The 115,343-nt window shown below is 43.8% G+C and carries 95 protein-coding genes, 1 pseudogene and 1 riboswitch (1 of these 97 only partly in view); of the genes and pseudogenes, 30 read left to right on the plus strand and 66 right to left on the minus strand.

The genetic code is table 11. From position 1 onward, the window contains the following. The 3 genes from atpD to U5K72_07925 form a co-directional block, all read left to right on the plus strand. On the plus strand, nucleotides 1–278 hold the 3' portion of the coding sequence (gene atpD / locus U5K72_07915) for a F0F1 ATP synthase subunit beta (protein MDZ7718724.1). The gene continues 1,210 nt to the left of window position 1, outside the view; 278 of the gene's 1,488 nt are visible here — the last part of the coding sequence; its start codon lies beyond the left edge, outside the window; the stop codon is at nucleotides 276–278. Between the two features lie 14 nt (nucleotides 279–292). Further along, on the plus strand, nucleotides 293–691 hold the full coding sequence (gene atpC, locus U5K72_07920; protein ID MDZ7718725.1) for an ATP synthase F1 subunit epsilon: 399 nt from the start codon (nucleotides 293–295) through the stop codon (nucleotides 689–691). Nucleotides 692–1,016: 325 nt separating this feature from the next. Then, a complete protein-coding gene (locus U5K72_07925; protein ID MDZ7718726.1) occupies nucleotides 1,017–3,593 on the plus strand; it encodes a zinc-dependent metalloprotease in 2,577 nt (858 codons plus the stop codon). A gap of 913 nt (nucleotides 3,594–4,506) precedes the next feature. On the opposite strand, the gene ade is transcribed toward U5K72_07925, so the two are convergent. The 4 genes from ade to U5K72_07945 form a co-directional block, all read right to left on the minus strand. After that, the gene (gene ade / locus U5K72_07930) at nucleotides 4,507–6,123 is read right to left on the minus strand and encodes an adenine deaminase (protein MDZ7718727.1); all 1,617 of its coding nucleotides are present in this window, start codon (nucleotides 6,121–6,123) and stop codon (nucleotides 4,507–4,509) included. Nucleotides 6,124–6,320: 197 nt separating this feature from the next. Then, the gene (locus U5K72_07935; GenBank protein ID MDZ7718728.1) at nucleotides 6,321–6,719 is read right to left on the minus strand and encodes an OsmC family protein; all 399 of its coding nucleotides are present in this window, start codon (nucleotides 6,717–6,719) and stop codon (nucleotides 6,321–6,323) included. Continuing rightward, nucleotides 6,677–6,826, minus strand: coding sequence for a hypothetical protein (locus U5K72_07940; protein MDZ7718729.1), 150 nt, complete (start codon nucleotides 6,824–6,826; stop codon nucleotides 6,677–6,679). Before U5K72_07940 ends, U5K72_07935 begins: the two co-directional genes overlap by 43 nt. Nucleotides 6,827–7,306: 480 nt before the next feature. Further along, nucleotides 7,307–7,945: a class I SAM-dependent methyltransferase gene (locus U5K72_07945; protein ID MDZ7718730.1), complete on the minus strand. Its 639-nt coding sequence runs from the start codon at nucleotides 7,943–7,945 to the stop codon at nucleotides 7,307–7,309. A gap of 433 nt (nucleotides 7,946–8,378) precedes the next feature. On the opposite strand from U5K72_07945, the gene U5K72_07950 reads away from it, so the two are divergent. From U5K72_07950 to U5K72_07960, 3 genes are read left to right on the plus strand one after another with little or no spacing between them, the layout of a single operon-like run. After that, nucleotides 8,379–9,668: a hypothetical protein gene (locus U5K72_07950; GenBank protein ID MDZ7718731.1), complete on the plus strand. Its 1,290-nt coding sequence runs from the start codon at nucleotides 8,379–8,381 to the stop codon at nucleotides 9,666–9,668. A gap of 10 nt (nucleotides 9,669–9,678) precedes the next feature. Then, complete coding sequence (locus U5K72_07955) at nucleotides 9,679–10,098, plus strand: hypothetical protein (protein MDZ7718732.1); 420 nt, start codon at nucleotides 9,679–9,681, stop codon at nucleotides 10,096–10,098. A gap of 18 nt (nucleotides 10,099–10,116) precedes the next feature. Beyond that, nucleotides 10,117–10,827 carry a hypothetical protein gene (locus tag U5K72_07960; GenBank protein ID MDZ7718733.1) on the plus strand — a complete coding sequence of 237 codons (711 nt, stop codon included), beginning with the start codon at nucleotides 10,117–10,119 and terminating at the stop codon, nucleotides 10,825–10,827. Between the two features lie 1,080 nt (nucleotides 10,828–11,907). Here the strand turns inward: U5K72_07960 and U5K72_07965 are convergent. From U5K72_07965 to U5K72_08020, 12 genes are all read right to left on the minus strand, one after another. Then, nucleotides 11,908–13,161 carry a type II and III secretion system protein gene (locus U5K72_07965; GenBank protein MDZ7718734.1) on the minus strand — a complete coding sequence of 418 codons (1,254 nt, stop codon included), beginning with the start codon at nucleotides 13,159–13,161 and terminating at the stop codon, nucleotides 11,908–11,910. Between the two features lie 11 nt (nucleotides 13,162–13,172). Next, nucleotides 13,173–13,826 carry a hypothetical protein gene (locus U5K72_07970; GenBank protein ID MDZ7718735.1) on the minus strand — a complete coding sequence of 218 codons (654 nt, stop codon included), beginning with the start codon at nucleotides 13,824–13,826 and terminating at the stop codon, nucleotides 13,173–13,175. Beyond that, nucleotides 13,823–14,041, minus strand: coding sequence for a hypothetical protein (locus U5K72_07975; GenBank protein ID MDZ7718736.1), 219 nt, complete (start codon nucleotides 14,039–14,041; stop codon nucleotides 13,823–13,825). The genes U5K72_07970 and U5K72_07975 overlap by 4 nt, the downstream gene beginning before the upstream one ends. Before the next feature lie 3 nt (nucleotides 14,042–14,044). Beyond that, nucleotides 14,045–15,379 (minus strand): SPOR domain-containing protein, encoded by a 1,335-nt coding sequence (locus tag U5K72_07980; protein MDZ7718737.1) that lies wholly within the window; start codon nucleotides 15,377–15,379, stop codon nucleotides 14,045–14,047. Further along, nucleotides 15,363–16,304, minus strand: a complete 942-nt coding sequence (locus tag U5K72_07985; GenBank protein MDZ7718738.1) for a hypothetical protein — start codon at nucleotides 16,302–16,304, stop codon at nucleotides 15,363–15,365. The genes U5K72_07980 and U5K72_07985 overlap by 17 nt, the downstream gene beginning before the upstream one ends. Nucleotides 16,305–16,450: 146 nt before the next feature. Further along, entirely contained in the window at nucleotides 16,451–17,539 is a 1,089-nt protein-coding gene (locus U5K72_07990; protein ID MDZ7718739.1) for an ATPase, T2SS/T4P/T4SS family, read from the minus strand. Between the two features lie 5 nt (nucleotides 17,540–17,544). Beyond that, the gene (locus U5K72_07995) at nucleotides 17,545–18,051 is read right to left on the minus strand and encodes a cyclic nucleotide-binding domain-containing protein (GenBank protein ID MDZ7718740.1); all 507 of its coding nucleotides are present in this window, start codon (nucleotides 18,049–18,051) and stop codon (nucleotides 17,545–17,547) included. Nucleotides 18,052–18,838: 787 nt separating this feature from the next. Further along, nucleotides 18,839–19,276, minus strand: a complete 438-nt coding sequence (locus tag U5K72_08000) for a transposase (GenBank protein MDZ7718741.1) — start codon at nucleotides 19,274–19,276, stop codon at nucleotides 18,839–18,841. Nucleotides 19,277–20,323: 1,047 nt separating this feature from the next. Next, on the minus strand, nucleotides 20,324–21,754 hold the full coding sequence (locus U5K72_08005) for a GspE/PulE family protein (protein ID MDZ7718742.1): 1,431 nt from the start codon (nucleotides 21,752–21,754) through the stop codon (nucleotides 20,324–20,326). Further along, entirely contained in the window at nucleotides 21,723–22,109 is a 387-nt protein-coding gene (locus tag U5K72_08010; GenBank protein MDZ7718743.1) for a hypothetical protein, read from the minus strand. Before U5K72_08010 ends, U5K72_08005 begins: the two co-directional genes overlap by 32 nt. A gap of 1,923 nt (nucleotides 22,110–24,032) precedes the next feature. Then, complete coding sequence (locus U5K72_08015; protein ID MDZ7718744.1) at nucleotides 24,033–25,394, minus strand: type II secretion system F family protein; 1,362 nt, start codon at nucleotides 25,392–25,394, stop codon at nucleotides 24,033–24,035. Nucleotides 25,395–26,364: 970 nt separating this feature from the next. Further along, nucleotides 26,365–26,592 carry a hypothetical protein gene (locus U5K72_08020; protein MDZ7718745.1) on the minus strand — a complete coding sequence of 76 codons (228 nt, stop codon included), beginning with the start codon at nucleotides 26,590–26,592 and terminating at the stop codon, nucleotides 26,365–26,367. Between the two features lie 1,001 nt (nucleotides 26,593–27,593). Between U5K72_08020 and U5K72_08025 the strand changes: the two genes are divergently transcribed. The 6 genes from U5K72_08025 (at nucleotide 27,594) to U5K72_08050 (ending at nucleotide 35,149) form a co-directional block, all read left to right on the plus strand. Next, entirely contained in the window at nucleotides 27,594–27,764 is a 171-nt protein-coding gene (locus U5K72_08025) for a hypothetical protein (protein MDZ7718746.1), read from the plus strand. A 917-nt stretch (nucleotides 27,765–28,681) separates the two neighbouring features. Next, nucleotides 28,682–28,912: a DUF433 domain-containing protein gene (locus tag U5K72_08030; protein ID MDZ7718747.1), complete on the plus strand. Its 231-nt coding sequence runs from the start codon at nucleotides 28,682–28,684 to the stop codon at nucleotides 28,910–28,912. After that, on the plus strand, nucleotides 28,909–29,199 hold the full coding sequence (locus U5K72_08035) for a DUF5615 family PIN-like protein (protein MDZ7718748.1): 291 nt from the start codon (nucleotides 28,909–28,911) through the stop codon (nucleotides 29,197–29,199). Before U5K72_08030 ends, U5K72_08035 begins: the two co-directional genes overlap by 4 nt. A gap of 1,098 nt (nucleotides 29,200–30,297) precedes the next feature. Then, complete coding sequence (locus tag U5K72_08040) at nucleotides 30,298–31,557, plus strand: pitrilysin family protein (protein MDZ7718749.1); 1,260 nt, start codon at nucleotides 30,298–30,300, stop codon at nucleotides 31,555–31,557. A gap of 1,362 nt (nucleotides 31,558–32,919) precedes the next feature. Then, nucleotides 32,920–34,422, plus strand: coding sequence for an asparagine--tRNA ligase (locus U5K72_08045; protein MDZ7718750.1), 1,503 nt, complete (start codon nucleotides 32,920–32,922; stop codon nucleotides 34,420–34,422). A 190-nt stretch (nucleotides 34,423–34,612) separates the two neighbouring features. Next, nucleotides 34,613–35,149 carry a transposase gene (locus U5K72_08050; GenBank protein ID MDZ7718751.1) on the plus strand — a complete coding sequence of 179 codons (537 nt, stop codon included), beginning with the start codon at nucleotides 34,613–34,615 and terminating at the stop codon, nucleotides 35,147–35,149. Between the two features lie 124 nt (nucleotides 35,150–35,273). Here U5K72_08050 and U5K72_08055 read toward each other — a convergent pair whose 3' ends face one another. From U5K72_08055 to mraZ, 23 genes are all read right to left on the minus strand, one after another. After that, nucleotides 35,274–36,227 carry a nitrilase family protein gene (locus tag U5K72_08055; protein ID MDZ7718752.1) on the minus strand — a complete coding sequence of 318 codons (954 nt, stop codon included), beginning with the start codon at nucleotides 36,225–36,227 and terminating at the stop codon, nucleotides 35,274–35,276. Nucleotides 36,228–36,642: 415 nt separating this feature from the next. Further along, nucleotides 36,643–37,047 (minus strand): dienelactone hydrolase family protein, encoded by a 405-nt coding sequence (locus U5K72_08060; GenBank protein ID MDZ7718753.1) that lies wholly within the window; start codon nucleotides 37,045–37,047, stop codon nucleotides 36,643–36,645. Then, the gene (locus U5K72_08065; GenBank protein ID MDZ7718754.1) at nucleotides 37,002–37,394 is read right to left on the minus strand and encodes a dienelactone hydrolase family protein; all 393 of its coding nucleotides are present in this window, start codon (nucleotides 37,392–37,394) and stop codon (nucleotides 37,002–37,004) included. Before U5K72_08065 ends, U5K72_08060 begins: the two co-directional genes overlap by 46 nt. Nucleotides 37,395–37,659: 265 nt before the next feature. Beyond that, nucleotides 37,660–37,800, minus strand: coding sequence for a hypothetical protein (locus U5K72_08070; protein ID MDZ7718755.1), 141 nt, complete (start codon nucleotides 37,798–37,800; stop codon nucleotides 37,660–37,662). A gap of 7 nt (nucleotides 37,801–37,807) precedes the next feature. Then, nucleotides 37,808–38,122: a hypothetical protein gene (locus U5K72_08075; protein ID MDZ7718756.1), complete on the minus strand. Its 315-nt coding sequence runs from the start codon at nucleotides 38,120–38,122 to the stop codon at nucleotides 37,808–37,810. A gap of 206 nt (nucleotides 38,123–38,328) precedes the next feature. Beyond that, nucleotides 38,329–38,895 (minus strand): hypothetical protein, encoded by a 567-nt coding sequence (locus U5K72_08080; GenBank protein ID MDZ7718757.1) that lies wholly within the window; start codon nucleotides 38,893–38,895, stop codon nucleotides 38,329–38,331. Nucleotides 38,896–38,963: 68 nt separating this feature from the next. After that, nucleotides 38,964–39,974, minus strand: coding sequence for a hypothetical protein (locus U5K72_08085; GenBank protein ID MDZ7718758.1), 1,011 nt, complete (start codon nucleotides 39,972–39,974; stop codon nucleotides 38,964–38,966). Between the two features lie 14 nt (nucleotides 39,975–39,988). Then, nucleotides 39,989–41,008 (minus strand): PorV/PorQ family protein, encoded by a 1,020-nt coding sequence (locus U5K72_08090; GenBank protein MDZ7718759.1) that lies wholly within the window; start codon nucleotides 41,006–41,008, stop codon nucleotides 39,989–39,991. Nucleotides 41,009–41,281: 273 nt separating this feature from the next. Then, nucleotides 41,282–42,319 (minus strand): hypothetical protein, encoded by a 1,038-nt coding sequence (locus U5K72_08095; protein MDZ7718760.1) that lies wholly within the window; start codon nucleotides 42,317–42,319, stop codon nucleotides 41,282–41,284. Next, nucleotides 42,319–43,941: a FlgD immunoglobulin-like domain containing protein gene (locus tag U5K72_08100; protein MDZ7718761.1), complete on the minus strand. Its 1,623-nt coding sequence runs from the start codon at nucleotides 43,939–43,941 to the stop codon at nucleotides 42,319–42,321. Before U5K72_08100 ends, U5K72_08095 begins: the two co-directional genes overlap by 1 nt. A 469-nt stretch (nucleotides 43,942–44,410) precedes the next feature. After that, complete coding sequence (ftsZ, locus tag U5K72_08105) at nucleotides 44,411–45,751, minus strand: cell division protein FtsZ (GenBank protein MDZ7718762.1); 1,341 nt, start codon at nucleotides 45,749–45,751, stop codon at nucleotides 44,411–44,413. 273 nt (nucleotides 45,752–46,024) lie between these two features. After that, nucleotides 46,025–47,284, minus strand: a complete 1,260-nt coding sequence (gene ftsA / locus U5K72_08110; protein MDZ7718763.1) for a cell division protein FtsA — start codon at nucleotides 47,282–47,284, stop codon at nucleotides 46,025–46,027. A gap of 363 nt (nucleotides 47,285–47,647) precedes the next feature. Continuing rightward, nucleotides 47,648–48,379, minus strand: coding sequence for an FtsQ-type POTRA domain-containing protein (locus tag U5K72_08115; protein ID MDZ7718764.1), 732 nt, complete (start codon nucleotides 48,377–48,379; stop codon nucleotides 47,648–47,650). Between the two features lies 1 nt (nucleotide 48,380). Next, nucleotides 48,381–49,796, minus strand: a complete 1,416-nt coding sequence (gene murC / locus U5K72_08120) for a UDP-N-acetylmuramate--L-alanine ligase (protein MDZ7718765.1) — start codon at nucleotides 49,794–49,796, stop codon at nucleotides 48,381–48,383. Continuing rightward, nucleotides 49,796–50,956, minus strand: coding sequence for an undecaprenyldiphospho-muramoylpentapeptide beta-N-acetylglucosaminyltransferase (gene murG, locus U5K72_08125; protein ID MDZ7718766.1), 1,161 nt, complete (start codon nucleotides 50,954–50,956; stop codon nucleotides 49,796–49,798). The genes murC and murG overlap by 1 nt, the downstream gene beginning before the upstream one ends. After that, entirely contained in the window at nucleotides 50,953–52,146 is a 1,194-nt protein-coding gene (locus tag U5K72_08130; GenBank protein MDZ7718767.1) for a putative peptidoglycan glycosyltransferase FtsW, read from the minus strand. The genes murG and U5K72_08130 overlap by 4 nt, the downstream gene beginning before the upstream one ends. A gap of 114 nt (nucleotides 52,147–52,260) precedes the next feature. Beyond that, the gene (murD, locus tag U5K72_08135; protein ID MDZ7718768.1) at nucleotides 52,261–53,619 is read right to left on the minus strand and encodes a UDP-N-acetylmuramoyl-L-alanine--D-glutamate ligase; all 1,359 of its coding nucleotides are present in this window, start codon (nucleotides 53,617–53,619) and stop codon (nucleotides 52,261–52,263) included. Next, a complete protein-coding gene (gene mraY / locus U5K72_08140; GenBank protein ID MDZ7718769.1) occupies nucleotides 53,619–54,755 on the minus strand; it encodes a phospho-N-acetylmuramoyl-pentapeptide-transferase in 1,137 nt (378 codons plus the stop codon). The genes murD and mraY overlap by 1 nt, the downstream gene beginning before the upstream one ends. Next, nucleotides 54,755–56,242, minus strand: a complete 1,488-nt coding sequence (locus tag U5K72_08145; protein MDZ7718770.1) for a UDP-N-acetylmuramoyl-L-alanyl-D-glutamate--2,6-diaminopimelate ligase — start codon at nucleotides 56,240–56,242, stop codon at nucleotides 54,755–54,757. Before U5K72_08145 ends, mraY begins: the two co-directional genes overlap by 1 nt. A 3-nt stretch (nucleotides 56,243–56,245) precedes the next feature. Beyond that, nucleotides 56,246–58,390, minus strand: coding sequence for a penicillin-binding transpeptidase domain-containing protein (locus U5K72_08150; protein MDZ7718771.1), 2,145 nt, complete (start codon nucleotides 58,388–58,390; stop codon nucleotides 56,246–56,248). After that, nucleotides 58,387–58,833, minus strand: coding sequence for a hypothetical protein (locus U5K72_08155; GenBank protein MDZ7718772.1), 447 nt, complete (start codon nucleotides 58,831–58,833; stop codon nucleotides 58,387–58,389). Before U5K72_08155 ends, U5K72_08150 begins: the two co-directional genes overlap by 4 nt. Then, nucleotides 58,833–59,753 (minus strand): 16S rRNA (cytosine(1402)-N(4))-methyltransferase RsmH, encoded by a 921-nt coding sequence (gene rsmH / locus U5K72_08160; GenBank protein ID MDZ7718773.1) that lies wholly within the window; start codon nucleotides 59,751–59,753, stop codon nucleotides 58,833–58,835. Before rsmH ends, U5K72_08155 begins: the two co-directional genes overlap by 1 nt. Nucleotide 59,754: 1 nt before the next feature. Further along, nucleotides 59,755–60,219, minus strand: coding sequence for a division/cell wall cluster transcriptional repressor MraZ (mraZ, locus tag U5K72_08165; GenBank protein MDZ7718774.1), 465 nt, complete (start codon nucleotides 60,217–60,219; stop codon nucleotides 59,755–59,757). A gap of 528 nt (nucleotides 60,220–60,747) precedes the next feature. Between mraZ and U5K72_08170 the strand changes: the two genes are divergently transcribed. The 3 genes from U5K72_08170 to U5K72_08180 all read left to right on the plus strand — a co-directional run bounded on the left by U5K72_08170 (nucleotide 60,748) and on the right by U5K72_08180 (nucleotide 62,207). Further along, the gene (locus U5K72_08170) at nucleotides 60,748–61,044 is read left to right on the plus strand and encodes a hypothetical protein (protein ID MDZ7718775.1); all 297 of its coding nucleotides are present in this window, start codon (nucleotides 60,748–60,750) and stop codon (nucleotides 61,042–61,044) included. After that, nucleotides 61,028–61,336, plus strand: coding sequence for a hypothetical protein (locus tag U5K72_08175; GenBank protein MDZ7718776.1), 309 nt, complete (start codon nucleotides 61,028–61,030; stop codon nucleotides 61,334–61,336). Before U5K72_08170 ends, U5K72_08175 begins: the two co-directional genes overlap by 17 nt. A gap of 445 nt (nucleotides 61,337–61,781) precedes the next feature. After that, nucleotides 61,782–62,207 (plus strand): hypothetical protein, encoded by a 426-nt coding sequence (locus tag U5K72_08180; GenBank protein MDZ7718777.1) that lies wholly within the window; start codon nucleotides 61,782–61,784, stop codon nucleotides 62,205–62,207. A 979-nt stretch (nucleotides 62,208–63,186) separates the two neighbouring features. Here the strand turns inward: U5K72_08180 and U5K72_08185 are convergent. Continuing rightward, entirely contained in the window at nucleotides 63,187–63,438 is a 252-nt protein-coding gene (locus U5K72_08185; protein MDZ7718778.1) for a hypothetical protein, read from the minus strand. 340 nt (nucleotides 63,439–63,778) lie between these two features. Between U5K72_08185 and U5K72_08190 the strand changes: the two genes are divergently transcribed. Next, the gene (locus tag U5K72_08190; protein MDZ7718779.1) at nucleotides 63,779–64,360 is read left to right on the plus strand and encodes a porin family protein; all 582 of its coding nucleotides are present in this window, start codon (nucleotides 63,779–63,781) and stop codon (nucleotides 64,358–64,360) included. 63 nt (nucleotides 64,361–64,423) lie between these two features. Here the strand turns inward: U5K72_08190 and U5K72_08195 are convergent. The 6 genes and pseudogenes from U5K72_08195 to U5K72_08220 form a co-directional block, all read right to left on the minus strand. Further along, nucleotides 64,424–65,503 (minus strand): annotated as a pseudogene (locus tag U5K72_08195) (hypothetical protein). Between the two features lie 5 nt (nucleotides 65,504–65,508). Next, nucleotides 65,509–65,853, minus strand: a complete 345-nt coding sequence (locus U5K72_08200; GenBank protein MDZ7718780.1) for a hypothetical protein — start codon at nucleotides 65,851–65,853, stop codon at nucleotides 65,509–65,511. After that, complete coding sequence (locus U5K72_08205) at nucleotides 65,804–66,478, minus strand: alpha/beta fold hydrolase (GenBank protein MDZ7718781.1); 675 nt, start codon at nucleotides 66,476–66,478, stop codon at nucleotides 65,804–65,806. The genes U5K72_08200 and U5K72_08205 overlap by 50 nt, the downstream gene beginning before the upstream one ends. 133 nt (nucleotides 66,479–66,611) lie before the next feature. Next, nucleotides 66,612–67,154, minus strand: a complete 543-nt coding sequence (locus U5K72_08210; GenBank protein MDZ7718782.1) for an OsmC family protein — start codon at nucleotides 67,152–67,154, stop codon at nucleotides 66,612–66,614. A gap of 120 nt (nucleotides 67,155–67,274) precedes the next feature. Next, entirely contained in the window at nucleotides 67,275–67,835 is a 561-nt protein-coding gene (locus U5K72_08215; protein ID MDZ7718783.1) for a PLP-dependent transferase, read from the minus strand. Then, on the minus strand, nucleotides 67,810–68,592 hold the full coding sequence (locus U5K72_08220; GenBank protein ID MDZ7718784.1) for an aminotransferase class I/II-fold pyridoxal phosphate-dependent enzyme: 783 nt from the start codon (nucleotides 68,590–68,592) through the stop codon (nucleotides 67,810–67,812). Before U5K72_08220 ends, U5K72_08215 begins: the two co-directional genes overlap by 26 nt. Nucleotides 68,593–68,858: 266 nt before the next feature. Next, a riboswitch (SAM riboswitch) is annotated at nucleotides 68,859–68,986 on the minus strand. Nucleotides 68,987–69,496: 510 nt separating this feature from the next. On the opposite strand from U5K72_08220, the gene U5K72_08225 reads away from it, so the two are divergent. Both U5K72_08225 and U5K72_08230 read left to right on the plus strand, forming a co-directional pair. Further along, entirely contained in the window at nucleotides 69,497–69,628 is a 132-nt protein-coding gene (locus U5K72_08225) for a hypothetical protein (GenBank protein ID MDZ7718785.1), read from the plus strand. A 103-nt stretch (nucleotides 69,629–69,731) separates the two neighbouring features. After that, nucleotides 69,732–70,796 (plus strand): methyltransferase domain-containing protein, encoded by a 1,065-nt coding sequence (locus tag U5K72_08230; protein ID MDZ7718786.1) that lies wholly within the window; start codon nucleotides 69,732–69,734, stop codon nucleotides 70,794–70,796. Nucleotides 70,797–71,122: 326 nt separating this feature from the next. On the opposite strand, the gene era is transcribed toward U5K72_08230, so the two are convergent. Beyond that, entirely contained in the window at nucleotides 71,123–72,004 is an 882-nt protein-coding gene (gene era, locus U5K72_08235; GenBank protein ID MDZ7718787.1) for a GTPase Era, read from the minus strand. A gap of 246 nt (nucleotides 72,005–72,250) precedes the next feature. Next, on the minus strand, nucleotides 72,251–72,970 hold the full coding sequence (locus tag U5K72_08240) for a pyridoxine 5'-phosphate synthase (protein ID MDZ7718788.1): 720 nt from the start codon (nucleotides 72,968–72,970) through the stop codon (nucleotides 72,251–72,253). A 121-nt stretch (nucleotides 72,971–73,091) separates the two neighbouring features. On the opposite strand from U5K72_08240, the gene U5K72_08245 reads away from it, so the two are divergent. The 3 genes from U5K72_08245 (at nucleotide 73,092) to xylA (ending at nucleotide 76,936) form a co-directional block, all read left to right on the plus strand. Then, nucleotides 73,092–73,634, plus strand: a complete 543-nt coding sequence (locus tag U5K72_08245; protein MDZ7718789.1) for an NlpC/P60 family protein — start codon at nucleotides 73,092–73,094, stop codon at nucleotides 73,632–73,634. A gap of 484 nt (nucleotides 73,635–74,118) precedes the next feature. Then, the gene (locus U5K72_08250) at nucleotides 74,119–75,612 is read left to right on the plus strand and encodes an FGGY family carbohydrate kinase (protein MDZ7718790.1); all 1,494 of its coding nucleotides are present in this window, start codon (nucleotides 74,119–74,121) and stop codon (nucleotides 75,610–75,612) included. Nucleotides 75,613–75,622: 10 nt separating this feature from the next. Continuing rightward, on the plus strand, nucleotides 75,623–76,936 hold the full coding sequence (xylA, locus tag U5K72_08255) for a xylose isomerase (GenBank protein ID MDZ7718791.1): 1,314 nt from the start codon (nucleotides 75,623–75,625) through the stop codon (nucleotides 76,934–76,936). A 225-nt stretch (nucleotides 76,937–77,161) separates the two neighbouring features. Here xylA and icd read toward each other — a convergent pair whose 3' ends face one another. Next, on the minus strand, nucleotides 77,162–78,409 hold the full coding sequence (gene icd, locus U5K72_08260) for an NADP-dependent isocitrate dehydrogenase (GenBank protein ID MDZ7718792.1): 1,248 nt from the start codon (nucleotides 78,407–78,409) through the stop codon (nucleotides 77,162–77,164). Nucleotides 78,410–79,041: 632 nt separating this feature from the next. Then, nucleotides 79,042–79,845 carry a transposase gene (locus U5K72_08265; protein MDZ7718793.1) on the minus strand — a complete coding sequence of 268 codons (804 nt, stop codon included), beginning with the start codon at nucleotides 79,843–79,845 and terminating at the stop codon, nucleotides 79,042–79,044. Nucleotides 79,846–79,911: 66 nt separating this feature from the next. Here U5K72_08265 and U5K72_08270 point away from each other — a divergent pair, with 66 nt between their 5' ends. From U5K72_08270 to U5K72_08285, 4 genes are all read left to right on the plus strand, one after another. Next, on the plus strand, nucleotides 79,912–80,172 hold the full coding sequence (locus U5K72_08270) for a hypothetical protein (protein MDZ7718794.1): 261 nt from the start codon (nucleotides 79,912–79,914) through the stop codon (nucleotides 80,170–80,172). A 208-nt stretch (nucleotides 80,173–80,380) separates the two neighbouring features. Next, nucleotides 80,381–80,536: a hypothetical protein gene (locus U5K72_08275; GenBank protein ID MDZ7718795.1), complete on the plus strand. Its 156-nt coding sequence runs from the start codon at nucleotides 80,381–80,383 to the stop codon at nucleotides 80,534–80,536. 30 nt (nucleotides 80,537–80,566) lie between these two features. Continuing rightward, nucleotides 80,567–82,399, plus strand: coding sequence for a DNA mismatch repair endonuclease MutL (gene mutL, locus U5K72_08280; GenBank protein ID MDZ7718796.1), 1,833 nt, complete (start codon nucleotides 80,567–80,569; stop codon nucleotides 82,397–82,399). A 657-nt stretch (nucleotides 82,400–83,056) separates the two neighbouring features. Beyond that, nucleotides 83,057–84,187 carry a DUF3524 domain-containing protein gene (locus U5K72_08285; GenBank protein ID MDZ7718797.1) on the plus strand — a complete coding sequence of 377 codons (1,131 nt, stop codon included), beginning with the start codon at nucleotides 83,057–83,059 and terminating at the stop codon, nucleotides 84,185–84,187. 22 nt (nucleotides 84,188–84,209) lie between these two features. On the opposite strand, the gene U5K72_08290 is transcribed toward U5K72_08285, so the two are convergent. After that, on the minus strand, nucleotides 84,210–84,677 hold the full coding sequence (locus tag U5K72_08290) for a cytochrome B (GenBank protein ID MDZ7718798.1): 468 nt from the start codon (nucleotides 84,675–84,677) through the stop codon (nucleotides 84,210–84,212). A 1,169-nt stretch (nucleotides 84,678–85,846) separates the two neighbouring features. Here U5K72_08290 and U5K72_08295 point away from each other — a divergent pair. Together U5K72_08295 and U5K72_08300 are read left to right on the plus strand one after the other, a co-directional pair. Then, entirely contained in the window at nucleotides 85,847–86,842 is a 996-nt protein-coding gene (locus U5K72_08295) for an aldo/keto reductase (GenBank protein MDZ7718799.1), read from the plus strand. An 864-nt stretch (nucleotides 86,843–87,706) separates the two neighbouring features. Beyond that, nucleotides 87,707–91,687 (plus strand): PAS domain S-box protein, encoded by a 3,981-nt coding sequence (locus U5K72_08300; protein MDZ7718800.1) that lies wholly within the window; start codon nucleotides 87,707–87,709, stop codon nucleotides 91,685–91,687. A gap of 1,470 nt (nucleotides 91,688–93,157) precedes the next feature. Here the strand turns inward: U5K72_08300 and dnaB are convergent. The 5 genes from dnaB to U5K72_08325 form a co-directional block, all read right to left on the minus strand. After that, nucleotides 93,158–94,684 carry a replicative DNA helicase gene (gene dnaB / locus U5K72_08305; protein ID MDZ7718801.1) on the minus strand — a complete coding sequence of 509 codons (1,527 nt, stop codon included), beginning with the start codon at nucleotides 94,682–94,684 and terminating at the stop codon, nucleotides 93,158–93,160. A gap of 203 nt (nucleotides 94,685–94,887) precedes the next feature. Beyond that, nucleotides 94,888–95,874: an aldo/keto reductase gene (locus tag U5K72_08310; protein ID MDZ7718802.1), complete on the minus strand. Its 987-nt coding sequence runs from the start codon at nucleotides 95,872–95,874 to the stop codon at nucleotides 94,888–94,890. A gap of 71 nt (nucleotides 95,875–95,945) precedes the next feature. Next, complete coding sequence (locus U5K72_08315) at nucleotides 95,946–96,470, minus strand: ferritin (GenBank protein ID MDZ7718803.1); 525 nt, start codon at nucleotides 96,468–96,470, stop codon at nucleotides 95,946–95,948. Between the two features lie 98 nt (nucleotides 96,471–96,568). Further along, nucleotides 96,569–97,603 carry an aldo/keto reductase gene (locus U5K72_08320; protein MDZ7718804.1) on the minus strand — a complete coding sequence of 345 codons (1,035 nt, stop codon included), beginning with the start codon at nucleotides 97,601–97,603 and terminating at the stop codon, nucleotides 96,569–96,571. Between the two features lie 315 nt (nucleotides 97,604–97,918). Next, nucleotides 97,919–99,679: a glycoside hydrolase family 9 protein gene (locus U5K72_08325; GenBank protein ID MDZ7718805.1), complete on the minus strand. Its 1,761-nt coding sequence runs from the start codon at nucleotides 99,677–99,679 to the stop codon at nucleotides 97,919–97,921. A 144-nt stretch (nucleotides 99,680–99,823) separates the two neighbouring features. On the opposite strand from U5K72_08325, the gene U5K72_08330 reads away from it, so the two are divergent. After that, complete coding sequence (locus tag U5K72_08330) at nucleotides 99,824–100,978, plus strand: RtcB family protein (GenBank protein MDZ7718806.1); 1,155 nt, start codon at nucleotides 99,824–99,826, stop codon at nucleotides 100,976–100,978. Between the two features lie 431 nt (nucleotides 100,979–101,409). On the opposite strand, the gene U5K72_08335 is transcribed toward U5K72_08330, so the two are convergent. Both U5K72_08335 and U5K72_08340 read right to left on the minus strand, forming a co-directional pair. Further along, on the minus strand, nucleotides 101,410–101,787 hold the full coding sequence (locus tag U5K72_08335) for an endonuclease domain-containing protein (GenBank protein MDZ7718807.1): 378 nt from the start codon (nucleotides 101,785–101,787) through the stop codon (nucleotides 101,410–101,412). A 155-nt stretch (nucleotides 101,788–101,942) separates the two neighbouring features. Further along, the gene (locus U5K72_08340; protein ID MDZ7718808.1) at nucleotides 101,943–102,842 is read right to left on the minus strand and encodes a TIM barrel protein; all 900 of its coding nucleotides are present in this window, start codon (nucleotides 102,840–102,842) and stop codon (nucleotides 101,943–101,945) included. A gap of 448 nt (nucleotides 102,843–103,290) precedes the next feature. Here U5K72_08340 and U5K72_08345 point away from each other — a divergent pair, with 448 nt between their 5' ends. Then, complete coding sequence (locus tag U5K72_08345; protein ID MDZ7718809.1) at nucleotides 103,291–104,394, plus strand: hypothetical protein; 1,104 nt, start codon at nucleotides 103,291–103,293, stop codon at nucleotides 104,392–104,394. A gap of 282 nt (nucleotides 104,395–104,676) precedes the next feature. Here U5K72_08345 and U5K72_08350 read toward each other — a convergent pair whose 3' ends face one another. The 3 genes from U5K72_08350 to U5K72_08360 are packed head-to-tail and all read right to left on the minus strand — an operon-like array spanning nucleotide 104,677 to nucleotide 107,032. Beyond that, on the minus strand, nucleotides 104,677–106,455 hold the full coding sequence (locus U5K72_08350) for a GMC family oxidoreductase (GenBank protein MDZ7718810.1): 1,779 nt from the start codon (nucleotides 106,453–106,455) through the stop codon (nucleotides 104,677–104,679). Nucleotides 106,456–106,509: 54 nt separating this feature from the next. Then, nucleotides 106,510–106,749, minus strand: a complete 240-nt coding sequence (locus U5K72_08355) for a gluconate 2-dehydrogenase subunit 3 family protein (GenBank protein ID MDZ7718811.1) — start codon at nucleotides 106,747–106,749, stop codon at nucleotides 106,510–106,512. Continuing rightward, a complete protein-coding gene (locus U5K72_08360; GenBank protein ID MDZ7718812.1) occupies nucleotides 106,730–107,032 on the minus strand; it encodes a hypothetical protein in 303 nt (100 codons plus the stop codon). Before U5K72_08360 ends, U5K72_08355 begins: the two co-directional genes overlap by 20 nt. Nucleotides 107,033–107,254: 222 nt before the next feature. Here U5K72_08360 and U5K72_08365 point away from each other — a divergent pair, with 222 nt between their 5' ends. Then, the gene (locus U5K72_08365) at nucleotides 107,255–108,271 is read left to right on the plus strand and encodes an LLM class flavin-dependent oxidoreductase (GenBank protein ID MDZ7718813.1); all 1,017 of its coding nucleotides are present in this window, start codon (nucleotides 107,255–107,257) and stop codon (nucleotides 108,269–108,271) included. Between the two features lie 235 nt (nucleotides 108,272–108,506). Here U5K72_08365 and U5K72_08370 read toward each other — a convergent pair whose 3' ends face one another. From U5K72_08370 to U5K72_08390, 5 genes are all read right to left on the minus strand, one after another. Continuing rightward, a complete protein-coding gene (locus tag U5K72_08370) occupies nucleotides 108,507–111,176 on the minus strand; it encodes an efflux RND transporter permease subunit (protein MDZ7718814.1) in 2,670 nt (889 codons plus the stop codon). Nucleotide 111,177: 1 nt separating this feature from the next. Further along, on the minus strand, nucleotides 111,178–111,849 hold the full coding sequence (locus U5K72_08375; GenBank protein ID MDZ7718815.1) for an efflux RND transporter permease subunit: 672 nt from the start codon (nucleotides 111,847–111,849) through the stop codon (nucleotides 111,178–111,180). A gap of 2 nt (nucleotides 111,850–111,851) precedes the next feature. Further along, complete coding sequence (locus U5K72_08380; protein ID MDZ7718816.1) at nucleotides 111,852–112,940, minus strand: efflux RND transporter periplasmic adaptor subunit; 1,089 nt, start codon at nucleotides 112,938–112,940, stop codon at nucleotides 111,852–111,854. Between the two features lies 1 nt (nucleotide 112,941). Then, on the minus strand, nucleotides 112,942–114,453 hold the full coding sequence (locus tag U5K72_08385) for a TolC family protein (protein MDZ7718817.1): 1,512 nt from the start codon (nucleotides 114,451–114,453) through the stop codon (nucleotides 112,942–112,944). A 61-nt stretch (nucleotides 114,454–114,514) separates the two neighbouring features. Then, nucleotides 114,515–115,165 carry a TetR/AcrR family transcriptional regulator gene (locus U5K72_08390; protein ID MDZ7718818.1) on the minus strand — a complete coding sequence of 217 codons (651 nt, stop codon included), beginning with the start codon at nucleotides 115,163–115,165 and terminating at the stop codon, nucleotides 114,515–114,517. Between the last annotated feature and the right edge of the window lie 178 nt (nucleotides 115,166–115,343).

Below are 115,343 nucleotides of genomic sequence, written 5' to 3' on the forward strand. Positions count from 1 at the left end.
TTGCCATTCTTGGTATGGATGAGCTCTCAGATGAAGATAAACTGGTTGTGTCGCGTGCACGTCGGATTCAGCGATTCCTGAGCCAGCCATTCTTTGTAGCTGAACAGTTTACCGGTCAAACTGGTGAGTATGTAAAAATTGAGGAAACCATTAAAGGATTTAACATGATTCTGGACGGTGAAATGGACGATCTCCCTGAAAATGCATTCCACCTTGTGGGTACGATTGAGCAGGCTCAGGAGAAAGGAAAACGAATTCTTGCTGAAGCAGAAGCCTAAAACGGAGAAGCACATTGGCAACAACTTATCAAGCACAACTTTTAACACCAGAAGGTTCTCGATTCGAGGGTCAGGTTGAAGGTGTACGCGTACCGGGCAGCAGTGGTGATTTCCAGATGCTGCATAACCACGCTCCTATTGTTTCTTCTCTTGGCATTGGAAAAATTGTCATCAAACAAAAGGGAGAAAAAGAATTAAATTTTGCTGTAAGTGGCGGTTTTGTTGAGATGAGCAATAATCAATTAACAATTCTTGCTGAAAAGGCCGAAAAATCAACCGAGATAGACAGGGACGAAGCCTTGAAGCACCGGGATGATATCAGAGAAAAGCTAAATTCGCTCAAATACAGAAGCGATGATATTGAAACCAAGCTTGCAATTGCTGAGAATCGGCTGAAAATAGCCGAATCTTAATTTTTTTAAAGCCTGTATCTTTTTCGGTCCGGGCTTTTTTTATTTATGTAGCCTGCTTTTTGAAGGGAGAGGGACGTATGCTGATTTTTCTTTTTATTAGCAACAATTGAGATTCTATTTCTCGCTCCGCACGAACTTTTGCTATCTAGTGTTTGTAAGAAAACTCATAGTGTCCTAAGAAAACGTCAAGGTCGCGTTCGAAGTCCCAAAAAGCGGCGCAGTGTACTACGTGTACATGAGCATTTTTGGGGCGAGTGGAACGCAGAGATTGACGTTTTCTTAGAGACACTATCTATTAAACACCAACCAAAACTATAGAACCGTTATGTTTTTATTTTCCCGGAACGGTATTTGGGGAATCATCGGATTATTGTTTCTCATGTCGATATCCGCCTGTTCAAATACAAAGAACATCAGTAAGATCGCCACTTCAGAAAGCTCAAAAGAGGAAAAATCAGATTTTGAGTCAGCCATTGAAAAATCAACGGTGTATGAAGGCCTTTTTACTGTTTACCAGGATACCACGGATGGCTCAACTAAATTGGAAATTCAAAAAGATCAGCTCGACAAAGAATTTATCTATTTTGGTATGTCAAGTGATGGAGTTCCGGAGGTGGGTCACTTCAGAGGAGCGTTCCGCGATAACAAGATTATAAAAGTTCGAAAATATTTCGACAAGATTGAGTTCGTCCATGTAAACAACAGTTTCTATTTCGATGATGAGAGCCCATTAAGCCGGGCGGCGGCAGCGAATATTTCTGACGCTGTACTTTTTTCTTCAAAAATTGAAGTGAATGATGAAGAGAATGGAAGAATACTGATTAGTGCAGATCCGCTTTTCCTCTCAGAAAGTTTGCATCAGGTTAAGCCGAGTCCGAATCCGCGATCTCGTCCCGGAGAGTATTCCCTTGGCCAGCTGAGCAGTGATAAAAGTAAATATGCTGAGATTCGCAGCTATCCCGAAAATACAGACGTTGTTGTAGAATATGTTTATGAATCTCCCTATGTACGTGGTTCTACAAGTGATGCAATTACAGATGGCCGGTCCGTTACGGTACAATTTCAGCATACGTTTATTGAAATGCCGGAAAACGATTATAAACTACGGTTCGATGATCCTCGCGTTGGTTATTTTATCACACAAAAAGATGATCAGATTTCAACAAGTGCCACTCCGTTCTATGATTTGATTCATCGATGGAAATTAGAAAAGAAAAATCCGGACGCAGAACTCTCAGAACCTGTGGAACCGATTGTATGGTGGATTGAAAACACTACACCAACCGGATTCAGGGAAACGATAAAAAACGCAACGCTTGCATGGAATGAAGCGTTTGAGGAGGCCGGATTCAAAAATGCGATCCGGGTGAAAGTACAACCGGATTCTGCTGATTGGGATGCGGGCGATATACGGTATAATGTTCTGCGCTGGACCTCCTCACCCGAACCTCCTTTTGGCGGGTACGGGCCAAGTTTTGTGAACCCAAGAACCGGCCAAATTTTGGGCGCGGATATTATGCTGGAATGGGCTGCTTTTCGGGCATATACCAGGTCGGAGGACCTTTTTACGGGTACATTTAACTCATCGGCTGATTTGAACGAAGCGATGGATCCGAGATACTGTAATATTGATCAGTTTCTGAGTGAAGACAGACAATTTGCCGCAAGTGCAATTTTACTGATGGATGATGCCGGTGAACAAGATCTGGACGGCCTCCAAAAAGAGGCGATGACCCGGCTTATTCTCCATGAAGTGGGGCATACATTAGGCTTAAATCACAATATGCAGGCAAGTTCAATTTTTTCACCTGAAGAAATTTATAACCCGGAACGTGATGATGAAAGCAGCTTGAGCGGGTCGGTTATGGATTATCACTCCATTAATGTAAACCCGAACCGGGATGAGCAGGGACGTTACTACGATCTTAAACCCGGACCTTACGACGTTTGGGCTATTGAATATGGATATTCTCCTGCATTGAACGATCCTGAAGCTGAGCAAGAGCGTCTTGAAGAAATTCTATCACGTTCAACAGATCCGGAACTGGCTTTTGGAAATGATGCAGATGATATGCGATCATCGGGCAACGGAATTGATCCAAGAGTGATGATCCGTGATATGTCAAGTGATCCGGTAGGATACTCTGTGGAACGGATTGAGCTGAGTAAACATCTCCTGGATGGATTAGTGGAAAAATATGGAACCCGTGAAGGCCAGTCGTACCAGGAACTGCGCAATGCATTTGTGTCAGTTATGGGGCACAGGGGAACTCAGACTACTGTAATTTCACGACAAATTGGTGGAGTTTACAGAGACCGGGCATTTATCGGGCAGGAGGGAGGAACTCAACCTTACACACCCGTTCCTGCAGAGAAACAAAGGCAGGCGATGAGTTACCTGTCTGAATATCTGTTCGCCCCGGATGCTTTTGAGCAATCGCACGAGGTCTATAAATATCTACAGGCACAACGGCGTGGATTTAATTTTTATGGTGATACGGAAGATCCTAAAGTTCATGATTTAGTTCTGGGTATGCAGATTAGCGTAATCACTCACATCCTCCATCCAAATACGATGAAGAGACTCACGGATTCCAGAACATACGGAAATACGTACGCTGCGGCGGATGTAGTACGCGATCTAACCGGTGCCATCTTTGATGCTGATGCACAAGGCAATGTGAATACATTCAGGCAAAATGCCCAGGTTGAGTATGTGAAAGTGCTTACGGCAGTTCTTGAAAGCGATCAGCATGATAATCTTGCAAAATCAGCGGCCCTCCATAATCTGCAATATATTCGTGGTTTGATGGAGGAGAAGGACAGCGTAAATAACGAAACAATGGCTCACGCGGCTCATGTTAGCTTCTTGGTTGACGAAGCGTTGGAATCTGAGTCGTAAATTAAGTTAGATTACATTTTCTTGTTCTGAAGGAAGACCTTCGGAACACTGAATGTAGAAGCTCCGCTTCTGGAAAACTGTCCGGAGAGTTGTATTGCTATTCTGTTGTATGAAGAGTGAATGGAAGCGGTCAACTGCGCCGAGGCTTCAATGATCAGAAAGCTACGGGTTGGCGTACCGAAGGAGACCTTCGGCACGAGTAAATATCTGGCTAAAGCCCTGGGTAATTTCTTCAGAGGCTCGTTTAGTGTTTTAGGAAATCTATTACCGTCTGCTTTAGCTGACGGATTTAGAAAAGCTTTCCCATTTTGGCTTTAGCCACATTCATAAATTTACGTTTAAGCAAATTAACAGGTATTACATTTTCTGAAGCAGTTCTTAGCAAGAAAAAAGTCCTTTGCTCAAGTGTATCTTTTGGTACTTAAAAGTCAAAAAAATACAAAGGAAGTGAGATGCAGAAACTGAAATTGTAAGGATTTTGGTATTTCCGGTTCATACAAATAGAAAAATAACAAACAGTAAAAATGTGGCTAAAGCCACTCTATTTTACAGGGATTGTCAACCGTTGGTTAAAACCAACGGAAATAAATACTTCGATTCAGACCGAATAGTACTAATTCTAAAATAATAGATACAGGATTGTGATTGGACATTTCTCCAACACTCATTTTCAAGAGCAGATTTGATTGAAAAGAATAATACAGCGTAGCTAAATATCCAATTGATGCGACGATTTTTAGAGTGGTTGGCTTTAGTCGAGTGTAATAAATATTGAATAGAGATATAGACTTCGAGGTTTCTATCAATTACCGTCTGTTTTAGCTGAACGGGTAAGAAGTGCCTTGAGTAAGACACATCTTGGTATAGCCTTAATAAGCTTAGTACTCAATCCTTGATACTCAAATACTACCCTTCACTGCTCCACAAATTCAAAGGTATCCCCGTCAAATAAACCTTTATCGCTGAGTTTTAAACTTGGGATTACAAGTAGCGCCATAAATGAGATCGTCATGAAAGGGGAGTGCAGCTTGCTTCCTAAATCCCGGGCCATTTTAGTTAGACGTTCGTAGCTGGCTGCAACCTCTTCTCCGGGTTGATCACTCATAAGTCCGGCAATGGGTAACGGCAGAATTTTCTCCTGATGTTTGGAAACAGCAGAGATGCCACCTCGATTCTTCATGATTAGATTGACGGCTCTGCTTATATAATGTTCGGAAGAACCCACGGCAATGATATTGTGTGAGTCATGAGCAACCGATGAGGCAATCGCGCCATTTTTAATCCCAAAATTTTTAATAAAAGCCAGTGCCGGTGGTTGCTTTTCGTATCGGTTGACGACGGCAATTTTCAAAATATCGCGGTCAGGATCTGCCTGAACGGCCCCATTTTTGATCTCAAGCTTTACAGTTTCTTTCTCCGTTACCAACTGTCCATCCCTGGTAACAATGACCGGCTGTTCACTCTTGTTTGATTTCAGTATGAAATCATTCGGCTCAACAGGGTATGGTTTGAAATTGTTGATCTGACTCGCGTCGATTTCAGGAAACAGAATTTCACTGTCCTTAAAAACAGGATTACCATCAATCCAGGTCTGTTGAATATTCATTGACTCCGGGCGATCAACAATAATGAAATCCGCCGGATCTCCTTTTTGCAGCAACCCAACATTTAACTTGTAATGACGAACAGGCAGTACACACGCGGCATGCAGAACATCAAACAGATCATATCCAAGGGAGAGGGTTCGAGTTACCAATTTATTGATGTGACCGCGAATCAGATCGTCCGGATGCTTGTCATCAGAACAAAACATGAGTTTCTCCGCAAAATCATCAAAAAGGCCAACCAACGCATCGAAATTCTTAGCAGCGCTCCCCTCACGGATAGCAATGAACATTCCGGCGTTGAGCTTGTCCACTGCTTCCTCTTTGGTAAAGCACTCATGATCTGTAGAAATATTAGCAGAGGCATATTTCCGGGCTTTATTGCCTTTAAGTCCGGGCGCATGGCCGTCAACGGGTTTGCCGAGATCGAGTGCAGATTTGATCTTTGCCAAAACATCCGGTTCATCATTTAAAACTCCCGGCCAGTTCATCATCTCAGAGAGATAGTGTATTTCATCACGTTTTAGCAGTTCAGCTACATCATCCTTATCCAGTTCCGCTCCGGAAGTTTCAAATGGAGTTGCAGGAACACAAGAGGGTACGCCAAAGTAAAATTTCAGCGGAACTTTCTTCCCATTTCTGATCATATATTCCACACCTTCTATTCCGCAAACATTGGCAATTTCATGCGGATCAGAAACAGTAGCTACAGTACCATGCCGAACGGCAAGTCGTGCAAATTCTGATGGCACCAGCATGGAACTCTCAATATGAATGTGCGAGTCGACCAACCCGGGCATGATATATCGGTCGGGTACCGATTCAACTTTCCGAATCTCAACAATTTTTTGATTCTGAATTTTGAGCGCACCGTTGAAGATTTGCCGGGAAACCGGATCAACAATTTTTCCTTTTATAGATTTCATAAGATTATTACTTTAATGTGAGTTCACATAATAATTCTTCTTTAAAGGGGGCAATGGGGGATGAAAAGAAATGTAATTAATCTCTAAATTTGAATATTTAGCACTAACTTGTATTTATACGGTCATCCTCCTGCTTACTTCGTTCGCCTCCACCTTCGAAGTGGGATTTTAAAAGCTTTTTCTATATCGAATTCATATTATTTATTATGGGTGATTGTAATATCCGGTTTAGATACCAGCGTTTGATAGACTACACAATATCGCTCGGTGAGCTTTAAAAGAGATGCTACTTGATCATCGGACGCATCGGTTTGCAGGTCGAAATGAAGCCGAATCTCTTTAAATCCAACCGGTGCTTCTTTTGAAACACCCAGGGTTCCCCTGAAGTCAAGATCTCCCTCGGCTGTGATGGTTGCATTCTCCAGGGGACAATCGATAGCCGTTGAAACTGCGTTCAGGGTTACGCCGGCGCAGGCTGCCAACGCTTCCAGAAGCATATCGCCGGAACATACAGATAAGCCGTTACCTCCCGTTGCCGGATGCAGGCCGGCTTTTACCATCGCCTGGCCTGTATTCGATTTTGCAAGAAATTCCATTCGTCCAGTTTACCTGATGCTTTTAATGTTACCAGGGCCGCTTCGGGATTCTCCTTGTAGGTTTTTTTGAGAGGTGCCTGCAGTTCTCTAATATCTTTCGAATCCATAATTTTAAGATTGATTTTCTTTCTCAAAATGTATGATGAAAAACAGTCAACCTCATATAAAAATCTTTCTGCATACTAACTGGTTCAAGTTTGCCCCGTAGGGATCTCTTCGAGGTAACTTGGACCACCGTCTGCACAAGTTCTACTTGTTCCGAAGGTTCGTACCTGTTTAGCGATTTGGTAAATAAAAAAACATGAATCACTGGCAAAACCGGTGTGTCGCCCTCACCCCTTCGCCCCTCTCCCGCGGGGAGAGGGGTTGGGGGAGAGGGCGACACGATGTGAATGGTCTGGAGCTGCGTGTCTTTTTGCGCTAAACAGATATGAAGGTTCTCCTTCGGAACGAGTTAAAAGGGTTAACGGGGGTAACAATTTGCTGCCTACCCATCTGACGGCAAAACCAGCCGTCTGATGGGTGTTGCTAAGTATCATTGACTGGCGCAAGTCTCCCGACTTGTGTCCTTCGAGCCAACTTGCAAATCACAAGCTTTTTTGAAGAATGATCACGCGGTTCCCCTCAAAAGAAAGTTCTGCATTCAGTTGATCGGCCAGCCACCGGAATGTTTTCCTGGAATAAAAGGATACGTGAGTTTCATCGTAGGTGTAGTGCCACTCAGAAAACGGTTCATCTTCCGGCCTTAGAAGTGTCATGATACCAAAATAACCTCCGGGTTTTAGCATCGGCCATAACTTTTCAAACTCTTCTGCCGGATTGTAGAAATGTTCTACGGTTTCTGTTGAGGTGATAAAGTCGTACTTGTTTTGCAGGACAGATTCGTTTTTTGCATAATAGGGGTCATAAATTTCCATGGAGTGTCCTACTTCTTCCAGCATAATGCTGAGAGTGGGCCCGGGGCCGGATCCATAATCCAGCCCGTAACTATTGGGTTCTAATTTTTCTTTGAGCGGATCAAAAAGTTGGCTTAAAAAATTCCTGTAGCGTTCATCCTCCGGGTTATTTTCATGCTGGTCGTATCGCTTTTTTTCCTCTTCCGGTGCAGGACGTTCTCCCGGTTTTACAAATACAAGATCGCAATGTCGGCAAATAAGATAATTGTAAAGATTATTAGTGTGTAGGTGATCTGTGTCGGGGCTTTTACAAAGTGTGCAATTTATCATGCCTGGAATATAAGTTTATCCATTTGAAACGTTATTACGTATATGAGGGCTTTGCATTACTGCCCGTCTGCACGCTGTATGTGCGGGCTGACGGGTTGGGGACACCCATCAGCCGGTAAAAACAACCGACAGATGGGTATTTCAAAGCCTCCTATGTATTGAAAATAGCTTAACTGGTAAATTGGAATGAAATATATCATAATTTCATTTTGGATTAGTTAAAAACAAATAATGAATAGATATCTGAAATTAGTCGTATATTTATAGTGGATTAGTATTTTATATTAATTTTATTTAATATTAAAGACTAATTTGGGGTAAAGTCAGTTAGTGTTAATCGGTACAATTTTTAAAAAAGTTTACACTACGACTCGAAAATTAAACAATCAAATAGAGGTTGAGTACTACTTTTCTCTAACAGATAGAGGTTTTTATGGGTAAATATGCCATCTTTATTGTTTCTGCTCTTATCTTCTCGATGTTGACTTATTCGAGTGCATTACGCAATGCTTTATTTCAATCTGAATTTAGAAACATTGAAAGTTTTAGTCAGTTGCAAGCTTCGAATATTGCAAACAGTGCTGCATTAGTGGCAATTAATGATATCAGAAATGATTCAGACAGCGATTTTGCACCTGAAGAGGGTGAATCCTATGCATACCCGTCATCAACCGGATTTGCAGACTGGGAAGATTTAGCAGGATCTTACAATCTCCAGGTAACCAATCAGGCAGATACACTCCTGGTCATTAATTCTACGGGCCGCTTTGACGAAACAGATTACAGGGTTAGTGTGGGTTTAACCAAAGGAGGGACTTCTGAGTGGACTGGAGCATCTGTTGACAAAGCTATTCATTCTGAAAGTAGTATGGATTTGGGAAATGGTTACGTTGAAGGTGATGTGAGTGTGAATAAGACATTCAGCAACTTTAGTGGCAGAGGTAATGCTGATGTGGACGGAGATCTATATTTTGTTGATGCTGATATGTTGCAATCGGAGTATGAAGATTTGTCAAGCGGCACTGTAGATAATATACATATGCTTCGAGAACCCATTACACATACGAATCCTGTCTTTCCTCAATTTCCAGTAAACAGTAGTACGAGCACTTATAACAGCAATAATGAAACATTAGATTTTACAGGACAGGGCGCGATGTACAATTCGTTTACTTCCAGGAATACAACTATTAATACAGGAAGCGAAGACACTGAGAGTAAACTTTACGTCAAAGATTTAGATTTAAGCAAAGATCTACAATTAAATGGTGATGGTCACTTGTCCATTTATGTTGAGAATACTTTGGAACTTGGCAATGGTAATATAAATTCATCCGGTGAATCAAAGAATTTTACAATCTACTATAAAGGAACTGACGACATCGATTACACGGGGAATGGCACATTCAGAGGACTTTTATTCGCTGGTTCAAGTGATGTGTCAATTAAAATAGCGGGGAATCCTACATTTGATGGTAATCTAATCACGTATGGTGATGAAGTGAATTTAATGGGTACGCCTGAAAATTCAGCATTGGTTTATGCACCATATGCAAGTGTAACCATAGGTGGTTCTGCAGGTTCATTTCGTGGAGCTATTGTTTCAGATACGTTTCAAATGAATGGTCGTCCATCTGTAATTTATGACGAGGAATTTGCCAATTCTCTTCCTCAATTAGAACAGGAAGACAACAACGAATATGTTTTAATGTACTGGAATTAACTTTTAAGATATGTCAACAGGACAAACATTATTAGCACTGGCCGCAATCGTTCTGCTTTCAATTATTTCATTGAATATAGGATCGATGCATGTGGAAGCGGTTGAGACAACTGTAGAGACTCAGGAAAGGAACGATGCCATAAATATTGGTGAAGATCTGATCGAGGAACTGCAGTCGTACTCTTATGATTATGGACAACTTGACAATCGCTTCGGAGATCTGGACGATGTGACGGATGAGGATAAAAGACGACAGTACACCTCACAAATTGGAAAAGTTTACTATGCAACCGTGGAACTTAGCAGTGAAGAAACAATCCTTCACGGGCAAACCGGGAGAAGGGCTACAGTTCAAATATATGAAGAGACCGAATCAGGAGATGATTATGATATGTTGGCAGAGTTTAGAACGGCTATACTGCCATTGTAAAAAAATAAAGAGAACACCATGGGTATTCGATTAGATCTTGTTTTTTCTTTTATTATTGTCGGCATGTTGACGCTGATGATCTTTGGAGTGAACTCATTTATCCTTCAAAATTCAGTGGACAATCGTCTCTACAATGATATGCAAATGTTTGCCGATGTATCTACGGATGTATTCCAGGAAGAGTTAAAGAGGGCTGTAGACGTAATACAACCAGCCAATGCATCTATGCCAAGCAATATACTTAGATTTGTTGACCTAAACGGAGATACAGTTACAGTACAAAGAGACGGCAGAGTTGTGGAATTGGTTCGCAGCAGTGCTTCATTAGATACTGTAAGATATGATTTATACCTCTCTGGGCTTGAGTTTGATCTTGAACCGGATACGGTTGCAGTGCCACATTATTTAAGAGTTACCTTTCGTACCGAAAGTGATCCAAGCCAACATGTTTCCTTTCAGAATAATACAGAAACCGCAAACGCATTCTCGCAAAGAAGATATTATCTCAGGAATGTTCATTTAATTGCTGAGGGCGGGGGACCTGGTGGCGGTGGAACTGGCAGTGGAGGGGGAAATAATGATGATGGTTCTACCGGTGGCGAAAATGATGGTGGCGGTGGTGGAGATGACGGTGGAGGAAATAACAATGATGATGGCGGTGGCGGACCTCCTGGTGGCGGACCTCCTCCATGCTCAGGCCCGCCTTCTCAGAGACCTCCTGGATGTTGATATTTTTGCTTTTTCCAAAGTAGGGACTTTATTATTGAGAACCCTCACGTCGATAACACTCCTCCCCACCTGTCATTCAGAACGACTAATTTCTACTTGTTTACTTATTCCGAAGGTCTCCTTCGGAATACCCGAGTGGAAGCTCTGCTTCTGGTAAAATGTCTGTAGTGTTTGAGTTTCTTATGACTGGTGTTTATGAGTCTGACTGGTAAAGCGTGTAGCTTCGATTAGTAGTTCCAAAGGAGGACCTTTGGAACGAGTTATAATAACGGGATGGCGCAAGCGTCCCCGCTTGTGACCCTTTCCCTGATTCGTGAGCATCTCGTTGATTAAGGACAAGGTCTTGTTTAGGAGATCCCTCACGTCTGCTTGAGATGAGGGTTGGTCGGTTTGAACAACGTTTACCAAATCTGCCCCTCGGCTTCACTCATTATTATCAATACAGATCTCCCGCCTCGGGGCACTCTTTTTGGTCACTCTTTCCCACGGCTGCAAATCGTCGCTTCTACTTGTTCCGAAGGTCTCCTTCGGAACACCCGTTTTTGGAAGCTCCGCTTCCGCTCAACCATCCGGAGGACTGGATATTTGTTAGCGGGTGTGATGAATGAATAGAAGCAGGAGCTTCAGTTATGCCGTTACGAAGGGGGACCTTCGTAACGAGTAAAAAAAAAGGGGATGGCGCAAGCGTCCCCGCTTGTGCCCTTTTCCTGACTCGCAAACATGAGCGAGCGAGTCAACTGCGCTATCCAATTCGTCAACCTTAACTCGTTCCGAAGCTCCGGCTTCGGAATGCCTGTGTGAAGCTCCAGCTTCTCCTAAGAAAATGTAGGGCAATGGCTCTGATACTCATAATTTCGGGATACCGTGAAAGGAAGTCGGAGCTTTCGGGTGCCGTTGCGAAGGAGGACCTTCGCAACGAGTAATAATAGTATAAGAATCTGAGTGACGCCGTTGCGACAATGGGTTGACCAGAAGCAGAGCTTCGGATTGGCGTTCCAAAGGAGGACCTTTGGAACGAGTTAAAAAAACGCTTCTCGCTATATATCGAGTAAAGAGCAGTGGAATTGCCCAATAAGAGCCCTAATTAGACTCCTCATCTTCTTCTTTTCCTGCCTCTGCTTCCCGCAACTGTTTCTGCATCTCCTCAATCTCATTTAGGAACTCGTCTCTTTGTTTCTGGAGAAGTTCCGGACGTTCCCTGAACTCTTCATTCATTCTTTCTTCAAGAGTAGGAACAAGCTCTACCTTCAACAGAACCACAAGCTCTTGTACGGTGCTTTCTCTTGAGTTGTAGCCAAACAGGTAGCGTAATCCTAAAAACCAGCCGGGCAGATCTTTCAGAATGGGAACCCCGCGCCGTGTGGTAGTTACTTCTGTTTCGTACAATCCGGCAAGAACCGTACTTTCTCCGCTAAGCATTAAAACTTCGGTGGCAGCTTCCTGTTTGTTCACGATAGTGCTGACCGGATCGGGTTCCGCTGTACTTCGTTCAGTCTCAACCGTCATGTAAATAAAGGGTGTGCCTTCATCATTATAGAAAACTCGTGGTGTTACAGTTAGAATGGTACCTGTGCTGAAAAACTCATCCGTAATGTTCCCGGCAAAGTCTCTCTGTTTGATTGAAAAATCTTGTCCTACCTGGATATTACCTTCTCTTCCATCCATCACTTTAATAGAGGGAGAGGAGAGAATTTCGCCGTTTCCGCTCTCTTCAAATGCCCTGAAAAGTGAAGTGATATCCCAGGTTCCGGTGGAGAATATTTCACCCCAGTTAGCTTCAATCTCAAAGATTTCTCGTTGTACATCAACGGCAGAATTTGTGGCGACTCGTACTTCCCCGTTATTTACGGCAGACCAGTCTACCCCAATCTGACGAAGCTTATTTCGGTCTCCCTGGAAAAATGTAGCTGAAATTTTAATCTCCCGGGTGGTATAATCAACCTGTATCTCTTCCTCCTCGGCTGCTGTTTCACCTTCCTCAGTTTGTCCCGGCTCTAACGGTATATTGCGAATTTCGTAATATTTCTCGTATTCAGTAACGTACATGTTATTGTATTCGGCAATTTCACTCAACGCATCCTCCCAGTGCATCTGTGGAATATCAATCCCAATGGGACCTTCGTATTCGGTTTGATTCACAAAGATTTTGTCTCTGAACTCAATCGACAACTCCTCAAGTATATTCAAAGCATTATTGAAAGAAACATCCTGAGACAGTACAACCAGTTCATCCGGGTTCGTGTACTCTCGCACAGGCATTCGATCCTGGGCAAAGAGTTGTTGCTGCAAACCTAACACAAGTATGATGATGGAAAATAACGTTAATTTTTTCATGTCGGGAATGTCTAAGAATTATCTTGAGATTGAGAAAGTGTAAGTACAACCGTATCCATAATGCCCCCGCGGTTCAATTGAAATATCGCTTCTCTATTATCCATGTTAATTCGGCTGAGTCGTCCGAGGTACACACGGTCTCCAATGGATATCCGTTTCAGCACACCTGTTTGATCGATTATATGAGCCGTTCCACCGGTTAATGCTACCAAACGGCTCGCTTCTACATCAGGAAGATTTTCATCATTAGGTGGTATCGGCCGGATCAATGGGTAATAGGGATTATGCCGAATAGTACCGAGCGGAGTGGAAGTATTTAAGTCTGCCCTGTAGTTTGTCCAACTCCCGCGCCTGTAAAAAGCGCCGAGTGAAATTTGAAATGTTACCCTGTTGAGTTTTTCAAGTTCGGATATATTATTTAGTTGGACGGATTGAATTTGAACAAGAGGCCTGCTGTATTCAATTCGGTATAAAAAGTTAGTAAGGTTACTGTAGTTGCCTTCTCCATCGATCGTAGCATTAATCACCCCGTGGTCATCATTCAAAACAGAATCAGAAAAGGAGTAGTTAAGTCCTGTAAAAGAGATATCTTCGTTGATCTCCTGCAGGTAATTATAAAGATCACTGGAGCTGTGAGATGGAAAAAGCTCTTTCGGATGGTTCATACGTGTATAGACCACATCATTGTAATTGGCCTGGGCCGATGAAACTGATCTGCCAGGTTTTGAACTTCCTCCAGTTCAGCCTGCTTCTCATTTAAAGTAACCCGAGTATTTTCAATATCTTCATCAAACCTGTTATGGATGTAGAGCCAGCCTCCGCCTACCATAATGGCAAGAGTAAGAAGCAGAATGATGGTATTTCGTATGCTATATTTCATTGATTATTGCCCCTCCCGGATTCGAATAATAAAATTGCGCTCCTGGTATATTTGAGGCAGCTCCCGGATCGCTTCCACGGCGGCTGAAACAGTTTCAAATTGACCGACGCCAATTCTCCACCAAGTTCGGTTGTCCTCCAATACTACATTCCAGAGCGTTGCTTTGAATCCCTGTTCTTCAAGTGATTCTGCTTCGTTCACGGCACGTTCTCCGTCAGTTATAGAATGCAGTACAATAGTGTATGCACCCTCCAGCATCTGGTCTTCAGGCCCCATGAGCCCAAGTGAGGACTGGCTGCTGCTGGTGACGATAGCGGGGGCGGGTGGTTCATTCACAGAAGTTGTGGGGCCGGAGGATGATTCCGGGTTATCGGACAGTTCCGGCTGTGGTTCATTTTGGTTTGGCTGAGAATCTGATTCACCAGATGCAATTTCCTGTCCGCCGGAAGATGATGAACTTGTGCCCGGGATATTTCCTGATGGAGCAGGAGACTGTTCAGATGGCATATTCTCAAATTGCTCATTCGATGAAAAATTAATTTCTACTTCAGAGCCCTGCTCTGCATCAAAACTCCGCTCTGGTATTTCGAGCAGGAAGGGGTCTACATCCTCCCGGATATTATTTACACTCATACCGAAAGAGTACACGGTTTGTCCCCGCGCCTCGGTTTCTGTTACCTGCTGGATATTTGCATCAGAAAACAGGTTGGCAAAGGCCGGGATGGTTGAACGGTTTAAAGAATATCCGTCAAAAGCTATGCTGTTATTGTCTGACGAATTGAGATTTGTAAGCCACATGCCTGAAATTTCGTCAACTCCCTGGTTTAGTATCCGGAAGATTTGAGACCATTGTTGACTGTATTGAGATAGTTCTGTTAAGCGTTCATTCTCTGCATTTAGCTCCGTAATTTCGCTCATCAGGTCTTGTGTCATCGTAGCTGTAGGCCTCAACTCCTCAATTTGTGAATCTATGACCCGAACCTGTTGTTGCAGGTCGCTTAACTCATTCGATTTTGTTTGATACAGGTAGTTAAGATATAAAGGGGTTAAGGCTATCAGAATGAGTATTATTATTCCGTGCCATTCCAGCTTGAGAACTCTCTGTTTTTCCCTGATATATTCAGGCAGAAGAGAAAGTGGAGAGAACTCCTTTTCATGGGTTTTACTGGCGGCCCAGGCAGCACCAATGGCTGTTAAATAGGGTTGTAGATAAACCGGGGAGTTTAAAACTTCGTCTGCATAGCTGAGGTGATCGCTACTGGGAGTCAGGAAATCAACCTCAACATCCTCAAATTGCTCATCGAAATATCGTTTAGCCTTTTCACTCGAGTTTTGCACTCCGTACAAGCAGAAGCCGGTTGATTTTCGGCAGGTCTCCTTTATCAATCTCAAAGAGAATTTTACTAAAAATGGTGTTCAGTACATCGTTTGAACTTTCACCGTCGGTGATAATCGGAAGAACATTTACAATCTGTTCCCCTTTCATGAATATCACTCTGCTTGAATTCGTACCCATGGCGATCAACCCGGTGATATCTTCTCTGCCTAAAGTATAGTTTGTACGGGCAAGGCCGGCCCAAATGGCTTCGTCAGGTAATCGTTCATGGATTAAAACTTTCTGCTTGAGGTAGGTTTCAGAAAGTTCAATAAGATTAAGGAAATTATTTTCATCCGGATAGTAAGCGAGAAGACAGTTGTTCTCATCAAGCTGAACCCAGGCAAAATCATCGGGATTAATCTCCTCATCTCCCGTGGTTTGAAGTTTATCACGAAAGAACTCCAGGCGTTCGTTCTTTTTCATGGAACCGGGATCTACATTCTTCAACACCTGGAATGTGGTTCTTCCAAAGGGGATGTGTGTCCCAATTCTTAATTTTCGTTTACCATATTGTGCGAGGTAATCAGCAAGCAGTTGTTCATTTTCTCGCTCTGCATCTGCTTCATCCTCCGTCTTGGTCATGTCGAAATCATCTTCCAGGCCGGAAGTGTCTGACGACTCTTTTTCGGATTGCTCAGGTTCATCCAGATCTTCAAACCCGGTGGCAGTTTCCGCGGATGAAGGATCGTCCATTTCAAAAATCTCTTCATAATCCTCAGAAAAATCCAGGTCGCCCAGGCCCGAATCCGTAATGGTGGTGATGGGGTGAGGCAGATCAAACGTATCGACTTCTATAAGTTCAAGGCCGTTTTTTATAACTCGCAACCGAGCCATTCGAAGCCGGTTGTCCTCAAACGTAAGCCCTATGTATTCTTTTTTAGCCAATGCAGAATTCGATTATTTTAAAAGTTGTTTAATGCGGGTTTTATTATTCGCCTGGTTGATCGCTTCTTCAGAACTTATAATTCGCTGTTTCACTAATCGTACTAAATCCTGCTCTAATGTGTGCATTCCATATTGACTGCCCTCATTTAACATCTGGTATATTTCCGAGACATTATCATTCCGGATGGCTGCACGTATGGGGGAGTGGCCAAAAGTACCTCTTTAGCCAGAACCCTCGTTCCCTCCAGTGTACTTACAAGTTTTTGGCTGATAACGCATGTTAATACATCCGCAAGGCGAATCCGAACCCGTTCCTGTTCATTAAGGGGGGTTTCACCGATAATTCTGTCTATACTTTCCATTGCCGAAGCCGTATGTAGTGTGGAAAACACTTTATGTCCCGAATCTGTCACTTCCAACGCATTTTGTATTGCAACGTCATCCCTAAGCTCACCAATTACAACAATATCAGGGTCTTGCCGCATCGCCTGCACAATTCCATCTCTGAACGAAGAGACATCCCTGCCAACTTCTCTGTGCCGAATAATACACTTTTGTGGCTTATGAACCAACTCAATTGGAGAGGCCACAATAACAATATGTCCCCTCACTGTCCGGTTGTTGGCATCAATAATCGTGTCAAGTGTGGTTGATTTACCAGATCCTGTAATTCCCGTAACCAATGTTAAGCCATACTTCAGGTATTTTAGACTTAAATATCTTGCTACTTCCGGGTGTAAATTCAGGTCTTTAAAAGGACGAATTTCGTTCTCAATCTGGCGCATATTCATCGCCAGATGGTCCATATCAAAGTAGACCGTTGCACGGTACCTGCGATCTTTGTCTGTAGACAGTGAATAAGAGAAGTCAATACTGCGATTGACAAGCAGGTGTTCCATCTGTTCATCACTCAACAAGTTCAGTATTAACAGGTTCGTTTCAAGAAGAGTATAATGCTGACTTTTTTCCCAGGGTTTTTTTGTGCCGTGAATCCGGTACCAAACTTTTCCAAAACAGCCGGCCCCGCCTAAATCAATGTCTGAGGCGTTCATTTGCTGCATCCGGTCGAGGTACTCCTCCAGGTGATCTTTCAGCAGGTCCCTCTCCTCAGCAGAGAGCTCATAAACGCAGTTCACGATGTACTGAACCCGATCTACTCCACGGAGGTCGTCAGAGATTCCCGTTAGGGTTTTATCGAATAGCACCTGAATGTCATTATCCACAATCGTAGTCATACCCTCTAATTGTCTTCATTGGTTTGAAAAGCTAATTTTCTCTGCATGTAGAGTAGTTTTTTGCCAGCGTAAATAAGTTTTTGATTTTGCAGGTCAATTAAATTCATAATAAACATTTTAAACAACCGGTCGGGCCTGCTATCAAAAAATTGAAGAACATCTTCCCGTTTAAGCCGAATAACAGCCGTCGGCCTGGTAGCTATTAAGGTACCGGATGGAGCCCTGTTTTTAAATAAAAACGTTTCTCCAATAAAATCACCAGATTGCAATTTTGCAATATAAACATCTTCCTTAAAAAGAGATACGCTCCCATCTACAACCAGCCACCCATCGTTTTGAAAGTGATCTTTTTCTGAAACGATGGTTTCACCGGCATTATACTCTTCGAGTGTACCGCATAACAGAAACTCCCTGTAATCTTCGGGCGGAAACTTTCGCAAAAGCAGTGGAGATGAATCCAGCACTTGCTGTACTCTCGGGTGATGTAGTAAGTCGCTTTTTTGACTTTCCATTTTATGCCAATCAATTGTCTGATAAATTAGCTGCGTATTCTGTTTCATCGTTTTTGTTGTACCCGTTGTATCTATGAATACTGCAGCACATATAAAATCTTAAAAACAGGTTTTGAGGTCCCAAAAGATAGTTGTTTTTTCGTTCGATGGATACCTCAACAATATGTCAGCCCGTCTGACCACAACACAACATCAGCGGCCGGGCGGGATAGCATTTCAAACCCTGTAAAATATCGCTCACTCATATAGAATACAGAACAAAATCTAATCTGAATTTAACTGAATGAGATCATTATTATTCAATTAAGATATATAAATATATGAATATTAATAATTTTTAATAAAGAATGCTTACAGATGCTTTTTTGGGTTTATTTTTCTGTTTCCGAGGTTTGATAACATGTTAGCAATTTCGCAGATAAAAAAATACGATTCACTGGTAAAACCTGTGGATCGCCCTCTCCCCAACCCCTTTTCCCGCGTACATGTTTATCGAAAAAAGAAAAAATAACCAGTCTAAAAATTGACAAGTTTTCAATTCGTGTTTTAAATATCTATTAGAAGGCTTTGCAAAACTCTGCCCGTCATCCTGAACTTGATTCAGGATCTCCAGATACTGGCTATAAAGGCGAATGGAGAATCTGAATCGAGTTCAGATTGACCAATAACCACGGTTTTGCAAAGCCCTCTATTACCGTCTGCTTTAGCTGACGGGCTGGGAGATTCCAAAACAAGTGGCTTTAGCCACATCCGGTTTAAGAAACTAACTTTGTTTAGGCAGTGTACCTCATCCCTTTATCCTGCTCCAGCCATACTTTTCCATAAACTCATCGATCTCTTCTTTAAAGGACACCTTTCTATGATGCTTCTCCTGTGAATGGATATACCTCCTTACTGATTCCAGGTGACTTTCACTTACACCAACCGCCCAGTAATCATCCTGCCAGGTAAATTTACGCTTCAAGAGTCCACTTCGGTTTATCCAAAAAGAGGATTCCCCTTTAATTAGCTGAGCTACATTGCTGACGTTTTGTTCTTTTCCGAGAGATATCAAACAATGAGCATGTTCGCTGTGTCCGTTGATACAATCGAGCCATATATTCTTTGTTTGGGCATTTGTTTTGATGTGTTGAAACATCGTTCGTCGAATCTCTTTTGTGTGAAGAAATGGAATTCTGTTTTTTGTACAAAACACCAAATGAATCCAAATGCGTACCCAACTCATGGCTTTATCTATCGTTTATTTTTCTGTTACGGACCGAGGATGTTCGTCCTGTTTGAGGAGATTTTGCTCCTTCTTTAAGTATGAACCCAAAAATGTCTCTTCCTTACAGTTTATATCTGTTTTTTTGAATGACATGTGATGTCATGTGGCTGAAGCCACTCGTTTTCTGGATGTTGCTTGTCCGTCAGCTAAAGCAGACGGTAATAGATACTTCTTTCTCTCTTCTGCGGCTTTCTTGTAACCTCTCTTACCGAGATATAGCGAGGGGACCTTCACTTCTACAAACCGCTAAACAGGTACTTTCCCGCGGGTGAGGGCGGACGATAAATAATGCAAATCCTTCGGCAGGAGAGTATAAAAATTCCCTCTGGGGATCTATTGAAGGGCGTTGATTGAGATTGGGACTTTACTCAGGTTCATAGCCCCCAATGGACACACCTCTGCTTGCTTCGCTGAACGCTCCGCAAGCGGTCTCCTCTCAAGAGGAGATTTTTTTGCTCTGAAAATCTGCTTCGGAACTCCGCGGTTTATAAAGACATGTTCCGGTTGTACTTGTGAAATTATGAATCATGAGTGGTTTAATTTCCCAACCCTCTGGGGTGGAAAGCGAGCGAAGTGAGCAGGGGGGTGGCTATCTAAGTTTTGTTCATAATCCAACCTTGGTTCTGTGGTATTACACCCCTCCCGGCTAAAGCCGTACTCCCCTCAAGGGGAGATTGATCATCCCCCATTGCTCCTTACAACTACGCCAAGCCTGCTCTACGAAGTTTTCTTGATCGACAAAGCCTTGGCGTAGTGGATAACGTAGTTGAGGCTTCGTTGCACAGGTCAAAAAGGGGGACACTTTACAATAAGTGGAGGCTTTGAAATACCCATCTGTCGGTTGTTTTTACCGGCTGATGGGTGTCCCCACCCGTCAGCCCGCACATACAGCGTGCAGACGGGCAGTAATGCGAAAGCCCTCTAAGTACATATATTGTAAAAAAAAAGATTATAAGAGATACCTCTGGACTCTGCCCCGGGGTAGTTCATCAGAAGTGACTCGGGTTAGTCTTCTAAGGTGATGGCCATTACTTCCTCAATCGTAGTAATGCCGTTTTTAATACGTTTCCGTCCCGATGCCCGCAATGTAAGCATTCCGTTTTTGATAGCATATTTGCGCAGTGCATCTTCGTCAATCTCATCTCCTGCTTCAAAAATCATTTTCTTTATTTCATCATCGAAGTAGAGAGCCTCCATGATGGCAATTCGTCCAGCGTACCCATTTCCGCACTTTTCACAACCCACCGGTTTATAAAATGTAATCTCTTCTATTTCCTCGTCGCTAAAACCAAGATTTTTAGCCGGCTGGGCGATCTCTTCATGATCGTAGGGTTCCTTGCAGTTTTCGCATAACGTTCTCACCAGGCGCTGTGCCATCACAAGATTAATGGCATTGGCTATCAGGAAGGGTTCAACACCCATTTTAAAAAGCCTGGATACAGCACTGGGCGCATCATTCGTGTGAAGGGTAGAGAAGGTCAGGTGACCTGTATTTGCGAGCTTTATGGCGATTTCAGCGGTTTTCAGGTCGCGAATCTCACCAACCAGTACAATATCGGGGTCATGTCGCAGAATTCCACGCATGGCATTGTCGAATGTCATGCTTTCGGATATTTTTAACTGGCGGGCCCCTTTTATCAGGTACTCAACCGGTTCCTCAATGGTTAGTACGTTAAATTCGGGACTCATCACAGAGTGGAGTGCAGCCACCAACGTTGTTGATTTACCCGAACCCGTTGGCCCCGTAATAATCACAATTCCGGATGGTTTGCGAATCGCTTTATTAAAATCACTGTGAGCTTTCTCCTGGAGTCCGAGTTTATCCAGGTCGGTGATTACTTTCCGGTCATCTAAAACCCGTATCACCACAGATTCCAGTTTTCGTTCAAACTCTTCGCCCACCATCGGCATGATGGAAACACGGTAACGGATATTGGTAGCATCAATGCGCCGCTGTATATAACCGTCCTGCGTTGAATCTCTCTCAAAACGGTCAACATTCATCGTTTTGTCTTTTACAACGGCCGAAAGAGCTTCCGGTTTTACATTGGGCTGAGAATGCCAGACCTGTAAACGCCCGTCCATTCGAAACAAAATATCCGTTACATTCTTTTTGCCGGGTATAATGTGAATATCACTCGCCCCTTTACGTACAGCTTCAACCAGCATTCCCTCCACAAGGGAGTTGAGCATACTTTTGTTGATCTCTTGATCCAGCTCCTCTTCATCGAGATCTTCCTCAGTAATTTCCGGTTCTTCAAACTCAATATCATCCAGTATTCTGAGGAACTCATTTTTTTGATCATACACCTTATTGATAATGAAATCTACCGTTTCCTGCCTGCAGTAGGTGAGTTCGTAGAGTTTATAGGGCAGTTCCGAAGCCAGTATCGAAATTTGGGGATCAGTCGGGTCGGCAGAAGCCAGGATGATCAAGATCTTTGTCTGCTTTAAACGGAACGGTTTTCCGGTAGATCATCTCATCCACAACCTCATCGGGAATTTCATCCATCATACTGCGGATGTTTTCGATCATTTTTTTAGAGGGCGAACCGTTTGGCAAAACTTCCCGGAAGGCATACAATCGGGAAATAGTTTTCATCACCTCATGACGGTCGGCATCAAAATCTTCCACGATAATTGTACTGAGACGCCGCCGAATGGAAGCCGGTTCTTCCTGGTGGGTTTTTATCGCCTCCTTGAGTTGCTCCTGGTCAATAATACCGTTCTCAACAAGGGCTTCTCCCAGCCTTTTCCGTACAAAAAATGTGTTTTTCTTTGCCGTATCCATAGTTGAAAATTGATTAACCCACGAACCAAAAAAATAGCAGATAAGAGCAGCATCTGCAGATAAAATAATATATGTAATTCTTACATAATCCCAATATAGGCGTTTTAAAGTAAAATAATAACCTATTGTTGTTGATGTTTACCTACTTGTTCCAAAGGTCTCCTTCGGAACCCATGAACAGGCTGGCGCAAGCGACCAACACAACAATAAGCTGGCGCAAGCGTCCCCGCTTGTGGCCCTTGTACTCTTGAGCACGAGCGTGGACGCTCGCGCTATCTCGAAAACGGGTACTGTCTTGAAAAATGAGATCCCTCACGTCCGTTCGGAATGACAGGTGGTTGGTTTGAATATTGCGACTCCACAACGTTTACCAATTTTGGCCTCGATGTTATTTATTATTTTGCTTGTTCCGAAGAAGACCTTCGACCCAATGAAAAGTTAGGTCTATCGGTCTTCGGCCTTGATTGGTGGAGGGATTGCATGGTTTGCAACACAGCACGGGAGAAATCGCTCTGCGCGCTCACCTTGTGAGCATTCGCAGAGTGTACCCGTGCGTGTAAACCATGCCCCGGAAGCAATCACAGCCGGGAGTTTTTGAAACCTTTTGGCGGTCCAAAAGTAATAGGAAAGAAATGTTATGAGGCTTTTATGTTGTATCAAGACGTGTTTTATGAATCACAGCTGGTTGGTATGTTCAGCACGACAGACCAGTTATCAGATGAGTGTGTGAGCCATATTTGAATTTCGGGTCGTGAATACTCATTCGATGACTCCACAACGCTTCTCAAATCTGCCCCTCGATGTCGTTTATCATTATCAAGACGAATTTCTCGCCTCGGGGCACTTTTTTTGGTGGCTTCTATCCCACGGCTGCAAATCGTCGCTGCGCTCCTATTTTTGCCGTGGGCTATTGATATTTCACTCCTTTGGAGTGAGGGATTGCCGGGGCAATCCTTTTTACATTTACACAGACTGGCGCAAGCGACCAACACAACAAAAAACTGGCGCAAGCGTCCCCGCTTGTGCCCCTTTCCCTGACTCGCGAGCATCTCGTTGATGAAAGGCAGAGTCTTATTTACAAGATTCTTCCTCGTCGGCAAAAGACGCCTCCTCGTCTGAATGACAGGGGTTGTGTTATAGATCGCGGCGTTTTAGGTTCAAAAGTAGAATAGGGTTTAGTCTTACGCCGCTGTGACTGTTCGCTGCCAAAGACGGCGTAGTGAGAAGTGTGGGTCTGGCAGGGCGTGTTATACGCCGTCGATAATACCCCGCCCCGCCTGTCATTCAGAGCCGACCGGCAGGGAGGCGAAGAATCGAGAAGTTACCCCGAAATTTACATTTCATAGTCTATATATTAAATATTATCAATACTTTATATATTTTTATAAATAGAAACTGAAAAAATGTGTGTAGGTCGGCCTTGAATAGTTGGCGGAAAAAAGGACTACGATTGAACCGTGAGGAGAATCCTTTCATACCGGCGAGAAACGGAATGTAAGGGCTATAAGCGAGATGGACCATTGAAAGGATTCCACGGTGAACTCGTGTCCGCCGTCAACTATTCACAGCCTTGATTTTTTCGTTCTTTTGTATCAAGACAAAAGAATAAAGCATGTGCAACAAGGTTACATCATAAAAATGGGGTAAGTCCTCCGAAGAATCTCCTTGATTAAAGGATAGAGTCTTGTTTATGAGATTCCCTTGGTCCTGATTTATGAGCACGAGCGTGGACGCTCGCGCTATCTCGTATTTCACTCCTTCGGAACACCCGTTAGGAAGCTCCGCTTCTGGTAACCATTCGGAGGCCTGGATTCCTGTTGGTGGGTGTGATGGATGAAAGGAAGCAGGAGCTTCAGATTAGCATTCCGAAGGGGGACCTTCGGAACGAGTAAAAAACCCAATCGGCAGCCGACGATCAGACCACTACCCGGTCCCGTAACCACCGGCACCGCCGCCGTAATTCGGCTTGATGATGGCCGCCTCGGAGGATACAATGGTGATATAGAAGATGGCGAGAAAAATAATGAAGTTAATAAACAGGCTGATCCAGTTGATGACCGATTCCATCTTGTAGGTGGTCTGCTTCTCGTAATAGTCGGCAAGCTGGCCGGAGTTCTCTTTCAGTGAACCGGATTCTGCTCCCAAACGGAAACGGCTGAGCGCACTTTTGGGAAAGACCTGGGTGGCCTCCAGCGCTTCAATCAGCCCGGCACCATCTTCCAGCATTCTCCGAATGGCAATCTCTTTGATCTGTTTTTCGATATAAGTATTCCGGCACGCCTCGGCGGCAATCCGGATCACCTCAATATTCTGGCCGGAGCCGCTGTAGAGGGTGTGAAAGACGCGTGAAAAAATTTCAATACTGGTTTTGTGGAGGAGATCTCCAATAATGGGCAATCTAATGAGATACTTGTCAATAATGAGGCGGCCTTTTTTATTTTTCCACATGATATAGGCAAACACAAAGGGCAGGATGTGGGCCAGGGTGACCGCTAACCAATGCGCCTGCAGCCAGTTACTTATGTTGAGAGCGTTTGCCGTTAGCGGGGGGAGTTCAATGTCGAACTCCAGGAACATCTCGGCGGTAATGGGGAATACATATCCGACAAAGAAAAGCAATGTTGCCATTACGGCCAGCAACGTAAATGTAGGCATGAAGAGAGCACGCCGTAAGTTTTTCTTAAAATCGGCATCCCGCTCCACAAACTTGGCCGTACTTTCAAAGACGGCGGCCATGTTACCACTGGTAGAAGCAACCCCCAGCATGTAGGCGGCAAATTTTCCAAAGACATCTTTGTGCTTGCCGTACACCTCCGATCCCTCTTTTCCATCCCGCAGGTCTTTCTGGATGGTGCGGATCACCTCCTTCATCGACTTGTTGGTGGTGTCTTCGTAGAGGAGGGTTAAAATCTGGTCGAACGGGAGTTGCTGGCGGAGGAGGTCGGCCGAGAGGCGGATAAAAGTGACGACTTCATCCCGTGGGACCATTCCTTTAAAGTCGAACCACTTCTTGCGAACATAGTCAACCCGGTATCCCATTTTTACGAGGGCACGCTCTACATCGTCTGCAGAGTACGCTTCCTGTTCTCCCTCTATGGCCCCGCTGCCGTTTTTTCGAACTTTGTAGAGGTATCGTTTCTTTTCGTCAATGGATTCAACTTTTAAAGAGCGGGTGTTGGCTAATTTTTGGACTCTCTCCTTGGCGGTTTTTTTAGAAGGGGCCTCAAATTCACGGAGGACGGTTTTGCCCTGTTGTGTTTTTCCTGTAAATCGAAATTGAGGCATAGTAATTATAATTGATTTTAAATTCTAATAAATGAATTATTAATCACAATTACTCTGGCTATTCTATGCATATAGATGAATCAATATTATATAACCAATTCCAGTATTCATGACATCTCTACAGACTGTAATTTCGAATATCTTCTCCACCACTATCTGGCATCTCCAGTAATTGTTAGTGACTTGCATTTAGTACTGCTAATTACTATATGTGCCATTATCTATTAGTGATATCGTGGATGTTCCTGCGACATAACTTGTCACCAGGAATATTCTAGTAATGCTTAAAATTTCAGCATTGATAATTCATCAGTATCTGTAAAATCTCTATCCAGCTCCACCCATGCATGATAGGTTTTTCCCAAACATGCTTGAACATTGAGATGCAGCTGTTATTAAGATCTTGCCTGAACAGCATCTCTATTTGCATTGTCATGCTCCATATACCTAATATATTAACAGCAATAATTGTAGCTAATACCTACAACAATTACAACTAAGTATTACCAAGTAAAAGTTGTTGCTGTCCCATAATTATAATTGAATTAACAGATTTAATAATTGCATAAATTTAAATAAAGTGTAATGCTAAATAAAAAGTAATTTTATAATTAATAAGAAGTTAGCTTTAAATAAAATAAAGCCCAGATATATTAGTCTTAGTCCATTTACAATGCAATTGATTATTTACAAGATTAAATTGTAACTACTGGAATTAGTCATTGTTGACCAATTCTTGTAGTTTGTACCATCTCCATCAGTATATTTCTACTAGTCCAAGCTGAACTGGCACTTGCACTGGTATTTCTGGTTACCGTCACTGGTCCAGCTACCCTTCACTTCATTGGGATTAGCAGTAACTGGCTAATCCGTTGCTGATCTGTAATATCATATCCAGCATTTTCATTCTCAATAAGATAGGTTCCTCCTGGAATATCACCTGGAATTCCTAATCGTTCGAGCAATAGCTTCAGTTATGCATAGCGGTATTGTAGTAAAATCTCTGCCTAGCTCCACCCATCATTTCAGGTCTTGAATAAATGCCTTGAGCTTGAGCTGCTGCAGCTAATAAATCCTGTCGAACAGCATCTCGATTTGCCTGTTCTGCAGCCGTTCCAAAAATATTAATAGCAACGACGGTGGCGATACCCACGATAATCGTTACCAGGATTACGAGTAATAATTGTTGTTGACCCATTTTAAGTCACCTTTATTTGTTTTGTTATTGTTTAAATCGTTTTAACGATTGATTGTTTGTTAAAAAAAGTTGAGAAAGAGCGGCTTAAAATTCTCTGCATGGTCTCTTCAGATTTGGTTTCTCCCGACAGAACACCATTCGATTTTACAGCCAACTTTCCATCCTCATAATATTAAAAAATATTAATATTAAAAAATTTTTATGTGAGAGCTGTCAATACTCTGCTCAATTTCGTTTTACAACTGCAAATATCCATAAATATCTCGGTTTAAACGCAACATTGTTAAGAATAATTAATTTCCGGTACTGGAAATTCATCCGGTTACTCAAAATGTAAGCTAACACCCGGTAAACCTTCATATCTAATTAAATAGTTTTAATGCAATTGTGTGATTAGGATGCATCGCCGTTTCATTTGTTACAAGATTTCTTTCACATTCATTAAATAACGCACTAAAACCACCGTCATTGTGTAGTACGAAATAAATTTTTTGTTGGATGGGGTTGGGTATTTGAGGGGTTCTGGCTGGCTCTGGCTGGCGCAAGCGTCCCCGCTTGTGCCCCTGGTTCTGGTTTGTGAGCACGAGCGAGGACGCTCGCGCTATCTCGAAGACGAGACCATGTTGACGTTTGTTTTGCCTGCCCCTCGGCTTCGCTCATGATTATCAAGACAGATCTCCCGCCTCGGGGCACTTTTTTTTGGCCACTCTTTCCCACGGCTGCAAACACTTCACGGAGTTCGTGTTTTTGCCGCGGGCTATTGATAGTTCACTCCGTTGGAGTGAGGGATTGCCGGGGCAATCCTTTTTACATTGGATACCAAGACGGCGTAATAATAAATTCTGGCTGGCGCAAGCGTCCCCGCTTGTGCCCTTGGTTCTGGTTTGTGAGCACGAGCGAGGACGCTCGCGCTATCTCGAAAACGGGGAGTGTCTTGAAAAAGAAGATCCCTCACATCCGTTCGGGATGACAAGGGTGCGGGGGGATGATACGCGGCGTTTATGGTTCAACAGCAGAATATAGGTGTGAGTGACGCCGCTGCGGGTGTGGGTTGCCTAAGACGGCGTAATAATAAGTGTGGAATTTGGCAGGGTGTGTTATACGCCGTTGATTACACCCCGCTCTGTCTGTCATTCAGAGCCGACCGGCAGGGAGGCGAAGAATCTCGTTGATGAAGGGCAGAGTCTTTTTTTACGAGATTCTTCCTCGTCGGCAAAAGACGCCTCCTCGTCTGAATGACAGGGGTTGAGTTATAGATCGCGGCCACCGACAAGTGTGTCGGGACAGGCGTTTATGGTCCAGAAGTAGAACTCCATTCCGTCTTTCTACTTGTTCCGAAGGTCTCCTTCGGAACACCCGTTTGGAAGCTCTGCTTCCGCTCAACCATCCGGAGGAGTGGATTTTTGTCAGCGGGTGTGATGGATGAATAGAAGCAGGAGCTTCAGTTATGCCGTTACGAAGGGGGACCTTCGTAACGAGTAAAAAACCTGATGATCAATTTTAGGTCCATTACATTCGGCCTTGATGGGTGGAGGAGTGGCATGGGTTGCAGCACAGCACGGGAGAAATCGCTCTGCGCGCTCACCTTGTGAGCATTCGCAGAGTGTACCCGTGCGGGCAAACCATGCCCGGCAGCCATCACAGCCGAGAGGTTTTGGATACTTTTGACGGTTCAAAAGTATCAAGACAGAATTGAATAAGGTCGTTTATGTTGTTATAAGGCTTATTTTTAAATCTGGTAATCGGTAGGGAGCGGCCGCGACTGATGGATCTCCTTGATTAAAGGCAAAGTCTTTTTTTAAGAGATTCTTCCCCGTCGTCCCGAAAAGAAGGGACTCCTCGTAGAATATCATTCTGTTGTGACGATCCTTTAGAAGGCTTTGCAAAACCGTAGGTATGCGTCAATCTGAACTCGATTCAGATTCTCCATTCGTCTTTATAGCCAGTATCAGGAGATCCTGAATCAAGTTCAGGATGACGGTCATAGTTTTGCAAAGCCTTCTTTTAAAGCAACAATTTCAAGTGTTTTTAAAAGTTCTGTTTATTAGCTTATCATTAAACAAACATCATATAAACCCGGATGTCAGCTATGAAAGATTTTGACCGAATACAATATAATCCCGCAATTATGGGAGGGTTGCCGATTATCAGGGGTATGAGAGTTACAGTGGGCGCGATTGTAGGGCTTGTGGCATCTGGTTATACAACAGAACGGATTCTTGAACTTTATCCCTATCTCGAGAAAGAAGATATCACCCAGGCACTTCAATATGCGGCATGGCGATCAGATGAACTTGAACAGCCCTTAGACCCTGTATGAAGATTCTTATTGATATGAACCTTACACCTGAATGGACGAAAGTTTTTCAGGAAGAGAGAATAGAATCAGTACACTGGTCTGAGATTGGAGAACCGACTGCTACTGATAATACAATTATGAAATATGCCAGGGAGCATGATTATCTTATTTTTACTCATGACCTCGATTTTGGGGATATCCTGGCAGCAACAGAAGCCAAAGGTCCCAGTGTTATCCAGGTTCGGACTTTAAATCACGACCCCGGAATCTATTCAACATCTTTTAATTCGGGCATTGGAACGATTTAAAGAGCAAATTGAAAACGGATCGTTAATAACCATTTTGCCCGGAAGAATGAAAGTACGCATCCTGCCTTTGAAGAGGTCTGGAAAATGAATGGCTAAAGCCAGGTTTTGAGATGACGCAAGCGTCCTCGCTTGTTATCGACAGCCTTTGACACTCGTATATCCTGGATCTGTATAGCGCAAGCGTCCCCGCTTGTGCCAGGTACTGATTCAAGAAACCATGTTGTACGTTTGTTTTGCCTGCCCTCGACTTCGCTCATGATTATCAAGACAAGATCTCCCGCCTGGGGCACTCGTTTTGGCCACTCTGTCCCACGGCTGCAAACACTATCACGGAGTTCGTGTTTTTGCCGCGGGCTATCGATAGTTCACTCCGTTGGAGTGAGGGATTGCCGGGCAATGCTTTACATTGGATGCTCAAGACGGCGTAATAATATATTCTGGCTGGCGCAAGCGTCCTCGCTTGTGCCCCTGGTTCTGGTTTGTGAGCACGAGCGTGGACGCTCGCGCTATCTCGAAAACGGGGAGTGTCTTGAAAATGAGATCCCTCACGTCCGTTCGGGATGACAAGGTGGATCCTCGCGGCGTTTCAGATGGCATGATCCCATTGTCTTACGCCGTGCTGTGTTACGGTTGCTCAAGACAGTGGAATACTGTTATTGGCCAGCTCTTTCACGGCTGCAATATTGCTTCACTTGTTCCGAAGGTCTCCTTCGGAACACCCGTTTTTGGAAGCTCCGCTTCCGCTCAACCATCCGGAGGACTGGATTTTTGTTAGCGGGTGTGATGAATGAATAGAAGCAGGAGCTTCAGGGTTGCGTACCGAAGGAGACCTTCGGCACGAGTAAAGGGGGACCTTCGTAACGAGTAAACTGGCGTAGTTGTCTCATAAAACAAAGACTGGCGCAAGTGTCTCCACTTGTGCCCCTGGTACTGATTCGTGAGCACGAGCGAGGACGCTCGCGCTATCTCGTTGATTGAAGACAGTGTCTTGTTTACGAAATTCTTCCTCGTCTGAATGACAGGTATTAATAGGTTTATTATTAACCTGCCATCTTCGTATTTTCATAAAAATTTTTATTGTGATTTTAAACCAACTCTATGACATCAACATCTACAGCAGCAGGACAAGCGGTACAAAAATCAGAACTTCCCAACGGACTTAAAATTGTTACCGAGCACATTGATAGTATTAAAAGTATTTCTGCCGGAATCTGGGTAAAAACCGGGAGCCGGAATGAGAGTGACAGGCAAGCGGGGATGACTCACTTCCTGGAGCATATGTTATTTAAAGGAACGGAGAACCGGTCCTCGTTTGAGATTGCCCAAAGTATGGAGTCAGTCGGCGGATACCTGAATGCGTTTACCTCTACGGAATATACCTGCTATTACGCCCGCTGCCTCGATTCCAAACTCAAAGAAGCGCTGGATGTGCTGAGCGATATGGTCCGCCACTCCACATTTCCCGAAGAGGAGATGCAGAAGGAGAAGAATGTGGTGCTGGAAGAGATGAAGATGTACAAAGACAGTCCCGATGATTTTATCCTGGAAGAGTTCAGCAACCAGATGTTTCCAGATCATCCCATCGGCCGGCCGGTTCTGGGATTTGAGGACACAGTGGTTTCCTTCACTCGCGAGGGTTTGTTTAATTACATCGACGAACGCTATAATCCTGATAATTTACTGGTTGCCGTGGCCGGAAATGTTCAGCATGAAGAAGTGGTTCGCCTTTGTACACAACTGTTAGATATCGATTCAAACGGGGCAACGGTGAATGAACCACAACCGATTCCGCCCTATAATGTGACTCAAAATGAGCTGAGTAAACCGATTGAACAGGCCCACATGATCTTGGGCCGGCGTGCGCTGAATTACGATCATCCCGATAAATACTTGCTGCTGCTGGCCAATACTGTGTTAGGAGGAGGGATGAGTTCGCGGCTTCATCAAAATATTCGCGAAAAGTATGGCTACTGTTATTCCATCGGGCCGTTCAATCAATCCTATGTCGATTCCGGATTATTTGGCGTGTATATCGGTACGGATAGCGATTATGTGCCGCATGTCCGCGAACTGATCGTGAAAGAGTTCAGGCGTTTGCAGGAGGAAGCGATCCCGGAAAAAGAGCTCAGCGAAGCAAAAGCTCATCTGAAAGGAAAGCTGTTGTTATCACAGGAGAATACAAGCAACCGGATGACGAGGATGGCAAAAAGCGAGATCTATTTCAACCGGTATATAACACTCGATGAGCTTGTTGAAAATATCGACGCTGTGAACTCAGAAGATCTGCGAACATTCTCTGAAGAGTTTTTTGATCCGGAGATCTATTCGGAGACATTACTGGTGCCCGAGAAGAAATAGCTTATGCCAGATCCGCGAAGTCTTTTTGAGACTTCGCGGATCTATGACTTTTACTTGTCGTGATGGCGCAAGCGTCCCCGCTTGTGCCCCTGGTACTGATTCAAAAACCATGTTAACGTTTGTTTTGTCTGCCCCTCGACTTCGTTCATCATTACCAACCCACGTCCACCGTCTCGGGCACTCTTTTTGGGCATCTTTATCCCACGGCTGCAAATCGTCGCTGCGCTCTCCTATTTTTGCCGCGGGCTACTGATAGTTCACTCCTTTGGAGTGAGGGATTGCCGGGGCAATCCTTTTTTCATTGGATACCCAAGACGGCGTAATAATAAATTCTGTATGGCGCAAGCGTCCTCGCTTGTGCCCTTGGTTCTTGTTTGTGAGCACGAGCGTGGACGCTCGCGCTATCTCGAAAACGGGTACTGTCTTGAAAAATGAGATCCCTCACATCCGTTCGGGATGACAGGTGGTTGGTTTTGTTTATCGCGGCGTTTATGGTTCAACAACAGAATAACGTTTTGAGCAACGCCGCTGTGGTAATGTGTTGGCCAAGACGGCGTGGTGATAAGTGTGGAATTTGACAGGGTGGATTATACGCTGTGGATAATATCAGGCCTCGCCCTGTCTGCTCATTCAGAGCCGTATCGATCAGGGCAGGCGAAGAATCTCGTTGATGAGGGACAAAGCCTTAGTTGAGTCTGGCAGATTCGAAACAGTTCCGGTACGATCGCGGCGAGGTACGAAGAATCCATCGCTACGCCATACATGAATCTGACAGTGGGTAATGCATGGGCTCTCTGCCCCAAGGCACAAGCGGGGACGCTTGCGCCAGTAAAGAGTCAAAACGCCATCGATTCCAACCCACCGTCCCTTCATCCAGAAGGATCGGAGCGACTGTCCCGAAAGGGATGGCCAGGCCAAAGGATCGAGAAGTTACTCCGAAATTTACATTTCATAGTCTGTATATTAAATATTATCAATACTTTATATATTTTTATAAATAGAAACTGAAAAACGTGTGTAGGTCGGCCTTGAATAGTTGGCGGAAAAAGGACTACGATAGAACCGTGAGAGATCGCTTGCAGACCGGTGAGAAACGGAATAAAAGGGCTATAAGCGAGATGGACCATTGAAAGGATTCCACGGTGAACTCGTGTCCGCCGTCAACTATTCACAGCCTTGATCTTTTCGTTCCTTTGCATCAAGACAGAAGGACATGGAGCGTATAATAAGTTTAGATCATAAAAATGGGGTAACGCCAGGCCAAAGGATCTTGTTGATCACAGCAATTCTCTACAGTAAGTTGTATTTTTGAACTCTTTAAAAAGCTCCGGAAGAATTGAATTCAAAACATCAAAAGTATCTATGAAAATCACCTATATTAAGAATCTCGCCGACCATCAAGACCAAACCGTAACGCTAAAAGGCTGGATCTATAATATTCGCAGCAGCAAGGCGATCCATTTCCTGGAGGTACGAGACGGCAGCGGACTCTGTCAGTGTATCGTTTCTGCTGAGGAAGTTTCTGAGGAGGTGTTTGAAGCGGCAGGTGGATTGAAACAGGAGAGTTCACTTGAGATTACAGGAAAGGTTGTAAAAGATGACCGAAGTGTTGGGGGTTATGAACTTCATACGACAGATCTGAACGTTATTCAGATTGCAGAAAATTACCCGATTACGCCAAAAGATCACGGGGTTGAATTTTTGATGGAAAACCGTCACCTGTGGTTGAGGAGTCAGCGGCAGTGGGCGGCGATGCAGGTTCGGAACACCATCCAGTTTGCTATTCACCGGTTTTTCCAGAAGGAGGGATTTATCCAGATGGATGCACCCATTTTTACAGGAAATGCAGCCGAGGGAACAACCACCCTTTTTGAAACCGATTATTTTGATGAGAAAGCCTACCTCACACAATCGGGTCAGCTTTACGCCGAGGCGATGGCGATGGCTCACGGAAAAGTGTACACGTTTGGCCCCACATTTCGGGCTGAGAAAAGTAAAACCCGGCGTCATCTCACCGAATTCTGGATGATTGAACCGGAGATGGCCTTTTACGACCTGGCGATGAATATGGATCTGGCCGAATCGATGCTGCAATTTATTGTGAAAACGGTACTGGATGAGAACGAGCCTGAGCTTGAAATTCTTGAACGCGATACGACTTATCTTGAAAAAGCAGCGAATGAGGAGTTTATTCGAATTTCCTATTCCGATGCTGTGGATCAGTTAAAAAGTAAGGAAACGGCTGACCTTCTCGATAAAATGGAAGTGGAGCGAAAAACCGAATTGGACGCTATTCAAACAGAGGAAAAGGAGATCAAAAAGGAGCATGGGTCAGCCAAGAAGTGGCGAAAAGCACAGATCGATGAGCGCATTAAAGAGATTCATGCACGGGTGGATCAGATTGAGGAGGATTTGAGGAATATTCCCGTTTGGAAAGAATCGGCTGCAAATTTTGAGTGGGGAACCGATTTTGGCGGCAGCGATGAAACGATTTTAACCATGCAGTACGATACTCCGCTTATGATTCACCGATATCCCGCAGAAGTGAAAGCATTTTATATGAAGCGTGATCCCGAAAATGATAAACTTGCCCTGGCCCTGGACGTTCTGGCTCCTGAAGGCTACGGGGAGATCATTGGCGGAAGCGAACGGGAAGACAGCCTGGAAGTTCTGCAAGAGAGGATCGCAGAACACGATCTGCCGGAAGACCTGTTCAGCTGGTACCTCGACCTGCGAAAATTTGGATCCGTTCCACACGCCGGTTACGGACTGGGTCTGGAGAGAACCGTTGCCTGGATTTGTGGATTACAGCATGTTCGTGAAACGATTCCGTTTCCACGGATGTTGGGTCGGTTACGGCCGTAAGCTTTTTCAAGATCCGCGAAGTTTCAAAAACTTCGCGGATCTAATTTCTTTCGTGACACTTACCAGCCCTGAGTCATACTCGTTCCGAAGCTCTGCTTCGGAATGCCAAATGGAAGCTCCTGCTTCCGTAATCCCTAAGATTCTGTAAGGTTTCCACGAAACTGAGTTCATACTATAAAGAACTCATATTATGAGCAGAAGCCGCTACAAAATTTACGAAACAGAATACCCCTACTTTCTTACGAGCAGTATAATTGACGGTATTCCACTGTTTTCCATTCCCGAAATCGCAGAATTGATACTTGATGGGTTCCAATTTCTTCAAGAATCAAGAGATGTTGATTTATATGCTTACGTGATCATGGAGAATCATATCCACTTTATTGCAAGCAATGATGATTTACCAAAAAAGTTAAAAAACTTTAAGTCATTTGCAGCCAGACGAATTATAGATTTTCTTGAAAATGGAAACTATTATCAGTTGCTAAAATCTATAAAGCGAGCAAAGTTACAGCACAAAAATCAGAGTAAATACCAGGTTTGGCAGGAGGGTTTTCATCCGAAACAGATAATTACTGCTGATATGATGGTGCAAAAAATAGAGTACATTCATAACAATCCAGTGAATCGAGGATATGTGGATCTGCCTGAACACTGGAGATATTCATCAGCGCGGAATTATTTAGAACTGGAGAGTTTGATAGCTGTTACGTTGTACGAAGAGTGAATGGAAGCGGAGCTTCGGATTGGCGTGCCGAAGGAGGACCTTCGGCACGAGTAAAAAAATCATTAGAGTTTCAAAAAAGTAAAGATCCGCGAAGTTTTTGAAACTTCGCGGATCTACTCAAGATTCATTCATTATCATCCTTCATCCACGCAGGCTGAATCTCTGATTCATGATCGGCTCCCAAGATCTCCCGGAACAGCTCCGGTTTTCGGGCATTTCTGTATCGATACCCGCCGGCGAGTTTTAGTTTGTCTGATGTGATGGTTGCCGTGGTCACTTCATCATCAAACGATTTGATTTCCGTTACCACATCACCATAGGGATCAAGAATCAGGGAATTTCCGTTTTTCAGATGTTCGCCATCATACCCAATCGGATTGGTGAAAGCGTAGTAAACACCATTGTCGAATGCGCGTGCAGGCAGCCAGCGCATCAGCCAGCCCATTCCTTTAGGGCCGTCGAACTCCATTCGAAGCGGAACAGGGTCCAAATGTCGATTTTCCCAGAGCTCATCATCCACATACCCGCGTCCGGGCATGGATGAGGGCGTACACATGGTAACATGCGGGGCAAACATGACCTCAGCGCCAAGTAAGGTTGTGGCTCGTACGTTCTCAATAACGTTATTGTCGTAGCAGATCAGGATTCCGCATCTCCAGTTGTTCCACTCAAAAACCGTGTACTCTTCTCCGGCCGACAGATATTCACTGATAAACGGGTGAATTTTTCGATGTTTCCCCAACACACCGGATTCATCCACACAGATGTAGGAGTTGTAATATTTGTCGCCCTCTTTTTCAACGAGTCCGGCAAGAATTGGGATATCAAATTTTTTGGAGAGGCGAATAAGCTCCTCCGTGCTTTTGCCATTGGGAATTTCTTCAGAAAGATCATCGAGTTCTTGTTTGCTTAAATCCTTCAGATGGGTGTATGCGGTAATGCAAAGCTCATGAAAACTAACAATATCCGCTTCCTGATTTTTTGCTTTTTCGGTTAGTTTCTCAATGACTGAAAGATTGTACTCTTTATCTCCATCTTTCGGTTGAAACTGGGCTACGGCGATGTTTAATGTGCGCATTGTGTGAATTGTAGCTATTTGATGATTTCAGGTGTTAAACAAAATATAAAAATTAACCGCAGTGTACGCGGAGGTTTAGGTAATTTAAGCCTTGGTTATTAGATCCGCGAAGTTTCAAAAACTTCGCGGATCTTTCCATGCGATAATCAAAATAACGCAAGTGTCCATGGTCAACGAAGCCTTTGGCGTAGTAGACTCGTTTGTGCTCGTCAGTACTGCTCAAAAGTGACGGACAAGCTGTCCGTCGTACTCCCGCCTGGCGCAAGTGTTAAGCGAAGCGTCACTTGTGCCCCTCGTCCTTTGCAAAAAAAACTTGGCACAAGTGACATCCTTGGATTACTCGAAATAGCGCAAGTGCCCCTCTTGTGCTCGTCAGTACAGTTTAAAAGTGACGGACAAGCTGTCCGTCGTACATTTAGTCAATCTCGGAAAGCAACCCCTTCAACCGTTTCCAGGCTGCATCTCGGGCGGCTTTGGATGCTTCATCGGCATTGGGGTCGTCACCGGCTCGCATGAATGCATGGCCGGCACCTTCGTAAATTTCATACTCATACGTTTTTCCATACTCATTCATCATCTTCTCGATGGCCGGAATTCCGGAGTTAATCCGCTGATCGTTCTCACCATAAAATCCATAAACCGGTGCACTGATTTGCTGGACGGCTTCGGGATCATCAGGTGCAGATCCGTAGAAAACCATAAAGGCTTCGGGCTGATCGCTGTTCGTAGCATAACGAAAGGTTTGAGATCCGCCCCAGCAGAATCCGGCCACAACTACCGTTCCGGTTGAAGCGGGTACGTTGCTGATATATTCCCGCACGGCATGAAGATCTTGTGTGATCTGTTCAGGGATGAGGTGTGTAAAGGGCGTCTCTGGCGGCATCGGAAGATAGGAAAATCAGTGGTGCGTTCATATTCATCACTAAAACCGGAAAGAAGATCGGGAGCAATGGCAATATAGCCAGCCTTGGCAACTTGATCGGTAAAACTTCTGGCCCAATCATTCAGCCCGCGATTTTCGTGGATGACAATCACAGCAGGCGTCTCTTCATTGGTTTCGGGATAGGCTACAAAACTGTGAACGGTGCGTCCATCGTATTCAACATCCACCCACTCGTGATGACGCGGAGAGTTTTCGAGTTGTTCCATGGCATAATCTTGTGCCATCAGCCCGGATGTGATGAGAAAACTTGATCAAAGTCAGAAGATAGTAGGGATGACTTTTCGAGTAAGACGTAGGGGAGGATTACGAGCTGTAAGCATGGATCTGACATGTACATACTAAAAGCGACATTCTATGATTAATCATTCCCGCGGAAAGCATCAAGCCTGTTTACAATCTTTAAGGAGTAAAGCTATGGTACATTCAAATACCAGGAGTCATTGTTATTTGATAGTCGGAATCTGCCATTCCCCACCTACTCCCCAGATTTTATTCTTGAAAACAGCATTCGGCATGTCCACTGCGCCCAAAGAAAGGAGGTGCCTGTTCCCAGTTGATCCCATCACTGCTGTACCAGATCTCACCGATGGCACCACCTTCATCGCCTATAAATCCGCCGATAACCCACATTTTATCATCAAAGACAACGCAATCGAAACTCCAAAATATCAAACCCGGTTCCTATATCATCAGTAGCCATGGTCCAGTCAATTCCATTTTCACTGTACCATACATCGTTAAAATGAATGTCTTCTCCGTCAGTTCTTTGCAAGCCACCGATGACCCATATTTTGTTATCAAAAACTACACTTTTATGGCCGACCCGCGGTTCAAAACCAGCATCATCCGTAGCTTGTGTCCATTGAACACCATCTGTGCTATACCAGACATCATTTACAGTTGTACTTCTGATTCTAAATCCTGATGGATCACGTGCCCGCCAATCACCCACATTTTGTCATCAAAAACTACACTTGAGTGATCATTACGTCTTCCAAGAGGAGTATTCTCAGCAGCTTCTACCCAATGACTCCCATCTTCGGTGTACCAAATATCTTTAAAAAATCTACCCACAACGGTTCCCCGCCAATCAGCCACATTTTATCGTCGTAAACGAAGGCTGGTATGTTGCTACTCGTGGTGGGAACTCAGCTTCGTTCAGTCGCTAATTCCCAATTCAATGCCGTCTTCACTATACCACACATCTTTTTTTCCAAATCGATGCTGTAGGCCACCAAACATCCATAATTTACCCTTAAAAACTACCAGGGAATGTTCCTGTCGTAAAAGCATTCCCATATTTTCATTTGCAATCAGACCACTCCCTTCAGTAAATGTAAATGAAAAGATCTCTCTGCTCTTGGTTTTTTCACCTGAATCCCGGCTGGCGATGACTTGCCAGTAGTAGGTTGAGCCCGGCTCATAATCTATATCAGGTGTGTATTCAGGTCTCTCAAGACCGCGTGCTACTACGTTTGTTGGTGGATTGTTTTTGTTCAACCGAACTTCATAGGTAATATCGGTATCGGCGGGATCTTCTGTTTCATGCCAGGAAAGCTGAGGTCGTGCATAAATAACGGTCGATCCGTTTTGAGGTGCAATTAATGAAAAATCACCCGGGGGAATATTTTCTTCATCAGGATCAACCGGGGAGTCCGACCCACAGGAAATAAAGAGGGCCGAAAACAGAACAAGAATTAAAGAGAGAAATTTATAATCACTCATGATGATAAGAGATGTGTTATGATCTGTTCTCTATATTAAAATTAATTCCTCAAAAAAAAATGCACAGTTTATAACTCCTGAATAATATTTTTCAACTCCTCTTGAGATTTAAAAAATTTCAAATTCTCACCCTCTTGTTCCTTCAGACATCCCTTTTTGGGGAGAATTATCGTTTTATCATAGCTTTTGGCAAGTGGAACTCCACCGGACGTCAAGACCTCCCTGTAATTGAATACGAGATAATCTGCGGCATTCATAAACTCCGGGACATGGGTTTCTTTAATGAACTGAGGTATTAAGATAACGTTATCCATGTTTTGGGTTGTTTTGCGGATCTTCTTGTAATAGGCCAACTGTCCTTTCTTTACCGGCCCGACTACAAGCAGTTTTTTATGATAGGGTTCCTCTTTAAAGATGTTGCAAACGTTATGGATCTGCTTGTAAGGGCTGATATGTCCAAACATCAAAAAAAGGCGATCCTGAATTTTGATCTGAACGTCGTAGCGGTGATTAATTGCTTCAATGGCAGCTGCCCGCGGCATCAATTGCGGGGGGAATCCGGGGTGAGGCCATATACGAAATTTTTTAGGTGAAACATTAAAGTAGATTGACAGATCGGGGATGACAGATTCGCACTCAACCACAAGCCGATCAGCTTTTTTTGCCAGCCATCGCCGGGCTTTTATATGCAGCCATTCGTTCGAACAGTCCGGTGGAATTTTGTTGTGGAGAGACCAAACCAGTTTACCACCTAATAAAAGATAGATCTGAATACAAAAGAGTTTAAAAAGATACCCGAAGATCGATCCAAAACCTGAAAATTGAATCCAGTGATAGTGAAGAATAGAGTCGTGTTTAATTAGTTGGTGAAGAATAAATTTTAGATGCCCGGCTGTGCTGACATCAAATATTATATAATCGGAAGAATCGAGTAGTTTTTTATAGAACAGGTAGAGGTAATCCGATTTCTTGTGGGTGTACCGAATCCGGGGGGCTACAAAGAGTGTAACCGGTTTGGATTGGCTGATGAGCCCCTCATAGAGTTCTTCCACTGCTTCCAGTTTTTTGTTGTAATTCATAGCCGACCCGACAATCAGAAATAATATTGAACTCCAAAGGAATGGACGGTGCCAAATCCTGTAGAAAAGGGTACCAGAGCATAATTAACACGAACCGATTCAATTTCAAGCCCCATCCCAACACTGTATGGACGCTCTGTTGGCCCCCACCGGTAACCACCTTGTATAAATAAAAGATCTCCTATATTCAGATCCATTGCAAGAGTAAAATATCCGTTATTTTCATTACTTCCGGTAAAATCACCACCGGAACTCTCCTGAATGGGCTGGTGCCAGTCGGCGATCAGATTCACCAAAACAGGCAGATCATTTTGACCGGGACTGTTAAACTGAATTAAACTTGCAGATAAACCGGCATTAAATGAAGAGGGCAGAGGCGTTGATTCTGCATCCAGGCTTTCCATTTTACCAATGTTTTTGACTGCGGCTGCCGTCCGGATTTTATCATCCAAAAAACTTGTGGTGATTCCCGCATTAAACGCATAACCAGATGCCCGAAACTGGAACACCTCTTCTCTTAAATATTGGCCGGTTACACCAATGGAGAATGGACCGATTTTTTGTGCAATAGCTCCGGAAAGAGATAAGTATCGTATGGAGAAATTTCCAGCGGAGGGTCCGGGTTGATCTCTTGCTTCAAAACCATCACTCCCGGATGAGTAAACACCAAATGCGTAAGCGCGGTTATCTTTAACAAGGTTCAACGCTGCAAACTGATTGTTGACATTGGCAATCCAAAGAGTGTAGCTGACATCGAGGCTTGATTGTTCATCCAAAACCAGCAACGAGGGATTGGAGTAGATTGCAGATGCCCCGGTTGCTGAAGCAGTGGTTGCCTCAGACATAGAAAGCATGCGGGAGGAGGGGCCGATGTTCAGAAAATCGAGTCCGCTGCCGGTATCCTGGGCATTGGTTATCGGGACTAAAAAGAGTGTAGTGAATATTAGGAGAATTAAGATTGATAGTTTTGTGCGTTGTGAAAGAAAGTACCTGGTTAAGGATCTGACAGACGAAAAATGACCATCATTTGGCAAAGAGCGTTGTTTCGCCCTCACCCCTTAGCCCCTCCCCCGCGGGAGAGGGGTAACGAAGGGACTTTGGAGGGAGAGAGCGAAACGATGAATGGTCTGAGACCAGAAATTTTTTAATACTAAACAGATACAAAGGAAATCTTCTTAAAGAGTGAAAGAGCACGTATAGGAGTCTCGTCATTCCGGCCCCCGAGCCGGAATCCCCAATCTTATATAACGCAAGGAGATTCCGGGTCAAGCCCGGAATGACAGTTACTTTATACTTCATCGATTCAATCATAAATTCAGCCTGATTGCAAACACGTGCATGGTTGAAAGTCCCGAGGGCTCCCTAACAAATGCATAATCGATAGAGGGTGCCAGCGTATCATAGGGTAAATGTATGGAAAATCCGGCAGCAGGTTGGAGGTCATTTTCTTCGCCCAAATTGTTAAGCTGCATTCCGGCTCGAAGCGTAAAGCGTTCATGCAGATGGTAACTCGTTCCTGTTCTGATAAAATGACTGGATGAAGTTTTTTCTGTTCGGTTGACCGATTGACTTTGTTCACCCTCTGTTTCCAGTGTATCAAAGGAGTGCCGCCGGTTTTCAAAATCAAAACTGATCAGCCATTGACCGGTCATTTGATAAGAGATTCCCCCGATGATTCGAAGAGGGAAAAATTGTTGGTTGTCAGAAGCATCGGTTCCGTAAAGATCTGATGTATTGAACCGGTAGGATGCCAGCAAATCCTGAACGGTGATTCCAATATTTATTTTTGGTTTGGGTTTTATGAGAATACCCAAATCAACTCCTAAGCCTGATGTTGTAGGCAATTCGGGATGATATCGGGCGAGGTTATACTTAAACCCAATTCCCGCCCGGAATGAATCAGAAAATCGAAGTCCAAAATTTCCTGTGAGCTGAAATTCGTTTGTGGAAAGATTTTCGGTATGATATCCGCTTAAATCCCGCCCGTCGATATTTCCAACACGGCTGTGCAACAGGCTGACTGAAAGACCGGCGGATGGAGGGAGTTGAAAATGTGAATGTACCATATTAAGCCGGCGGTCAAACGGGAGAATGGCGGTGCCGGCGTCAACCTGAATGAGATCAGATTCTATGGCAGCGAATGCAGGATTATAGTAACCATAACTTCCTTCACTGGTGACCGATGTCATCGCATTTCCCATTCCCATTCCGCGAGGTGAAAAACCAATTCTTGAAAATGAACCGGCAAATCCACCACTATTGTTTTGTGCATTCAGATTTAAGATCAGCCCTGAAAACAGGAGGATTACCATAGAAATAAGTGATATGGATTTCAATCTTTTCATCAATCAAGCAGGAGAATTTTGCCGTTCATAAATCCATTGGATGTTTCGATGGAGTAGAAATAGGTGCCGTTGGAGGCTATTCTTCCTGTTTCGGTTTGCCCGTTCCAGGTTGTTTCATACGCTCCGGATGATGAAACGGCCGGAACCCGAATTGTTTTGACCGGGTTCATTCCAAAATCAAAAATGCGAATAGTTGCAGGGCCGGGCTCTTCCATCTCATATTTAATGCGGATCAGTGAATGCTGTGTCGGCGAGAAGGGATTTGGATAGGCATAGGTATTTACATTTGGTGCATCCGGTTGATATCGATTTCCGCCGGAGAGTGGAACTTCAACCCGAAGAATTCTCCATGATTCTCCACCGTCAGATGTGGAGGCAATTCCGTCCGATGTTCCCACCCATAGATTATCTTCCGTGGAAGCGACGGCAAAATATCGGGCATCCGGTTTGATGAACGTATTGGGACTCGAGATTTGTGATATGCGTTCCCAGTTCTCACCATCATCATTCGAAATATACAATCCGTTATCTGCTGCTATATAAATATTGCCATCAAAAAAACCGATGTCATTGGCCCGAACGCCTTCCAGGAATGGGTGAAAAGTTTCTCCCTGGTCATCTGTATAAATCACGCCATATGCATCACGGTTTTCGGAATCGGTGATCCAGTTTGTCATCCAGATTCGGTCTGTATCCGGTTGTTGGCGAATTGTAATGATCCAGTTTGACAGGAGACCACCCGATATGTCGGGATTCCACGAAATGTGCTTCCACCTGATCTGATCGACTGGGGCCGTCAATGCATTTTCCGAGATGTTAATACCTGCTGCCGTTCCCACCCAAACCCGCTGTTGATCGTCAATTAACAGGCCAAAACCGAGTAGGTTATTATCAAACCGGGGATCGTATCGATTAATAATTTCATCCCCGGTTGTTACTGATACCCAACCATATGATTCTCCCGGATTGAGATTTGATACATTCGATGGCGGCAAGATAATTCGTTCCCAGGTTTGGCCGTTATCCCGGCTTCGCAAAACCCCGGATGCCCAGTTCGTTGAGAATAGCGTCTGGTCGTGAAAATCCACCTCGTAGGGCGGGGATTGTTCGGGAACGGTGATGCGAGTTCGGATGTAGGTTTCATCTCCGTATTGGAATTCAATATCGCAGGGCGGTCCTATTGAAGCGGCATCACAAGATTCGTCGGCACGATCATCCAAAGGAAATGAGATGAACGACCAATCACCACCTGAATTATTTGATTGATAATACCCCTGGGCTGCATTTACAGTTGAACCTCCCCGGGTTGAGGTAAATCCCAATCCGGCAAAAATTCTGGTTTCATGAACTTCTAAAGAGAAAACTCGTCCGCGTCCGTTAAATACGCTGTCGGCATTAGTGGGCACAAATATCTCCCCGGTCAATTCATTAAAGGCGTTCAGTCCCGGGCCGATCCACACCGTTTGGCCGCTGGCTTCAAGTGTTGAGTTTGAGTTTTGGCGAATGGTTAAAAACCGGTCTTCGGCAGGGCCATATGTTTGACCAAATAGAACAGAAGGTGAGACGAAGATGCAGAGGCAAATCAAATAGACATTGAAATAAATATAAGTTCCGTTCTGCATTACAAAAAAGTAGGAGTGTGGGGTGTTGAAATCAAATAATTTAAAAAGAGTGTGAACAATTATCGGGTTGTAAGTCTATAACAGAAAATCTATAAGTATTCATTTTAAATATTGGGTTGATATGCAAGCCCGGAGCCGGAAACGGTTTCGGGTTTTTTATTTTGGAGTGAGAAGTGAAAACGCAAAAGGCAAAAGTTTTCGGCTGACGATTGTTTCTTTCGTCTGCTGAATTAACGGCAATGACTGAGATGTCAATAACCTGAATCTGATGTACTTTTCACTTTTGCGTTTTGCCTTTTCACTTCTTACAAATAATTATCTTTCCTCAAAATTAATTCTCTACCTTACAGAAAAGAAAAAAGCCTCCGGTCAAAGAGGCCCTTTTTTGATTTAGCAATCTATAGAGTGGGCACAGTGTGCCCATCCTTTTTTATAAAGCAATCATAACATCATGGAATACATCGCGTTGTTAGTCCATGATTTTTCGGAGGAATGCAGGCTGTTCGCTATCCCGTTTGTCGATTCGTTCAGATCTGTCATTCAGTCCTGATGAATCGTCGTTACTGGCTTTGCGTTGTTCCTGCTTAGGTTCTGTTAACTCTTCATCTGCTTCCTTATCATCGTTTGTTCGAATATGCTTTAGACTTCTGCGATGAATGGCTGGTGAATCCAGGTTCTTCAGGTTTTTCTCACCTTTATAGAAGTTGTCATCCAGCGGCCGTCTTTTTTGAGCAATTTCACTTGCCTTGGGCAGCATGTTCGATGGTTTCTTTTTGCTTACCGAATCATTTTTGCTGGATGAAGAAGATTGAGATTGTGATTTAACACTGTTCTCTTCAAACTCAAAACCGGTGGCTATAACGGTTACCCGCAGCTGATCCTCGAACGACTCATCCAAAACACTACCGAGAATAATCTCTGCATCTTCTCCGGCTTCCTGCTGGATGATTCGTGTAGCTGTTGTGGTTTCCTGAATACCAAGATTCGATCCGGACGAGATATTTACCAGAACATTTCGTGCTCCGCGAATACTCACTCCGTCAAGCAGGGGAGAGTTGATCGCTTCGCGGGCGGCTATTTCTGCCCGGTCAGGTCCGCTTGCAGTAGCCGATCCCATAATTGCAGCCCCCCCGTCAATCATCGTAGTGCGCACATCCGCAAAGTCCAGGTTGATCAGTCCCGGCATCAGAATCAAATCAGAAATTCCACGGGTTGCGTTGTATAACACCTGGTTGGCATTATCAAACGCTTCAACGAGGGTTGTGTTTTCATCGGCAATATCCAGTAATCGTTCATTGGGAATCACAATTACGGTATCGCAGTTTTTCTTCAGCTCGGCAATACCTTCCACGGCATATTTCATCCGTACTTTTCCTTCAACAAGGAAGGGAGTGGTTACAATACCGACTGTTAAAATTCCTTTTCGTTTGGCAATTCCGGCCACAACGGGAGCTCCGCCTGTTCCGGTTCCGCCGCCCATTCCTGCCGTGATGAAAATCATATCGGCATTATCAACGGCTTCATCCAGTTCATGGCGATTTTCCTCAACAGCCTCGCGGCCAATTTCGGGTCTTGCTCCGGCTCCTAATCCAGATGTCAGATTGGCTCCAACCTGGATGGAGATATCGGCATCATTATTCTTAAGTGCCTGCGCGTCTGTATTCAGTGCAATGTACTCCACACTGTCTAATCCTTTTTTGATCATGTTGTTGATGGCATTACCACCGCCACCGCCAACACCGATCACTTTGATCTTCGCATTATCCTGACCCTTCTCGTCAAAACTAAAGCGTGAGGTTATGTATTCCATAGTTAACTCCGTTTATGATTGCTATCTGTAATGATTATTTATTGCTTCTTTCTTGTTTGTTTTTTTGAACTGTAAGGGCAATTCATCTGTTCAGCGACCTGACAGAGTGCGATTGCTCCTGTCAGAGTCGCGAGCAGCTGCTGCGAAATGAATTTGCTTTTGACTAACAACTCTGACAGGATCCCGACAAGCCTGTCGGGAGCTTTGTCAGGTTGTTTAATTCGATCCGCTAAACAGCTATATGAATTATTCTTACACATCTGTTTTTGATTGCTAAAGTTCTTTAAACCAACTTTTCATCCGTTCGGTAATACTGTTCATCACCTTCTCCACTCCGGTTCCTTTTGATGATGACGGAACCATTTCGTTCTCCACACCTTCTGCTTTCAGCGCGTGTAGTACTAATCCCACACTGGTTGCATAGATGGGGCTGTTTACTTCTTCGATCAGTCCGCCGGCTAACCCGAGTGGACGTCCAATTTTGGAATCCATTCCGAGCACTTCATTGGCTAACGGACAGATATTCTTGATGAGTGATCCGCCCCCGGTGACCACAATTCCTGCACTTAAGGAATCGGCATAACCGCTGCGTTTCACTTCGATCGCTACGATCTCCAGGATCTCTTCCATTCTGGCCTGGATGATTTTTGCCAAAATACTTTTTGTAATCTCCTTGGGCGGCCGGCCCGCAATTCCGGGAATGGTGATCGACTCGTCATCTTCAATCAGATCTACAAAACACTCGCCGTGCTGGTGCTTCAATTTTTGAGCCTGGTCATCCAATACACTCAAACCGATTTTGATATCGTCAGTCACTTTCTTCCCGGCAATGGCGATCACTGCGGTGTGACGAATGGTATTCTCCTGGAACACAGCGAGATCCGTTGTACCGCCTCCGATATCAACCAAAACCACACCAGCCTCTTTCTCTTCATCATCCAAAACTGCATAGGAGGAGGCGAGAGGTTCGAGGATGATATCCGCAACCTGGTAACCGGCGCGCTCCACACATCGGTAGAGGTTTTTCGCTGCCGAAACCAGGCCTGTGATAATGTGCACTTCGGCTTCCATTCGCATCCCGCTCATGCCAACCGGATCGCTGATTCCGTCCTGGCCATCCACCACAAACTCCTGTGGAATGACATGTAAAATCTGTTGATCGGGCGGAAGCATAATCTGCTGGCAATCCTTCAAAATCCGCTCCACATCCTGCACGGTAATCTCTTTGTCTTTATTGTTGATGGTAATGACACCCTTGCTGCGAATACTCCGGATATGATCGCCGGCAATTCCTACATTCACGGAATTTACCTCAATCCCCGAAGCGAGTTCGGCCTGTTCAATGGCTGTTTTTATGGCATTTACCGTCTTGTCGATATTTACCACAACCCCACGGTTTAATCCTTCACTGGGAGCTTTACCAACGCCCAGGATGTGGATTCGATCCTGTGCATTGATCGATGCCACTACAGCACAAACTTTGGTCGTGCCGATGTCGAGTCCTACAACAATTCGTTCATTTTCCTGTTCCATATGCGATCCTGATCTGTTTTTGATTGCTAAACTTTTTTGATAATGTGAGTTCGATTTAAATTTTTTTGGGTTAAGATTCCGAACGTTCTTACTGTCGTCCTGAGTTTGGTACGTGTTTGTGGTTTGAGTCAAACAACCTGACAGAGCGCCGTGCTTTTCGGTTCCTGTCAGAGTTGTGGTATAAGGGCAATTCAATTCGAAAACCGTCCCATGCGACTCTGGCAGGAGCTATCGCACTCTGCCAGGTCGCTAAACACAAACTTAACTCAGGATCTCCGTCCGAAATTGAAGTCTGGAGATTCTGAATCGAGTTCAGAATGACCTTTTTAGAATCTATGTCTGTAATGTCCAATTCACGTTGATTTAAGAATTTCGTGTTATAATTTGATCTTCAAAGCGAAGGTCGATGCGGGTGAACGCACCGATTCCTTTTTTGGATACTACGTTGGTATAAAAAGCTTCCCAGTTTTCTATTTTTTCCCGGAACTGGTCCCGGCCAAATAACAATTTCACTCCGTTCTCATAAGTGAGGGCGACTACACCTTCACTGTCATTCCAGGAGACTTCACTGATGGTGATCCAGCCGAGTTCATTTTCCTGTGCTGCGATCAAAAATTCTTCAACTTGTTGGTATTGATCAGACTTCAAGGTGTCACTCAAAGACCGAGCTGAAAATCCATAAACCAGCGGTACGTCTTTTACTTTTTCCGGGATGATGGGAAGTTTGAATCCGCCTTCTGCCACATAGACTCGTCGGTTTCCATCCACCAGTATGGCAAACGGTTCTCGTTCAGTAATCTTAAATGTCAGAGTCCCAAGCATACCCATATTTACTGTGGCGTCTTTCACATAAGGCAGTGTTTTCAACTCCATGAAAAGACTGTCTAAAGAGACACTGTCTGCCAGCATACCTACCGGTGATGTCAGAGCCTGCTCCAGGGATTCAGTTTCCGTAAAGTGATTTCCCTCAAATTCCACGGCATCAATCCGTGTATTTTTTTCGAGGTAAAGTCCGCCAAAAACAGCACCTGTCAGTAGTACGACCGACAGCAGAATCCAGACGGCATTTTTCAGTTTATTTGATCTCTTCGCCATCTTAATTACCTCCCTCGGTCACAAGTTCAAGAAACTCTTCGCCATATTTATACACATCGCCCGCACCCATGGTGATGACGATATCACCTTTGTTTAAAATCTCTTTTAGCGTTTCAGGCAGATCTGATTTCTCTTCGACATAGTGGACATTTTTGTGGCCGAAATTTTTGGCCGTATCAGAAATTAATTGACCGGTCACGCCTTCAATCGGTTTTTCCCGCGATGGATATACATCTGTTACCACCAAGACCTCCGCATCAAAAAAGGAGAGGCCAAATTCTTTGTACAGTTCCTGTGTTCGCGAGTAGAGATGAGGTTGAAATACTGCAACAAGTCTTCGGTCTTTCCAACCCTTTTTAGCGGCTTGTATACTTGCCTGTACTTCGGTTGGATGATGAGCGTAATCATCAATCACAATCAGTTCGTCGGTATTATATTTTACCTGGAATCGTCGGAAAACACCCTGGAATCGTTCCAAACCTGATTTGATCTTCTCAAATGAAATTCCGAGTTCAAGCCCTACTGCAATAGCAGCTAACGCATTTTTCACATTATGATCACCGGGAACACCTAACTGAATTTCTCCAAGTTCTTCTCCCGAAAAGATTACTGTAAAAGTGCTATTCATTGTTTGATGTGATACATCCACTGCCCGAACCTGTGCCTGTGGGTTGTAGCCGTAACTTATAATTCGCTTCTTAATATTTGGCAGAACACTTCGCACCTCAGGGTCATCAAGACAAACGACAACAGCACCGTAAAAAGGCACTTTGTTTGCAAATTCAGTAAAAGCCTGCTTTACATCATCCAGGTCTTCGTAGATATCCATATGCTCCTCTTCAATGTTGGTGATAACCACCAGGGAAGGGGAGAGGCGTAAAAATGTCCGGTCGTACTCATCGGCTTCAACGATAATGATATCACCTTTGCCAACTACGGCATTTGTCTTCGCAAAACTGTGAACCCGGCCGCCGACGATAATGGTTGGATCGAACTGTCCATCCTGCACAACATGACCGGTCAGAGTTGTAGTTGTTGTCTTACCATGTGTACCGGCCACACCAATTCCATATTTGGTGCGCATCAATTCAGCCAACATCTCAGAGCGTTTAATAACCGGAATTTTTTGATTGATGGCCTCGCGCGTTTCTACATTTTCATCCGCTTTTACGGCACTGGTGTAAACCACAACATCCGCATCTTCAATATTAGATGCTTTATGCTCGTAATAAACAGTTGCCCCCAGTTCTTCCAGCCGGTCTGTTGTCTCTGACTTATTTTGATCGGATCCACTTACCTCATATCCGCGAAGAATCAGAATCTCGGCCATTCCACTCATGCCAATCCCACCGATGCCCACCATGTGGATGTGGCGGGTTCGTCCAAAAACGGGTTGTGTTTGAATGGAGTTACTCATCAATGTTGCTTCTCTAAGAATGAAAAAATTTCGTTTTTGATATCCTCGGCTGCATTTGGTTTTGCCAGTGATTTCATTGCCGATGACATCTTCTCGAGTTCTTCCTCATCTCGAATCAGTTCTGTAACTGTTTCATAAAAAGACTGCTTTAACTTCGACTCCTCTATTAGTTTTGCGGCACCAACATCAACCAGAGATTTAGCATTTTTGGTTTGATGGTCGCCTGCCACATTAGGAGAGGGAACCAGGATTGCCGGCTGACCAATCGCCTCAAGTTCACTGCATGTTCCGGCACCGGCGCGTGTTACAACCAGGTCGACCGCAGCATAAGCCGCCGACATATCATCGATGTATGGAAATAATCGAAGGTTTGGATACTTCTCGGGATCTACTTTTTCTACAAGTCCGTCATAATATTTAGGACCACACTGCCAAATAATTTGCAGATTGGCTGAATTATGAAGTAAAGGAGTTTCAAGCAACATGATATCATTCAGGGCTTTTGCCCCGCCACTTCCGCCAAGAATCAGAAGGACCGGGTAATCATCTGAAAAATTGAAAGATTCTAAAGCCTCATCTTTGTCAGAAACTTTTACCTGGCCTCGAACCGGATTCCCGGTCAGTTTAATTTTGTCTTCAGGAAGATGTTTTTTTGCATCGTCAAAAGCGGTAAAAATGGTTTCGGCGTGTTTTGCCAGCATTCGGTTCGTTACTCCGGGAAAACTGTTTTGCTCCTGCAGGAAAAGAGGTATACCCATCTTCACGGCAACCCATCCCACCGGACCGGAAGCAAATCCGCCGCAGGCAATTACGATATCGGGGTTGAATGATTTCAAAATGGAAAAACTCTGAATGATACTTGTGATAAGTTTGATCGGGAAGAGAAGATTCTGAATTGTCAATCTCCTGTGAATTCCGCTGATCCAAATACTTTTAATTTCATATCCATATTTCGGAACGGTTTCCCACTCCATCCGGTCCCGGGTTCCCACAAACAGAAAATCCGCGTCTGGCTTTGATTTCTTGATCGCATCTGCAATGGCAATCGCCGGATATACATGACCACCCGTACCACCGGCTGCCATGAGCACACGAAGTGGACCCACGGCAGCGGTGAGGGTGTCTGTAGATGATATGTTCTTTGCAACGGTTCCGATCATCCGTTATAGAATCTTGTTTTGATGTTTGAAATATGTCTCGAAATATTCAGCAGCATACCTGCCATCACTCCGGCAAAAACCATACTTGAACCTCCATAGCTCACAAACGGCATTGGCAGTCCGGTTACCGGAAGGAGACCTGTTGCCACTCCTGCATTTACAAATGCATAGATGGAGATTAAAAGGGTACAACCCAAAGCCATAAGTGTACCGAGCAGGTCGGGCGCTTGCCGGGCAATGACGGCAATTCCCCGATACAGAATGAGCAGGTAAGCTAAAATCACACTGAAAGATCCAACAAGCCCGTACTCTTCTGCGATGATGGCAAAAATAAAGTCGTTATAGGGAGCAGGCAGAAAGTCGCGCTGTGTACTCTTGCCGATTCCAACACCGAAAAATTGTCCCTGGGCAATAGCTATATGTGCTTGTTGAGCCTGGTATCCCTCGGCAGATTCAAAATTTTTATCATTAATTTCAGTGATTTGAGCAACATATTGATCGATCCGGCTTTTTCGCTCAGGTGATACGTAAATCATGACAGAGCCACCAATCAAACCAATCAGTACCAAGGCTGTTAATTGCGGAATGCTTATTCTGCCAACAAACATCATCAGAATGCAAATGCCCAGTAATAGTGCCGCACTGCTAAAGTCCTCAGTTGCAACCAGTAAAAAGGTTACAAACACCCAAAATAAGATCGGCAGAAATGCGCGGTTAAAATCTTTGATGTATTCCTGTTTTTCGTACAAGAGAACGGCTACATGGAGAATGAGTGCAATGGCCGCAAATGATGTCGGCTGAAATGAAATGCTGCCGATCGTGAGCGAACGTTGAGCACCCCAGGTTACATCACCATAAATATGCATGACGATAAGAAGTCCCCAGCTGACAAGTAATGCCACACGGCTAAATCTTGCCAGCACACGGTAGTTTATTTTCGAGATAAAGATCATCACAAAAAAGGCTATTACCAGCTTGATCGCATGGCCAGACACCAGCTTCACCGCAGTTGTTTCATGAGACTGAGCAAAGAAAGCGATGGAGGAATACACTGCCAGGCAGCCAAAAATCATCAACCCGATGATCGTAACCAGCAATACCTGGTCGCTGCTCCGGTCCGGCGCATCCAGCTCATCTTTGGTCGTACCAAAAATGGATCCAACTTTGCTATTTGGTGTGGTGTAGTACAAATTCAGTTATCAGTTATGGTTACTGGTTACTGGTTACTGCGTTACGTGGTGTAAGGTTACGTTGTTCAAGACATGCAAGACTCAGGACAGCGCAAGCATCTACTTGTACTTTGACTACAGATCCAAAACAGCCTGCTTAAACTCATTTCCGCGATGTTCAAAATTGTCAAACATATCGAAGGAGGAACATGCCGGGCTCAGAAGTACAACTTCGCCTCGTTTGGCTTTATCTCTGGCCAGTTTTACAGCCTGTTTTAATGTTTCGGTTTCCCGGTAATTGGGTGCAACCTCGCCAAGCTTTTCTTTAATAACAGGCCTTGCTTCGCCGATAGCCACAATCGTATGTACCTTTTCCCGTATTTGATGTTCAAGTACGGACCAGTCATTCCCCTTATCGCGACCGCCGAGAATCAAAACAACGGGAACATTATAGGTTTGGAGGGCAAACCAAACAGCGTTTACATTTGTAGCTTTGCTGTCGTTGACGTATCGAACGCCTTTCAGAGTTCGAACTGTCTCAAGACGGTGCTCCACACCTTCAAAAGTTCGGAGGCTTTCACGAATAAATCTGTTTTTGATCTCCGAGGCGCGGGCAGCCAAAGCTGTAGCCATGCCGTTCTGTAGATTGTGTTTTCCGCTTAAACCGATTTCGCCAATTTGCATGAGTTGTTCCTCTTTATTGTTGATTTTTAAAATCAGTTCGCCATCCCTCACAAAAGCACCATTTGAAATTTCACGATCACTGGAAAATGCCAGTAAACGGGGTGCCCGTTCCTTTTTTGATAACTCCTCTGCATGATCCGAGAGGATGGGATCGTCGCCGTTGTAGATGAACCAGTTCGAATCATCCTGATTTTCAGTGATTCGTAACTTGGATTGTGCATACAGATTAAAATCGTTTTGATATCGGTCCAGGTGATCCGCCGTAATGTTCAAAATGATGCTTACATCCGGTTTGAAACGGTCGATATGATCGAGCTGAAAACTGCTGACTTCCAGCAGAGCTGTAACATCTTTTGCGGTTTCGTCAATGCGATCAGAAAACGCCGTGCCGATATTTCCGGCCAGCAGATGCTTCTTATTAGCCACTTTCCATGTATGAGCCAGCCAATTTGCAACAGTTGTCTTGCCGTTACTTCCAGTCACTGCTACAATAGGGGACCGATTGAACCAACTTGCGACTTCAATTTCTGAGAAAACCTTTTTACCCGCATTCAGATAGTTCTGAGCGATTTTTGATGATGTTGGTACACCCGGGCTCAAAACAAGAAAATCTCCATTCATCGCTTTTTCCGAATGTTGATTTTGTTCGAAATCAATCGATTCAGCATGCAGTTGATCTGCAAATTTCTGATGGATAGACCCGAAGTCTGTCACAAATGGAATGGCACCATTGCTATTCAAAAGTTTGGCTACAGCCACACCACTTCTGGCGGCACCTGCAATTACGATATGTTTGTTCTCTACATTCATTATCGCAGTTTCAGGGTTAAGAGGCTTATAATTCCAAGCAGAATGGCAATGATCCAAAAGCGAATAACGATTTTTGATTCCGGCCATCCCAGTTTTTCAAAATGGTGGTGGATTGGAGTCATCAAATAGACTCTGCGGCCTTCGCCATATTTCCACTTTGTGTATTTGAAATAACTGGTTTGAATAATCACAGAAACTGTTTCGGCTACAAAAACTCCACAGATAATAGGTAGCAGTAATTCTTTATGAATCATGATTGCCATTGCACCCAAAGCCCCGCCCAGTGCAAGTGAACCCGTATCACCCATAAAAACAGAAGCGGGATAGGTGTTATACCATAAAAAACCAAGACAAGCCCCCACCAGCGAAGCCGCAAATATGGTTAGTTCACCGGAGCCGGGCAGGTACATAATGTTCAAAAATTCAGAAAAGTCGGTCCGGCCGGAGACATACGCAAAAATCCCCAAAATTACTCCGGCAATGGCAGAGGTACCGGAAAGCAAACCGTCAAGTCCATCCGTAAGATTTGCCGCGTTGCTCACACCTGTGATGATAAAAATCACAACCGGGATATATATCAGCCATCCAATCTGCTCGCCGAGAAAGGCATAATCAATGTTCACATCTTTAAGAAAAGGTACGGTGGTAAGCGTGTTGTAATCACTGAATGCAGGCCAGAAATAGAGCGTAGCTCCAAGAATAATTCCCACAAATACCTGACCAAACACTTTTACCCAGCCATGAAGCCCGGATTTGTTTTGCCGGACTACTTTAATGTAATCATCCAAAAAACCGACCAAACCAAGAACGACTGTTACAAATACTATCATCCAGGTGTAGATGCTGTACATGTTCATCCAGAGTATCGCCGGAATTACTGTAGCTAAAATGATAATCACACCACCCATGGTAGGTGTATTTACTTTGTTCAGATGTGTATGGAGTCCTATGTCCTCACGTATCACTTCCTTGAGCTGCATTTTTATAAGCCATTGAATGATCTTACGCCCAATAATCAGGCTGATAATTAACGCCGTTGCAGCTGCAAAAGCCGTGCGTGTTGTGATAAAATCAAATGCATCAAACCCGGGAGGTGCATACATATCATTTAACCATGCAAGCAGTTCGTATAACATCAGACAGCCCCCTCTTTTTTCGCTTGATCATTCCATTTATTCAGAGCTTGCTGTACTACTTCGTGATCATCAAAATGAATTCGATCACCATTAATTTCCTGGTAGGTTTCGTGTCCTTTTCCTGCAATTAAAACTATAGAACCAGCTTTGGATGAAACTACAGCCTCCTGAATCGCTTCCCGGCGATCTGTAATTCTTGTGATATCTGAAGGTTTTCTGAATCCTTCCATGATATCGTCAATAATAGAATTGGGATCTTCAGATCGAGGATTATCAGAGGTCACAATCACGCGATTTGCAAAAGAGTCGGCAATCTTAGCCATTTTCGGCCGCTTTGATCTGTCGCGATCTCCCCCGCAACCAAAGACACAAACCAGTTTTTGATGCCGGGTTTTCAACTCTCTGAGTGTGGACAGTACATTTTCAAGCGCATTTGGTGTATGCGCATAATCCACAAATACAATGGGTTCATTCCGGATGGAGGAATCTTTGTTCACTCTTTCCATGCGACCCGGTGCACCGTGGCACTCTTTCAAAATTTCAGCGGCAGCTCTGCCGTCAATTCCCAGGGCCGTGCATGTTAATAGTGCCTCCACCACATTATAAGCGTTAAATCGGCCGACCAGTGGAGTTTCGATGTTCGTTTCGTCAATCGAGAGAGTCATACCGGTGGCATCTGATTTTAAAATCTTAGCCTGAAGTAAACCCTTGTCCTCAAAACTGAAACTCAGCACTTTGGCGGGAGTGGAGTTTGTCATCCATTCCCCTCGTTCATCATCGGCATTTGTAATTGCCCAGCTTTTACTGTCCAGCGAGTTAAAAAGTCTCTTTTTAGCTGAGGCGTACTCGTTCATTGTTTCATGATAATCCAGGTGATCATGACTCAGATTGGTAAATACTGCTACTTTAAAGGAGATTCCTTTTGTTCTTCTCTGATCCAATGCATGCGATGAGACTTCCATTACGAGATATTCGCTTCCAGCGTCCACCATTTCTCGCATAGCTTCCGCCAATTCAATAGGGTCGGCCGTGGTTAACCGGCTGGGCGATGTTTGTTGCAATACTCTTTTTTCAATTGTACCGAGAAGTGAAGCTTTGTAATTCAGTTTTGTTAAAATCTGCCAAATTAATGTGGCAACAGTTGTTTTTCCATTTGTGCCCGTTACACCGATAACTGTCAGTTTATCAGCGGGATCTCCTTCCATTCTTTGAGCGAGCTTGCCCAATAGTCTTCGTGTTTTTTTAACCCGGAAGACAGCTACATTTTCATCCAGCTCCAACTCTTTTTGTGATATGATGACCGCTGCTCCGCGCTCAATTGCCTCACCTATAAAATTGTGGCCGTCTGATTTGGTGCCTTTTATAGCGATAAAAATATCACCGGGTTCAATCTCCCTGGAATCCTGCCGTAGTTTCCCTATGGTTTCCGGTTCAGGACCGGAAACGGAAATCGGCTCACAAAATGCTATGAGTTCCTGGAAGTTCATGGTTTAATTAGACACTATTGATTGTGATTGATTCATGGATTTCGCTTTTCCGCGAACTGTTACGGATTTACCTTTCTCCATTAAATCTCCGGCCCTGGGAAACTGTGTGTAAATAGTTCCGGACCCGATTGTTTCAATTTCAAAGCCCCGGCTGAGTAACAGATAAGTGGCTTGTCTCATATTGAGATTCGTGAGATCAGGTATTTGAGCATAACCCTCCGGAATAGAATCCGCTGTTTGATCAGTTAACTTGATTTCCAACGGTTTGTTCGGATCAATTTCTTCGCCGGGTGCCGGGTTCTGTTCCGCTACAAACCTTCCATCTCCGGATTTCTGAAAAGGAATGCCGTTTTCTTTCAACAGGGTTGAGGCTTTCTCGTACAATAATCCTGTTAATTTGGGTGCTACAGTTGGTGCATTCTCTGTAATAACCTGCCGGGGTGCAGATTTTTGAATGGCGTTATCCATGCCAGAAACCCGGGTTGCAATTTCTTTGAAAATAGATCCCGCGGTAAATCCGCCGTAAATACTCGTTTTTGGCTCATCTAACAGTACCAGGATCACATGTTTTGGATCTTCAACCGGGAAAAAACCAACAAAGGAAGCCCGGTATTTTGTTTGATACCGGCCATCTTTAAATTTTTGAGCTGTTCCTGTTTTACCGGCAATTCGTAATCCGTCAACTGTTGCCCATCCGGCAGTCCCCGAATCAGAAACAACGTCTTCCAGGATGGGAATCAATTTTTCTATCGTCTTCTTTTTGGCGACTCGGCGAACGCTTTTGGGTTTTCGTTGCTGGAAAATATCTCCAAACTCATCCCGAATTGATTCAACTACATATGGTTTCATCATCAAGCCGTTGTTTGCAATTGCAGCATAGGCCTGCACCAACTGAATGGGAGTTACCTGTACTTCGTACCCAATAGACATCCAGGGAAGTGTTACTAAACTCCATTCATAAGGGCGCTGAAGTCGTCCCTCGGTTTCCCCGGGGAGATCGATCTGTGTGGGAGTGCCAAACCCAAGGTTTCGCGCATACTGATAAAATGATTCCGGTTCCATTCTCATCGCAATTTCGGATGTGGCAATGTTAGATGATTTTGAGATCACCTCAGGGAAGCTCAAAGTGCCAAGCGGATCATGATCGCGCATTGTCTGCCCATGAATCATTTTGTAGCCCTTATCAGGCGTTTCAAATTTTTCGTCAAAATCAACTAAACCCTGTTCGATGGCCGCAATTGCGGTAGTAATTTTAAAGGTAGAACCCGGTTCAATCTGATCGGATACAGCATAATTTCTTCGGTTTTCATTTTGAATTGTAGCCGGAGAGTTCGGGTTGAAATAGGGAAAATTAGCCATCGCTTCAATTGCCCCGGTTTTGGGATTCATAATAATTACAGTACCCTTTTCGGCCATATGACGCTCAATACCGGCCTCTAACTCCTCTTCGGCAATGGCCTGAATCTGCGAGTTGATGGTGGTATGAAGGGAGTAGCCCTGTTCCGGTTGCTTTCGGGGAGCGCCCACATAGGCAAAGATATTGTTGAATGGATCTTTGCGAACCTGTTGAAGTCCATCTGTTCCTTTCAACAGATCGTTGTATTCAGATTCCAGCCCGGCCATGCCCTTTAACTCATGATTTACAAAACCCAATACATGCGAAGCAAGGGATCCAAAATTATAATTTCGCCGATACTCTTCTTCTAAAATCAACCCGCGAATATCCAGCAGGTTCAGGTCTTCATAGGTTTGAACGGGAACGCTTCTCTCTAAAACCACGTACTGCGAGCGTGCCGAAGAGTTTAGAATTTTTCTCTTGTAATAGTTGGTGCTTCGGGTTGTGTGGTTGCTGAGTGTTTCGGCAATTCGTTGAATATTTTGAGAGGTCCGGCCTACAGTTTGAGGATCAACCGCCACCTTATAAATAACTTGATTGGTTGCCAGCACAGATCCGGTAACATCATATATATTACCCCGTTGAGCCGGAATGGACAGGTAATCGATCGCTTGTGAATTCCAGAGTTCACGCAGTCCGTCTCCTTCTGCAACATTTACACGAAGCAGTTGAAGTAAAATGCTCGTCGGCAGCAATAGCAGAAATCCGAAGAGCAGAAACATCCGGCCCATAATTGAACTGCGATCATTCATTCTTTATCTGTACGAATATATATGATTTGGTCTGCCGGCCCGGCATTCACAAATCCAAGCTCACGCGCTTTTTGGTAGATTACTTTGGGACCGGTCAAACGTTCGTATGCAAGTCTTTTGTCCTGATATATTCGTAACGCCTTGTTGTACTCAGCTTCAAGCTGGTTGACCTCGGTCAACGTCTGCTGAGTATTGAAGACATGGCTGATGTAAAGAATCCCGCAGATTCCAATCACGAAAACTGCGAGAACAATCTTCCAGGGGGTAAAAGCCGGAAGGTTTGATATTTTATTTTTTGGGTCTGTTTTAATACGTCTGCCAAAGGTGGGGGCAGAGCCGTCTGTATTAAATCCTTTTTTAAAGAAGTTCTTCTTCTTGTTTTTTGCCGGTTGTCCGCCGGAAATTCCTTTTCGCTTATTTTTTGAAGGAGTTAATACGTTCATCAATCCTCCTTCACTTTTTCGGCTACACGAAGTTTCGCACTTCTTGAAGCCGGGTTTTTTTCAATCTCTTCATCAGAGGGAGTAATAATCTGTTTTGTAATGACATTGATCGGCTTTACGGGATTTCCAAAGAAATCTTTTTCAATCTTACCTTCAAAATTGCCGCTTCTAAAAAAGTTCTTCACAATTCTGTCTTCCAGCGAGTGGTAGGAGATCGCCACAATTCGTCCGCCGGATTTCAGGATCTCGAGAGACTCTTCAAGTCCTTGTTTCAAAACATCCAGTTCACGATTTACCTCAATCCGAATAGCCTGGAAAACCCTGGCCACCGTCTTGATGGTATGCCTTCCATAAATCACATTTTCGATAGATTCACGAAGTTCACCGGTTGTTTCGATGGGTCGTTTATCAATAATTTCTTTTGCAATCTGCCGGCTGAGGCGCTCTTCACCATAGTGATAGATGATATCCCGCAATTTTTTATAGTCGTACGTATTTACTACATCGTGGGCAGAAACGCCGCTAAGGTCACTCATTCGCATATCGAGCGGACCATCTTCCTGGAAACTAAACCCGCGTTCGGCTTCTTTGATCTGATGTGTGGAAACTCCTAAATCAAACAGAATGCCGGAAATTTTACCGTGATATTTGGGAGGGATTAAAGTAGTAAGATGCCCGAAATTACCGGAAATGGTTTCCAGTCGCGGGTCATCTCCCAATCGTTGTTTGGTCGCTTCCAGCGCTTCGGGGTCTTGGTCGAGCCCTATAAGTTTAGCATCATCAGAAAGTGTTTCGAGAATTTTTTCACTGTGTCCACCTCCCCCGATGGTAGCATCTATATATATACCACTCTCATCCGTCACCAGGAACTCCACGGTGGGTTGCAGCAAAACGGGTGTATGGGGATGATATGTTGTCATATTAGTCTCCACTTTCTTCTTCGTCCCCCATTACTTCTTCAAAAAGGTCGGCATATGCTTCGTCATCAAGCATTGAGTCAATTTCATCGAGCTTCTCGGGCGACCATAATTCAATTCGTTCACCACTCCCGATAAAAATGGCTGTTCCGTCTATCTGAGACCACTCCTTCAAATGTTGCGGGAGAGAGATGCGGTGTTGCTTGTCGAGGGTAACATCTTCGGCGTATCTCAGAATGTTTCTTTTCACTGTGCGGCCTTTACGGCTAAAGCTGTTGATTTTGTCGAGCTTGTCTTCAACCTCTTTCCATTCGTTTTGTGGGTATAAGTAAAGGCAGGGATCAACACCGCGGAGAAGTGTGTACCGGTCTTCAGCTTCGGGACTCACAGTTTTGCGTAGCTTGGCCGGGAAAGCAACACGGCCTTTGTTATCTACACTGTGTTCATATTGCCCTTTGAAGCTTGGCACGGGTTTTCTCTATTTTTTGATTGCTAAAACTTCTGGGAAGTAAGTATTTGATTTGATGCTAACTCAACCCACTATCCCCCACTTCTCCCCACAATGTACCCTATTGCCCCCTAATATGTCAAGAAAAAAGATTTTAATTTTTTAAAAGAGATGGAGACGGTTCAGGTAAAAAACTGCCTTTATTTTATCAGAAGCCACCTTTATGTATATGAAATGCGTTTTTAAATGAAAGTGGAAGAAAGTGGGAGTAAGTTATTAAATAAGTAACTCGGTGGTTTTGAGCATCATTCACAGCCGAATCATCTTTTACGTGTATGAAATTGTCCTCCATTTAGGTTCACTTTTCGTATGGAATAGAATAAAAATAAATACCGGAGCTGTTTTATTTTCCGGAAAGACATATTAAAAGAGGAGAATAATTGAGAGAACTCTGTCTATTTCTTCGCATATACATGGTAATAGCCACTGAGACTGTTCTTCAACAGGCAGTGGAAAATAAACTACTATCAACAAAACAGAGAGGTATTTATGAGAATATTAGTCATAATCACGGGATTTGTAATCAGTTTGTTGGCGTTCACTCCGCAGGAAGCCACAGCCCAGCGAAATTTAATGCAGGATGAAGAACCTATTGAATATTCGGTAGAGGTTAACCGAGGAGCCTATCGATCAATGGTTCAGAGAGTTGGAGACCGTGGAATTTCCGAACGTGAATTTGGTGAATGGGTAGCAAAGAATAGTTCTCTTCGTAAAAGACCAGGAAGAATTAAAATTGTAAACCGGCAGATGATAACCGTTATCAACGAAAATGGACGGGTTGTTTGAGCAATCTGAAAGAAGAGTACCCGGGGATCAGTTTGTACCCGGTGATCAATTTGTGCCCGGTGATCAATTTGTGCCTGGTGATCAATTTGTGCCCAGTGGTTTACGGAGCCAGTTTATTCAATCACAGAGTGAATTGCAGAGACATTGGTACAATTTAGCCGCAGGGCATTTATGGGAATCGGAGCCAAAAGGCGATGAAGGGTACGTTATATTTTTTACTGTTACACCAGATGCTGACAGCTTTGAACAGCCAGTAAAACCAGGTGGTGTTGCATTTGTTGTTTGGATCTGAAAAAGCTACAAGATCTCATTGTATTACAAAATATGACAGGTCAGGATAGTATTCGAAGAAGGTCGTAAAAGCGAACAGTACAAAACTTAGTTATCAATTCATCTTTAAAAAACCGGGATTAAAAAATTCCGGTTTTTCTTTGAATTAGCTGGTGAGGACAATAAAACAGACACCGACTGGCGCAAGTGTTAAGCGAAGCGTCACTTGTGCCCCTTTCCTTTTGTAAAAAACATGGGCAGAAGTGACATCCTTGACTTACGGATGGTAGAATCATTCTTCCTGGAAGACAAACCCTGCATTATTTCAATGTATGCTTTCAAATACCGGATTTAACACTTGTGCCAGGTGGGTCTTAAATTTAAATGAACGACTTTAATGCAATCTTTCGCATGTATATGTAGAGACAAATTGTAAATAGGAATATGAACATTCAACCATTCTAAAAATGAAAAATCTCACTTCAATTTTACTGTTGATCTTTTTTACTACAATATTGTTTTCAGAGGTGCATGCCCAGGAGAGGGTGAAGTCTGAGAAATATGTCATGCAAACGGATCAGCTGATCCGGCAAGTAAAGAATATTCAAACTTATCTTAGCAGAGAAACTAAATTTAAAAAAGCTTTTCCAGATGCAAGTAAAAAAATTGAAGAACATAGTTTCGCAAGAACCAGCTATTTTTTAAAAGCAAAGAAAGCGTTTCAAAATGATGAGATGGAAGTTGCAGTGAAATCACTCCGGTCAGCCCGGGAGATTATTAAGGGTGATGTCGGCCTGCTGAGGGAAGTTAGGGATCGGGAGGTAACATCAGAGATCCTGAGGCTTGAAAGAGAGTTGGGCAGAAGTGTTGACAGTATGCTTCGGGATTTTTGATATATTAATGCATAGCTGTCCAAGACATTTAAAGAATGAGAAGAAATCTGTCTTTTATATCTCTGAAAGAAGGTATTTATAAGATAACAAAACCAAACCCCTTAATTGAGGTTTTCTAACAGCTAATCATATTGATCAGCATTGTATCTGTTTGGCGATCTGTAAATAAAAATCGAACCACTGGTAAAACCGGTGTGTCACCCTCACCCCTTCGCCCCTCTCCCGCGGGAGAGGGGTTGGGGGAGAGGGCGAAACGATGAATGGTCTTGAACCGAGCGTCTTTTCGCACTAAATAAGTACTGCGCATTCGCTGATCAGTGAGAAACGTTTTGGACAGCCTCTCAGTGTGTGCTGACAGGTTTCGACCGACATTGCATCATCGACATGACAATAGGATATATATGAACTTTAATGAACAATAAAACAAATAGAACAAACAAAATATCAAATAGAATGAAACATCTATTAACCCGACGGGTAAATACCTATAATTACTCAGCAGCATATTCGATACTCAGTGCTTTGAATATTTAATGCGTTGGGGCGTTTGGGCTAACATTCTCATATACAAGCGTAGATTTTCGGTTAACGTAGACTGGTCTTTGGAGCAAACTGAGCATCCCCTTGTTTGAGGTCACAGCGCGATGTCCTGGATTTTTTTCCGGGGAGTCCAGGCAAAAAGAACGGGCAATTTGGTCTTAGTGCTCCTGCACCCATTACGGTGACCGGGCGACTGTGATGAACCCGCAGATTATCGGCAATCACATCGTTTCCTGGAGTTGGTTTGGTACCGTGCTGCCGCAGAAATTCGATAAACCACTCTGAATTCATCGTATCTGGATCGGTAGTGAATTGAACTTGCCCTGATTGGTGGTAGAGATCATGTAACCGACAATCGTTGGCCATGCTCTTTCGGACCGGTGTTTGACCTTGGGGCATATGAGCGCCCATGCTGGCAGCTATTTTCGCGCCCGTTTCATCAGGCCCGGTGGATCTCGGCATCCTCCCGCTGAGCTTGCTTTTGATAGCAGGGTAGGTGTTCTGCCAACCGCTGTTTAACTTCGGCCGGGCGTTGCTCATAGGCTGGTTTGGCCGGCTTTTGGGGAGTAAATCCCATTTCTTCAATAATCGCCATCGTGTTAATCGCCAGCGAAACGTCGAACCACTTTACCGACTCCTGAACGGCTTTACGGTCCAGTAAAGCGTCATCCAGCTTAAGCTGATGGGGCATCGTATTCGATCAGCATCTTCTGAATAGCTTTTTCCTGAGAAGCACTTAGTAGTTCGCTTCAGAGGGGGCGCCTGGCTTTCGGTCAACCAGGCAGTTCCCCGGGCAGTGTAACTCCACCAGTTGTGGGCGTATTTGTTGACACCAAGCAGTTGGGCTACGTCGCCTTTTTTGATCCCCTGTTTGGTGGTGCGGAATCCCGCGTGCGTAAAACCGTGGCACTGGCTGGCGTTTAAATCTTGTTTTTTCCATACCCGAAAATATCTACCACTTTCCCCATCATAATTATGAATATTTATCGCCGGGTTAATACGATTACCTTTAACAATCCGTTTTTACTCTTCTGTTTTCGCTATTTGGAATTGCGTGCCAGGACCGCAGTTTTGGAATAAAGGGAGGAGCGGCTGCATATCAAATAACCAATGATGTTGGAAGCTCCTCATCAACATCAGATCGGAAAATTGGATTTGAAGCTGGTATCTTTGGTGAATTTCCTATCAACCGGTTGCTTTCAATACAACCGGAAGCCGTTTTTGTTCAAAAAGGAGGTGAGGAAACCAGCGAGCAATTTGGGAACTCATCCATAACTCTTAATTATGTTGATGTACCTCTTTTACTTAAAATAAATGCACCGGTAGATGGTATGCTTCAACCCTATATTTTTGGCGGACCGTATGCCGGATATCTGATTGAAGCCACTTCAGAGACTGAAAGCGAAAGCATGGAATTGACAGAATTTCTAAATGAATTTCATTACGGTTTAAAGGTAGGCCTCGGCATAAATATTGGATCTTTTTTAATCGATGCACGATACGATATGGGATTAGCCAATATTTATAAAGAAGATGAAGAACTTGAGGGAATTGACAGCAATTTCGAAATTACAACAGCGGGTTTTATACTCAGTGTAGGTCTCAGATTTTAGCAACCATTTCTTGATATCAAGGCGAGAAGAGCCTCTGTTGAGTAAGTTGAACAGGAGGTTTTTTTATGCTATCGAAAGAATATCAGCTAAAATTCCGGCAGCCGTCACTTCCTTTCCTGCACCGGGTCCCTGAATAACCAAGGGCTGATCGTAATATCGTTTCGTCTTTATCTGAACCAGGTTATTGGTATCCGTAAGTTGCCCCAGTGTGGATGATTTTGGTACTTCACTGATTCCCACCTTTATATTTCCATTCCGTAACTTGCCAGTGTATCGAAGTGTATTTCCAGCCTGCTCAGCTTTGGAGACTCGTTCACTCCAGTCTTTATCAAACTTGTAAAGTTCCTCGAGAAATGTCGTGGCATCAACATCTTTTAAGGGATCGGACAACAAGTACATTCAACTTCCAGTTCATCCCGCTCAAGTTTGTAGCCGCAGATTCTTGCCAGATTAAAAATTTTCGGCAACGTCTTCGCCTGAAAGATCATCCCGCGGATCAGGTTCGGCATAACCAAGGCTTCGTGCTTTAATCACAGATTCACTAAAACTGTTTCCTTTGTCCAGTTCAGAAAACAGGTAGGTCATGGTTCCGGAAACAACCCCGCTTATTTCAATGATTTCATCCCCGGTTTGAATCAGGCTTTTAATTGGATTTACGATCGGTAAACCTGCTCCAACATTGGTTTCATATAAAAATTGAACATTTTTCTCTGAAGCAAGAGCGTGCAAAGATTCAAAATCCTCCTGACTTTGAGTGTTAGCCAGTTTGCTGGGTGTAACTACGTGGATATTCTCCTTTAACAATTTTGGATAGATCTTTGTGGTTTCCAGGCTGCCGGTTGCATCAACAAAAATAACAGAGCCTTTAGTGTAAGATGTTAATTTACTGGTGATCGATTTCCAATCCTTTTTGGGGGCTTTTAGCAGTTTTTTTAGTGTGTATTCGGTTTGAGAATGATCGTACCAAAGCATATGCTTTCGGTTACAAACACCGAGTACACGGAGTGATTTATGAGAACCGTTTTTAGAAATTTGTTTCAATAGCGTGCTGCCAACCGCACCAACGCCGGCTATAAAAATTTTCTTCACCTGTTTGGCTTGATCGGGGTTCGCTTGTTTATATGCTTTCAATTGTGATGACATAATTTTTAATAACTCAGGGTCTGTTTCTCTTTTACAAAGGGTTTGATAATCTCATTGATCTGTTCAAATTCAATCAGGAATGCATCATGACCATACGACGATTTAATTTCTTTATATTCTGCGTTTTTCAATAATTCCGCTAACTCTTTTTGTTCATGAACCGGGTAGAGATGATCAGTATTGATACCAATTACTTTTACAGGTTTTTGAATTTGCCCAAGCACCTCTTTAAAAGATCCGCGATTGCGGGATACATCGTGCGAATCCATCGCTTCTGTTAAAATGATGTACGAGTGCGCATCAAACCTGCCGGCCAGTTTTTCGCCCTGGTAATCCAGGTACGACTCCACCTGGAACTGGGAGGTGTTCCCCTGGAAGTTTCCGCCCGAATTTTCTGTCATAATCTGAAGGAGCCCGATAGGTGATCATTGCCATCATTCGTGCGGTTGCAAGGCCTTTTTTGGGACCTTCGCCTCTATTATAATGACCGTTTTTCCAATTGGGATCGGCATAAATAACCCGCCGCTGGGCATGACTAATTCCAATTGCCCAGGGGCTATGCGATTTCCCCATGGCAATAAGTGCGGCAGATTGAATCCGCTCATCCATAATCACGAATTCCAATGCCTGCATACCGCCGAGTGAGCCGCCAAGTACCAGCTCAATGCCGGTAATTCCAAGCTGATCTAAAAACTGCTGTTGAAACCGAACCATATCGCGGACGGTAATTTTCGGGAATGAATTTCTGTACGGATCACCGGTTTTTGGATGAACAGACCAAGGTCCAACCGATCCGTATGGGCTGCCGGGCACATTAATGCAGATGATAAAATTCTTTTCGGGATCGCAAACTTTCCCTTTACCAAAGATTCCGGGAAACCATTCATCAGCTGCTGCGTGGCCGGTCAGGGCGTGGCAGATCAATATCACATTGTTCTTCTCTTTATTCAGAGAACCCCATGTTTTATAGGCCACATCCGGGTTCATCAAACCGAAACCCGGACTCTGTGATAAATGCCTTTTTTAATTTTTCTATGGTTATTCCTTCGTTCATTTCCTTTTCATTCTTAAATATTCCCACCGGCTTAAAACCGGCAGGAACTTACACTCAAAACTTCTTGAAATCTACCTGGCCATCAATTTTTACAGGATTACTTATGATATCATGAACCGGGCATCGATCTACCGAAAGCTTTTCAAGAGCTTTAAGTTTTTCTGTATCTGTTTCATTCGTTTCAATTGTTGTTTTATAGGAGACAGATTTAAAACCGGCACGTTCTTCCGAAAGATTCAGGAAACCATGCAGGTCCAGATCACCGTCCACTTCAACATGTACCGCTTTTATATCGATATCTAATACTGTGGCATAGGCCTTAATTACAATTTCCTGGCAAGCTGCAAATGCACCTAAAACATATTCTACCGGGTTCGGTCCTTCATTTGTCCCGCCAAATTCAGCTGGTTCGTCTGAAATAAATTCAAAGTTCCTGATTTTTATGTTCGACAAAAATCCGTTTTCAAGTGTGGAGTTTGCTTTAAATGTGGCATCTGCCTGTCCGGGATTTTCCTGGATTCCCTGGATTAGATTCAAAAGTGAATCTTTCAGTTTATCGTTGTTAACATTATTAATTACTGTTTCTGCTGTACTCATTACTTTGTATTTTAATATTACTCTAAAGTGTATGCCGGATCCCTAAAAAGGATACAGCATACTGTTAATTAGCAGCAGGACTCCCGCCCGGAGTCCTGCTTTTTTTATTTAAGTTGTTGTTTATACGTTTTTAAACGCTTGTTCAAAGTCTCCGATGATGTCATCGATATGTTCAATACCCACAGAAACCCGAACGAGATCTTGCTTCACACCACTTGCAGCTTGTTCTTCTTCAGAAAGTTGCTGATGAGTTGTAGAAGCAGGGTGGATTACCAGTGTTTTAGCATCACCCACATTTGCAAGGTGGCTTGAGAGCTCGACACCTTCAATAAACGAGCGTGCTGCATCGTAACCGCCTTCTACACCAAATGTAAAGACAGATCCGAATTTACCTTCCTGGAGGTATTTCTTGGCATTTTCGTGAGAAGGATGATCAGGCAGGCCAGTGTAGCTAACCCACGAGACATTTTCATTTTCCTGGAGCCATTTGGCAAGTGTCAGAGCGTTTTCGTTATGACGCTCAATCCGGAGATAAGAGGTTTCCAATCCTTGAAGCAACAGGAAACTGTTGAATGGGGAAGGAGCCGGTCCAACATCCGCAGATCCGTCAACACGGGCACGGATCGCAAAAGCGATGTTTCCGAACGGTCCGTCTTCACCAAAAACTTCCCAGAAGTTCAATCCGTGATAAGATGGAGAAGGTTCCGTAAACAGTGGGTAGTTGCCATTTGCCCCAGTTGAAATTCCCGGCATCAACAATGACTCCGCCGATGCTGGTTCCGTGGCCGCCAATCCATTTGCTAGCAGACTGAACGACAACATTTGCTCCGTGATCGATGGGACGGGCAATAGAACCTGCCGCACCAAATGTATTATCTACAATGAGTGCAATACCATGTTTTTTGGCTACAGCAGAAATACCATCAAAATCAGGTACATTTCCACGAGGGTTCCCAATGGATTCTACATATAGTGCTTTGGTATTATCATCAATTAAATTATCAAATGATTCCGGTGAATCATCTGCTGAAAATTTAACGTCAATACCGAGCCTTGGCAGAGTAACCTTAAATTGGTTATACGTTCCACCATAAAGATTTTGCGTGGATACGATATTGTCTCCTGCCTGGGCAAGATTTGTAACCGCCAGGAATTGTGCAGACTGACCTGAAGCTGTAGCAACGGCTGCAGCTCCTCCTTCCAACGCAGCCATTCGTTGTTCAAAAACGTCGGTTGTTGGATTCATGATGCGGGTATAAATATTGCCAAACTCTTTTAATGCAAAGAGATCAGCAGCATGATCGGCATCATCAAACTCGTAAGACGTGGTTTGATAGATCGGTACTGCCCGTGACCCCGTGGTTGGATCGGGTTCTTGCCCTGCATGTAGTTGCAGTGTTTCGAATTTGTAGTTTTTTTCTTCTCCGTTGTTACTCATGTTATTTGTAGTTATGAATTAATGTTAATTGAAGGTCTGTATTTAGTCCCCCTTTGAAGGGGTAAGATCAGCTGCAAGTATTTGTAGCTGATCGAGGGGGATGACTTTGTCAATCGCGAACATCCCTCTGAGTTTCTCAAGAACAATTGAGAAACTCTGTCTCCCTTCAAAGGGAGATGTTCATCAAACAAAAAAAGCCTCTTCCGAATATCCGTCCCTTTGGGAAAGATGTTCAGAAGAGGCTTTTACTTACTATATGCCTTATCGTCTTATCTTTCCCAAACTCGATGCAAGATCGAATTGGGCAGGATTTAGCACCTGACTTTCGATAGAAACTATCGAAACGGTTGCTAAGGTTTCTCAGGGCCTGTCCCTCCACCTTTCTGGATAAGAATTCAATTTTTTAAAGAACTCATCCGCGGTTTGCGGTTAACAAAAAAGCCCTGCTGGCTACCAGAGGGCTTTTAAATTTCTTTGAAAAATTTGAGGTCCCTCTGCATTATGTGCTACAACAACAAAAACACATTTTGCAGAAGAGTGAAATTATATTTTGGTTCAAATTTTTCATCACCGAATAATACGTTAGAATTGTCTACAGTTGCAAGATTTTTTTCTCACTATTCAAAAAGGCTGCAATCCGAATCTTAAAACGGTTTTTTGTGATGATTTCCAATCGGTTCAGATATTCAACATTTCCACCTGTTTCCTGGTCAATGGATAGATTCTGCGAAAATCAGATACTGGTCGATTTTCGATAGCTGTCTTCAAAAGGTAATGTATCTCCGCTAACAGAGAAATTACATTATTTCAGCAAAACTTACAGAGGGGACTGAATTACATTACGGCAAGCAGAATTCAAATTGTTGATGTTGAAAATGGCGAAGTGTTAAATGACAAAGATTGGATGGATTTTCTAATCTACCAGTTTGATGGTTTAGCAAATCCGATCGATATTACGGAGGGACCGGACGGCCGTTTGTTTATCAACGATTTTTTCCAGGGGCATATCTATTCAATTTCTTATACCGATTCGTAAACAGATCTCTAACGAAATTATAACATTTTTTTCGATCCCATCTGATTTACAGTGATTTTACGTACGTTCTTGTGAAATCCTCAATCTAAATATCGAACAATTTATGACAGCCGTTAACGGAACCATTTCACACAGTGTAAAAGAGTATTATGGTAAAGTGCTGCAAGGTACAAAAGACCTGAAAACCACCGCCTGTTGTACGACGGATTCAGTTCCTTCCCGATACAAAAAAATCTTTGAGTTAATTGAGGATGATATTTTAGACCGGTTTTACGGTTGTGGATCACCAATACCGGATGAATTGGCGGGCAAGACAGTTTTAGATTTGGGATGTGGAAGCGGCCGTGATTCATACCTTGTCTCGAAGCTGGTGGGTGCCGAAGGTCGGGTCATCGGGGTAGATATGACGGATGAACAACTGGATGTGGCAAATCGAAATCTGGATCAACAGATGGAAAATTTTGGATTCAGTGAACCAAATATTGAGTTTAAAAAGGGGTACATAGAAAATCTGAATGAACTTGGTATTGAGGATAATTCCGTAGATGTAGTGATCTCTAACTGTGTGATTAATCTATCTCCTGATAAAAGATCCGTATACAGTGAAATTTTCCGTGTTCTTAAACCGGGCGGCGAGTTGTATTTTTCTGATGTCTTTGCAGATCGGCGGATACCGGAGCACCTCAAAGAAGATCCTGTTCTGTATGGGGAATGTTTATCTGGTGCAATGTACACGGAAGATTTCAGAAGAATGCTTAAAGAGATTGGGTGCCCCGATTATCGAATGCTGACCAGCAGTAGAATTGATATTGAAAATGAAGAGATTGAGCAAAAAGTGGGAATGATTAATTTTTATTCCATTACAATTCGAGCTTTTAAGTTGGATTCATTAGAAGATATATGTGAGGATTACGGACAGGTAGCCACCTATCATGGTACAATTGAGAACCATCCGCACAGTTTTGACCTGGATGATCATCATACGTTTTACACAGGAAAGCCGATGCTTGTTTGTGGAAATACGGCGGCTATGGTAGGAGAGACCCGGTTCAAAGATCACTTTACGGTAACCGGCGACCGGTCGGTACACTATGGTGCGTTCGATTGCGGGGAGACACCGGTTGCATCTGAAACGGGTGATGATACACCGGCTGCTGCTTGCTGTTGATATTTTCGATTGATGAACGTTTAAGGTCAATTCATGAATTGCTCTTGCACCCCATTCTTTGGTACCCCCTGAGTAATGTTACAATCTTTAAAAAAGTATAGTAATTCATGTAGCCACAAAAACACGAAATCACAAAATTATTTGTGCTTTTGTGGCCTCTTTTCAAGTGCTCTATTAGATTTATTTATTGATCCTGGCACTATATGAATTTACTGGTTGCTACACTATCGCGGGTGTGTAATTCGTGCGACGCTGGTCCAGGTTACCTCAAAGAGATCCCTTACGGTGCAAACTTGAATCAGTTAGGGATACCCAAATTGAATGATCTAATACCCCAAGTTCCTCACCCAATTTTCATCTTCTCTCCATTTTTCGCGTACTTTTACGTGGAGATCGAGAAATACTTTTTTGCCAATAAACTCCTGAATAGCTTTTCGAGCCTCGATACCCAGCTTTTTAATAGCTTTGCCGCCTTTCCCAATCAGCATTCCTTTTTGTGATTTTCGATTGACGATGATATTCGCAGAAATTCTGTCAATGTCGATATCTGCATCATATGAGACAATATCCACTGTGCATGAGTATGGAATCTCCTGTTGGAATTGCAGATAGAGTTGTTCGCGAATCAATTCGGAGACAAAAAACCGGACAGGATGTTCACTTAAGTCTTCTTTTGGGTAGAAAGGCGGGCCAGGTTGAAGGTGTGATCGAATATCTTCCAGCAGTTCTGTTATGCCTTCACCGTTCAGTGCAGATACAAAATGTGTGGATGAGATACTCAGTTTATCTTCAATTTCATCGGCTTTCAGTTCGCCGGTTTTATTCTTCACCCGATCCATTTTGTTTACTACCAGGATCGTTGGCTTATTGATCGATTTAAGCAGTTCAATCACTTCATGGGTTGGATATTTGTCAGTGGGGTCAAAAATAAACAGGAGCACATCTGCATCGGCCCGCGCGCGGTTGACGGTATTCATCATTGCCCGCTGCAACTCATATTTTGGAGTAATTACTCCCGGCGTATCCAGGAATATAATTTGAGTATTATCATCCGAATAGATTCCCACCACCTGGTGACGAGTAGTCTGGGCTTTGTGAGTTGTAATGGAGATCTTGCTGCCGAGAATCCGATTCATAAGTGTAGATTTTCCAGCATTCGGTTTCCCGATGATGGCTGCATAACCGGATTTGTGAGGTTGTTCAGTCAAATTTTTTATTTGTTAAAAACTAAGATAGCGCAAGCGTCTCGCTTGTGCTCGAGTTTGATTTAATGAGGGGCACAAGTGAGACACTTGCGCCATTTTTATTTTCTGATTCTTGAGTGAGGATCAGGGGTGTGTTTCGTTGATTCAGGTACTATGCGAAATCCAAGCTTGATAGTCAGGAACCCACCCCGAGTTTGACACGAACGGCTTCGCCATAGTGTCTTCACTCTCCCTTCCCAAGAGGGGAAATCACTTATTCATAATTTTTAAATATTCTTTAACGGTTCGCTCCAGCCCCCAGAAAACTGATTTTGAAATGAGGGCATGCCCAATGGATATATCCTCGAGATGTGAGACATGTTCAATCAAGAGCGGTAAATTCTCGAGGTTTAAACCGTGACCGGCATTTACAGTCATTCCCAAATCGTGAGTTAAATCAGCGGCTTTTGCCAGGCGTGCAAGTTCGGTTTGTTGAATTTCTTTATTTGGAGCATTCGCAAAAGTGCCTGTGTGCAATTCAATGGCATCTGTGCCAAGTTTGTGGGCTAATTCAATATCCTCCGGATTTGGATCCAGAAAGAGGCTGATCTTAATCCCGGTCCCCTCAAATGCGGGGAATACACGGTTTTTAAAGTCATCGTACACAACCTTCATATCCAGTCCGCCCTCAGTTGTGAGTTCTTCGCGCCCTTCGGGCACTAATGTACAGAGGTGTGGTTTTACATCTGTACAGATTTCGATCATCTCATCAGATGCAGCCATTTCAAAATCTAATGTTCCCTGCACCGTTTTATTCAGTTGGTAGACATCTTCATCACGAATATGGCGCCGGTCATGACGAAGATGAAAAACGATGCCGGCAGCACCGGCTTTCTCACAAACAGAAGCGGCTTCAACCGGATCAGGGTATCCTTCACCTCGAGCGTTACGCAATGTGGCAACATGGTCAATATTTACAAGTAACTGCATTGAAAATTTTTACTTTCAGAAATCAAAATTATTGAGAATATTTAAGACATTATCATCCTGAAGATACAATATCCCCGTAAAAATGTTTAACTCGTTCCCATCTCAAAAGACAGTTTTATTTATGCTGTTGGGCGTGCTCTGTTTTTACCTTACGGGCTGCGGTATCCAAAAAAGAACGATCTCTTCTGAATCGCCTGAAGAGGGATCAACCTCACAGAATAAATCTGAAGTTCAGCAAAAAAGTGAAGAATCTCCACCTGCGGCAATGAACATCTCCTCTTCGTATGAGAATATCACCAGTATTCAAAAACAGTTGCAAAATGCGCATCAGCAATGGAAGGGAACTCCCTACAGATATGGAGGAGAAACCAGTAATGGAATCGATTGTTCAGCATTTACTCAGCAAGTTTTTCGTGACTTTTTCGATTTAGATCTTCCAAGACACACCCGTAATCAACTGCAGGAGGGGGCCAGCATTCGAAGGAGATCAATCAAAACCGGTGACCTTATCTTTTTTAAAACCGGACGAAGATCATTGCATGTGGGTATCTCGGTAGGGGATGGAGACTTTCTGCATGCTTCGGTTTCATCGGGAGTGATGATTTCCAATATTGGAGACCGCTATTGGGCAACCCGTTACCTCGGCGCCAGAAGAGTTTTGTAACACGTTTATCAATTGAATGAAAAAATAACCATGCACTCTCCAAAGATGCTCCAGTTCTGACTGTATTTCTGTACGCCCAAACTATTCCCGCAAATCGATCCCTGGTGACAGGACCGTATGAATTTTGAAGGTTTTAATCACGTAAAAGCTTTTTAGAGTCTTTTTTGTAAATGATAAAAGGAACCCGCATTTTTCAATGCAACAGCAGTTTAACCCGAATTATTCACGAAAAAGTATAAAAAATGCGTTAAGACACTGATATTATTACATGTATCGGGAAATGATGGTAGCTCAATTTTGAGTGTTGTGGCAAATGGCTACGAAATTTGCCCGTGCACTGCGTTGAAGTTGAAAAGCTTTACTCAGGGTACTCAGGTACCCTTCCGTCACCATTTCCTCTTCGCCTTGTGCACAACCAAATTTCTTGGTGCATAATCCGGGTTAAAATTGCTGAAATTTAGTAAATCAATTTAGTCTGCCTTATATGAGTAAGAAAGTATTATTAGGATTTGATGTTGGAAGTTCATTTGTAAAAGGTTCTGTTATTGATGCTGATGATGGCGATTTAATCGCCTCTGCTTCCGCTCCCGATAAAGAGATGTCTATGCACTCTCCACAACCAGGCATGGCAGAGCAGGATCCAGAGGTTTGGTGGGAGCAGATAAAATCAATAACACAGCAGCTGCTCGCCTCAAATAAGTTTAACAAAGAAGATGTAGCTGGTATCGGGATATCATACCAAATGCATGGATTGGTTGCAGTAGATAAAGATAAAAATGTACTCCGATCATCTATAATTTGGTGTGACAGCCGGGCTGCATCGATCGGGCGTGAGGCTTTTCAGGATTTGGGGGAAGATTTTTGCCTGGAGAATTACCTGAATTCGCCGGGAAATTTCACTGCATCGAAGTTGAAATGGGTGAAGGATAATGAGCCGAAAATCTACAAGAAAATCTGGAAAATTATGCTTCCCGGTGATTATATCGGGATGAAACTGACTGGAGAAGTTTGTACTACAAAATCGGGCCTTTCCGAAGGAATTTTCTGGGATTATAGTCAACATGATCTGGCTCAGTCGTTATTAGAGCACTATGGAATTTCAGCAGATCTGCTTCCCAAAGCTTATAATTCGTTTGATGATCACGGGACTTTAAGTGAATCTGCTGCTGCTGAATTAAGTTTAAAAGCCGGTACGCCGGTATCCTACAGGGCGGGAGATCAACCCAATAATGCGTTTTCCTTAAATGTTATCGATCCCGGTGAAGTTGCGGCTACAGCGGGAACGTCCGGTGTGATTTATGGAGTGATTGATAAACCGGTGACGGATCCAAAATCGAGAGTAAATACGTTTATTCATGTGAATCATGAAGAGCAAAAAGAGCGCTATGGGATGTTACTTTGTATTAATGGGACCGGAATTCTAAACAGCTGGAACAAAAAACAGTTAGCTGATGACGATCTTTCTTATGATGAGATGAATGAAATGGCAGCACAGATTGAGATCGGATCAGAAGGATTAAACGTCTTGCCATTTGGAAATGGCGCGGAGCGGGTTTTAGAAGATCAAAATTTAGGTGCGCATTTTAGTGGAATTGATTTTCACCGGCATACCAAAGCCCATATGTTTCGGGCAGCTCAGGAGGGAATTGTATTCTCTCTCTACTATGGTTTGCAAATTATGGAGAAAACCGGAATTGAATGTAAAACTGTAAAAGCCGGGCATGCCAACATGTTTTTGAGTCCTGTATTCAGAGAAGCATTTGTAAATACCACCGGAGCTACATTAGAATTGTACAATACGGATGGAGCCCAGGGTGCTGCACGAGGAGCTGGTGTTGGTGCTGGCGTTTATAACTCTATTGAAGAAGCATTTGAGGGACTTAAACAAATCGAAACCGTTTCACCCAATGAAGAGAAAATGAATCGATACCGGCAAAGGTATTACAATTGGGTTCAAACATTACAATCAAAACTATAAACACAAACTGATGAGCGAAGAATATTTTCCATCGATCGATAAAATTGAATATGAAGGGCCGGATACGGATAACCACCTGGCATTTCGGTATTATGATGAATCGAAAAAAGTAGCCGGTAAAACCATGAAGGAACATTTCCGGTTTGCTGTGGCCTACTGGCATTCATTTTGTAATGAGAATAGTGATCCGTTTGGAGTGGGAACAAGAACATTTCCCTGGGACAAAAGCAGCGATCCGGTAGATAACGCCAAGTTTCGCCTGGATGCTGCATTTGAATTTTTTACCAAACTGGGAACGCCCTACTACTGTTTTCATGATCGTGATTTGGCACCGGAAGGGGTGACGATTCACGACTCAGAAAAAAACCTTATTGAACTGGTTTCAAAAGCCAAAAAGTACCAGGAAGATACAGGTGTGAAGTTGTTGTGGGGAACAGCAAATCTGTTCAGCCATCCGCGATATATGAACGGGGCCGCAACCAATCCCGATTTTGATGTGGTTTGCCACGCCGCCGCACAGGTAAAAGCCGCCCTCGATGCCACTGTAGAACTGGATGGCGAAAACTATGTATTCTGGGGCGGACGCGAAGGATACATGAAATTGCTGAATACACAACTAAAACGCGAACAAGATCACCTTGGTGAATTTCTGCGTTCAGCCCGCGACTATGGACGAAAGATCGGGTTTGAAGGGAACTTCCTGATTGAGCCGAAACCGATGGAGCCCACAAAGCAACAGTACGATTTTGATTCCGCAACCGTCATTGGATTTTTGCGAGAGCAGGATCTACTGGACGATTTTAAACTGAATATTGAAGCCAACCATGCCACCCTTGCCAGCCACAGTTTTGCACATGATTTGGCAATTGCGGCGGAACGAGGTTTGCTCGGAAGTATTGATGCCAACCGGGGAGATGCTCAAAATGGCTGGGATACCGACTACTTTCCAACCGATCTTTATGATGCCACCGAAGCGATGATTGTGGTTCTGGAGAATGGTGGAATTGCACCCGGTGGTTTCAATTTTGATGCAAAAATCCGCCGAAATTCAACCGATCTGGACGATCTTTTCCATGCCCATATCGGTGGAATGGATACTTTTGCAAGAGCATTAATCACTGCTGATAAAATTATGAATGATTCCGACTTCAAAGAGATCCGGTATGGACGTTATTCATCCTTTGATGAAGGAAATGGCAAGTTATTTGAAGAAGGGAATCTGTCTCTCGAGGAACTTAGAACGTTTGCTATTGAATCAGGCGAGCCTGAGGTAATTAGCGGCAAGCAGGAACTGCTGGAGAATATTGTGAATCGGCATATTTAATAGGAAGTCCCCTCTTGAGAGGGGATTTAGGGGTGTGTTCATTACATCAATTGAAAAATTATCATAGCTGAATTCACGTAGACACACCGCTGATGTTTACGCTGAACGCTTCAACATCTGTCCCCTCTCAAGAGGGGAGATTCATTACGAAAACGTAAATAAAGAAATAAAAAAAGGAGGCAACCTTTTGGCTGTCTCCTTTTTCTGTTTGTGGTACGGAATAAATTACATTCCTTTTACGATCTCTTCGCCAAATTCTGAACATTTCAGGAGTGTTGCATCATCCATGAGACGTTCGAAATCGTAGGTTACGCGTTTGTTGCTGATCGCTTTTTCGATTCCTTTCTCAATCAGGTCAGCCGCTTCTTTCCAGCCCATGTAACGAAGCATCATTACAGCGGAGAGAATCAGAGAACCGGGATTAACTTTATCCTGACCAGTATATTTTGGAGCCGTTCCGTGTGTTGCTTCAAAAACGGCAATCCCGGAATTATAATTGATGTTAGCACCCGGCGCGATTCCGATTCCGCCAACACAAGCTGCAAGGGCATCAGACACGTAATCACCATTCAGGTTCATGGTTGCGATTACATCGTACTCATCCGGTCGCGTGAGTATTTGCTGCAAGAATGCATCGGCAATTACATCTTTGATTACGATACCATTCGGCAGTTTACACCAGGGGCCCTCGCCAATCACTTCGGCATCGAACTCTTCTCTGGCAACTTCATATCCCCAGTTTTTGAAGCTCCCCTCGGTAAATTTCATAATGTTTCCTTTATGAACCAAGGTCACGCTCTCGCGTCCTTCTTCAATAGCATAATTGATCGCAGAACGAACCAGCCGTTTAGATCCCTCAATAGAGATCGGCTTGATTCCCAAAGATGATGTTTCCGGGAAACGGATGCTTGTAACACCAAGTTCATCAATCAAAAAATCTTTCAGTTTTTTGTTTTCAGCTGTTCCTGTCTGGTACTCAATTCCCGCGTAGATATCTTCGGTGTTTTCCCGAAAGATGACCATATCGGTTTTTTCCGGATGTTTTACAGGTGAAGGAGTACCGGTGTAATATTTCACAGGTCGAACACATGCGAACAGGTCCAGTTTTTGGCGGATTGCTACATTCAGTGAACGAATACCTCCGCCAACAGGTGTAGTCAGCGGTCCCTTAATTCCTACAAGATATTCCCGGAAAGCGGTTAATGTATCTTCGGGCAGCCATGTATCATCGCCATATTCTTCTACGGCTTTTTCGCCGGCGTACACTTCAAACCAGTTAATTTTTTTCTTTCCGTTATAGGCTTTTTCAACAGCGCTGTCTACAACGTGTTTCATGGTGGGTGATATGTCAATTCCAATACCGTCGCCTTCAATAAACGGTATAATCGGATCGTCTCCGACAATAAGGGATCCGTCTTCATTTTTCTTGATGACGGAGCCAACAGAAGGTTTATCTAATTTTTCAAAACTCATTCGATTTAGTCATTAATTTTGGGTTAGCATTTTCAATAAAGTAAAATAATGAATTTAGATTGGATTTGTTATTAAATGTACGCCGGACAGCTTGTCCGGCACCTCAGCCTGTGGTCATTGGGAAAAATGGGAAATTACGATTTGTCGCGATAAACGTGTCCTATTATCAAAAAGAGTGGATGCAAACAAGTGTATCAGTAACGGGCAAGCTGCCCGTTGTACGTACGCCGGACAGCTTGTCCGGCACCTCGGCCTGTGGTCATTGGCAGAAATGGAAGTAGGTTGTCCGTAACATGCCTTATCGTGATGATACAAGTGTATCAGTAACGGCAGCTGCCCGTTAGTACGCCGGACAGCTGTCCGGCACCCGCTGTGGTCATCGGGAAAAATGGGAAATAAGATTAGTCGCGATAAACGTGTCCCATTATCAAAAAGAGTGGGATGCAAGCAAGTGTATCAGTAACGGGCAGGCTGCCCGTTGTACAGTACGCCGGACAGCTTGTCCGGCCTCAAATCTGTGATAACTGGAAAGCTGTGAAATTAAGATTTACCACAATGAATATGTTCCATTACTCAAAAAAAGATGGATCCAATCGAATGGAGCAGTCATGTGCAGGCTGCCTGTTGTGCATTTAGAAATCTCCCAAAAATTCAGCCTTACAATATGTATGTTCCCAATCCTGCCATCTCTTAACCAACTTAGCTTTAACAGGATTGTATATTGTATAACGAATCATATTTTCCAGTTCTGAGTTATTTCTGATCAGATGATCATAACTTTCAGAGTGCCAAAAGGCACCATTTCTATCCAGTGCTTTATTTGCCTGAAGAGCTGAATAAGATTTCAAATTCTTTAGAATTCTGGTGACGGGCGGGAGTGTGTGCTCAATATTTTCTTCGTGATCTTTTTGAAGGTGGCGAAAAACAATATGGACATGATTACTCATGATACAGTATGCATACAAATCGTATTTTCGCTTATCTCGAAAATGAATGGACTCTTTGATGATTTCAGCAATTTCCGGTTTTTGTAACCATCTTGGCCCTGTGCTGCTGTTGTCTAACAGGTCTTCATATTTTTTAAAAAATTTTGATTCAAGCTTTTTTTGAAGTTCCTTTTTATTGTCTGGATTTTCTGATATCGCTTGATGATGCCGTTTTCTCATTTGTTGTAAATCCTTGACAACCTGGACGGGCAGGGAACCTGCTAAACGGAACGTGACAAAATATTCGGCTCCGGAAATTTGCCAATGTGGTAGTTTTCTCTTGTAGTATTCCAAAATACTGGCTCTTCGTTTTCTGAAATATTTAATATTAGATTTTGTCTGATTGAAAGCAAAAAAGGTATATCCATATCCACATATATTGATAGAATGGAGTTGGTCAGTAACGGGCAGGCTGCCCGTTGTACGTACGCCGGACAGCCTGTCCGGCACCTCGGCCTGTGGTCATTGGGAAAAATGGGAAATTACGATTTGTCACGATAACAGTCCATTATCAAAGTGAATGCAAAAATGTTCAGTAACGGGCAAGCTGCCCGTTGTACGTACGCCGGACAGCTTGTCCGGCACTCAGCTGTGGTCTGGGAAAATGGGAAAGTACGATTTGTCGCGATAGACGTGTCCTATTATCAAAAAGAGTGGGATGCAAACAAGTGTATCAGTAACGGGCAAGCTGCCCGTTGTACAGTACGCCGGACAGCTTGTCCGGCACCTCGGCGTGTGGTCATTGACAGAAATGGGAGTTATGGTTCGATACCATAAACATGCAGCTTTACCTACGTGTATGGAATGAGAAGAGTGTATCAGTAACTGGCAGGTTGCCCGTTGTACTTTTCTTGAAAAAAACTGAAAATCCGTGTCTCAAATTGTATCTTTAAAACATATTCTGAACCGAGTCGTTTTAAAGCCAAAACCGAGTACTATGTTCAAACCCATGTTCGGCTTCAGGGCCAAACCCAGAAAATTTGATATGCCAACGCGGTACTATGATCCTGAGAAGGAGAAAAAGCGAAGGCAGCGAATGAAATTTGAAACGAAACGAAAGCGCCATCGTGCTCAGAATATTCGTGTCGTATTGTATGCAGTTGGCTTAATCATGGTTATTTGGATCATTACAGCTCTGTAAGCATCACCTCTAAAATTTGAATTAAGTTTTTTGAATCAACAAGGAGAAATTGGGCAGTCGGTTATTCGAACCATGCCCCCCGAACTTTCCAATAAAATTGCCGCCGGCGAGGTTATTCAGCGTCCCGCATCTGTGGCGAAAGAACTTCTCGACAATGCCATTGATGCCGGAGCCGATCACATCAAACTGATTGTTCTGCAGGCCGGCCGTACACTTATCCAGGTTGTTGATAACGGATGCGGAATGTCGGAGGAGGATGCCCGGCTCTGTTTCGAACGGCATGCCACATCAAAAATAGAATCGGTTGATGACCTCTTTCGTGTTCGAACCATGGGATTTCGCGGAGAAGCGATGGCATCGATTGCGTCCGTCTCTCAGATTGAGATGAAGACCAAGCGGGTGGAAGATGATGCCGGAACACTTCTTGAAATATGGGGTGGCGAAGAGAAACGGTTTGAGCCGGTGGCAGTAGATGACGGAACCTCCGTTGCCGTTCGAAACCTGTTCTACAATGTACCGGCCCGCCGCCAATTCCTGAAAACCGATGCAACCGAGCTGAAGCATATCATCCAGGCGTTTCAAAACAGCGCACTTGCCAATACAAATATTGAGTTCGAACTGCATGCCGATGGCGACCGGATGTATCATCTTCCGAAACAGGATCTGACTGAACGGATTCCTGCACTTTTTGGGAAACAGTACAAGGCCAGCCTGATTCCTTTCGAGGAGGAAACCAGCTATGTAAAAATTCACGGCATGCTGGTGGATCCAAAACTGGCCAAAAAAAGCCGGGGAGAGCAGTTTCTGTTTGTGAACGGCCGGCCCTTTCAGCATCGATACCTGACCTATGTTATTCTGAGTCTTTTTGATACATGGACACGTCAGAATGAGTATCCGTTTTATGCGATCTATTTTGAGATTGATCCAACCCAGGTGGATGTAAACGTGCATCCCGCCAAACTGGAAGTAAAATTTGATGACGAGCGAAGTATCATACAGTTGGCACGATCTGTCATTAAAAAAGCGATCAATGAATATTTTGCCGTTCCGGATATCGAGACGTCTGAGCGGGTTGAAAATGATTTTGATCTCTCGCTCGATCAATTCAATAATCGCAGCGATAAGCGAGGAAAAAACGGGGGGCAAACCAACCCCATTAACATCCCATCCAGGATTAACTTTCGAAAATCCGGAATCGATGGAGAAGAATCGGCAGAGCGATTGTATGGCGGTACAGATACTGAAGGAGATTATACTGAAGAAGATCAAAAACACTCTTCGAAAAATCAGAGTCAGTCGCGTGACAGAGGCTTCTGGCAGCTTCATAACCGGTACATTTTAACCCAAACCCGGACCGGCTTATGCGTAATCGATCAGCATGCAGCTCACAAACGAATTATTTTTGAAAAGGCGATGAGCGCTACGGAGGAGTCATTACCGGGAACACAGCAACTGCTTTTTGCACAAACGGTTGAATTAAATGCAACTGAGTTTTCACTTCTGAAAGAGCTGTTGCCTATTATTCAACGAATGGGTTTTAGCATCCAGCTATTGAGCGGAAATACGGCGATTATCAATGGTGTTCCTGCGGATATTGAGATTGGTGACGAAAAAGCAGTACTCCGGGATATGCTTCAGCAGTACCGGGAGCTCAGTAAAAAACCATCCCTCGATGCCCGAAAACGGGTAGCTATTGCATTTGCATCTCGAACGGCTATTCCGCGGGGAAAGAAACTTACCGAACAAGAGATGGAGATGTTGATCGATCAGCTTTTTGCCTGTGAAGAACCCTATCACGATCCGCTTGAAAAACCAACACTGGTTACCATGTCTATGGATGAGATGAAGCGGCGGTTTCGGTAACGTACGCCGGACAGCTTGTCCGGCACGACAGGCTCGAGTTATGGCAGCGAACGGGGGTTGTGATTTTGAACGAGAATCAGGCATCCTGTTCTACACTCATCAATTAAATTGAGTTCATTAGTAACGGGCAAGCTGCCCGTTGTACGTACGCCGGACAGCTTGTCCGGCACGACAGGCTTGAGTTATGGCGGTGAACGGGGGTTGTGATTTTGAACGAGAATCAGGCATCCTGTTCTACACTTATCAATTAAATTGAGTTCATTAGTAACGGGCAAGCTGCCCGTTGTACGTACGCCGGACAGCTTGTCCGGCACGACAGGCTCGAGTTATGGCAGCGAACGGGGGGTGTGATTTTGAACGAGAATCAGGCATTCTGTTCTACACTTATCAATTAAATTGAGTTCATTAGTAACGGGCAAGCTGCCCGTTGTACGTACGCCGGACAGCTTGTCCGGCTCTTTAGTCCATGAATGCAGGCAGAAAACAGGAATGAAGAAGTGGTAGGTTAGTTTAGTACCCAATCTCGATGATGGAGATAGAATGGAGTTAACCAGTAACGGGTAATTTTCCTGTTATACGAAATAAAAAAGTTGCTTCTGAGTTCTCGACTCGTTTATTTCGGGGTACTTTCAACAGATCATCTACAGGAGTTTTTTCGTGAATATACTTGCAGTTGAACCTTTTTATAACGGATCTCACCGGGCTTTTTTGAAAGGTCTTCAGGAACACTCAGCTCACAATATCATCCCGATAAAACTGGATTATCGACGATGGAAATGGCGTATGCACGGCGATTCTGTAAAACTTGCAGAGATGTCCGCCGAAATAGTTGAAGATATTGATCTTTTGTTGGTGAGTAGTATGACCAACCTGCCGGCGTTTCTTGCGCTTACAAATCCCCGCTTTGCGCATACGCCCAAAGTGATGATTATGCACGAAAATCAGCTTACACAGCCGATGCCGGAGGGTGAAGATCGTGATATAACCTATTGCTATATCAACTATCTGAGTATGCTGTCGGCTGATAAACTTCTGTTCTCAACAAAGTTTCACCTGAATGATCTTTTGGAGGCGTTACCCACGTTCCTGGAGAACTTTCCGGATGATAAACATTACAATACGGTGGACAAGATCCAGGAAAAGAGCCAGGTGATGTACCCCGGTTTAGATCTTTCGGTTTTTGACCAACAACCAGATACGCGGCAAAACAATAAACGACCTGTAATTGTATGGAATCAACGTTGGCAGTTTGATCGAAATCCCTCCATGTTTTTTAAAGTGTTGAACCGCCTGAACGATATAGACCTGGAGTTTGATCTGATTTTAGCGGGTGATACTAAACACAAAAAACCGGAAGAGTTTGAAAAAGCATGGAAACGGTTTGGAGATCAGATCACCCATTTTGGCTATGTGGAAAATGTTGAAAGGTATAGCAAACTTCTTCACTCGGGAGATATCGTAGTTTCAACGGCCACATACGAGTTTTTCTGTGTGGCGATCATGGAAGCGATCTACTGTGGGTGTCATCCGCTGGTTCCCAATCGATTACACTATCCCGAACTAATTCCCGAGAGTCTCCATAATCCACTATTGCATGCCCCGGTTTTGTATGATACCGAAGACGACCTGTTTCGCAATCTGAAAAATTTACTTACTGGCGAGACAAAACCGTTACCCAAGGCCTCTCTTCAAAATATCAACAAACATCTGGACTGGAGCCAGATGATTGATCGTTATGACTCTCTTTTTGATGAGTTGAAGGAAACAAAGAGTGTGGCTTCATTTTAAATCGATTGGTTGAACTCAGCCGTTAAAAAATTCTGAATAACGGACGTGCATCAAATGGAGAGAACGGCCAGGGGATGGTAATCAGGATGAGTATCAGCCCGATGGTGAACCATACGGCGATCGATTTAAATTTCTTCACATCTTCTGTAAGCCGTTTGGCTTTGGCCGAACCGATGGTGATAAAGACAACCGCAAGGATCATTAAAATACTGTGTTCCATTCCGTAAAACCGAAGGGCAGATTGCTGAACAGCCTCACCAAAATTACTGAAGAGTTGCCTTATGACGGGGCTAATGCCATAGAGTACAAGGCCCACAAGCAGCTGAACGTGTACAATGATAACCGTGATATTTCGAATTTTATCATGGCGAGGAGTGTATGTAAGATTTGAAAACCACCCTTTGTATGCCAGGAACATTGTATAGATTAAACTGATTAAAACAAACCAGCGAAGAAGGGAGTGAAGAATTAAAAAGATGGAATAGAACATGTCAGGTTTTCAACTTGGATTGATTCATAGTTATTGCGGGGATAAACTAAGCATAATTGCTAAGGGATGCCGACTCTTTGGCCCAAAATTTTTACAAGTTGTATTTCTCGTGATGAGGTGATATTCCTACCCGCATGTTTTTTGGCGAATACTTTCGGTTTCTACGAAGGGTAGAGTGTGTATGTAGAAAAATGATGTACAGGGAAAGTAATTCTTAATCCTAAGTGGTTTAATTCCCCGACCTTCTGGGTCGGAAAAGATTAAAGTCCCCCTTTGAAGCTGACATTACCCATAAAATCTCAATTTTTGAGATGATATCTTTACCAAGGTTTATTGGAAAGGTTGAGTATCATTCATAATAATAGGCTATCAACCGTAATGTTCACCTTGTTCATCCCGACGCTTCGGGACAAAAGAACCAAAAATTCAAGGCGGTGAAAGAATTGGCGGCGGTCACTGAATCTCTGCTACCTTTTATCAATGGTCCACCGCGTTTATAGCTTGTTAACATCGTTAAGAGCCGGTATGATAAAAGGTCTCCGCAGATCTTCAGGCTCCCTCAATCCGCCAATTCTTTCGAGGCCGGAGTTGTTCTGACCCTAAAATAAATCAACTCTAAAACAGCAATGAATAGATGTTGAAGCACCTATTATTCATCTTTCAAAAAGCGTATTGCAAATCTATTTTTAAAATGATAAACGGATATTTTTCGAAAATATACCTAACAGCTTTACGTCAAGCATTACCAATACTTTACATAGACTAAATTAGTCATATTTGAAATTACATGGGTAATGTCAGCCCTTTGAAGGGGGAAAGCGAGCAGAGTGAGCTGGGGGGATGACTATCTGAGTTTTGAATTGACAAAGTCTTGGTTCTGAAGCATTACACCCCTCCCGGCTAAAGCCGTACTCCCCTCAAGGGGAGATTGATCATCCCCCATTGCCCTCCCGAAGTGTCGGGACAGGCTCTTCAAAGGGGGACACTTCACAATAAGTGCATAGATTGTTGACAATTTTTGAATGAAACATATCAGAAATCATGTAGCTGACGAATAATCTGATAATCTTAAATATTCTAACTTCAGGATGCAGTGAGCCTGTTAAAATTTGTATTATACACAGACGAAATTGATTTAAATACAATGCGATTAAAAAGCGGTGGTTACTATGCAATACAGGCAATTTGGCAATACGGATCTGAAAGTAAGTGAAGTGGGATTTGGTACATGGGGAATTGGCGGGCCGGCCATGGCCGGTGATATTCCCCTCGGCTGGGGAGATGTAGATGATGATACATCCATTAAAGCTCTTGAAAAAGCCTATGACCTCGGAGTGAATTTCTATGATACGGCTGACTTTTATGGCCTTGGCCACTCAGAGGAGTTACTCGGTAACGTTTTTAGTGATAAGAAAGATGTGATTATTGCCAGCAAGGTCGGGCATCGGCTGGATGAAGACGAATCGATCTATGTGGATTACACCTATGAGCATATTGTGAATTCCTGCGAGAATAGTTTAAAGCGTTTAAAAAGAGACGTGATCGATTTTTATCAATTGCACACCGCAAAGCTGAATCATCTGGAACAGGGTGAATGTATTGAGGCGATGGAGAAACTGAAGAGTGACGGGAAAATTCGTTATTGGGGTGTCTCTCTGAATACTTATAATCCTTATCCTGAGGCTGATTTTATCTTTGAAAAAAATATAGGGCATGGTTTACAGGTGGTTTTGAATATTATCAATCAGCGAAGTCTTGAGATTATTCAACAAGCAGATAAAAGAGGAATGGGAATTATCGCACGAATGCCCCTGCAGTTTGGGCTGCTTACCGGAAAATTCGATAAGGATACCCGTTTTGATGAGGATGATCACCGATATTTTCGATTGAAACCACCCATCCTGGAAGCCTCGCTTGATGCTCTCGAAGAAGTTTGGCCGTTAACAGAGAAATATGGTGTGACTAAAACAGAACTGGCTTTGAGTTTTATCTTGAGCTTTGAAGGGGTGTCAACAGTAATTCCCGGCATAAAAACAGAGGAACAAGCCGTAAAAAATACACAGGGAATTGTGAAGTTATCGGATGAGGATCGGGAATCTATTCGTACATTATTTGATCAAAAGTTTGACAATCTCTTGGAGCAAATGAAGGAGAGTGAGAGTTGAGAATTGGATAAAAGGCGTCCGAATTTATTTCTGGAGAGTAATTACGAGAGGGCTTTGCAAAACCGTGGTTATTGGTCAATCTGAACTCGATTCAGATTCTCCATTCGTCTTTATAGCCAGTATCTGGAGATCCTGAATCCCCCTAGTGTTACGATCTTTAAATAAGTATAGTCAATCAGGTAGCCACAAAAACACGAAACCACAAAATTATTTGTGTTTTTGTGCTTTTGTGGCCTCTTTTCAAGTTGACTATTAAATTGATTTATTGATCCTGACACTAAATTAATTTACTGGTTGCGACACTAGGGAGGGATCCCTATGAGAAAGTTCAGGATGACGGTCAGAGTTTTGCAAAGCCTTCTCTAAGATTTTTCCTGTGGTTTCCGTCACATAACCGTTATTCCAGAATGGTTCCCCCAAGCTTTTTTGCAAATGGAAAAGGGGCACAAGTGACGCTTCGCTTAACACTTGCGCCAGACAGAGCATCTCTCAGGGAGTCCTTCGGACAAGACAACATAGAAAACCTAAAGACGTTATCTATTGGCTGGCAACAGTTTATATACAAAAATGATGAAATTACATGGGTAATGTCAGCTCCCGAAAAGTCCCTTATGGTGGAAACCCCACCTAAAAATTTAAGAGGGGATTAGAAGGAAGTATTTCAAAGCCCCCCTAAAGAAATATCAGCAATATAAATAATAGGTTAAGTGTACTTATAATTATAACGTGTTGGTGTAACTTTTTGGAATAGTAAACGGTGCTAAACTTTGTTAATATACAAGTATAAGAGTCATGTGTGATAAAGCTTAATAAGTGCTCACCCATTTATCTAAACCGGGCTTAATAGGTTAAAATGTATAGGTTATGACGAATAAAAAACGTACTGAGAGAGATGAAGTAAAAGAAAAATCGAACCACCAAATCTACACACAGAGAGAACACTACCGGTTTGTCTTTGAGAACTCCATAGCGGCGCTATTTATTACACGGCCCGATGGCACTATTCTTGAGGCAAACAAAGCCGCATGCCGTATGTTCGGTTACACGGAAGAGGAGTTCAAGAAACAGGGAATGCAGGGTATGATCGATCCGAAGTCACCGGACTTCTCTGAGAAACTGAAGGAACGAGAAGAGAAGGGCAGTACGTCAGGTGAAGTGATTGGGATTCGGAAAAACGGAAAAAGATTTTGGTGTGAGTTTTCATCATCTATTTTTGCCGATGCTGACGGCAATAAAATGGTTAGTATAGAGCTGATCGACATGTTCGATACGACGGACAGGCAAGAGAGCCTGAAGGGAGTGATGAACAATGTGCCCGGCGTAATCTATCGATATGTGACGAAACCGGATGGATTTGAAAAAATACACTTTGTAACCGGCGAAGTGAAGCAGGTTTTGGGTTTCAATCCCGATGATATTTTTAAAGACAAAAGCCTTGGATGGAAGAATATTCACAAGGATGACGTGGACCGTGTGATTCAGTCCATGAATGAATCTGCGGAGAAGAACACAAAATGGGTGTGTGAGTACCGGTATCACCATCCGGATGGTACCACGCGCTGGCTGCGGGGAATGGGTAATCCGGTCAGTAAGAAAGACGGCCGTGTGGTCTGGGATTCCATTGTGATTGATATTACCAAAGAGAAACAGGCGGAATTGAACCTGAAACTGATGGAATCGGTGGTGACCGAGGCCAACGACGCGGTTTTGATTACGAAAGCGGAACCGGTTGAGGCCCCTGAAGGCCCTGAGATCGTCTACGTAAACCGAAGTTTTGAGAAAATGACGGGCTACACGGCCGAAGATGTAATCGGGAAAACGCCCCGCATACTGCAAGGGGCGAATACCGGGTCGAAGCAGCTTCAAGAATTACGTAATGCAATTCGAAACCGGGAAAGCGTGGAAGTGGAGCTTCTCAACTACAACAAAAGTGGTGATGAGTACTGGGTGAATATTTCGCTGAGCCCAATGTTTGAAAGGGGCAAATGTACACATTTTATATCTATCCAGAAGGATATAACCGATCGTAAACTTCAGGAACTTCAGAAAGCACTTTCGTCCGAAATAAGTTTGATTTTTAACAGAGAAGAAACCGTAAGAAGTGCCCTGCAATCTTCGCTGGATGAAATTGCCAGTCTGCACTACTTTGATGCGGTTGAATTTTGGCTTGCGGATAGAGACCGAACATTGATGAATCTTGCGGCCCATTCGATTGGAAATCCTGAAATAGAACAATTTTATACAGACGGGAAAAAAGTTGAGGTATTTAAAAAAGGAGAGGGCCTGCCAGGTAAAACATGGAAGCAAAAGAAGAACTTGTTCTGGAGAAACCTGGATAAACGAAAAACATTTATCCGGCGGGAAAAAGCCGCAAAAGCCGGAGTAAAAACCGCGTTCAGTTTCCCCGTAATCGATGAAGAGGATGTACTGGGTGTACTTGTTTTGTTAGCATCGAAAGATCTGAAAAGTGAACGTTATTATGTGGATCTGTTTAAAGAGTTAGCAGATCAGTTTGCATCCGAAATTAAACGCAAAGAAGTTGAGGAAGAACTCTCAAGAATATTTAACTCTGCCCCGGACGTGATCTGCATTGCGGGGCTCGACGGTTATTATAAAAAAGTAAATCCGGCAATGAGCGAGCTGCTGGGATATACCGAAAAAGAATTATTGAATACGCCAATCATTGAATTTGTGCATCCGGCAGATAAACAGAAAACAGAGGAGGAGTTTGAGGCATTAAACAGGGGAGAAGGGAATCACTATTTCGAGAACCGCCATATCACCAAATCGGGGAAAGTAATCTGGTTGTCGTGGACTACAAAACCCTTTTATGATGAAAAGATCACATACAGCGTAGCTAAAGACGTAACGGAAGAAAAGGAGCTTCGGCAGCTCCTTGACCGGGCGAACCGGCTTGCCAAAATAGGGAGCTGGGAGGTGGATTTAATCAATGAAGAGGTGTATTGGTCTGACATTACCCGGCAGATCCACGAAGAGGAACCGGACTTTGAGCCTGACCTTGATGCTGTTTTAAACTATTATAAAGAAGGAGAGGCCAGGGAACTTATCCAGCAGGCAGCCGAAGAGACGATGAAAAACGGCACTCCGTGGGATCTTGAACTGCCCATCATCACGGCTAAGGGAAATGAGAAATGGATCAGGACGATAGGAAAAGCTGAGATTGTAAATGGCAAACCGGTTCGGATATACGGCAGCTTTCAGGATATTCATAAAAGAAAAACGGCCGAAGAGAAGCTAAAAGAAAAAACCAGGCAGCTTGATGCTATAGCACGTTTTAATGCCTTATTGATCAAAGAAGATGACTGGTTTCGAGCCCTGGACAAAAGCCTTGAGCAGTTCGGTGAAGTTGCCGGGGCGGACAGGGTCTACTTTTTTGAACACTCCATTCTGCATGAAACCGGTCAGGATGCTATATCCATGAAGGCGGAATGGGTATCGGAGGGAACGACCCGCGAAATTGATAACCCCAATCACCAGAATCATCCGTTTGATGATATTCAGAGTTTTATGGATCAAGTGATCCATGAAGGTGGGTTTAATAAAGTAGTATCGGAAATTGAGGACAAGGAGCTAGCGGAATTTATTTCAGGCCAGCAGATCAAATCGATTCTTGCTCTGCCGGTTTTTACCAATAAGCAGTTCAGAGGCTTCATGGGATTTGATGATTGCGTAAATGAAAGGATCTGGAGTGAAGAGGAAGTTACGTTTCTAAAAACGATTGCGATTAATCTTGGATCGGCTATCGAAAATAAGATTTCGAAAGAGCGGATACTGAAAAGTGAATCAAGACTCCAGGGTATTATCGATTCACAGACGAATTATATTATCCGAACGGATCTGGAAGGATACTATACATACTATAATCCCAAATTTAAGGAAGAGTATGGGTGGATTCATGACAAGGATAACCTTGAAGGAACCCACAGTATGATTTCAATTAAGGAGTATCACCATGACCGTGTGAGACAGGTTGTGGACCAGTGTATGAACAATCCCAATGAAGTATACCAGGTAGAGATTGATAAACCGGGTAAAAATGGAAAGATAAAAACCACTCTGTGGGATTTTGTATGCCTGACAGACAACGCCGGGAAGCCCACCGAAATACAGTGCGTTGGAATTGATATTACTGAAAAGAAAGTGAGTGAAACAGAGCTGAAAGAGTCGCTTCGGGAAAAAGAGGTGCTGCTGGCAGAGATTCATCACAGGGTAAAAAATAATCTTGCTGTTGTTTCTGCCATGATGCAGCTGCAGGCCTACGAAGAAGAGAATGAACTGATTGAAGAAAAATTGAATGCCAGTATTTCGAGGATTCACACAATGGCTACCATACACGAAATACTATATCAGTCTGGTAATTTTTCAAAATTGTCTTTCTCCAAAATTTTAGAAAAGTTAATTGAAAGTATATCGTCCACGATGGGTCAGGATAAGAACATTGACGTTCGGTTTACTCCTGTACCCCTGGAATTGAATATAAATCAGGCAATACCCTGTGCATTAATTGTGAATGAAGTGATAACCAATGTGTATAAACACGCTTTTAAAGGTAGAAAAAAAGGTATTCTTGATGTTAACCTATCCATAGTTAATGATTCGGTTGATATTGAGATTAAAGATAACGGTATAGGGTTGCCCAAATCCTTTACCAGCCAGGATGCAAAATCACTGGGAATACACCTTATAAAAACCCTGGCTTTACAGCTCGAAGCAGAATACAGTTTTAACAGTAGCGGCAAGGGTACCGAATTTCGGCTTCGTTTTACGAAAGCAGATATTAGGGGAAGTGGAAATGCTCAGCTAAGCGGATCTATAGCTCCATAAATTTTATCGCTAAAATCAACCGTGATTTATGAGGACTTACCCCATTATTGTAAGTGTAAACTTATTGCATGTTGTATGTCCTTTTGTCTTGATACAAAAGAACGAAAAATCAAGACTGTGAATACTTGGCGGCGGACACGAGTTCACCGTGGAATCCTTTCAATGGTCCATCACGCTTTCAGCCCTTAAATTTCGCTTCTCACCGGTATGAAAGGATTCTTCTCACGGTTCTCTCGTTGTCCTTTTTCCCGCCAACTATTCAAGGTCGGTTATTTTCCCAAAATCACCATTTCCACTTGTTAAATGTATTAAACTACTGTTATTTAATATTTTAGCATACTTAAACTTAAAATTTCGGGGTAACTTCTCTGATTTATGAGGACTTGCCCCATTTTTTTAAGCAAATAATTAGCAATGACGATGAAATTTCTCTCGGTTTTTGAAACGTCCCCAACCGTCGGGACCAAGGAGTTTTTGCGATCAAAAGCCCCGAAGGGGCGTCATCAATAGCATAGGACGGAGTCCTATGTATTGGGAATCATAGGAATAGTGTAGCCCTGAAAGGGCGCAAGCTTTCCCCTGACAATCTCTTGGGCTTACGCCCTTTCAGGGCTGATCGAATGAAATGCGTTATTTTTCATAGGGTTTCACCCCATGCTATTGATGACGCCCCTTTCGGGAGAAGGGGGAAGCGAACAGAGTGAGCTGGGGGATGATGTTCTGAGTTTTGAATTGACAAAGTCTTGGTTCTGAGGCATTACACCCCTCCCGGCTAAAGCCGTACTCCCCTCAAGGGGAGATTGATCATCCCCCATTGCCCTCCCGAAGTGTCGGGACAGGCTCTTCAAAGGGGGACACTTCACAATAAGTGCAACCATTGTTAAAAAAATTTGGATTATAAGTTGATACCTCGTGGGCTTTGCCCCGAGGTAGTTCATTGCAAAACGAACTGCAACTTACTCTCGTCTCGGTGCTCTGCTCCGAGATGGTAGTCTGGGCTGCTCTGCTGCCCGTTTAAAGCCAATATAGGGTGGAGCAGAGCACCACCTGCATTCTGTTTCACAGTCCCGATGCCTCGGGATGAAACAAGAAAAAGTTTCCAATTATATAAAGAGTTAACTATCTGATTTTTAATAACATATATATCATATGAAATAATTTTCGGAGTAACTTCTCTAACATCAATATCGTTGTTCTGTGGATTTAGGAATTTGTGCTTTTTCGAGGTAAGAATGAGATGATTTATTCTCATCTTCGTGGAAGAGATAATTTAGAAAAGCATCCACTTCTATGATATGCGATTGGAGATATCCGATCGCAGATATGCGAAGTACAGGACAGATCAGAGATCGAATATCGCATATCAAAAATCACCAATCAGGCAAGTCTTCACTTGTGTAATGTATAGATGCACGAACGGGCAGTGAAGAAGTTCAACGAACAACTGACAACAATTATGAATGTACCAATCTAAAACGGCGCTTCGTCGTCATCTCCGCCGCCGGGATTGTGGGTAGGAGGAGGCATAGATGGGCCATCATTATTGTTTTCAGGTTCTTCAAGGTAGTCGTCACCTCCCGGCGTGTTTCCGCGGTCAATTCTGGAGAGTCGTTCGAACCGGGCGTACTCTTTCACGAAGAACATGCGGGTTGTTCCCACAGGGCCATTCCGCTGCTTGCCAATAATTAGTTCAGCGAGGCCATTGGTGGATTCCCCCTCGGCCGTTGTGGTAATTCCATAGTATTCAGGCCGGTAAAGGAAGCAAACTACATCGGCATCCTGCTCAATAGATCCGGACTCCCGTAAGTCACTCAACTGTGGCCGTTTGTCTCCGCCTCTCTGTTCAACTGCACGGCTCAACTGTGCAAGAGCAACTACAGGTACATCCAGTTCTTTAGCCAGTGCTTTTAACCCTCGCGAAATTGTTGCAATTTCCTGTTCTCGATTTCCAAAATCTCGGGCGTTGGCAGTCATCAGCTGAAGATAATCCACAACAATAAGGCCAATGTCGTGTTCACTTTTAAGTCTCCGGCATTTTGTGCGAAGTTCCATTAAGCTCAGGCTGGGGGTGTCATCTATAAAAATACCGGCCGTAAAAAGGCGGCTCGCTGCGTCGATCATTCGTTTAAAATCTTCATCTTTCACACGACCGGTTCGTGCATCCTGGGCGTTGATTCGCGCTTCCATCGTCAGAAATCGCTGGACCAACTGCTGGGATGACATCTCCAAACTGAAGATCGCCACATTTGTCCGCATCTCCTCATTTGCATGTAGGGCCGCATTTCGGGCGGCGGTAAGTGTAAACGCCGTTTTACCCATCGAGGGACGAGCCGCAATGATGACCAGGTCTCCATTCTGCCAGCCGGATGTATATTTATCTACATCCAGTCCCGAGGGAACGCCTGTGACCCCTTCCGGTTTTCCGCGAAGATCTTCCAGGTAGCCAAGTGTATCTTTTAGGATATCTCCGATAATAGTGGCATTAGACCTGGTTTTATTGTTGGAAAGATCAAAAATTCGCTGCTCGGCTTCATCCAGTACATCAGAGGCATCAGAAGTTGTATCATACGCCGTTTTGATGATCTCATTGCAGTGCAGGATTAAATTTCGCTTAATCGATTTTTCCGTTATGATCTGCGCATGATAATCGATATTGGCTGCCGAACTAACCGAGCGCGTCAGGTCAGCCAGGTATCCGGTTCCGCCTACAACATCCAGCAGACTTTTGTCACGCAGTTCATTTTCCACAGTGAGCAGATCCAGCGGATTATCCCGTTCATAAAGCTCAAAAAGCGTTTCAAAAATGTGTTTGTTGGCGGGTTTGTAAAAATCTTCGGGACGTAAAAGCTGGAGAGCAATCGTTGCTGCTTCACGCTCAATCAACATCGCACCCAAAACGGCTTCTTCCACCTCCACAGCCTGGGGTGGAATACGTCCGCCATCATGTTGAAGTGACCGCGAACTGTTGGACGACTTAGAGCCATTTTGATTGGCCATCTGCTGCTAAATTTAAAAAATGAGAATTGAATGGATGTTCCCGGAATATCTGGAATGAGCTTTCCGACTACTCAAAATAAAAAGTAAGAAATATGCACGAAAGAATTTCGATGAGTTATTCACAAAGGTATCCACAAAATAAATGAGTTATTAACAAGACTGTGGATAACTTTTAACCAGCAACCAGAAACCTTATCCCACTGTTACCATCGCTGATGAACATGCGGCTTGATCATCTCCTCATAAATCTCATCAATTTTTTCCATGGTTTCATCCGAAATGGGTGGTGTTTCCGATGCATCGCAGTTGGATTTTACGTGTTTGTCGGATGAAGCACCCGGAATCACAACACTCACTTCATCGCGCATTAAAATCCAGCGGAGTGCCAGGTGTACGAGATTTGTGTCCTCGCCAACAGCTTCTTTTAAACGTTCTACAGCTTCAATTCCCGTTTCATAGGGGATTCCTGAGAAGGTCTCGCCGACATCAAAGAATTTACCTTCGCGGTTAAAGTTTCTATGATCTTTCTTATCGAAGGTTGTGTCTTTGGAGAATTTACCGGTTAGAAGTCCGCTGGCTAATGGAACCCGAACGATGATTCCCACATGATTATCCTGTGCTTTTGGAAAAAGCTCTTCATGCGGACGCTGCCGGAACATGTTGTAGATTACCTGAATGGTGGTCACATTGTCGTACTCAATGGCCTTCAATCCCTCTTCAATTTTTTCTATGCTTACACCAAGATTCAGGATTTTTCCTTCCTCTTTGAGTTTCTCAAACTCACCAAATATTTCGGGCCGGTAGTACACTTCTGTCGGCGGACAATGAAGCTGTACAAGGTCAAGAGCCTCCACATCCAGGCGCTTCAGAGAATCTTCCACGTATCCCCGAAGTGCATCAGGAGTGTAATTTTCGTTGGTGTGAGGACTGATTTGGCGACCGCATTTTGTAGCAACATAAATTCGTTCGCTTGTTTTTTTGATCGCTTTGCCCACTTCAACTTCACTTTCCGTGTCTTTGTACACATCGGCTGTATCGATAAAATTAACTCCGTTATCGAACGCTTTTTGCAAAGTTTTTTGGGCGGTATCGGGATGTAGTCCCTGCCCCCATTTTCCGCCAAGCTGCCATGTTCCCAGCGAAACTTCAGAAATTTTAAAACCTGTTTTACCGAGTGTTCTGTATTTCATCCTTAAAAAATGAATTATTAAGATTTGTTTCTATGATATCGTAGAATTATTAGGCTGTATCTGCGAAAAATTTATTCAGTTTCATCATTTTCATCAGCGGGCAAATCTGCCTGACGATTTCCCAATTCCTGATCGAGCATATACAATCCGGGACCTTTATCACCCAGAATATTTAGTTTATCCAAAATAGTTCGGAATAATTCCTCTTCCTCCACCTGCTCATCTACATACCACTGTAAAAACTGCTGAGTGGCATTGTCTTTCGCTTCTTGGGCAGCTTCTACAAGGTTATCGATTTTTTGTGTGTTTTCCTGTTCAAGTTCTAAACCTCGTTCAAAGAGATGTCGAAAAGAGTTAAAATCACTTTCCGGTTTTGATACTGCCGGTGCAATGGCATGTCCGTCCCGGTCATTGATATAATGAAAAATCTTCATCGCATGAAAATTTTCCTCTTTAGACTGTTCCAGGAAAAAACCAGCGGTACCGTGAAAGCCATTTACCTCTGCCCAGGATGACATAGACAAGTACCAGTTTCCAGCTATAAATTCATGCTGAACCTGGTCGTTTAACATCGATTCAATTTTTTTTGATAACATTTGAACATTCTTCAGTTTAAAATTCCGATTAACGTATTGTTTAAGATACAAGAGATTAAGATGAACATCAGTAGCTCAAAAAAATTTCAAACAGATAATTATTCTTCAGAAGTTGGGATCCTGTTTGCGCCCTGTCTATCCACCATCCAAAAGGGATATCGATCGCTTGTCGAAGAAGCTTCGTCTAACTTACTCAACTCATCATTACTCAATTCCAGCTTAGCAGAGTTAATGTTTGAGGTGAGTTGGTTCATATTTTTTGCACCGATAATGGTACTCGTTACACCGGATTGTAACCGAACCCAGGCGAGAGCTACTTCAGCAACAGAAGCTTCATGATTTTCAGCAATCCCTTCCATTACATTCACAATATCAAAGGCTTGTTCTTTGTTGATGGGAGGGAAGTCGAATTCATCGCGACGTGAACCACCTCCGGCTTTTTTATTGTTGCGTGTATATTTTCCGGAAAGAAAACCACCAGCGAGAGGACTCCAGGGCATGAATCCGAGTTTTTCCGATTGACTTAGCGGGATAAGTGCGTCCTCCACATCACGAGCGGAAAGCGAGTAGAAATATTGCATCGCTTTAAATTCATGCCAACCTTCTTGGCGGGAGATCCCCAGAGCTTTCATCACCATCCAGGCCGGCCAATTACAAACGCCAATGTATCGCACTTTTCCACTTTCAACAATATCATTCAATGCGCGCATTGTTTCACGGATAGATGTAACCGAATCAACGCCATGCACATAAAGAAGATCGATGTGATCCAGCTGCATTCGTTTCAAGCTCTTGTCAACCGAGTTGAAGATGTGATATCGGGACAGGCCCTGATTATTCGGCTGCTCTCCCATTTTTCCACGAAGTTTCGTTGCAATCACCAGTTCATCGCGTATTAAATCGAGATTTTTGATACTGTTCCCAAGAATCGTTTCGGATTGTCCAAACGAATAGATATTCGCGGTATCAATAAAATTGATTCCCGAATCAACAGACTTCTTAATGAGTTCATCCGCTTCTTCCTGTTTCTGCTGACCGATGGCTTCCCACATTCCTTCACCACCAAACGTCATAGTTCCAAAGCAAAGTTCCGAGACAAGCAGGCCAGTATCCCCTAATAAATTATATTTCATTTTTGATCTCTTTTTAATTCACATTCTTTTTTAAAAACATGCGGTCTTAAACCTTTGTTCCTTTTTCTTTTTAAAAATTCGTTTTGTGAGAGGTTCTTAGATTGAAATCATTAAAAGAGGGCTTTGCAGAACCGTGGTTATTGGTCAATCTGAACTCGATTCAGATTCTCCATTCGTCTTTACAGCCAGTATCTGGAGATCCTGAATCCCCCGGAGGGATCCCGAGGGAAAGTTCAGGATGACGGTCAGAGTTTTGCAAAGCCTTCTAAAATGATAATTAAATTTCAGCAATTAGGGATGGAACTTTGGAGTAAATTAATTTTCCTGTGAAAGTGGAGTCTGATCTTGCAAAGCCTCTAAAGCCGCCGACAAATACACCATCGGTGCATTCCAGTTGATGGCAATTTCGTTGGATGCGTAAGAACAGTAATCATCTACATATGAAAGTGCGGGAAGATCAGACGGATATTCACAACCATCCTGCTGACCGGCATTTGGACCTCCCGCCAATAATCCGGGAACAGGTTCGGGAATGATATGAGCACCGGACGGCCGGTGGTGAATATTCATTGGGGTTTTAGAACCGTATCCGGTGAGGAAGGAGTATCCTGTGGCATTTCGTCCAAACAGGTAATCGAGATTGGAAAGGGCGTAATCGATATATTTATCGTTCTCCGTAATCAAATAAGCCTGTATCAGTGCTATTCCCTGGTTTGCAGCTACGGATGAACTTCCCCAGATATAGTTGTCAGCACTTCGATCCATGATGGTTCCATAGCCGGTTTCATTTCCGCTGTTGATCAGGCTGTCTGCCATGGCAACGATCATCTGTTCGGCTTTTGTGATATCCTCAGGAGCAGACTCAGAAAGATCTTCGGAGAGTCTGGCCATAGTGTAGTAGGCCAGAGAACGAACATTAGCCCAGCTTGGAACCGTGACTTGATCTGATGGGAAAAGATCAATTGCATTGTAGAAGAGGGAGTTTTTGGTGGTGGCAAACAGCTCCGTCGCTGCCCAGATAAATTCATCGGTAGCGTCGCCGTCTCCATACGCTCCGGTGGTAATATCGGGATCAAACTCTTCGTTCAGTTCGCCTTGGTTATAGAACGCATCCTGATTTTGCCGAGCCCAAAGCCATGCGTTCAGCGAAGCAATGACAGCCGAATCTGCAAAGGCCGGTGCTTCGTTTTGATATCCACGAAAAACCCGGGCCGCCTGTGCCATAACCGCAGCAAAATTCAGCGTGCCGGTCACACTTTTTTGAACCACATATCGATCATCTGTGTCTTCAACCGGCATCACCTGTCCGGAAAAATTTGGAGATGTGAGCTTATGATAGACACCGCCGTCTGACGGATCCTGCATCTTCATATACCATCGTAAATTCCAGAGAGCCTCGTCCAATATGTCAGGTAACCCGTTTTCACTTTCGGGAATATCGATTTCAAACGAGTTCATATACTCCGGAAAATCTTCATACAGAGAGAGCAATGTTGCGGTAGAAATCCCCGAGTTAACAGCGTATTTGTTGTAATCCCCCGCATCGTACCAACCCTTTGGAGCCGATATGGTTGAACCAGCCGGCCGTTGATCAGATGCCGCGGATGGATGAATGATCACCTCATTGTCAGAATGACCTGCAGGGCGAGCCCATTTTCCGCCATATTCATAGGGAATAGCAGTAGAAGCCCGCTGGAAATAGAACCCTTTCAAAGCAGCTTTGGCGGCTTCTTCATACACATCATCAGAAATAGAAAACGGGTAAGAATGACCCAGGCCCGGAATCCAGAGTACATAATGTCCGGCTTGATTCACTTCAGAAAAGTCTGCTGTTCGAACTTGCTCCTCTGAGTTGGGTGCTTCAGAAATATCAGAAAGTATGCCGGTCAGGAGTGTGTCCGAAAAATCGGGAGATACCACGTAGAAACTACCGGAAACACTATCCGGAACTACAGCAATTTTTTGTGATTCGGGATAAAAACCGATTTGATTCAGTTTGATGGCGTCTGTGAGCCGTTGGGCATCGGCGGTTTGAAAACAAAGTACGAGTGCAAAAAGTGATATAAGATATTTCATGATGATATTTAGAGTCCGTCGTATTTTGATCTGAATTTAATTCATTTGATGAGTATATCAAGAAATCATTTAAATTCTTATTACGTTTTAACAGTAGTGCTCAATTGGAAGTGCGAATAAATTAGTTATATAGATTAAAGAGTGATGGAAAAAGTAATATCCACAGAACGATTGCCAATTAAACTTTGGCTGGATGATATGGAAGAAGGGGCAATGGAACAGGCCAAAAACCTGGCAAATCTTCCGTTTGCCTACAAACATATTGCCATCATGCCGGATTCTCACCAGGGATATGGTATGCCTATTGGGGGAGTACTTGCGACTGAGGACGCCATCATACCAAATGCAGTTGGCGTGGATATTGGGTGCGGGATGTGTTCGCTGAGGACAGATCGGAAAGTGGTCAGCCGCGATGATCTGAAATCGATTATGAGTTTGATTCGTAAAACGGTTCCGGTTGGGTTTAACCATCATGACCAACAGCAGGATGAAAAGTGGATGCCGGATTTAAACGGTAATCTTGAGATTGTAGAGCAGGAGTATGAAAGTGCACGAAATCAGGTTGGTACGCTGGGCGGGGGGAATCACTTTATTGAAATTCAGAAAGGATCAGATGGTTTTGTTTGGATTATGATTCACTCCGGATCGAGGAATATCGGATTTACAGTTGCGAAACATCACAATCAAAAAGCGAAAGATCTGAATAAGAAATGGAAAAGTGATACCCGTTCCGACTTAGCATTTTTTCCGGCTGATACGGATGAGTTCTCAGACTATCTGAGCGAAATGAATTATTGCATTGAGTTTGCCCTGAACAACAGAAAGTTAATGATGGAGAGAGTTAAACAAGCGTTCAGAGATATTTTGGGAGATGTAGAGTTTTCGGATTTCATCAATAAGCCGCACAACTTTGCTGCAAGGGAAAACCATTTTGGAAGAGATCTCATCATTCACAGGAAAGGAGCCACGAGAGCAAGAGAAGGCGAGTTGGGAATGATTCCGGGATCGCAGGGTACGAACTCCTACATCGTAAAAGGAAAAGGAAACAGGGATGCGTTTGAATCCTGCTCGCATGGGGCCGGACGAGTGATGAGCCGAAATCAGGCCAAGAAAACACTGAGCGTCGAGGAGGAATCGAAACCGCTGGAGGAACGTGGGATTTTGCATGCCATCCGACATAAAAGTGATCTTGATGAAGCTCCCGGATCGTACAAAGACATCCAAAAAGTGATGGATCTTCAGAAGGATCTGATTGATATTGTGGTGGAGCTGGAACCGCTGGCGGTGGTGAAGGGCTGAAAAACCAAATTTCAAATCACAACTACCAAAAATCTTTTTATCTGGTGCAAGTGTTAAGCGAAGCGTCACTTGTGCCCCCTTGCCTTTGCAAAAAACATAGGCACAAGTGATATCCTTGACTTACTGCTGGTAGAATAATTTTTCCAGCAAGATATTATCTAAATTATTCCAATGTATGCTTTCAAATATCGGATTTAACACTTGCTAGTGTAGTAACCAGTAAATTAATATAGTGTCAGGATCAATAAATAAATTTAATAGCCCACCTGAGAAGAGGCCACAAAAGCACCAAAACACAAATAATTTTGTGATTTCGTGTTTTTGTGGCTACTGATTGACTAAACTTTTTTAAAGATTGTACAGTCGACTAGATCATTGGAGAAGACAGGGATTTCGCGTAGGGGATGAGGATCCCGCAAGCGAAAGACATTCTATTTCAACAAATTTAAAATCTTTCTTTTAACCGTCTCCATATCCTCCAGTTCCCTATTCGAAATCCGAAGAGTCCTCAACCCAAGCTTCTCCAAAACCAAATCTCGTTGATAATCATAATACTGTTGATACTCATGAACAGGCCCGTCAACTTCAATCACTAACTTCTTTTGGGCACAATAAAAATCTGCAATGAAGAAAAAACGTTGTTTTTGATTTTGCTCATAGATCAACGGTTTTTGACGGACAAATCGATGTCCATCCAAACGACGCTTTCTTAACTGTTCCCAAAGAATCTTTTCACTTTCTGTTGGATTCTTTCGAAACTCTCTTGCCAGTTCGGTTATTGTTTTTCTTTTTTTGGGAATCTGTTTCACTTGGCTTTTTTGGACCCACCCCAACCCCTCCCTATTTCGCCAAAAGAAGCGAAACAAGGAGGGGCTTTTTCTTTGTCATTTTAAATTAATCAAGAGTCTTCCCCTTCCTTGTTCCGTGTTTTTCGGAATAGGGAAGGGGACCGAGGGGATGGGTTTTACGGCATATTCTCAAAATCGTAAACATCCTCAGTTGTCAAACTCTTCAAATACTCAATGGTTTCCGGTACCTGGTACAGCGGATCACTGCTCTCATCTTCAATAAACATGTAATCAATCCCGATTTCATTTGCTGCATTGATGATGTTTGGAATATTGAGTTCGCCGGTTCCGAGAATCACATCATTATCTGTATCGGTGAGTCCGGTATGGTCTTTCAGTGTTCCTTTTCGCATATCTTTCAAGTGAAGGGAAACCCATCTGTTTGGATATGTTTTGAGAAGGAATTCCGGATTAGCGCCACCAAAATGCGCCCAGAAAACATCCATCTGAAATTTTACATTTTCGGGATCGGTGTTTTCAACGATGTAATCGAATAAGGTTCCTTCGCCGTGTGGCTGGAATTCATATCCGTGAGCGTGGTACATGAAGGTAAGCCCGTTTTCTGCCATCACTTCACCCGCTTTGTTGAACACTTCAACCGCTTCACTGGCATTTAAAAAATTGAAATTACCTACTTCATGATCGATCCAGGCACACATGACGAATTTTGCACCTAATTCATTTGCACGATCTGCTATAGCCTGTGGATTATCACGAAGCTCACCAAAACCGGCCCCTGTTGAGGCCAACTCCAGATCGCGTTCTTCCAGCATTTGCAGGTACTCTTCGGCGGTCTGACCTTCACCCGGCCCGCCTTCAATATATTTGATGCCCATATCCCGGATGATATCCAGTGTTTCCTCCAATCCCTTTTCCGGGATGACATTACGGAATGTATACATTTGAACACCGAACTCGTCCGTGTACAACGGCTCGCCGGACTCCTGGGCTTGCGTGGGTTGAATAGTGAATAGTAGTGCTAAAAATGTTATGGCAAAAACAATCGAGTTTTTCATGGTTGTCTATAGTTTTGATTTGGAACATTGCTTTTTATTAATCTAATAAGAATTGATGAAATGTTAAGGGGTTAATTCAAGTAACTCATTTTTTGATATGGTTACCTGTTTATCGTTTTCCAATTTGCCGCTCTTCAAGAGTACGTTCGCCTGTGGTATATATCGGATGAGTGACATAAGCTTCAATACGTTGGCTTGCCAAAAAACTCATGCCATAAGTGTTTGTCTGCTATGCCTCAAACCAAGCTATTTTTCAAAGAGCTATCGAACTCCTAAAAGTGGCATATCAAGGCTTATGGCTCAATTACCGCTATTCTGCTTGCTTATGACAGGTTTACAATTATTTATTAAGTTTTAAAAGAGATCTTTAAATCTATTTCCAAAGAAAAAATCCAATTCAATGTGTTTACAAAGAATTAAGTTTCTGATCTTATTTACCTTAATACCAATGATATCTATTTCTTGTGGAGGTAATGGGGGAGATTCTGTTGGCGAGCCAAACAACAACATCATGCAAGCCAATATTCCTTCCTGGGAAAAGCCCATCAACATGAAAATAGACTCCGTGGGTGATGTAGACTGGTTTGGTCTCCCGGTGGAGGGACAGGGATATGTTTCGGTGCAGGCACGGCAAATACCCGACGAAATTGGCTTGCGTGTACGCTTTGCTCACCGACAGCCATGGGAATCCACTAAACATCAATGGGTGAACGACTGGCGTGAATTGCCGACAGCTGTTCCCGTATCTGCAACCGACACACTCTTTTTTGCCATGCAGGATGACTGGAATGATGAAGCATCAGATGAATCAGTGGAAATAAGAGCGCAATTTATACCCGAATTTGATAAACAGGAACCTAACAACAGCCTGGGTCAAGCTACTGAAATGGAAACAGGCGAAAGCAATAACGCATATATCTATCCCAACGGAGATCATGATTATTTTAAAGTACAAGTTGATAAGCAGGGATATCTGGTTGCCAGGGCAAACAAGGTGCCGGAGGACCTAAATCTCAGGGTAAAATATCTTACTTATGACGAGTGGACAGATGAAACCGAACAGTTACGGGATTTTGGCGAACTGCCATATGGTCTGTTTATCGCTGAAGCGGGAGAATACTATCTGCAATTGATAGACGATTGGGATGATGCTTCCTCACAAGATCCCATACAATGGAAGGTAGATATCTTACCAGAAATGGACCGCCATGAACCCAACAACAGCATGGAAACGGCTACACCTTTTGCCATCGGTGATACCCTGCACCCGGCCATTTTCCCGGTTAACGATCAGGACTATTTTAAGGTTACACCTGCCGCTAATACAACTCTGCAAATACGAGCTACAGAATTGCAAGACATTGTACCCGTAATGCGGTTGTATGAAAAACAGGATATGGATTACAAGGAAGTAGAAGATTGGAAAGAACTACCCACTACCTTTGAATTGGATGGCGGCACAACCTATCTGCTTCAAATGCAGGATGACTGGAACGATGCACGAAGACCGGAGGAGTTTATGATTATGACCAGAGAAGGCTCAGGTAGTTGAAGAAATTTTGACAACGGGTTTGATATGTGAAAAGAGAGTGACTCCGATTGGAAGCGTCCTGAATTATTTTTAAAAAAAGGAGGAAAATAAAATGAGGGATCTTCAAGCCTCAATTAGTAATCGAAAAAAATCAGATCCCGAATTTTCTGAGGAATATGAGGAAGAGTTTCGAAATTTTAAAATAGGAGTATTACTTAAACAAGCTCAGGGAATTCAGCTCATAAGGTGTTCAACACCCCTCCCGTATAGGTTGTTCAAAAAGAATGTCATTCTGAACTCGATTCAGAATCTCCAGACTTTAAATATGCTTGGAGATACCGGATCGGGGTCCGGTATGACAAAAATGAGAATATTGATTTCTCTCACATCCTTTTTGGACAGCCAAAAGGCAAGGGAGATTATATTCCCTTTCTTCAACTCTTCCACAGCGTAATTGGCCGCCCGGGCCGTTAATGCCATAAACGTTAATGTTGGGTTTTGACTGCCCGTGGAGGTCATGCAGGCGCCGTCGGTTACAAACACATTTTTGGCGTTGTGGAGCTGGTTCCACTTGTTGGTGAGAGACGTTTTGGGGTCGCGGCCCATTCGAACGCCGCCCATCTCGTGGATGTCGGAACCGGGTGGAGAGTGAGTATCTTCCACTTCAATATTGGTGAAACCGGCTTTCTCGAACATTGCGGTCTGTTCCTGCAGGTAATCCCCGGTCATTTTATCGTCGTTTTCATCCCATTCGCAGGAGACGATTAACTGTGGAATTCCATATTTATCTGTTTCACTTTCGGATAACCGAACATGATTTTTCTCAAGCGGCACGCATTCGCCCATCATCCAGGTGCTGATGTGCCAGTTGTCGTTCAGTTTGGGATGGAGGATATTTTCACGCAGATTGTCACCGATGGCATCCGTATCGGAACTCCTGCCACGTCCGGCGCTGATTCCAATGGCATATCCTCGTTGAAAATCCAGATCCGATTGCTGCTCAAATACATTTCGGAATCTCGGGATGTATGCGTAGGAGGGACGCCGCCCTTCGGTTTTCTTATCCTCAAATCCGGGAACGGACGCACTTCCTTTTCCGCGGTAGTTGTGCCAGGAGATATATTTTCCAAGCAGGCCGTTATCGTTTCCGAGTCCATTCGGAAATCGGTTGGATTTCGAATTCAGCAGAATTATGTTGCTGTTCAGGGCCGACGCATTCACAAACACGATGTTCGCATAAAATTCCATCATCTCTTTGGAGTGGCGGTCGATGATTCGAACACCGGTTACTTTTTCTTTCTCGTCATCATAAATAATGGAATGCACGACTGAATCGGGACGCATCGTCAGGTTCCCGGTTTTCATTGCCCAGGGAAGGGTGGATGCATTACTGCTAAAATATCCGCCCAGGTTACAACCTCGATTACACATGGTTTGATGGAGGCATTTGCTTCGTCCCTGTTGCAGGTGAATTTCCTGTGGATCGGTGAGATGAGCACACCGGGCAGCGATCAGGTGGCGATCATTTCCGTAATGTTCTTTCAATTTCTCTTTGAAATAGTGCTCCACTACATTCAGTTCAAAAGCGGGCTGAACAATGCTGTCCGGTAGTTCGGGAATGCCGTCTTTATCTCCTGCTATTCCGGCAAACTTTTCTACATGGTCGTACCACGGTTCAATATCTTCGTACCGGATTGGCCAGTCCACGGCAAATCCGTCCCGTGCGGGACCTTCAAAATCGAAATCACTCCAGCGCTGGGTCTGACGCGCCCAAAGCAGCGACTTTCCACCCACATGATATCCACGAAACCATCGAAACGGTTTTTCGGCGATGTACGGTTGTTCGTCTTCTTTGAGTTGCCAGTGCAGGGTTTCCATCCGCAGCCAGCGATCGCTGCCGTATCCGGTTCGTTTCTCGAGCGGAACACTCCCGCGAAACTCAAACTCCCAAGGCGCTTTGGATGCGGTGGGATAATCTTCAATGTGTTTTACATCCCGCCCGCGCTCCAGAACCAGCGTGTTCAAGCCGTTATCACAAAGTTCTTTAGCCGCCCACCCGCCGGTGGCACCCGAGCCGATCACGATGGCATCGTAGGTTCTTTTTTCTTTGAATCAATATTGAGGTTTGCCATAATCTTAAACTTCTACATCTACATTTCCATTATAAAAACCCGGTACTACCCTGTACCCGTGATATTCTTGCATCACAACTTTGGAGGTGCGGAATCCACGAATGGTTTCATTCTTAACCAGTTGGAAAAATCGTTGTTCTGATTGATCTTCCGACCCATCAAAAGAGAGAAAAATCTGTTTGCGCTGTTGTTGAGTACAATTGGTGAAGGACGAGCTGAAATGTTCAATTGCCCTGTTGTTCATCACATTTAGTTGATGTTTGATATTGTCCGCGCTCATCCTGTTCATAACACTCATCAAAAAGGCGGACCAGGAATTTGTCGACTTCCTGGGGAATGGCTCCAAGATTGTTTTTTGCAGGGATAATGGTATCGGCAACGGAAGTTAACAGTGCCTGTTCCTCGGAACTAAAGGTGGATGATTCGATGGCTACATCACGTGCCGTCCATCCTGAGGCCCAGGCGGGAAGTGCAACGAGCCCGGCCGTAGCCAAACCAAGCGTTTTGAGAGCTTCACGTCGTTTCATAAAAATAACTGTAGGTTGAGCGGTTAAACATCGGGGAAAGTATCAAAAAAAGAGATACTGCCATTGTTACTTGTTGAAATAATAAACAGAAACAATGTTTAAAAATCCAACGGACAATAACTAAGAATAATCTATGGTTACGAAATTTGATGTACGGCACTAAAAAAAGTCAATCTTTGTTTTCTATCTTAACATGAATCTGATAAAATGATCTAAATATTTATGAGTAACATACCCTATTCCGTTTTAGACCTTGCAGTAGTAACCGAGGGCGACTCCATTCGTGATGCCATTCAGACCAGCCGGGAGTTAGCCGTTCATGTTGAGGATTTGGGCTACACCCGATTTTGGATGGCTGAGCACCACAACATGGAAAATATTGCCAGTTCAGCGACCTCCGTTTTGTTGGGATATGTTGCGGAGGCAACAAAGACATTACGAATTGGATCGGGTGGAGTGATGCTTCCCAACCACTCGCCATTGGTCATAGCCGAACAGTTTGGTACGCTGGCCACAATCTATCCTGATCGCATTGATTTAGGATTGGGACGTGCGCCGGGAACCGATCAGGTTACAGCCAATGCCATTCGTGAGGATCGGATGAGAGAAGTGCAGCGATTTCCCGAAAATGTAAAACGGTTACAGACCTATTTATCATCAGAAAACAGCGGCAATAAAGTGCGCGCGATTCCGGGAGAGGGGACCGACGTGCCCATCTGGATTTTAGGGTCCAGTACCGATAGCGCTCATCTCGCAGCCAAATTGGGATTGCCGTATGTGTTTGCCAGTCATTTTGCCCCGCAGCAGTTGGTACCGGCCCTTCGGATTTATCGCGATCAGTTTGAACCATCAAAACAACTTGATCAGCCATTTGTGATGCCGTGCGTAAATATCATTTTAGCGGATACAGATGAACAGGCGGAATATTTGTCAACTTCCATGAAACAGATGATGATGGGCGTTGTAACAGGGGAACGAAAACCGATGCCTCCGCCAGTCGATAATATGAACCAGGTTTGGAATATCCATCACAAAATGGCGGTGGAACAGATGCTTCGATATTCATTTATCGGGAGCCCATCTGTAGTAAAAGATCAGGTAGATGAATTTATTCAGTTGACCGATGCCGATGAGCTTATGATAGCATCTTACATCTACGACAAGAAAGAGAGATTTAAATCGTATAAACTTTTTGCTGATTTGATGAAGGAAAAGGTGGATGCGGTGAGTTCAGAATAAAGTTGACCCATCCCCTTGGTCCCCTTCCCTATCCCGACATAAACTGCATGTCGGGACAAGGAAGGGGAAGAAAAGTACCTCCTTGTGGCGTGTTTTTCGCCATAGGGAGGGATTAGGGTGGGGTTTAAAAAAATAAAAGGGCACCTTTCACAACTTGATGGGATTTAAGTTGTTCAAGATGCCCTTTATCTACCTCATGGGAATAGTTTCTTTAGAAATATTTTATCATACTTTATTAATTAAACTTTTCACTGAACCACGTTTTTGTATTTACACCGATGTAGTACATCGCAGGTACGAGAATCAGTGTAAGGAATGTGGCAAATCCAAGTCCGTAGATAATAGTCCAGGCCAGGGGCCCCCAGAACGAGGCGTTATCGCCGCCGAAGTAGATGTTTGGCTCGAGGCTGGCAAACAGTCCGTAGAAGTCAATGTTCAGGCCAATCGCCAGCGGAATGAGTCCGAGTATAGTGGACGCGGCTGTTAGAAGTACAGGATTCAAACGAGTGGCCCCGCCTTCAATCACAGCGTCTTTTAATGATGACCCATCATTACGAAGAATATCAATGTAGTCAATCAGGATAATACCGTTTTTCACCACAATTCCGGCCACTGCAATAATTCCCATTCCGGTAAGAACTACGGACATATCCATGCCGAATGTTGCAAACCCGATGAAGACCCCAATCAAACTAAAGACCACCTGAGACATTATGATGACCGGCTTACCGATAGAGTTAAACTGCGCGACCAGCACGAGGAAAATCAACATGACCGCTGCAAGCAGAGCAATACCAAGGAACCGGCCTGTTTCGGCCTGCTCTTCCTGTTCACCCGTCAGTGAAATACTATAACCTTGGGGTACCTCAAACTCCTGCAGGGCTTCCCGAATCTGCGCGTTTATTTCGTTGGCGTTGTAACCAGTTAGAACATTAGATGAGAGCGTAGCCACGCGTTCGAGATCTATCCGGTTGATGGCGCCGTAACTATTTTGCAAACGCGGCGTTGCCACAGCAGAAATAGGAATATTGCCGCTCGGTGTGGCCAGCGTCATGTTAAGAAGGTCGGTAATGTTCGATCGGTCTTTTTCAAGCAGGCGCAGGGTTACATCGTATTCGTCTTCATCCTCGCGGAAGGTAGAGATCGGCTCACCCAGTAACGCGGTTCGTATGGCACCGCCAATCTGGACGTTGCTGAGGCCGAAGCTGTTCGCTTTTTCGTTATCAATATCGATAATCATTTCGGGATTATTCACCTGCAGATCAGAACGGAGCTCTTCAATGCCGGCAATATCGCGATCCTGGATAAAGCTTTTCACACGCTCAGTAAGCGAAATAATTTGGTCGAATTCATCACCGGTTATTTCAATGTTTATAGGTTTTCCGGTAGGAGGGCCGTTTTGCTCTTTATCCACTGTTATAACTGTTCCGGGAATATTCTGCACGTTCTTACGAATGTCTACAAGAATTTCCTGTGTAGACACCCCATCGCGATACTGGTAGTCCACAAACTCAACACTTACCTTACTTTTGTTAGGTGACGGAGTTGGGTCGATACTATTCGGTGGAGTCGCCCCAATCGCTATATTCGAAATCACAGATTTAACAACGGGGTTATCCCGGCCAATCACTTCGTACACGCGATCTTCAAGCAATTTTGTTACCCGGTTGGTTTCATCGAGATTAGTACCGGCAGGCATCTCATTATAGACGTACACAAAGTTTGGCTGATTCTCAGGGAAAAAGACGATCTTAGGTGATACTATGCCAAGCAGAACAAAGCTGAAAATAAGAAACAGTATAGTTCCGCCCAGCGTAAACCAAGGGCGTTTTCCAACCAGAACCCATTCAATAGAATCGTGATAAATCGTCTGGATTTTCGGAAGGGTGGTTCTGTTAAATCCGCGAATGAGCGGCCGTAGTACAAATCGCTCGAGTAGCCATAGCAGGAATAGAAATACCAGCAAGTTGGCGATGAATAGCCCACCGGTAAGGTAGAAAAAACCAGCGATTACTGCCATCACACCACCTGCAATCCAGAGGTAACGGTTACCTTTTCCGGTCTCTTCATCTTTTACTTCACCGTCATCTTCATTCATAAATGAGACGGCAAACACAGGATTCATTACCAGTGCCACAAACAGCGAAGCCATTAGCGTGAGGATAATCGTAATGGGGAGGTAAATCATAAATTTACCGATTATTCCCGTCCAGAACAGAAGCGGAACAAAAGGAGCGATGGTTGTAAGTGTTCCGGTTATGACGGGCAGGGCAATTTCGCCACACGCTTTTTTGGCAGCGTCAAACTTGTTCATGTTGCTCTGCGTTACGTGCCGGTAAATGTTTTCTACTATCACAATGGCGTTGTCAACCACGATACCGAGGCCAAGGATTAACGCAAACAGAACCACGGTGTTGATTGAAAAGTCGAATGGTGGCATCACGGCAAACGCTATCAGGGAGGAGAGGGGAATGGCCAATCCTACAAAAATGGCATTCTGTACTCCCATGATAAACATCAGCACAAGTACTACAAAAAAGAACCCGAGAATCACCGTATTAAACAGGTTCGATACACTGTCTTTCGTTTGCTGTGATTGATCACCGGTAATGCTGATGTTCAGCGACTCGGGAAATTGTGTTTCCTGGAGTTCGCGAACAATGTCGAGGCTTGCTTCAGATGTTTCAATAAGATTACCGCCGCTCTTCTTTTTCACGTTTACTGTAATCACCGGTTCTCCGTTCAGGCTGGCATAACTCTCACGGTCGGCAAACCCGTCTTCAATTGAAGCGATATCTTTGAGATACACCTCATCACCCAGGTTGTTTTGAATAATCAGGTTTTCGAGATCACTGGCTTCTTCAATTTCTCCATCAACCCGAACCGACCGCTCCATGCGCCCCATATCAATCTGACCTGCAGATACTCGTCATGTTCTTATTCCGGACCGCTTCACGGATATCTCTGAATGCAATGCCGGAAGCCTGCATCTTGGTGAGATCCACGTTTACCTGAATTTCCCGTTCCAGCGCACCGATAATCTCCGCTTCATTAACGTCAGTCAGGCTTTCAATCTCATCCTGAATTTCATCGGCAAATGCTTTCAGTTCAACCAAATCAAAATTACCTGAGAGGTTGATGTTCAGAATCGGCTGGTCGGCAAGATTAAAATCGTTAACCTGGGGTTCTTCAGTGAGCTGTGTGGGCAGTTCAGACCGTGCTGCTTCCACGGCATCGTTCACTTCCTGCTGGGCTACCAGTTTATCTTTGCTGGTCAGGAATTCCACCGTGATGATAGATGTGGCCTGTTTTGATACGCTTGTGATCTGATCTATGCCGTCAATTCCTTTCAGTTCCTGCTCGATAGGGCGAGTAATCACATTCTCAACATCTGCCGGAGAAGCCCCAGCATAGATGGTAACCACATTAAAAATGGGAATCTCTACCTCGGGGAACGACTCTTTGGGGAGAATCAGGTATGAATAAACCCCAATCATTGTAACTAAAACCGTAAGCAGGTAAACCGTGGTGCGATTGTTGATTGACAGGCTTGAAATCTTAAATTCTTTGAAATCCATGATTAATTACTTACTCCTGTACTATTATTTTCCTGAATTGAGATGGCGGCGCCGTTTGATAAATTGGAATAGCCGGAAGTGATCAGTAAATCACCTGTGTCGAGGCCTTCAGTAATCACCAGATCATTTTGGTAATTATACCCGGTGGTAACCTCTCTGTTTACAGCAATCCATCCATCGTCTGTCTCTTCGGCCAGGAAAACAAAGGATATATTGTTGGCATTTTGAACCGTATTTGCCGGAACTACTATCTGATCGGATAGCGTTATATCGTTTATCATAACTTGTGCCATCATATTTGGCCTGATGTTGAAGCTGCCGTTTTCAATAAATACTTCTATTCCAAAGGTGCGGTTTGATGCGTTAATCGCCCTGCTAACCACGTCGAGCTGTTTACTGATGGTTTCATCCAGGCTTGGAAAGCTTATAGTCACGCTGTCTGTTTGCGAAATGCGGGTAATGTATGCTTCAGATACTCTTGATTTTACTTTAAGAGCTTCTGAATTTGCCAGCTGTATAACAGGCATAGATGGGCCAACTGTCTCTCCGACCTTCATATCCACAAGATCTACCGTACCCGAAATAGTAGCGCGAACTGTATAATTTTCATACTGTTCGTTGAGCGTTGCGAGCTGCCTGCGAAGTGACTCTACCTGGTTTTGTGCTTGTAAAAACTCGACTTCAGATCCGATATCCTGATTGCGCAGGTTACTTTGACGTTCGTAAAGCGTTTCAGCAAGCTCAAGTTGTGTTTCCACTTCTCTTATCTGGCTGCGGATTATTTCGCCGTCAAGGCGGGCCATTACATCGCCCTTTTTAACTTGCTGCCCTGCGCGTACCAATACCTCTTCAACAGTGGCCGATACTTTAGGCGAAATCATAATAGTTTTATCAGATTCCACAGTGCCAAGTACATTTATAAAATGGCGAAATTCAGTTCGTTGAAGCTCCTCAGTATAAACCGGTGTGGCATTGCGCCTGTTTTCATTGGTTTGTTCAAGCTGGCCGTTTCCGCAGCCCGAGAATACAAACAGTACCGCAAATATTAGCATGTGGAATTTCATGTGAGTGGGTGTTAGAGTAAGTTTCATGTTAATTGAGTTCAATATTATTTTGAATGTCGTTTACCTCTTTTCCAACAAAAGGCACCAGTCCAAGTGCCTGATCGTATTGAGCTTTTGCGTTCAAATAGTTAAAAACGGTTTGCGAGTAACTATTTTCTGCCTGGCGTAGCTGAAGGTCTGCATCGTTAAGTTCCTGTTGTGTCCCCACCCCGTTTTGATACCTGGCTTCGGCCCGTTCATATCCCCGGCGGGCTTGTTTTAAAACTTGTTGCTGGGCTTCAATGGTTTCAAACGCCTCCTCTATAGATTGCTGCGCCGAAAGAATCTCCTTCTGAGCGGTTCGCCGGGTTTGATTTTCCTGTAGCTCCAGGTCTTTCAACTGAATTTTTGTTTGCTGGATAGACGCATCCCGGCTGAATCCCTGGAAAATGGGAATCTGCAGATTGAGCATTATGGTTTGTGATCGCGCCCGCTGATCTTCCGTGCCGAAAAATTGTGGCGATCCCGGTTGCGATGCAGTCCATTGCAGGTTGTAATTTGCCGATAATGAAGGCAGGTACTGGCTTCGTTGTGCCTTTAGCTGCCGATCTTGTAATTGCTGCTGAACATCAAGCACTCGTAAATCTCCCCTTAGTTCAAACGCCTGTCGGGTAAGCAGGGAATCTTTGTTAAGCTGAATCGGGACATTCTTGTCAATTTTTTTCAGCGATCTGTTTTCAGGTGATTCCGCAGAGGCAGAGAAGATATCAAGTTTACTCAAATTGCCTTCCACATCTATGGGCAGATGCAGTGGTAAGCCGAGCACGTCAAGCAGTTCACGCTTGGCCGTATCAACCGCAAATTGTGCAGTTGTTAGCTGTGGCTGTATATTGCCGAGCTGCACTTCAAGTTGTAGAACGGCATATTCATCCACGAATCCCTCTTCAAACCGTATCCGGGTATCTTCAAGGTTTTTCTCAATCCTGTCGATCTGTTCCTGAATCAACGTTACCTGTTCTTTGGCAATAAGTACCTGGTGATAAGCGACCCGAGTTTGAGTTACAATTCCCTGCGAAGTGGCACGAAGATTTTCTGATTGCGCCGCTTTATACACCTCCGAACTGCTGATTCCCACAAAAGCCTGTCCGCTAAAAATCGTCTGAGATACGGACAAACCGCCCTGCCAGTTGTTATCTGTACCAAAAGCAACCGGCGTCAATTCATTAGGATCGGCTTCTGGGTTAAAGATTACGGCCGGTATAAAATTTACAGGCACTTCCAGGTTTCGGGTGTAGTTGGCAGATGCTGCAACCTCCGGCATCACGTTACTCCAGGCAATACGTACTTGTTGGTCGGCATCCCGAATAGAAAGCAAAGCCCGTTTCATCTGAGTGTTGTTAGCCAATGCTATTTGAATAGCTTGTTCCAGATTTAAGGTTTGACTGAGGGTATCTTCAGCCTGTGTTACTGACTGAGCTTCGGCAGGGGAGGTGAATCCCAAACCGATTAGCAGAGCAAGTATCCCACACAATTTTAGTGGAAATGAAAAAAGATGATTCATAAATATCAGAGAATTTGGGTTATATATTTCGGCTGCAATGCAAAAAATCGTTTAGCTTTGTTTATTCAATCTGATTGAATTGAGTGTGTAAGAACTGTTCCATTAAATCGGGGAGATCCATATTTTTTTCATCCAGAATTTGAAGTCCCTTTTTGTTGGCACCCGTCAGACAAAACTGAATCATACCGTTCATTTGAAAACCAATTTGAAGGGCAAGAAGCTTGGGATCCAACTCATTTTTTATGCTCCCGTCCTGAACGCCAATTTGCAGTGAGCGCACGATTAGCATCAGCAGTTCATTTTCAAGCTGAATGCAATCTTTCTGAATTGTATGATCAGCCGCTTCATGCTCATCTTTATTTTTTTTGTCGTAGAGCATCATAGCCTTGGTGAACGTTGTGTTTTCATTGATCAGGCCGAGAAAGGTTAGCATCATTTCGTATACCAATTTTGCACCGGGCAGATCCTTTTGAAGAATGTCCAGGAATTGATCGTGAAGAAACTGTAACGCCCTTTTTTTGATGGCTTGATAGAGCGAGGCTTTATCGTTGTAATAGAGATAGAGCGTACCTTTGCTGAGCTCCGTCCGTTCGGCAATCTCATCCATCGTGATTTTTTCAAATCCCTTTTCTTCGATGAGAGAGATCGCGGCGTTCAATATGCGATCTTTTCGTCGTTTCCGTTCTCGTTCTTTTCGTTCAGTTGTTCCCATAAAAAATAACTCTCAGTCATTTATTGACTGAGGATCAATAATTGTTGTTTCAATAAGTTTAGTGATTAGTAAACGAAATAAACAGATGAACGTTTCATTTATTTTTAACAATAAGAGTGGTTTTTTTTGAGAGAAGGAGTATTTTGAAAGTTGGCTTAAAGATCAGAAAAGCGATTAC

This window comes from Balneolaceae bacterium (genome assembly GCA_034521495.1).
GTDB lineage: Bacteria > Bacteroidota > Rhodothermia > Balneolales > Balneolaceae > Rhodohalobacter.

Coding starts and splice junctions, on each gene's coding strand:
- U5K72_07925 (MDZ7718726.1), top strand. CDS start 1,017: ATGTTTTTATTTTCCCGGAACGGTATTTGGGGAATCATCGGATTATTG.
- ade (MDZ7718727.1), bottom strand. CDS start 6,123: ATGAAATCTATAAAAGGAAAAATTGTTGATCCGGTTTCCCGGCAAATC.
- U5K72_07935 (MDZ7718728.1), bottom strand. CDS start 6,719: ATGGAATTTCTTGCAAAATCGAATACAGGCCAGGCGATGGTAAAAGCC.
- U5K72_07940 (MDZ7718729.1), bottom strand. CDS start 6,826: ATGGATTCGAAAGATATTAGAGAACTGCAGGCACCTCTCAAAAAAACC.
- U5K72_07945 (MDZ7718730.1), bottom strand. CDS start 7,945: ATGATAAATTGCACACTTTGTAAAAGCCCCGACACAGATCACCTACAC.
- U5K72_07950 (MDZ7718731.1), top strand. CDS start 8,379: ATGGGTAAATATGCCATCTTTATTGTTTCTGCTCTTATCTTCTCGATG.
- U5K72_07955 (MDZ7718732.1), top strand. CDS start 9,679: ATGTCAACAGGACAAACATTATTAGCACTGGCCGCAATCGTTCTGCTT.
- U5K72_07960 (MDZ7718733.1), top strand. CDS start 10,117: ATGGGTATTCGATTAGATCTTGTTTTTTCTTTTATTATTGTCGGCATG.
- U5K72_07965 (MDZ7718734.1), bottom strand. CDS start 13,161: ATGAAAAAATTAACGTTATTTTCCATCATCATACTTGTGTTAGGTTTG.
- U5K72_07970 (MDZ7718735.1), bottom strand. CDS start 13,826: ATGAACCATCCGAAAGAGCTTTTTCCATCTCACAGCTCCAGTGATCTT.
- U5K72_07975 (MDZ7718736.1), bottom strand. CDS start 14,041: ATGAAATATAGCATACGAAATACCATCATTCTGCTTCTTACTCTTGCC.
- U5K72_07990 (MDZ7718739.1), bottom strand. CDS start 17,539: ATGACTACGATTGTGGATAATGACATTCAGGTGCTATTCGATAAAACC.
- U5K72_07995 (MDZ7718740.1), bottom strand. CDS start 18,051: ATGGAAAGTCAAAAAAGCGACTTACTACATCACCCGAGAGTACAGCAA.
- U5K72_08000 (MDZ7718741.1), bottom strand. CDS start 19,276: ATGAGTTGGGTACGCATTTGGATTCATTTGGTGTTTTGTACAAAAAAC.
- U5K72_08010 (MDZ7718743.1), bottom strand. CDS start 22,109: ATGGATACGGCAAAGAAAAACACATTTTTTGTACGGAAAAGGCTGGGA.
- U5K72_08015 (MDZ7718744.1), bottom strand. CDS start 25,394: ATGCCTCAATTTCGATTTACAGGAAAAACACAACAGGGCAAAACCGTC.
- U5K72_08020 (MDZ7718745.1), bottom strand. CDS start 26,592: ATGGGTCAACAACAATTATTACTCGTAATCCTGGTAACGATTATCGTG.
- U5K72_08025 (MDZ7718746.1), top strand. CDS start 27,594: ATGGTTCAACAGCAGAATATAGGTGTGAGTGACGCCGCTGCGGGTGTG.
- U5K72_08030 (MDZ7718747.1), top strand. CDS start 28,682: ATGAAAGATTTTGACCGAATACAATATAATCCCGCAATTATGGGAGGG.
- U5K72_08035 (MDZ7718748.1), top strand. CDS start 28,909: ATGAAGATTCTTATTGATATGAACCTTACACCTGAATGGACGAAAGTT.
- U5K72_08040 (MDZ7718749.1), top strand. CDS start 30,298: ATGACATCAACATCTACAGCAGCAGGACAAGCGGTACAAAAATCAGAA.
- U5K72_08045 (MDZ7718750.1), top strand. CDS start 32,920: ATGAAAATCACCTATATTAAGAATCTCGCCGACCATCAAGACCAAACC.
- U5K72_08050 (MDZ7718751.1), top strand. CDS start 34,613: ATGAGCAGAAGCCGCTACAAAATTTACGAAACAGAATACCCCTACTTT.
- U5K72_08055 (MDZ7718752.1), bottom strand. CDS start 36,227: ATGCGCACATTAAACATCGCCGTAGCCCAGTTTCAACCGAAAGATGGA.
- U5K72_08065 (MDZ7718754.1), bottom strand. CDS start 37,394: ATGGCACAAGATTATGCCATGGAACAACTCGAAAACTCTCCGCGTCAT.
- U5K72_08070 (MDZ7718755.1), bottom strand. CDS start 37,800: ATGTGGGTTATCGGCGGATTTATAGGCGATGAAGGTGGTGCCATCGGT.
- U5K72_08080 (MDZ7718757.1), bottom strand. CDS start 38,895: ATGAGTGATTATAAATTTCTCTCTTTAATTCTTGTTCTGTTTTCGGCC.
- U5K72_08085 (MDZ7718758.1), bottom strand. CDS start 39,974: ATGAATTACAACAAAAAACTGGAAGCAGTGGAAGAACTCTATGAGGGG.
- U5K72_08095 (MDZ7718760.1), bottom strand. CDS start 42,319: ATGAAAAGATTGAAATCCATATCACTTATTTCTATGGTAATCCTCCTG.
- U5K72_08100 (MDZ7718761.1), bottom strand. CDS start 43,941: ATGCAGAACGGAACTTATATTTATTTCAATGTCTATTTGATTTGCCTC.
- ftsZ (MDZ7718762.1), bottom strand. CDS start 45,751: ATGGAATACATAACCTCACGCTTTAGTTTTGACGAGAAGGGTCAGGAT.
- ftsA (MDZ7718763.1), bottom strand. CDS start 47,284: ATGGAACAGGAAAATGAACGAATTGTTGTAGGACTCGACATCGGCACG.
- U5K72_08115 (MDZ7718764.1), bottom strand. CDS start 48,379: ATGGCGAAGAGATCAAATAAACTGAAAAATGCCGTCTGGATTCTGCTG.
- murC (MDZ7718765.1), bottom strand. CDS start 49,796: ATGAGTAACTCCATTCAAACACAACCCGTTTTTGGACGAACCCGCCAC.
- murG (MDZ7718766.1), bottom strand. CDS start 50,956: ATGATCGGAACCGTTGCAAAGAACATATCATCTACAGACACCCTCACC.
- murD (MDZ7718768.1), bottom strand. CDS start 53,619: ATGAATGTAGAGAACAAACATATCGTAATTGCAGGTGCCGCCAGAAGT.
- mraY (MDZ7718769.1), bottom strand. CDS start 54,755: ATGTTATACGAACTGCTTGCATGGTTAAATGATATGTATGCACCTCCC.
- U5K72_08145 (MDZ7718770.1), bottom strand. CDS start 56,242: ATGAACTTCCAGGAACTCATAGCATTTTGTGAGCCGATTTCCGTTTCC.
- U5K72_08150 (MDZ7718771.1), bottom strand. CDS start 58,390: ATGAATGATCGCAGTTCAATTATGGGCCGGATGTTTCTGCTCTTCGGA.
- U5K72_08155 (MDZ7718772.1), bottom strand. CDS start 58,833: ATGAACGTATTAACTCCTTCAAAAAATAAGCGAAAAGGAATTTCCGGC.
- rsmH (MDZ7718773.1), bottom strand. CDS start 59,753: ATGACAACATATCATCCCCATACACCCGTTTTGCTGCAACCCACCGTG.
- U5K72_08170 (MDZ7718775.1), top strand. CDS start 60,748: ATGAGAATATTAGTCATAATCACGGGATTTGTAATCAGTTTGTTGGCG.
- U5K72_08175 (MDZ7718776.1), top strand. CDS start 61,028: ATGGACGGGTTGTTTGAGCAATCTGAAAGAAGAGTACCCGGGGATCAG.
- U5K72_08180 (MDZ7718777.1), top strand. CDS start 61,782: ATGAAAAATCTCACTTCAATTTTACTGTTGATCTTTTTTACTACAATA.
- U5K72_08185 (MDZ7718778.1), bottom strand. CDS start 63,438: ATGCCCCATCAGCTTAAGCTGGATGACGCTTTACTGGACCGTAAAGCC.
- U5K72_08210 (MDZ7718782.1), bottom strand. CDS start 67,154: ATGAGTACAGCAGAAACAGTAATTAATAATGTTAACAACGATAAACTG.
- U5K72_08220 (MDZ7718784.1), bottom strand. CDS start 68,592: ATGAGTAACAACGGAGAAGAAAAAAACTACAAATTCGAAACACTGCAA.
- U5K72_08225 (MDZ7718785.1), top strand. CDS start 69,497: ATGGATTTTCTAATCTACCAGTTTGATGGTTTAGCAAATCCGATCGAT.
- U5K72_08230 (MDZ7718786.1), top strand. CDS start 69,732: ATGACAGCCGTTAACGGAACCATTTCACACAGTGTAAAAGAGTATTAT.
- U5K72_08240 (MDZ7718788.1), bottom strand. CDS start 72,970: ATGCAGTTACTTGTAAATATTGACCATGTTGCCACATTGCGTAACGCT.
- U5K72_08245 (MDZ7718789.1), top strand. CDS start 73,092: ATGCTGTTGGGCGTGCTCTGTTTTTACCTTACGGGCTGCGGTATCCAA.
- U5K72_08250 (MDZ7718790.1), top strand. CDS start 74,119: ATGAGTAAGAAAGTATTATTAGGATTTGATGTTGGAAGTTCATTTGTA.
- xylA (MDZ7718791.1), top strand. CDS start 75,623: ATGAGCGAAGAATATTTTCCATCGATCGATAAAATTGAATATGAAGGG.
- icd (MDZ7718792.1), bottom strand. CDS start 78,409: ATGAGTTTTGAAAAATTAGATAAACCTTCTGTTGGCTCCGTCATCAAG.
- U5K72_08275 (MDZ7718795.1), top strand. CDS start 80,381: ATGCCAACGCGGTACTATGATCCTGAGAAGGAGAAAAAGCGAAGGCAG.
- U5K72_08290 (MDZ7718798.1), bottom strand. CDS start 84,677: ATGTTCTATTCCATCTTTTTAATTCTTCACTCCCTTCTTCGCTGGTTT.
- U5K72_08295 (MDZ7718799.1), top strand. CDS start 85,847: ATGCAATACAGGCAATTTGGCAATACGGATCTGAAAGTAAGTGAAGTG.
- U5K72_08300 (MDZ7718800.1), top strand. CDS start 87,707: ATGACGAATAAAAAACGTACTGAGAGAGATGAAGTAAAAGAAAAATCG.
- dnaB (MDZ7718801.1), bottom strand. CDS start 94,684: ATGGCCAATCAAAATGGCTCTAAGTCGTCCAACAGTTCGCGGTCACTT.
- U5K72_08310 (MDZ7718802.1), bottom strand. CDS start 95,874: ATGAAATACAGAACACTCGGTAAAACAGGTTTTAAAATTTCTGAAGTT.
- U5K72_08315 (MDZ7718803.1), bottom strand. CDS start 96,470: ATGTTATCAAAAAAAATTGAATCGATGTTAAACGACCAGGTTCAGCAT.
- U5K72_08320 (MDZ7718804.1), bottom strand. CDS start 97,603: ATGAAATATAATTTATTAGGGGATACTGGCCTGCTTGTCTCGGAACTT.
- U5K72_08325 (MDZ7718805.1), bottom strand. CDS start 99,679: ATGAAATATCTTATATCACTTTTTGCACTCGTACTTTGTTTTCAAACC.
- U5K72_08330 (MDZ7718806.1), top strand. CDS start 99,824: ATGGAAAAAGTAATATCCACAGAACGATTGCCAATTAAACTTTGGCTG.
- U5K72_08340 (MDZ7718808.1), bottom strand. CDS start 102,842: ATGAAAAACTCGATTGTTTTTGCCATAACATTTTTAGCACTACTATTC.
- U5K72_08345 (MDZ7718809.1), top strand. CDS start 103,291: ATGATATCTATTTCTTGTGGAGGTAATGGGGGAGATTCTGTTGGCGAG.
- U5K72_08355 (MDZ7718811.1), bottom strand. CDS start 106,749: ATGAACAACAGGGCAATTGAACATTTCAGCTCGTCCTTCACCAATTGT.
- U5K72_08360 (MDZ7718812.1), bottom strand. CDS start 107,032: ATGAAACGACGTGAAGCTCTCAAAACGCTTGGTTTGGCTACGGCCGGG.
- U5K72_08365 (MDZ7718813.1), top strand. CDS start 107,255: ATGAGTAACATACCCTATTCCGTTTTAGACCTTGCAGTAGTAACCGAG.
- U5K72_08370 (MDZ7718814.1), bottom strand. CDS start 111,176: ATGGGGCGCATGGAGCGGTCGGTTCGGGTTGATGGAGAAATTGAAGAA.
- U5K72_08375 (MDZ7718815.1), bottom strand. CDS start 111,849: ATGGATTTCAAAGAATTTAAGATTTCAAGCCTGTCAATCAACAATCGC.
- U5K72_08380 (MDZ7718816.1), bottom strand. CDS start 112,940: ATGAAACTTACTCTAACACCCACTCACATGAAATTCCACATGCTAATA.
- U5K72_08385 (MDZ7718817.1), bottom strand. CDS start 114,453: ATGAATCATCTTTTTTCATTTCCACTAAAATTGTGTGGGATACTTGCT.
- U5K72_08390 (MDZ7718818.1), bottom strand. CDS start 115,165: ATGGGAACAACTGAACGAAAAGAACGAGAACGGAAACGACGAAAAGAT.